This is a genomic window from Streptomyces sp. NPDC026515 (assembly GCF_055567595.1).
Genome location: NZ_JBVHQD010000011.1, coordinates 212979 through 323910, shown reverse-complemented (window position 1 = coordinate 323910; position 110932 = coordinate 212979). Strand labels below are relative to the sequence as shown.

Annotated in this window: 96 protein-coding genes, 3 pseudogenes and 2 riboswitches; of the genes and pseudogenes, 67 read left to right on the top strand and 32 right to left on the bottom strand. The window is 70.4% G+C overall.

The features are described 5' to 3' along the window. Positions 1-687: maltotransferase domain-containing protein (locus ACZ4O3_RS24895; protein WP_385000798.1), on the bottom strand; the 687-nt coding region annotated here is incomplete at its 3' end. A gap of 264 nt (positions 688-951) precedes the next feature. Next, positions 952-2154 carry a S8 family peptidase gene (locus tag ACZ4O3_RS24890; RefSeq protein ID WP_467724295.1) on the bottom strand — a complete coding sequence of 401 codons (1203 nt, stop codon included), beginning with the start codon at positions 2152-2154 and terminating at the stop codon, positions 952-954. 217 nt (positions 2155-2371) lie between these two features. On the opposite strand from ACZ4O3_RS24890, the gene ACZ4O3_RS24885 reads away from it, so the two are divergent. Further along, positions 2372-4996, top strand: a complete 2625-nt coding sequence (locus tag ACZ4O3_RS24885) for a glycosyltransferase family 1 protein (protein ID WP_385000807.1) — start codon at positions 2372-2374, stop codon at positions 4994-4996. 74 nt (positions 4997-5070) lie between these two features. Here the strand turns inward: ACZ4O3_RS24885 and ACZ4O3_RS24880 are convergent, their stop codons facing one another. The 7 genes from ACZ4O3_RS24880 to ACZ4O3_RS24850 form a co-directional block, all read right to left on the bottom strand. After that, positions 5071-5586 (bottom strand): DUF1990 family protein, encoded by a 516-nt coding sequence (locus ACZ4O3_RS24880; RefSeq protein WP_467724294.1) that lies wholly within the window; start codon positions 5584-5586, stop codon positions 5071-5073. A 69-nt stretch (positions 5587-5655) separates the two neighbouring features. Then, positions 5656-7299: a M4 family metallopeptidase gene (locus ACZ4O3_RS24875; protein ID WP_467724293.1), complete on the bottom strand. Its 1644-nt coding sequence runs from the start codon at positions 7297-7299 to the stop codon at positions 5656-5658. A gap of 253 nt (positions 7300-7552) precedes the next feature. Then, positions 7553-9586 (bottom strand): M4 family metallopeptidase, encoded by a 2034-nt coding sequence (locus ACZ4O3_RS24870; RefSeq protein WP_467724291.1) that lies wholly within the window; start codon positions 9584-9586, stop codon positions 7553-7555. 303 nt (positions 9587-9889) lie between these two features. Further along, the gene (locus ACZ4O3_RS24865) at positions 9890-11632 is read right to left on the bottom strand and encodes an ABC transporter ATP-binding protein (protein WP_467724290.1); all 1743 of its coding nucleotides are present in this window, start codon (positions 11630-11632) and stop codon (positions 9890-9892) included. Then, entirely contained in the window at positions 11629-13422 is a 1794-nt protein-coding gene (locus ACZ4O3_RS24860; RefSeq protein ID WP_467724288.1) for an ABC transporter transmembrane domain-containing protein, read from the bottom strand. The genes ACZ4O3_RS24865 and ACZ4O3_RS24860 overlap by 4 nt, the downstream gene beginning before the upstream one ends. A 21-nt stretch (positions 13423-13443) precedes the next feature. Continuing rightward, positions 13444-15327 (bottom strand): ABC transporter ATP-binding protein, encoded by a 1884-nt coding sequence (locus tag ACZ4O3_RS24855; protein ID WP_467724287.1) that lies wholly within the window; start codon positions 15325-15327, stop codon positions 13444-13446. Further along, the gene (locus ACZ4O3_RS24850) at positions 15324-17204 is read right to left on the bottom strand and encodes an ABC transporter ATP-binding protein (protein WP_467724285.1); all 1881 of its coding nucleotides are present in this window, start codon (positions 17202-17204) and stop codon (positions 15324-15326) included. The genes ACZ4O3_RS24855 and ACZ4O3_RS24850 overlap by 4 nt, the downstream gene beginning before the upstream one ends. Positions 17205-17396: 192 nt before the next feature. Between ACZ4O3_RS24850 and ACZ4O3_RS24845 the strand changes: the two genes are divergently transcribed. From ACZ4O3_RS24845 to ACZ4O3_RS24830, 4 genes are read left to right on the top strand one after another with little or no spacing between them, the layout of a single operon-like run. Next, positions 17397-18305 carry an ABC transporter ATP-binding protein gene (locus ACZ4O3_RS24845; RefSeq protein WP_467724283.1) on the top strand — a complete coding sequence of 303 codons (909 nt, stop codon included), beginning with the start codon at positions 17397-17399 and terminating at the stop codon, positions 18303-18305. Further along, positions 18302-19036, top strand: coding sequence for an ABC transporter permease (locus tag ACZ4O3_RS24840; protein WP_467724281.1), 735 nt, complete (start codon positions 18302-18304; stop codon positions 19034-19036). Before ACZ4O3_RS24845 ends, ACZ4O3_RS24840 begins: the two co-directional genes overlap by 4 nt. A gap of 25 nt (positions 19037-19061) precedes the next feature. Beyond that, positions 19062-20330, top strand: a complete 1269-nt coding sequence (locus tag ACZ4O3_RS24835; RefSeq protein WP_467724280.1) for a sensor histidine kinase — start codon at positions 19062-19064, stop codon at positions 20328-20330. Further along, on the top strand, positions 20320-20964 hold the full coding sequence (locus tag ACZ4O3_RS24830; protein ID WP_362721716.1) for a response regulator transcription factor: 645 nt from the start codon (positions 20320-20322) through the stop codon (positions 20962-20964). The genes ACZ4O3_RS24835 and ACZ4O3_RS24830 overlap by 11 nt, the downstream gene beginning before the upstream one ends. 181 nt (positions 20965-21145) lie before the next feature. On the opposite strand, the gene glgX is transcribed toward ACZ4O3_RS24830, so the two are convergent. Beyond that, positions 21146-23377 carry a glycogen debranching protein GlgX gene (glgX, locus tag ACZ4O3_RS24825; RefSeq protein ID WP_467724279.1) on the bottom strand — a complete coding sequence of 744 codons (2232 nt, stop codon included), beginning with the start codon at positions 23375-23377 and terminating at the stop codon, positions 21146-21148. 242 nt (positions 23378-23619) lie between these two features. Between glgX and ACZ4O3_RS24820 the strand changes: the two genes are divergently transcribed. The 6 genes from ACZ4O3_RS24820 (at position 23620) to ACZ4O3_RS24795 (ending at position 29898) form a co-directional block, all read left to right on the top strand. Beyond that, positions 23620-24855 carry a L,D-transpeptidase gene (locus ACZ4O3_RS24820; protein WP_467724277.1) on the top strand — a complete coding sequence of 412 codons (1236 nt, stop codon included), beginning with the start codon at positions 23620-23622 and terminating at the stop codon, positions 24853-24855. A 177-nt stretch (positions 24856-25032) separates the two neighbouring features. After that, on the top strand, positions 25033-26259 hold the full coding sequence (locus tag ACZ4O3_RS24815) for a L,D-transpeptidase (RefSeq protein WP_362722673.1): 1227 nt from the start codon (positions 25033-25035) through the stop codon (positions 26257-26259). Between the two features lie 30 nt (positions 26260-26289). After that, complete coding sequence (locus ACZ4O3_RS24810; protein WP_362722670.1) at positions 26290-27057, top strand: enoyl-CoA hydratase/isomerase family protein; 768 nt, start codon at positions 26290-26292, stop codon at positions 27055-27057. Between the two features lie 290 nt (positions 27058-27347). Continuing rightward, on the top strand, positions 27348-27851 hold the full coding sequence (locus tag ACZ4O3_RS24805; RefSeq protein ID WP_362722667.1) for an ATP-binding protein: 504 nt from the start codon (positions 27348-27350) through the stop codon (positions 27849-27851). Positions 27852-27913: 62 nt separating this feature from the next. Beyond that, a complete protein-coding gene (locus ACZ4O3_RS24800; protein ID WP_362722664.1) occupies positions 27914-28705 on the top strand; it encodes a polysaccharide deacetylase family protein in 792 nt (263 codons plus the stop codon). Beyond that, a complete protein-coding gene (locus tag ACZ4O3_RS24795) occupies positions 28705-29898 on the top strand; it encodes a YncE family protein (RefSeq protein WP_467724275.1) in 1194 nt (397 codons plus the stop codon). Before ACZ4O3_RS24800 ends, ACZ4O3_RS24795 begins: the two co-directional genes overlap by 1 nt. A gap of 22 nt (positions 29899-29920) precedes the next feature. On the opposite strand, the gene ACZ4O3_RS24790 is transcribed toward ACZ4O3_RS24795, so the two are convergent. Continuing rightward, positions 29921-30553, bottom strand: coding sequence for a GNAT family N-acetyltransferase (locus tag ACZ4O3_RS24790; protein WP_467724274.1), 633 nt, complete (start codon positions 30551-30553; stop codon positions 29921-29923). 53 nt (positions 30554-30606) lie between these two features. On the opposite strand from ACZ4O3_RS24790, the gene ACZ4O3_RS24785 reads away from it, so the two are divergent. Both ACZ4O3_RS24785 and ACZ4O3_RS24780 read left to right on the top strand, forming a co-directional pair. Then, positions 30607-31518 carry a helix-turn-helix domain-containing protein gene (locus ACZ4O3_RS24785; RefSeq protein WP_362722655.1) on the top strand — a complete coding sequence of 304 codons (912 nt, stop codon included), beginning with the start codon at positions 30607-30609 and terminating at the stop codon, positions 31516-31518. A 59-nt stretch (positions 31519-31577) separates the two neighbouring features. Then, positions 31578-31790, top strand: a complete 213-nt coding sequence (locus ACZ4O3_RS24780) for an EF-hand domain-containing protein (protein WP_362722651.1) — start codon at positions 31578-31580, stop codon at positions 31788-31790. Between the two features lie 50 nt (positions 31791-31840). Here ACZ4O3_RS24780 and ACZ4O3_RS24775 read toward each other — a convergent pair. Continuing rightward, positions 31841-32185 (bottom strand): annotated as a pseudogene (locus ACZ4O3_RS24775) (ATP-binding cassette domain-containing protein); the annotation flags it as partial. A gap of 39 nt (positions 32186-32224) precedes the next feature. Between ACZ4O3_RS24775 and ACZ4O3_RS24770 the strand changes: the two are divergent. After that, positions 32225-32784, top strand: a pseudogene (locus ACZ4O3_RS24770) (FadR/GntR family transcriptional regulator). Between the two features lie 123 nt (positions 32785-32907). Then, positions 32908-33606, top strand: a complete 699-nt coding sequence (locus ACZ4O3_RS24765) for an NADPH-dependent F420 reductase (protein ID WP_467724271.1) — start codon at positions 32908-32910, stop codon at positions 33604-33606. Positions 33607-33907: 301 nt separating this feature from the next. Here ACZ4O3_RS24765 and ACZ4O3_RS24760 read toward each other — a convergent pair whose 3' ends face one another. From ACZ4O3_RS24760 to ACZ4O3_RS24730, 7 genes are all read right to left on the bottom strand, one after another. Further along, the gene (locus tag ACZ4O3_RS24760) at positions 33908-34585 is read right to left on the bottom strand and encodes a Crp/Fnr family transcriptional regulator (RefSeq protein WP_385000734.1); all 678 of its coding nucleotides are present in this window, start codon (positions 34583-34585) and stop codon (positions 33908-33910) included. Positions 34586-34657: 72 nt separating this feature from the next. Then, positions 34658-35218: a glycoside hydrolase family 25 protein gene (locus ACZ4O3_RS24755; protein ID WP_362723321.1), complete on the bottom strand. Its 561-nt coding sequence runs from the start codon at positions 35216-35218 to the stop codon at positions 34658-34660. A gap of 89 nt (positions 35219-35307) precedes the next feature. Beyond that, positions 35308-36351 carry a phosphatidylinositol-specific phospholipase C domain-containing protein gene (locus tag ACZ4O3_RS24750; protein ID WP_362723325.1) on the bottom strand — a complete coding sequence of 348 codons (1044 nt, stop codon included), beginning with the start codon at positions 36349-36351 and terminating at the stop codon, positions 35308-35310. Between the two features lie 133 nt (positions 36352-36484). After that, on the bottom strand, positions 36485-37033 hold the full coding sequence (locus ACZ4O3_RS24745) for a GNAT family N-acetyltransferase (protein ID WP_467724269.1): 549 nt from the start codon (positions 37031-37033) through the stop codon (positions 36485-36487). 34 nt (positions 37034-37067) lie between these two features. Then, a complete protein-coding gene (locus tag ACZ4O3_RS24740; RefSeq protein WP_467724303.1) occupies positions 37068-37454 on the bottom strand; it encodes a hypothetical protein in 387 nt (128 codons plus the stop codon). 73 nt (positions 37455-37527) lie between these two features. Then, positions 37528-39018, bottom strand: a complete 1491-nt coding sequence (locus ACZ4O3_RS24735) for an MFS transporter (RefSeq protein WP_467724267.1) — start codon at positions 39016-39018, stop codon at positions 37528-37530. 577 nt (positions 39019-39595) lie between these two features. Beyond that, positions 39596-40060 carry a winged helix-turn-helix transcriptional regulator gene (locus ACZ4O3_RS24730; protein WP_467724301.1) on the bottom strand — a complete coding sequence of 155 codons (465 nt, stop codon included), beginning with the start codon at positions 40058-40060 and terminating at the stop codon, positions 39596-39598. Between the two features lie 148 nt (positions 40061-40208). Here ACZ4O3_RS24730 and ACZ4O3_RS24725 point away from each other — a divergent pair, with 148 nt between their 5' ends. From ACZ4O3_RS24725 to ACZ4O3_RS24660, 14 genes are all read left to right on the top strand, one after another. After that, on the top strand, positions 40209-40631 hold the full coding sequence (locus ACZ4O3_RS24725) for an NmrA family NAD(P)-binding protein (RefSeq protein WP_467724265.1): 423 nt from the start codon (positions 40209-40211) through the stop codon (positions 40629-40631). Positions 40632-40793: 162 nt separating this feature from the next. Then, the gene (locus tag ACZ4O3_RS24720) at positions 40794-41738 is read left to right on the top strand and encodes an MBL fold metallo-hydrolase (protein ID WP_467724263.1); all 945 of its coding nucleotides are present in this window, start codon (positions 40794-40796) and stop codon (positions 41736-41738) included. Between the two features lie 252 nt (positions 41739-41990). Further along, entirely contained in the window at positions 41991-42893 is a 903-nt protein-coding gene (locus tag ACZ4O3_RS24715; protein ID WP_467724262.1) for a helix-turn-helix domain-containing protein, read from the top strand. 143 nt (positions 42894-43036) lie between these two features. Next, the gene (locus ACZ4O3_RS24710) at positions 43037-43870 is read left to right on the top strand and encodes an alpha/beta fold hydrolase (RefSeq protein ID WP_467724261.1); all 834 of its coding nucleotides are present in this window, start codon (positions 43037-43039) and stop codon (positions 43868-43870) included. A gap of 236 nt (positions 43871-44106) precedes the next feature. Next, positions 44107-44967: an alpha/beta fold hydrolase gene (locus ACZ4O3_RS24705; RefSeq protein ID WP_467724259.1), complete on the top strand. Its 861-nt coding sequence runs from the start codon at positions 44107-44109 to the stop codon at positions 44965-44967. Between the two features lie 138 nt (positions 44968-45105). Then, positions 45106-46041, top strand: a complete 936-nt coding sequence (locus tag ACZ4O3_RS24700) for an SLAC1 family transporter (RefSeq protein ID WP_467724257.1) — start codon at positions 45106-45108, stop codon at positions 46039-46041. A 77-nt stretch (positions 46042-46118) separates the two neighbouring features. After that, positions 46119-46634, top strand: coding sequence for a carbonic anhydrase (locus ACZ4O3_RS24695; RefSeq protein WP_467724256.1), 516 nt, complete (start codon positions 46119-46121; stop codon positions 46632-46634). Positions 46635-46711: 77 nt separating this feature from the next. Then, a complete protein-coding gene (locus ACZ4O3_RS24690) occupies positions 46712-47251 on the top strand; it encodes a carbonic anhydrase (protein ID WP_467724254.1) in 540 nt (179 codons plus the stop codon). Between the two features lie 75 nt (positions 47252-47326). Continuing rightward, positions 47327-48127 (top strand): alpha/beta hydrolase, encoded by an 801-nt coding sequence (locus ACZ4O3_RS24685; protein ID WP_467724253.1) that lies wholly within the window; start codon positions 47327-47329, stop codon positions 48125-48127. A gap of 295 nt (positions 48128-48422) precedes the next feature. Next, entirely contained in the window at positions 48423-49241 is an 819-nt protein-coding gene (locus ACZ4O3_RS24680) for an alpha/beta fold hydrolase (protein ID WP_467724251.1), read from the top strand. A gap of 143 nt (positions 49242-49384) precedes the next feature. Further along, positions 49385-50245, top strand: a complete 861-nt coding sequence (locus ACZ4O3_RS24675; RefSeq protein ID WP_467724249.1) for an alpha/beta fold hydrolase — start codon at positions 49385-49387, stop codon at positions 50243-50245. Positions 50246-50353: 108 nt separating this feature from the next. Next, complete coding sequence (locus ACZ4O3_RS24670; RefSeq protein ID WP_467724247.1) at positions 50354-51256, top strand: NmrA family NAD(P)-binding protein; 903 nt, start codon at positions 50354-50356, stop codon at positions 51254-51256. Positions 51257-51536: 280 nt separating this feature from the next. After that, the gene (locus ACZ4O3_RS24665) at positions 51537-52520 is read left to right on the top strand and encodes a nitrilase-related carbon-nitrogen hydrolase (RefSeq protein WP_467724245.1); all 984 of its coding nucleotides are present in this window, start codon (positions 51537-51539) and stop codon (positions 52518-52520) included. Between the two features lie 449 nt (positions 52521-52969). Continuing rightward, positions 52970-54226, top strand: a complete 1257-nt coding sequence (locus ACZ4O3_RS24660; protein ID WP_467724300.1) for an IS256 family transposase — start codon at positions 52970-52972, stop codon at positions 54224-54226. 593 nt (positions 54227-54819) lie between these two features. Here the strand turns inward: ACZ4O3_RS24660 and ACZ4O3_RS24655 are convergent. The 4 genes from ACZ4O3_RS24655 to gcvT all read right to left on the bottom strand — a co-directional run bounded on the left by ACZ4O3_RS24655 (position 54820) and on the right by gcvT (position 59180). Continuing rightward, a complete protein-coding gene (locus ACZ4O3_RS24655; protein ID WP_362723331.1) occupies positions 54820-56187 on the bottom strand; it encodes an L-serine ammonia-lyase in 1368 nt (455 codons plus the stop codon). A gap of 56 nt (positions 56188-56243) precedes the next feature. Further along, on the bottom strand, positions 56244-57506 hold the full coding sequence (gene glyA / locus ACZ4O3_RS24650) for a serine hydroxymethyltransferase (protein ID WP_362723334.1): 1263 nt from the start codon (positions 57504-57506) through the stop codon (positions 56244-56246). Positions 57507-57544: 38 nt separating this feature from the next. Further along, a complete protein-coding gene (gene gcvH, locus ACZ4O3_RS24645) occupies positions 57545-57922 on the bottom strand; it encodes a glycine cleavage system protein GcvH (protein WP_362723337.1) in 378 nt (125 codons plus the stop codon). A 130-nt stretch (positions 57923-58052) separates the two neighbouring features. Continuing rightward, positions 58053-59180 (bottom strand): glycine cleavage system aminomethyltransferase GcvT, encoded by a 1128-nt coding sequence (gcvT, locus tag ACZ4O3_RS24640; RefSeq protein ID WP_362723340.1) that lies wholly within the window; start codon positions 59178-59180, stop codon positions 58053-58055. A 47-nt stretch (positions 59181-59227) separates the two neighbouring features. Further along, positions 59228-59337: riboswitch (glycine riboswitch) on the bottom strand. Then, a riboswitch (glycine riboswitch) is annotated at positions 59338-59435 on the bottom strand. Between the two features lie 162 nt (positions 59436-59597). On the opposite strand from gcvT, the gene ACZ4O3_RS24635 reads away from it, so the two are divergent. From ACZ4O3_RS24635 to ACZ4O3_RS24590, 10 genes are all read left to right on the top strand, one after another. Beyond that, the gene (locus ACZ4O3_RS24635; protein WP_467724243.1) at positions 59598-60278 is read left to right on the top strand and encodes an AAA family ATPase; all 681 of its coding nucleotides are present in this window, start codon (positions 59598-59600) and stop codon (positions 60276-60278) included. A 103-nt stretch (positions 60279-60381) separates the two neighbouring features. Beyond that, positions 60382-61173 (top strand): enhanced serine sensitivity protein SseB, encoded by a 792-nt coding sequence (locus ACZ4O3_RS24630; protein ID WP_467724242.1) that lies wholly within the window; start codon positions 60382-60384, stop codon positions 61171-61173. 164 nt (positions 61174-61337) lie between these two features. Further along, a complete protein-coding gene (locus ACZ4O3_RS24625; RefSeq protein ID WP_467724240.1) occupies positions 61338-62135 on the top strand; it encodes an enhanced serine sensitivity protein SseB C-terminal domain-containing protein in 798 nt (265 codons plus the stop codon). Positions 62136-62836: 701 nt separating this feature from the next. Next, entirely contained in the window at positions 62837-63835 is a 999-nt protein-coding gene (locus ACZ4O3_RS24620) for an ABC transporter permease (RefSeq protein WP_362718430.1), read from the top strand. A 58-nt stretch (positions 63836-63893) separates the two neighbouring features. Then, positions 63894-65648: an ABC transporter substrate-binding protein gene (locus ACZ4O3_RS24615; protein WP_362718427.1), complete on the top strand. Its 1755-nt coding sequence runs from the start codon at positions 63894-63896 to the stop codon at positions 65646-65648. Positions 65649-65720: 72 nt separating this feature from the next. Further along, on the top strand, positions 65721-66728 hold the full coding sequence (locus ACZ4O3_RS24610; RefSeq protein ID WP_362718424.1) for an ABC transporter permease: 1008 nt from the start codon (positions 65721-65723) through the stop codon (positions 66726-66728). After that, a complete protein-coding gene (locus ACZ4O3_RS24605) occupies positions 66725-67816 on the top strand; it encodes an ABC transporter ATP-binding protein (protein ID WP_362718421.1) in 1092 nt (363 codons plus the stop codon). The genes ACZ4O3_RS24610 and ACZ4O3_RS24605 overlap by 4 nt, the downstream gene beginning before the upstream one ends. Further along, positions 67813-69267, top strand: coding sequence for an ABC transporter ATP-binding protein (locus ACZ4O3_RS24600; RefSeq protein WP_467724237.1), 1455 nt, complete (start codon positions 67813-67815; stop codon positions 69265-69267). The genes ACZ4O3_RS24605 and ACZ4O3_RS24600 overlap by 4 nt, the downstream gene beginning before the upstream one ends. Positions 69268-69367: 100 nt before the next feature. Beyond that, positions 69368-70759, top strand: coding sequence for a M1 family metallopeptidase (locus tag ACZ4O3_RS24595; protein WP_467724235.1), 1392 nt, complete (start codon positions 69368-69370; stop codon positions 70757-70759). A gap of 47 nt (positions 70760-70806) precedes the next feature. Then, entirely contained in the window at positions 70807-71466 is a 660-nt protein-coding gene (locus ACZ4O3_RS24590; protein ID WP_362718412.1) for a trimeric intracellular cation channel family protein, read from the top strand. Here the strand turns inward: ACZ4O3_RS24590 and ACZ4O3_RS24585 are convergent. After that, positions 71375-72604: an alpha/beta hydrolase gene (locus tag ACZ4O3_RS24585; protein WP_362718409.1), complete on the bottom strand. Its 1230-nt coding sequence runs from the start codon at positions 72602-72604 to the stop codon at positions 71375-71377. The genes ACZ4O3_RS24590 and ACZ4O3_RS24585 overlap by 92 nt on opposite strands. Before the next feature lie 165 nt (positions 72605-72769). Here ACZ4O3_RS24585 and ACZ4O3_RS24580 point away from each other — a divergent pair, with 165 nt between their 5' ends. Continuing rightward, entirely contained in the window at positions 72770-73621 is an 852-nt protein-coding gene (locus tag ACZ4O3_RS24580) for a thioesterase family protein (RefSeq protein ID WP_362718406.1), read from the top strand. Between the two features lie 241 nt (positions 73622-73862). Next, positions 73863-74045 carry a hypothetical protein gene (locus tag ACZ4O3_RS24575; protein ID WP_467724232.1) on the top strand — a complete coding sequence of 61 codons (183 nt, stop codon included), beginning with the start codon at positions 73863-73865 and terminating at the stop codon, positions 74043-74045. An 80-nt stretch (positions 74046-74125) separates the two neighbouring features. Here ACZ4O3_RS24575 and ACZ4O3_RS24570 read toward each other — a convergent pair whose 3' ends face one another. Then, positions 74126-74755 (bottom strand): TetR family transcriptional regulator, encoded by a 630-nt coding sequence (locus tag ACZ4O3_RS24570; RefSeq protein WP_362729467.1) that lies wholly within the window; start codon positions 74753-74755, stop codon positions 74126-74128. 121 nt (positions 74756-74876) lie between these two features. Here ACZ4O3_RS24570 and ACZ4O3_RS24565 point away from each other — a divergent pair, with 121 nt between their 5' ends. The 3 genes from ACZ4O3_RS24565 (at position 74877) to ACZ4O3_RS24555 (ending at position 76667) form a co-directional block, all read left to right on the top strand. After that, the gene (locus ACZ4O3_RS24565) at positions 74877-75044 is read left to right on the top strand and encodes a hypothetical protein (RefSeq protein ID WP_351323447.1); all 168 of its coding nucleotides are present in this window, start codon (positions 74877-74879) and stop codon (positions 75042-75044) included. Between the two features lie 32 nt (positions 75045-75076). Continuing rightward, positions 75077-75352: a DUF4190 domain-containing protein gene (locus ACZ4O3_RS24560; RefSeq protein WP_362729469.1), complete on the top strand. Its 276-nt coding sequence runs from the start codon at positions 75077-75079 to the stop codon at positions 75350-75352. Positions 75353-75503: 151 nt separating this feature from the next. Further along, complete coding sequence (locus tag ACZ4O3_RS24555; RefSeq protein ID WP_467724231.1) at positions 75504-76667, top strand: cysteine desulfurase family protein; 1164 nt, start codon at positions 75504-75506, stop codon at positions 76665-76667. A gap of 44 nt (positions 76668-76711) precedes the next feature. Here ACZ4O3_RS24555 and ACZ4O3_RS24550 read toward each other — a convergent pair. Together ACZ4O3_RS24550 and ACZ4O3_RS24545 are read right to left on the bottom strand one after the other, a co-directional pair. Continuing rightward, positions 76712-76858 (bottom strand): annotated as a pseudogene (locus ACZ4O3_RS24550) (multicopper oxidase domain-containing protein); the annotation flags it as partial. A 450-nt stretch (positions 76859-77308) separates the two neighbouring features. Next, entirely contained in the window at positions 77309-77962 is a 654-nt protein-coding gene (locus tag ACZ4O3_RS24545) for an N-acetylmuramoyl-L-alanine amidase (protein ID WP_467724230.1), read from the bottom strand. Between the two features lie 60 nt (positions 77963-78022). On the opposite strand from ACZ4O3_RS24545, the gene mnmA reads away from it, so the two are divergent. Beyond that, a complete protein-coding gene (gene mnmA, locus ACZ4O3_RS24540) occupies positions 78023-79162 on the top strand; it encodes a tRNA 2-thiouridine(34) synthase MnmA (RefSeq protein ID WP_385002239.1) in 1140 nt (379 codons plus the stop codon). On the opposite strand, the gene ACZ4O3_RS24535 is transcribed toward mnmA, so the two are convergent. Continuing rightward, a complete protein-coding gene (locus ACZ4O3_RS24535) occupies positions 79152-79478 on the bottom strand; it encodes a DUF427 domain-containing protein (protein WP_362725194.1) in 327 nt (108 codons plus the stop codon). The two genes, mnmA and ACZ4O3_RS24535, sit on opposite strands and share 11 nt — an antisense overlap. 50 nt (positions 79479-79528) lie before the next feature. On the opposite strand from ACZ4O3_RS24535, the gene ACZ4O3_RS24530 reads away from it, so the two are divergent. The 5 genes from ACZ4O3_RS24530 (at position 79529) to ACZ4O3_RS24510 (ending at position 86575) form a co-directional block, all read left to right on the top strand. Next, positions 79529-80068 (top strand): LOG family protein, encoded by a 540-nt coding sequence (locus tag ACZ4O3_RS24530; RefSeq protein ID WP_362725191.1) that lies wholly within the window; start codon positions 79529-79531, stop codon positions 80066-80068. Between the two features lie 7 nt (positions 80069-80075). Continuing rightward, complete coding sequence (locus tag ACZ4O3_RS24525; protein WP_362725188.1) at positions 80076-80774, top strand: SDR family oxidoreductase; 699 nt, start codon at positions 80076-80078, stop codon at positions 80772-80774. 145 nt (positions 80775-80919) lie between these two features. Continuing rightward, positions 80920-81921, top strand: coding sequence for a methionine synthase (locus tag ACZ4O3_RS24520; protein ID WP_467724228.1), 1002 nt, complete (start codon positions 80920-80922; stop codon positions 81919-81921). 13 nt (positions 81922-81934) lie between these two features. Then, positions 81935-84130 carry an NAD-dependent DNA ligase LigA gene (gene ligA, locus ACZ4O3_RS24515; protein WP_362725182.1) on the top strand — a complete coding sequence of 732 codons (2196 nt, stop codon included), beginning with the start codon at positions 81935-81937 and terminating at the stop codon, positions 84128-84130. A 213-nt stretch (positions 84131-84343) separates the two neighbouring features. Next, positions 84344-86575 carry a putative bifunctional diguanylate cyclase/phosphodiesterase gene (locus tag ACZ4O3_RS24510; protein WP_467724226.1) on the top strand — a complete coding sequence of 744 codons (2232 nt, stop codon included), beginning with the start codon at positions 84344-84346 and terminating at the stop codon, positions 86573-86575. A 109-nt stretch (positions 86576-86684) separates the two neighbouring features. On the opposite strand, the gene ACZ4O3_RS24505 is transcribed toward ACZ4O3_RS24510, so the two are convergent. After that, on the bottom strand, positions 86685-87263 hold the full coding sequence (locus ACZ4O3_RS24505; RefSeq protein WP_467724224.1) for a TetR/AcrR family transcriptional regulator: 579 nt from the start codon (positions 87261-87263) through the stop codon (positions 86685-86687). A 93-nt stretch (positions 87264-87356) separates the two neighbouring features. On the opposite strand from ACZ4O3_RS24505, the gene ACZ4O3_RS24500 reads away from it, so the two are divergent. The 6 genes from ACZ4O3_RS24500 to gatB all read left to right on the top strand — a co-directional run bounded on the left by ACZ4O3_RS24500 (position 87357) and on the right by gatB (position 91926). Then, positions 87357-87728, top strand: coding sequence for a DUF4267 domain-containing protein (locus ACZ4O3_RS24500; RefSeq protein ID WP_362719757.1), 372 nt, complete (start codon positions 87357-87359; stop codon positions 87726-87728). A 30-nt stretch (positions 87729-87758) separates the two neighbouring features. Continuing rightward, positions 87759-88250: a cupin domain-containing protein gene (locus tag ACZ4O3_RS24495; RefSeq protein ID WP_467724223.1), complete on the top strand. Its 492-nt coding sequence runs from the start codon at positions 87759-87761 to the stop codon at positions 88248-88250. Positions 88251-88360: 110 nt separating this feature from the next. After that, positions 88361-88657 carry an Asp-tRNA(Asn)/Glu-tRNA(Gln) amidotransferase subunit GatC gene (gene gatC, locus ACZ4O3_RS24490; RefSeq protein WP_467724221.1) on the top strand — a complete coding sequence of 99 codons (297 nt, stop codon included), beginning with the start codon at positions 88361-88363 and terminating at the stop codon, positions 88655-88657. Positions 88658-88663: 6 nt separating this feature from the next. Next, the gene (gene gatA, locus ACZ4O3_RS24485) at positions 88664-90157 is read left to right on the top strand and encodes an Asp-tRNA(Asn)/Glu-tRNA(Gln) amidotransferase subunit GatA (RefSeq protein WP_362719751.1); all 1494 of its coding nucleotides are present in this window, start codon (positions 88664-88666) and stop codon (positions 90155-90157) included. Then, complete coding sequence (locus ACZ4O3_RS24480; RefSeq protein WP_351323461.1) at positions 90154-90396, top strand: hypothetical protein; 243 nt, start codon at positions 90154-90156, stop codon at positions 90394-90396. Before gatA ends, ACZ4O3_RS24480 begins: the two co-directional genes overlap by 4 nt. 15 nt (positions 90397-90411) lie before the next feature. After that, entirely contained in the window at positions 90412-91926 is a 1515-nt protein-coding gene (gene gatB / locus ACZ4O3_RS24475) for an Asp-tRNA(Asn)/Glu-tRNA(Gln) amidotransferase subunit GatB (protein WP_362719748.1), read from the top strand. A 51-nt stretch (positions 91927-91977) separates the two neighbouring features. Here gatB and ACZ4O3_RS24470 read toward each other — a convergent pair whose 3' ends face one another. After that, the gene (locus ACZ4O3_RS24470; protein ID WP_362719746.1) at positions 91978-92775 is read right to left on the bottom strand and encodes an SAM-dependent methyltransferase; all 798 of its coding nucleotides are present in this window, start codon (positions 92773-92775) and stop codon (positions 91978-91980) included. A 186-nt stretch (positions 92776-92961) separates the two neighbouring features. On the opposite strand from ACZ4O3_RS24470, the gene ACZ4O3_RS24465 reads away from it, so the two are divergent. From ACZ4O3_RS24465 to ACZ4O3_RS24445, 5 genes are all read left to right on the top strand, one after another. Next, on the top strand, positions 92962-93303 hold the full coding sequence (locus ACZ4O3_RS24465; RefSeq protein ID WP_467724218.1) for a hypothetical protein: 342 nt from the start codon (positions 92962-92964) through the stop codon (positions 93301-93303). A 99-nt stretch (positions 93304-93402) separates the two neighbouring features. Next, complete coding sequence (locus tag ACZ4O3_RS24460; RefSeq protein ID WP_467724216.1) at positions 93403-93978, top strand: GNAT family N-acetyltransferase; 576 nt, start codon at positions 93403-93405, stop codon at positions 93976-93978. A gap of 35 nt (positions 93979-94013) precedes the next feature. Beyond that, a complete protein-coding gene (locus tag ACZ4O3_RS24455) occupies positions 94014-94625 on the top strand; it encodes a hypothetical protein (RefSeq protein WP_467724214.1) in 612 nt (203 codons plus the stop codon). A gap of 197 nt (positions 94626-94822) precedes the next feature. Continuing rightward, a complete protein-coding gene (locus tag ACZ4O3_RS24450; protein WP_385002281.1) occupies positions 94823-95014 on the top strand; it encodes a hypothetical protein in 192 nt (63 codons plus the stop codon). 185 nt (positions 95015-95199) lie between these two features. After that, positions 95200-98271 (top strand): helix-turn-helix transcriptional regulator, encoded by a 3072-nt coding sequence (locus ACZ4O3_RS24445; protein ID WP_467724212.1) that lies wholly within the window; start codon positions 95200-95202, stop codon positions 98269-98271. Here the strand turns inward: ACZ4O3_RS24445 and ACZ4O3_RS24440 are convergent. Together ACZ4O3_RS24440 and ACZ4O3_RS24435 are read right to left on the bottom strand one after the other, a co-directional pair. Beyond that, positions 98259-99428 carry a PQQ-dependent sugar dehydrogenase gene (locus ACZ4O3_RS24440; RefSeq protein WP_467724210.1) on the bottom strand — a complete coding sequence of 390 codons (1170 nt, stop codon included), beginning with the start codon at positions 99426-99428 and terminating at the stop codon, positions 98259-98261. The genes ACZ4O3_RS24445 and ACZ4O3_RS24440 overlap by 13 nt on opposite strands. Before the next feature lie 328 nt (positions 99429-99756). Further along, a complete protein-coding gene (locus ACZ4O3_RS24435; RefSeq protein WP_362729041.1) occupies positions 99757-100755 on the bottom strand; it encodes an aldo/keto reductase in 999 nt (332 codons plus the stop codon). A gap of 73 nt (positions 100756-100828) precedes the next feature. Here ACZ4O3_RS24435 and ACZ4O3_RS24430 point away from each other — a divergent pair, with 73 nt between their 5' ends. The 6 genes from ACZ4O3_RS24430 to serA all read left to right on the top strand — a co-directional run bounded on the left by ACZ4O3_RS24430 (position 100829) and on the right by serA (position 110807). Continuing rightward, positions 100829-101779: a 2-hydroxyacid dehydrogenase gene (locus tag ACZ4O3_RS24430; protein WP_362729039.1), complete on the top strand. Its 951-nt coding sequence runs from the start codon at positions 100829-100831 to the stop codon at positions 101777-101779. A 402-nt stretch (positions 101780-102181) separates the two neighbouring features. After that, the gene (locus ACZ4O3_RS24425; protein ID WP_467724208.1) at positions 102182-105220 is read left to right on the top strand and encodes a putative bifunctional diguanylate cyclase/phosphodiesterase; all 3039 of its coding nucleotides are present in this window, start codon (positions 102182-102184) and stop codon (positions 105218-105220) included. 242 nt (positions 105221-105462) lie between these two features. Beyond that, the gene (locus ACZ4O3_RS24420; RefSeq protein ID WP_362722849.1) at positions 105463-107328 is read left to right on the top strand and encodes an acetolactate synthase large subunit; all 1866 of its coding nucleotides are present in this window, start codon (positions 105463-105465) and stop codon (positions 107326-107328) included. 21 nt (positions 107329-107349) lie between these two features. Next, a complete protein-coding gene (gene ilvN, locus ACZ4O3_RS24415; protein WP_362722846.1) occupies positions 107350-107874 on the top strand; it encodes an acetolactate synthase small subunit in 525 nt (174 codons plus the stop codon). Positions 107875-107993: 119 nt separating this feature from the next. After that, positions 107994-108992, top strand: coding sequence for a ketol-acid reductoisomerase (ilvC, locus tag ACZ4O3_RS24410; RefSeq protein ID WP_362722843.1), 999 nt, complete (start codon positions 107994-107996; stop codon positions 108990-108992). A gap of 225 nt (positions 108993-109217) precedes the next feature. Continuing rightward, positions 109218-110807 (top strand): phosphoglycerate dehydrogenase, encoded by a 1590-nt coding sequence (gene serA, locus ACZ4O3_RS24405; RefSeq protein ID WP_362722840.1) that lies wholly within the window; start codon positions 109218-109220, stop codon positions 110805-110807. The last annotated feature ends 125 nt before the right edge of the window (positions 110808-110932 follow it).

Sequence of the window (110932 nt, the reverse complement as noted above, 5' to 3'; positions counted from 1 at the left end):
CCAGGACCCGTACAGGGCCCGCTCCCGCTCCACCAGCAGCGGCAACGGCTCCGAACAGGTCACCAGCTCCCGCAGCGGATACCGGGCCAGGATCTTCTCGACCTCGGGACTGAGCGCGGCGGCGAGGCGCCAGGGAGCCGGGCTGTCCTCGTCGCGCAGGACCTCCGCGGCGGCCAGGAGAACGTCCCGTTTCCTGTTCTTCGGCACCCCGGCGGCGGCCCGTTCGTAGAGCCGGGCGCCCTCCTCCAGGACCAGACCGGTGTCGATGCCGGCCGGGATCTTGATCCGGGCGTGGTGGCGCCAGGTGGTGACCGGATCACCCCAGGCCTCGACGTGATAGGTCCAACGGCCCGGTTTTCCGCCGACGGTGACGGTGGCTCCCCAGCGGTCGGTGCCGGGAGCCAGTTCCCGCATCGGGGTCCACGGGCCCCGACGGCCCTTGGGATCCTTCAGTACGACATTGGCGGCGACGGCGTCATGGCCCTCGCGGAAGACGGTGGCGGTGACCTCGAACGACTCCCCGGTCACCGCCTTGGCGGGCCGGCGGCCCTGCTGGACCAGGGGACGGACGTCGAGGACGGGTATGCGGCCGACGGCGGTGGCCTCGTCCGCGGGGGGTGCGGGGGGTGCGGCACGGGCTGACGTGCGCTGTGTCGGAGGTGCTGACGACTGGTGCGTGGCGGGCATGACCGCTCCTGTCCGCGGCAACGAGGGTGTGGGCGGATGGATGGTGACGGGACGGGTCCTGCGGCGGTATCCGGAGGTGTACTTGAGGGTCTACCTGTGCGGGGTATCAGCGCTGTGTCCATGGGGTGTACCGGAGGAGCCTTCCCACACTGTTCGTGTGGGCAATCCGGCACTTTGTTAACTACTCGGCCGTATGTCTACACACAAGACCGGCCCCGTTCCGTACGAACGGGGCCGGTGGCGTGTTCGCATGCGGAAAACGCTTTACGGTTCCGGCACCCGCAGGAGCCGGTTCGGTGATCCTGACCCCACACCGGTCACCTTCCCGCTCGCCGCCCTCGCAATCAGCGCCCTGGCGACCTGGGCCGGTGCGGCCCTCGGACGACCGGCGAGATAGAGCGCGGCGGCGCCCGCCGCATGCGGTGACGCCATCGACGTGCCCGAGTAGGTCGCTCTGCCGGTGTCGCTCCGGTACGAGTCCGAGGTGATCGCCACGCCCGGGGCGAACAGGTCCACGGCCGCGCCGAAGTCGGAGAAGCCCGCGCGGGCGTCGGTGCGGTCGGTGGCGCCGACGGTGATGGCCTGCGGCACGTCGGCCGGCGAGTAGCCGCCGACCGGCCGCCCGTTGTTGCCGGCCGCGACCGTGTAGGTCACCCCGGACCTGATCGAGTTCCGTACCGCGGCGTCGAGTTGGGCGTTGTGCGCACCGCCCAGACTGAGGTTGGCGACCGCCGGTCTGCGGGCGTGCGCGGTGACCCAGTCGACACCGGCGATGACCTGGGCGGTGGTCCCCGCCCCGGCGTCGTCCACGACCCGTACGGAGACGATCTTCGCCTTCTTGGCGACGCCGTACCGGGTGCCGGCGATGATGCCGGCGACATGTGTCCCGTGGCCGTTGCCGTCGCCCGCGGATCCGTCCCTGCCGACGAAGTCCCAGCCGTAGCTCGCCCGGCCGCCGAAGTCGCGGCTGCTGATCCGGACGCCGGTGTCGATCACGTAGACGGTGACGCCCGCGCCTCCCGGCCCCGGCCACCTGTACGACCCGTCGAGCGGCAGTCCCGCCTGGTCGACGCGGTCCAGACCCCAGGACGGCGGGTTCGTCCGGGTGCGCTCCAGCCGTACCCGGCTGTCCTGGACGACGGACACGACCCGCGAGTCCGCCGCGAGCCGCCGGGCCTGTTCAGCGCTTGCCCGGACGGCGTATCCGTTCAGCACACTGTCGTAAGTACGGCTTATTTTCGCCCCATAGCGGTTGGCGACGTCCCTCCCGGCCGCCGACGCCCCCTTGATCCCCGCTTCCAGGGTGACCAGATAACTTCCGCGGACCGCGCCCGGCCGGCCGGCGCCGGAGACGGTCCCCTGCGGTACGGCGTGCGCGGGCAGGGTGGCCGACGACAGCACGGCGGCCGTGACGACCGCGGTCAAGCCCCCCACCACACGCGAACGCCGGATGATCGTCCATGACATGGCCGCGAGTTCCCCCTCCTCAGCTCAGGGGGGCAGGGTCTCGTGCGGGGCCCGGTCCCACAAGAAGGCGTGGCGCGCGCGGGTCCGTCCACCGGGGGGACGAAGCCGGGGTCTGGTGCGGAGCTCCGACAACGGCCCCCTCGGCACCGGTACCGTCTGAAGGACGCCGAGCCGCACACCGCCGTACGGCTCTCACCACGAACGCGTGGAGTGGAATGTGAAGGCGATCCGTAGGTTCACCGTCCGTCCCGTTCTCCCCGACCCCCTCCGCCCTCTCAGCGACCTGGCGCGAAACCTGCGCTGGTCCTGGCATACCGAGACACGTGACCTCTTCCAGGCCGTCGACCCCGAGCGCTGGGCCGCCTCGGAGGGCGATCCGGTGCGGCTGCTCGGCAGCGTGCCGCCGGCGCGGCTCGCCGAGCTGGCCGGTGACCGCCGGTTCCTGCGCCGGCTGACGGCGGTCGCGGACGACCTCAACGACTACGTGACCGGCGACCGCTGGTACCAGTCCCGGCCGCAGGCCGCCGAGCTCCCGGCGGCCGTCGCCTACTTCTCGCCCGAGTTCGGCATCACGGCCGCCCTGCCGCAGTACTCCGGCGGCCTCGGCATCCTGGCCGGCGACCACCTGAAGTCGGCCAGCGACCTCGGCGTACCGCTGATCGGCGTCGGTCTCCTGTACCGGCACGGGTACTTCCGGCAGACCCTGTCCCGGGACGGCTGGCAGCAGGAGCACTATCCCGTCCTCGACCCGAACGAACTTCCGGTGGTGCCGCTGAAGGACGCCGACGGCACCCCGGCGCACGTCTCCCTCGCCCTGCCCGGCGGGCGGCTGCTGCGGGCCCGGATCTGGCTGGCCCAGGTGGGCCGGGTGCCGCTGCTGATGCTGGACTCCGACGTGGAGGACAACGACTTCGGCGAACGCGGCGTCACCGACCGGCTCTACGGCGGCGGCAGCGAGCACCGGCTGCTCCAGGAGATGCTGCTGGGCATAGGGGGTGTGCGCGCCGTGCGGACGTACTGCCGACTGACCGGCCACCCCGAGCCCGAGGTCTTCCACACCAACGAGGGACACGCCGGCTTCCTCGGCCTGGAGCGGATCGCCGAGCTGTGCGCGGAGGGGCTGGACTTCGACTCCGCGCTGGAGGCGGTGCGGGCCGGCACCGTCTTCACCACCCACACCCCGGTCCCGGCCGGCATCGACCGCTTCGACCGGGAGCTGGTCGCCCATCATTTCGGCCCCGACGCCGAGCTGCCCGGGATCGGGGTGGAGCACATCCTGCGCCTGGGGATGGAGACCTACCCCGGCGGCGAACCCAACCTCTTCAACATGGCCGTGATGGGCCTGCGGCTCGCCCAGCGCGCCAACGGGGTGTCGCTGCTGCACGGCAACGTCAGCCGGGAGATGTTCTCCGGGCTGTGGCCGGGCTTCGACGCCGCCGAGGTGCCGATCACCTCCGTGACCAACGGAGTGCACGCGCCGAGCTGGGTGGCCCCCGAGGTGGTCCGGCTGGGGGCCCGGCAGCTGGGCGACCGCCGTACCGAGGAGGCGCTGACGGTCGGCGGCACCGAGCGCTGGGACGCGGTCGCGGACGTCACCGACCAGGAGATCTGGGACCTGCGCCGCAACCTGCGGGAGCAACTGGTCCTGGAGGTACGGGAGCGGCTGCGCGCCTCGTGGCGGCAACGGGGCGCCGGGACCGCCGAGCTGGGCTGGATCGAGCACGCCCTCGACCCCGACGTCCTGACCATCGGGTTCGCCCGGCGTGTCCCCTCGTACAAGCGGCTCACGCTCATGCTGCGCGACCGCGACCGGCTGATGGATCTCCTGCTGCACGCCGAGCGGCCGATCCAGGTGGTGGTGGCCGGCAAGGCGCACCCGGCGGACGACGGCGGCAAGCGGCTGGTCCAGGAGCTGGTCCGGTTCGCCGACGACCCGCGCGTCCGGCACCGGATCGTCTTCCTTCCCGACTACGGCATGGCGATGGCGCAGAAGCTGCTGCCCGGCTGCGACATCTGGCTGAACAACCCGCTGCGACCGCTGGAGGCCTGCGGGACCAGCGGGATGAAGTCGGCGCTGAACGGCGGCCTCAACCTCTCGGTCCTGGACGGCTGGTGGGACGAGTGGTTCCAGCCGGACTTCGGCTGGGCGATCCCGACCGCGGACGGTGCCGGCACGGATCCCGAGCGCCGGGACGACATCGAGGCGGCCGCCCTCTACGACCTCCTCGAACAGCGGGTCACCCCGCGCTTCTACGAGCGCGGCCGGAGCGGGTTCCCGGACCGCTGGATCGAGATGGTCCGCCAGACGCTGACCCTGCTGGGTCCGAAGGTGCTGGCCGGCCGGATGGTCCGTGAGTACGTGGAGCGCCTCTACACCCCCGCGGCGCACGCCCACCGGGCGATGACCGCCGACACGGCCCGTGAACTGTCCGCCTGGAAGGACAGGGTGCGGGGCGCCTGGCACGGGGTGTCGGTCGACCATGTGGCGACCACCACGGCCACGGCCACCGCCGAACTCGGCACCACCCTGGCCCTGCGGGTCCGGGTCGGGCTGGGCGACCTGACGCCCGACGACGTGGAGGTGCAGGCGGTCTCCGGCCGGGTCGACTCCGAGGACCGCATCACGGACGCGACGACGGTGCCGCTGAAGCCGACCGGAGGCCCGGACCTGGAGGGCCACTGGACCTACGAAGGCCCGCTGTCCCTGGACCGCACCGGCCCCTACGGCTACACGGTCCGCATCCTCCCCTCGCACCGGCTGCTGGCCTCCGGCGCGGAACTGGGGCTGGTGACGGCGCCCTCGCAGGGGGCGGTGGAGGGAGCCGGGGTGCTGATGCGGTGAGGCGGGGCGGTCCGGCGGCCCGGCGGGGCACTCGGGCCCGGCCGCCGGACCGCCCGGCATCCGTGAGGGTGCGTTCAGACGGCGTCGGCTTCGTCCCCGACCAGCCCCCGCAGCACCTTGCCGCACCTGCGCGCGTACGCGTGCTGCAGTCCCCGGGCCGCGGCGCCGCCCGCGCGGGCGTACCACTTGGCGGGTTTGCTGAAGGCCGCGATCGTCAGCCAGACCGTGCCGTCGCCGGTGCGGGTCACGAGGAAGGCCTCCTCGCCGCATTCGGGGTGGCCGGGGAGGGTGCCGTAGGCCCAGCCGGCCCGGCGGGACTCCTCGAGCGTCCACACTATCCGGCAGGGGGCCTTGATCAGCCCGGCCAGGCTGACGGTGACGTCGACGCCTGGGGCGGCGCGGTCGGCGGAGGTCTCGATGCCGACGCCCAGGGCGCGGTGGAGTTCCCAGGTGAGGACCGCCTCGGCGGCCCGGTGGAAGACATCGGCGCCCTCCCCTATGCGCGCGCGCACATGGAGCGGGTGGAAGCCGGGCGGGCAGGCGGCGAGGTCCTCGCGGGTCGCGCCGACCGCCTCGTACGTGAAGGACATGGGGGAGAGCGTAGGGCGGACCCCGGGGAAGCCTTCGTCCCGGGGTCCGCCGCTACCGCTGTGATCCGGTCAGGTGACGTTGACGGCCGTCCAGGCCGCCGCCACCGCGTTGTACTCGGTGGAGCCGGAGCCGTACAGGGCCGCCGCCGCCGAGAGGGTGCCGGTGCGCGCCGACTTGTAGTTGGTGGTCGACGTGAAGTACGTCGTCAGCGCCTTGTACCAGATCTGGAGAGCCTTGGCCCGGCCGATGCCGGTGACCGTGGAGCCGTTGTAGGTCGGGGAGTTGTAGGACACCCCGTTGATGGTCTTCGCGCCGCTGCCCTCGGAGAGCAGGTAGAAGAAGTGGTTGGCGACACCGGACGAGTAGTGCACGTCCAGGTTCTTCACCGACGAGGACCAGTTGTCGGCCGAACCGCCGTCCTTGCTGGGCTTGTCCATGTAGCGCAGCGGGGTGCCGTCGCCGTTGATGTTGATCTTCTCGCCGATGAGGTAGTCGCCGACGTCGGAGGAGTTGGCGGCGTAGAACTCCACGCCGGTGCCGAAGATGTCCGAGGTGGCCTCGTTCAGGCCGCCGGACTCGCCGCTGTAGTTGAGGCCGGCGGTGTTGGAGGTGACGCCGTGGCTCATCTCGTGGCCCGCCACGTCCAGCGAGGTCAGCGGGTGGGTGTTGCCGGAGCCGTCTCCGTAGGTCATGCAGAAGCAGCTGTCGTCCCAGAACGCGTTGACGTAGCCGCTGCTGTAGTGGACCCGGGAGTAGGCCGCGACACCGTTGTTCTTGATGCCGCTGCGGCCGAAGGTCGCCTTGTAGAAGTCCCAGGTCTCCTGGGCGCCGTAGGCCGCGTCCACGGCGGCCGTCTGGTCCGTGGAGGAGCTGGAGGCCGCGCCGGTGCCCCAGGTGTTGTCGGCGTCGGTGAACAGTGTGCCGGTGCCGGAGGTGGAGCGGGCCAGGTTGTACGTCTTGTGGCCGCCGCGGGTGGTGTCGTACAGCTGGTACGTCGAGCCCGACAGGTTCGTGCTGAGGCTGACGGTGCCGGAGTAGAGGCTCTTGCCGGTGCCGGTGGCGTTCTCGATGCCCTGGTACTCGAAGAGCTTCTTGCCGGTGGCGGCGTCGGTGACGACGTGCAGCTGGTTGGGGGTGCCGTCGTCCTGGAAGCCGCCGACGATCGTCTCGTAGGCGAGGACGGGGGTGCCCGAGCCGGCCCAGATCACCTTGCGGGCGCCGTCGGCGGCCGACTTGGTGGAGCCGAGGGTCTTGGCGACGCTCAGCGCCGACTTCTCCGCCTTGGCGGTGCTGATCTGCGGCTTGAGGGAGGCCACCTTGATGGGCGTCTTCGTCGCCTTGGTGACGCCTTCGGTCTTGCCGGCCTTGGAGGTGTGCACCACCAGGTCGCCGCCGAGGACCGGGAGGCCCGCGTAGGTGCGCTCGTAGCGGGTGTGGACGGTGCCGTCGGTGTCCTTGACGACGTCCTTGACGACCAGCTTCTCCTTGGCGCCGAGGCCTATGTGCTGCGCGGTCTCCGTGACGTCCGCCTGCGCCTTCTGGATGAGGGCGGTGCGGGCGGAGTCGGAGAGCAGGGTGGGGGCGGCGGCCGGCGGCTGCTTGTCGGCGGCCGAGGCGTTGGAGGTCAGGCCCGTGGTCAGGAGGGCGCCGGCGGCGACAGCGGTGGCGATGGCCAGAGTGGTGCGCTTGCGACGCGCGTAGAGGGGGCTCACTCAAGCTCCTTCAGGATGTGGGGAGTCCGGGGCGGTGTGGGGTTACCGCACCCGACTGTGGGGTGTGAAGTTGCTGTGCTGTGCGACGGGTGAGGGAAGAGTGACATCAAGGTCGCGTACATGTCAGGACCCTGAAGTGATGTTGGCCGAAAAGCAGGTGTCGGGTGAACGTTGCGGACATGTAAAACGCGCGCCGCCCGGGGGAAGTCGAACCCCCGGACGGCGCCCGTGACTCGTGCCCGTCTCCTGCGGTTTACGGGAAGGTCAGCTTCCAGCTGTTGATCTTTCCGGTGTCCTGTGCGGCCTGGTCCTGGACCTTCAGCTTCCAGGTCCCATTGGCCGATTCCGACGAGGCGTTCACCGTGTAGGTGTCCGTCACGTCGTCCGCGGAGTCGGACGAGCTGAAGGCCTTGAGGCGGTAGGACGTCCCGGACGGACCGACGAGGTCGATCACCAGGTCACCGCGCCAGGTGTGGCTGATGTTCGGCGTCACCTGGAGGTTGGCCGGCGCGTTCCCGGTGCGTCCGGAGACCGTGATCGACGAGGTGACCGCGGGCCCGTTGTCCGGGATCGACACCACCGTGGTGCTCTCGTACGAGGTGCCCGTACCGCCGCCACCGCCCGAGCGGGAACCGACCGCGATGGCCGCCCAGGCGTCCTGCACCGCCTTGTACTCGGTGCTCGTGGTGCCGTACAGCTCACCGGCCGCCGCCAGGGTGCCGGTGCGGGCGGCGGCGTAGTTGGTGGTCGAGGTGAACTTGGTGGTGAGCGCCCGGTACCAGATCTGCAGTGCCTTGTCCCGGCCGATGCCGGTCACCGGAAGACCGTCCGCGGTGGGCGAGTTGTAGCTGACGCCGTTGATCACCTTGGCGCCGCTGCCCTCGCTCAGCAGGTAGAAGAAGTGGTTCGCGGGACCGGACGAGTAGTGCACGTCCAGGCCGCCGAGCCCCGAGTACCAGCTGTCCTTGGACGCGCCGTCCTTGCTGGGCTTGTCCATGTAGCGCAACGGGGTGCCGTCGCCGTTGATGTCGATCTTCTCGCCGATGAGGTAGTCGCCGACGTCGGAGGAGTTGGCGGCGTAGAACTCCACGCCGGTGCCGAAGATGTCCGAGGTGGCCTCGTTCAGGCCGCCGGACTCGCCGCTGTAGTTGAGGCCGGCGGTGTTGGAGGTGACGCCGTGGCTCATCTCGTGGCCCGCCACGTCCAGGGCGGTCAGCGGGTCCGCGTTGCCCGAGCCGTCTCCGTAGGTCATGCAGAAGCAGCCGTCGTCCCAGAACGCGTTCACGTACGAGTTGCCGTAGTGCACGCGGGAGTAGGCGCCGACGCCGTTGTTCTTGATGCCGCTGCGGCCGAACGTGTTCTTGTAGAAGTCCCAGGTCTCCGCGGCCCCGTAGTGCGCGTCCGCGCCCGCGGTGGCGGCGTTGGACGTGGTGCCGTTGCCCCAGGTGTTGCTCGACTGGGAGAACAGCGTCCCGGTGCCCGAGGTGCCGTGGTTCAGGTTGTACGTCTTGTGGCCGCCGCGGTCGCCGTCGGTCAGGTTGTACGTCGAGCCCGACTGGGTGGTCGACAGCGACACCGTCCCGCTGTACTGGGTGTTGCCGGTGCCGGTGACGTTCTCGATGCCCTGGTACTCGAAGAGCTTCTTGCCGGTGGCGGCGTCGGTGACGACGTGCAGCTGGTTGGGGGTGCCGTCGTCCTGGAAGCCGCCGACGATCGTCTCGTAGGCGAGGACGGGGGTGCCCGAGCCGGCCCAGATCACCTTGCGGGCGCCGTCGGCGGCCGACTTGGTGGAGCCGAGAGCCCTGGCGCGGGAGACGGCCGTCTTCTCGGCGCTCGCCGCGCTGACCGCCGGGGTCAGGTCGGCGACCTTGAGCGTGGCGTTGTTCGCCTTGACGACACGCTCGGTGGCGCCCGACCCGGCGGAGTCGACGATCAGGTCGCCGCCGAGGACCGGGAGGCCCGCGTAGGTGCGCTCGTAGCGGGTGTGGACGGTGCCGTCGGCGTCCTTGACGACGTCCTTGACGACCAGCTTCTCCTGTGAACCGAGGCCGATGGCCTTGGCGGTGGCGGCCCGGTCGGCGGTCGCGTCACGCAGCAGCTGCGCGCGCTGCGAGGGCGAGAGCTTCACGGCGACGTGCGCGGGGTTGACCTTGCCGGCCTGGGGCGCGGCGGGGGCGGCGCTGGCGGCGCCCGACTGGACGGCCGCGGCGATCAGGGCGGCGACGCCCGCGAGGGCCACTACTGCGGTGCGGTGGGGGGTGCGTCTGCGAGAGGAACTGCTTCTCAACACTGACTCCTTCTGCGTGGCCGCGGATCACACGGCCAGGGGAGATCCGGAGGGCGGGTGGGCCGTCCGGGCAGAACTCGGAACAGGTGGAACGCGGAACCACGTACGCGTGCAGTGCCGGACCCGGCAGCGACGGGTGGATCTGTGGGGTTGCTGTGAGCCGGCCGTGGGAAGAGTGGCACCAGAAAACGCGATCTGTCAGGACCGCGTCATGAATTTGGCCGGAAATCGTTCGTTGACCGGATGTTCATGTTCGGTATGCGGAGCGTTCGGCAAGTGGCCCGTTCGGCAAGTGGCCCGGCCTCAGACCTTCCTGTCGCCGTGCCAGGTCGCCCAGAGCGCCGCGTACGCCCCGCCCGCGGCCACCAGCTCCTCGTGGGTGCCGAGTTCGGTGAGCAGGCCGTCCTCCATCACGGCCACCCGGTCGGCGTCGTGCGCGGTGTGCAGCCGGTGGGCGATGGCGATGACCGTGCGGTCCGCCAGCACGGCGGCCAGTGCGCGCTCGGCATGCCGGGCGGTCGCCGGGTCCAGCAGCGCCGTCGCCTCGTCCAGGATCAGGGTGTGCGGGTCCGCGAGGACCACCCGGGCGAGCGCGAGCTGCTGCGCCTGGGAGCCGTCCGTGGCGCGACCGCCCGCGCCGAGCACGGTGTCGAGGCCGCCGGGAAGCCCGCGGACCCAGCCGTCGGCTCCCACGGCCGTCAGCGCCGACCACAGGTCCGTGTCGCTCGCTGCCGGTTCGGCGATCAGCAGGTTGTCCCGGACCGTGCCGAGGAAGACATGGTGTTCCTGCGTGACCAGGACGACCTGGCGGCGCAGAACGTCAGGTTCCAGGCCGGCGACCGGTACCCCGCCCACGGTCACCGTGCCCGACCCGGGCGCGTCGACGCCCGCCAGCAGCCGGCTCAGTGTCGTCTTCCCCGCGCCGGACGGCCCGACCACCGCGAGCCGTTCCCCGGGCCGCACCGTGAGATCCACCCCGCGCAGCACCTCGCCGCCGCGCTCATAGGCGAACCGCACCCCGCGCACATCGATGCGGTCGTCCGCCGGAGCCGGCGACCCGCCGTCCGGCGCCGTCCGCGGGGCCTGGGCCAGCCCCTCCACCCGGGCGAACGAGGCGCCGCTGGCCTGGAGTTGCTCCACCCGCATCAGAATCTGGTCCAGCGGCTCGGTGAACTGCCTCAGATACAGCGCCGCCGACACCACCACACCGACCCCGGCATGCAGCAGCCCGCCGACCAGCAGCACCCCGGCCACCGGCACGGAGTACGACACCTCGACCGCCGGGAAGAACACGGTCCGCAGGTACAGGGTGTGGAAGCGGGCCTTGCGGTTGGCCTCCAGCGCGTCCCGGCAGGCCGTGATCCGTGGTTCCTGGAGCCGGAAGGCCTCCACGGTGCGCGCGCCCGCCACCGTCGCCGTGACGATCTCCGCGACCCCGGACGTCGTCGCACCCTCCGCGAGATAGCCGTCCCGGGCCCGCCGAAGATACCAGCGCAGCGCCAGCCAGATCGGGGTCAGCCCGAGCACCCCGAACGCGCCGAGCACCGGGTCCAGCGCGAACACCGCGGCCAGCACGAACAGCGCCTGCACCGAGCAGACGAGCAGTTCGGGTCCGGCGTCCCGCAGGGTGGTGCCGACGGTGGTCACGTCGGAGGTGCCGCGCGCGGTCAGATCCCCGGTGCCGGCCCGCTCCACGACCGACGCGGGCAGCGCGAGCGTCCGGTCCACGAACTCCTCGCGCACCCGGGCCAGGGTCCGCTCCCCGAAGCGGTGGCCGAGGTAGCGGGCGGAGCGGGCGAGCAGCAGCTGGGCGAGCGAGCAGAGCAGGATCCACAGGGCGAGGCGGTCCACGGCACCGACACCACGGCCGGCCCGCACCGCGTCCACGATCCTGCCCACCAGCCAGGGGCCGGCCAGGCCGGTGCCGGCGGCGAGCGCGTTCAGCAGCAGGGCGGCCGAGAAGGCCGCGCGGTCCGCCCGCACCAGGCGGAGCAGCGCCCGGCGCACGTCGGCCCGTTCCGCGACGGGAAGCCGGCCCGTGGTCACCGCACGACCTCCTCTTCGTCCTGCGAGTCCCGGGCCACCAGGGCGCGGTAGCCGGGCTCGTACTCCAGCAGGCCCTCGTGGGTGCCGGTCGCCGCGACCTTGCCCTCGACCAGGTAGATCACCTCGTCGGCGCGGGCCAGCATCAGGGGGGAGGTGGTGGTGAGGAGAGTGGTGCGGCCGGACCGGGCGCGGTGGAGGCGCTCCGCTACGAGGGACTCGGTGTGGGCGTCGAGGGCCGAAGTGGGCTCCACGGCGAGGAGGACCTCGGGATCGGCCAGCAACGCCCGTGCGAGCCGGATGCGTTGGCGCTGGCCGCCGGAGAGGTTGCGGGCCTGGGCGGAGAGCTCCGAGTCGAGGCCGTTCGGGAGGGCCTGGACGATGTCGTTCGCCGCGGCCGCGTGGAGGGCTTGGGCGGTTCGCGCGTCAGGAGGTTCGGGTGAGGGGGCGGCGGCGGGTGCCGGGGAGTGGGGGCCTGTCGCGCCCACGCGGCGGCGGCCGCACATGTGGTACGGCCCCGCGCCCCTGAGGGAGTTGCGGAGGGTGTCGGCGAAGAAGTGGGACTCGTTGTCCGCCACCAGGATGCGGGAACGGACCTCCCACAGGGGTACGGCGTCCAGGCGGACCTCTCCCCAGGTCGCGTCCGACCGGGTGTAGCGGCCCAGGCGGTCGATCACGGTCGCGGTGTCGGTGGGGCTGGCGCCCACCAGGGCCTGGAGGCGGCCGGGACGGACCCGTACCCCCGACTCCGGGTCGTGCAGGGGCGCCGGTTCGGCCGGAGCCCGCTCCGTGCCCCGGTCCGGCTCCGGGGCCTGGCGCAGCAGGCCTACCACCCGGCGGGCGGCCACCACGCCCCGGCTGAGCTGGTAGCCCATGTCCAGGAAGAACGCCACCGGGCCCACCAGGACCGCGACATAGCCGTACACCGACACCAGCTGCCCCACCGTGATCTCGCCGCGGGCGGCCATCCGGGCGGCGAGCCAGGTCACCACCGCCAGGTACACCGTGGGCAGGCCCACGCCCAGGGCCTGGACCCAGCTGGCGACCGCGCCCACCCGGTAGCCCTGGGCGCGCAGGTGCTGCGAGTCCTTGCGGAAGGCGTCCGCGAACAGGCCCTTGCCGCCCAGTCCGTTGAGGACGCGCAGGCCGCCCGCCAGGTCCCCGATGCGGGCCGTGAGGACGCCCTGGCGTTCCCGGTACTCGGTCTCCCTGCCCTGGAGCCGGCGGGTCAGCGGACCCGCGAGGAGTGCCACCACCGGCACCCCGAGCAGGACCACGCCGGTCAGCAGGGGTGAGATCGGCACCAGCAGACCGGCCACCACCCCGTACACCACGACCGCGCCCACCCCGGGGCCGACGACGGTCAGCGCCTGCGCGATGGTGTGGACGTCACCGACGCCGATCGTGACGACCTCACCGGCACCCGCCCGCCGGGGCAGCGCCGCGCCGAGCCGTACCGCGTGGCCGACGACCACCTTGATCGTGCGGAAGTACGCGTCCATGCGCACCCGGGTCATCGTGCGGTGACGCATGATGCTGAGCCACGCGTTGACCGCCCCGAGGACGAAGATCGCCGCAGTCCACCCGGCCAGCACCGTCATGCGCCCCGGCACCAGGCCGTCGTCCACGGCCCGGGCCATCAGGTACGGCGTCGCGGCCATCAGCGTCAGCCAGGCGCTGCCCAGCAGCGCCCCGGCCAGCGAGCGGCCCGGCTGGCAGCGCACCAGCCACCACAGGTAGGACCAGCCCCCGCGCGTGTCGGGCGTGCCCGGATCCTCGTACGCGTCGATCACCTTGCGACCCCCGTCTCCCCGCTAGGCCAGACTGTCCCGCCACGCCCGGTGCAGATCGGCGAACCGGCCGGTGCCCGTGATGAGGTCGGCCGGGCGGCCGTCCTCGACGATCCGGCCGTGCTCCATCACGAGCACCCGGTCGGCGATCTCCACGGTGGACAGCCGGTGCGCGATGACCACCGCCGTACGGCCCTTCAGCACCGTCGACATGGCCCGCTGCACGGCCCGTTCCCCGGGGATGTCCAGGGAACTGGTCGCCTCGTCGAGGATCAGCACCGCCGGGTCGGCGAGCAAGGCGCGTGCGAAGGCCACCAGTTGGCGCTGCCCCGCCGAAATGCGCCCGCCGCGCTTGCGGACGTCCGTGTCGTAGCCGTCGGGCAGTGCGGCGATGAACTCGTGTGCGCCGATCGCCTTGGCCGCCTGCTCGATGTCCTCGCGGGTGGCGTCCGGGCGGCCGATGGCGATGTTCTCGGCGACCGTGCCGGAGAACAGGAACGCCTCCTGGGTGACCATCACGACCCCGCGCCGGAGTTCGGGCACGCTCAGCTCGCGCAGGTCCACGCCGTCCAGGAGGACCCGTCCGTCGGTCGGGTCGTAGAAGCGGGCGAGCAGCTTGGCGAGGGTCGACTTGCCGGCGCCGGTGGAGCCGACCACCGCGACCGTCTGCCCGGCCGGGAGGGTGAGGCCGAAGCGGGGCAGCACCTCGCCGCCGGTGCGGTAGGCGAAGCGGACGCCGTCGAAGACGACCTCGCGGCCGGGCAGTTCGCTCGCGGGCGGGGGCAGTTCCCTGGGGACCGAGGGCTCCGGCACGGACGGGGTCTGCGCCAGCAGGCCCGCGATCTTCTCCAGCGAGGCGGCCGCCGACTGGTAGGAGTTGAGGAACATGCCGAGGCGGTCGATCGGGTCGTACAGCCGGCGCAGGTACAGGACGGCCGCCGCCAGGACGCCCAGCTCCAGCGAACCGGACGCCACCCGGTAGGCGCCCCACAGCACGATCACCGCGACCGAGGTGTTGGCGACCAGCCGGGAGCCGACGACGTACCGCGCCATTTCGAGGAGCGCGTCGCCGTTGGTGCGTTCGTGGGTGCGGTTGAGCACGGCGAACTCGGCGTCGTTGGCGGCCTCCCGGCGGAACGCGCGCACCGGGCGGATGCCGTTCATCGTCTCGACGAACTTCACGATCACCGCGGCGATCGCCGTGGACCGCTTCTTGTACACCCGTACCGCACGCCGCTGGTACAGCCGGACCAGCAGGTACAGCGGCACGAACGAGGCCACGGCCACCGCGCCCAGGCCGAGGTCCAGCCAGAGCAGCATCGCCGAGATGTACAGGAACGAGAGGATGACCGTGACCAGCTCCTGGAGGCCCTCGCTCAGCAGCTCGCGCAGCGACTCGACGTCCGTGGTGGAGCGGGAGATCAGCCGGCCCGACGTGTAGCGCTCGTGGAAGTCGACGCTCAGGGCCTGTGCGTGGCGGAAGATACGGCCGCGCAGGTCGAGGAGGACGTCCTGGTTCACGCGCGCGGAGGCCTCGATGAAGGCGTACTGGAGGCCGCCGGAGAGCAGGGCGCTGAGGCCGTAGCCGACCGCCACCGCGATCAGCGGGCCGTGGTCGTGATGGCGGAACGCCGGTACGGCACGGTCGATGGCGTACGCCACCAGCAGCGGGCCGGCCTGCGCGGCCGCCTGCTGGAACAGCAGCAGGAGCGTGGTCACGGCGACCCGCGCCTTCATCGGCGCGAGGAGCGAGCGCAGGAGGGCGGCCGTGGCGCCGGGCGGGACGGGCAGCACGTCCCGGTCGAAGGGGTCGCCGGTGGCGGTCGCGGCGTCGGCGCCTCCGGCCGCTTTCGGGCGGGGGAGTTCGTCGTCCTCGTCGGGGACGGGCAGGGAGGTGGCGGCGGTCATCGGCGGTGATCCTCCCCGGACATCAGGTGGGCGTACTCGGCGTTGCTGCGGAGCAGTTCCTGGTGGGTGCCGACGGCGGTGACCCGGCCGCCGGCGAGCAGCGCGACGCGGTCGGCGAGCAGGACGGTGGAGGGACGGTGGGCGACGATCAGGGCGGTGGTGTCGGCGAGCACGTCGCGCAGGGCGGCCTCCACGGCGGCCTCCGTGTGCACGTCCAGGGCGGAGAGCGGGTCGTCGAGGACGAGGAAGCGGGGCCGGCCGACGACCGCCCGGGCGAGCGCGAGGCGTTGGCGCTGGCCGCCGGAGAGGGTGAGGCCCTGCTCGCCGACCTGGGTCGCGGTGCCCTGCGGGAGGGCGTGCGCGAAGTCGGCCTGGGCGACGGCGAGGGCCCGGTCCAGCTCCGGTTCGCCGGCGCCGGCCTCGGCGCCCATCAGGACGTTCTCGCCGACCGAGGCGGAGAAGAGGGTGGGTTCCTCGAAGGCCACGGCGACCAGGGTGCGGAGCTCCTCGCGGGGCATGGCGGTGATGTCCCGGCCGTCGAGGGTGATCCGTCCGGAGGTCGCCTCGTGCAGGCGGGGGACGAGGGCGGTGAGCGTGGTCTTCCCACTGCCGGTGGCGCCGACGAGGGCCATGGACTCACCGGGGCGGATGTGGAGGTCGATCTCGGCGAGGGTGGGGGGCGAGTCGGGGGAGGCGTCCGGATAGCGGAAGGAGACGGAGTGGAAGCGGATGCCATCGTTGTCGGCCGCGTGCGCGTGGGGGCCGCCCGCGGGGTTCCCCTCGCCCCTGACGGGGCACTCTGCGGCGCCCCGAAGGGGCGCGGGCAACTGCGCGCTCGGCCCCCACCGGCCCGCACCCGAATCCGCGTCCTTCCGAACCGCGTCCTCCCGCGCGGCGTCCCGCACCTCGAAGTACCGTTCGGTGGCCGTGGCCGCCTCCTGACTCATCGCCAGCAGGAAGCCGATCGACTCCACCGGCCAGCGCAGCGCCAGTGCCGTCGACAGGAACGCCACCAGCGTTCCCGCGCTCAGCTCACCCTCCGCGACCTGGACCGAACCCCACAGCAGCGCCGCCCCGATGGCCAGCTCCGGGAGGGTCACGATGACGCCCCAGATCGCCGCCAGCATCCGCGCCTTGCGCAGCTCCGTACCCCGCAGCGTCCGCACCAGGTCGCGGAACGCGCGCGCCTGGCTGCGGTGCCTGCCGAACCCCTTGATGATGCGGATGCCGAGCACGCTCTCCTCGACCACCGTCGTCAGGTCGCCCACCTGGTCCTGGGCGAGCCGGGCCACCGCCGCGTACCGCTTCTCGAAGATCGCGCACGTCACCATCACGGGGATCGTGGGGACGAGGATGACCAGGCCCAGCGTCCAGTCCTGGAGCAGCATGATGATCACGCCGACGAGGATGGTCACTCCGTTGACCAGCAGGAAGGTCAGCGGAAAGGCGAGGAACATGCGGAGCAGCATCAGGTCCGTGGTGGCCCGGGAGAGCAGCTGGCCGGAGGCCCAGCGGTCGTGGAAGGCGACCGGCAGACGCTGCAGATGGCCGTAGAGGTCCGCCCGCATGCCCGCCTCGACGTGCGAGAGGGGTCTGGCCACCAGCCAGCGCCGCAGCCCGAAGAGCAGCGCCTCGGCGAGCCCGAGCACCAGCAGGTACAGCGCGCCGAGCCAGACCCCGCCGGGGTCCCGGTCGGCCACCGGACCGTCCACCATCCACTTGAGGACGAGCGGGATGACGAGTCCGGTACAGGAGGCGATCACGGCCACGAACGCCGCGACGGACAGCCGCACCCGCACCGGCCGCACGTACGGCCACAGGCGCAGAAGGGAACGGAGGGCGGACCGGTCCTTGGTGGTTGCACGTGTCGGAGGCATCAGGAGCGAGCCTACGGATCGGCACTGACAACGCCTACCGAGTTTCGGCCGGACCGCGGTCCGCCGGTGGTCCTACGACCAGCACGTTCGGGGGGTCGTACCACCGGATCCGCCGCATCAGCCGATCGGCCGATGCCGCTTCCAGCGGGGCGGACGATGTGCCGGACCGGGCCCGGACGGGACCCTCGGTCCATGCCATCCGTCATCGAAGTGACAGACCTGCGGAAGTCGTACGGCGGCCACCCCGTCGTGGATGGGGTGAGTCTCGCCGTCGAGGAAGGGGAGATCTTCGGGATCCTCGGGCCGAACGGCGCCGGCAAGACCACCACCGTGGAGTGCGTGGAGGGGCTGCGGGTGCCCGACGGCGGCCGCGTCCGGGTCACCGGGCTCGACCCCGTCTCCGAGCACCAGAAGGTCGCCCGCGTCCTCGGCGCCCAGCTCCAGCAGAGCGAGCTGCAGCCCAAACTCAGCGTCCGCGAGGCCCTGGAGCTGTACGCCTCCTTCTATCCGGCCCCGCTGCCATGGGCCCCGCTCGCCGAACGGCTCGCGCTCACCGACAAGCTCGGCACCCGGTTCGGCAAGCTCTCCGGCGGTCAGCGGCAACGCCTGTTCATCGCGCTGGCGTTGATCGGGAACCCCCGGATCGTGGTGCTCGACGAGCTGACCACCGGGCTCGATCCGCGGGCCCGGCGGGACACCTGGGAGCTGATCGAGGACGTCCGGGACCGCGGCGTCACCGTCCTGCTGGTCACGCACTTCATGGAGGAGGCGCAGCGGCTGTGCGACCGGATCGCGGTGATCGACAAGGGGCGGGTGGCAGCCCTGGACACCCCGGCCGGGCTGATCCGCCGTTCCGCCGGGGCCACCGTCATCAGCTTCACCCCCTCCGTCCCGCTGGACGACGAGGATCTGGCCGCGCTCCCGGCCCTCGCCTCGATCGGGCACAGGGACGGCCGGGTCACCCTCTCCGGCACCGACGAGACCGTGAACGCGGTCATCACCCTGCTCGCCCGGCACCGCGTCACCGCCCACCAGCTCCGGGTCGTGGACGCGACCCTCGACGACGCGTTCCTGGACCTGACGAAGGAGGAAGCGGTATGAACACCGCCGTCCTGCGCACCGAGTTCCGGCTGTTCCGCCGTGAACCCGGCGCGGTCTTCTGGATCTTCCTGTTCCCGACCCTGCTCCTGGTGATCCTCGGCTCGATCCCCTCGTTCCGGGACGCCGACAAGTCGCTGGGCGGGCTGCGGCCGGTCGACGCCTACGTCCCCGTCGCCGTACTGATCGCCCTGATCATGTCCGGGGTGCAGTCGCTGCCCCAGGTCCTGACCGGCCACCGGGAGCGGGGCATCCTGCGGCGGATGCGGCTCACCCCCGTGCGGCCCTCCGCGCTGCTGTCCGCGCAGATGGTCGTGACGGGCACGGTCGCACTGGGCTCGGCGCTGCTCGCGCTCGTCGTCGGCCGGCTCGCCTTCGACGTGCGGCTGCCCCGGCAGCCGGGCGGCTACCTGCTGGCACTGCTGCTGACGACCGCGGCCGCCCTCGCTCTCGGCTCCCTCGTCTCCGCGCTGTCCCGCACCACGAAGATCGCGGGCGCGATCGGCTCGGCGGTGTTCTTCCCGATGATGTTCTGCGCGGGCGTGTGGCTGCCGGTGCGGGAGATGCCGCACGCGATGGCCTGCGTGGTCCAGCTGACCCCGTTCGGTGCGGCGGCCCGCGCCCTGGACCAGGCCGCCGCCGGTCACTGGCCCGGCTGGGACCACCTGGGCGTGCTCGCCGTCTGGGCGGTGCTGCTGACGGCCGGTGCCGCCCGCTGGTTCCGCTGGGAGTAGGCGGCCGGCCGTGCAGACTGGGGACATGACCGAGGACGACAGCGGGTCCGACGGCGGGGACGACGGCCGGATCGACCGGCGCTGGGAGCAACTGCACACCTGGGGGCCGTTCGGGTTCCTCGGCATCAGTGTCGTCCTCGGGATCGCCACCGCCGATCCCCACACCTCGCGTGCGGTGTGGTCGACCGCCTGGTCCCTGACCGGCGCCGCGGTCGTCCTCCAACTGTGGTGGCACGGCACCCGGTCGCGCCGCCCCGACCGCGGCCGTACGCCCACCCCGGCCGGGGGCGGGTACTACGTGGTCCGGTGGGCCCTGGCCTTCGCGCTCGCCTGGCTCAACCCGTTCTTCGCGTTCTACGCCGCCACCGGTTACATGGACGCCGACGAACTGCTGCCGCGCCGGTGGCGGCGGCTCGGGCTGCTGGCGAGCGCGGTCACCGTGGCCGGCGCGCAGGCAGGCGGGATGCCGTTCCACAGCGTGCTCCAGTGGGTCCTCTTCGGCGTGCTGCTGCCCGTCAACTCCGTTCTCCAGATGGCCATCGCCCACCTCAACGAGCAGGAGAGACAGCGGTCCCGCGAGCGCACCGAGACCATCGCCGCCCTGCGCCAGGCCCTGGACGAGAACGCGGCGCTGCACGCCCAGCTCCTCGTCCAGGCGCGGGAGGCGGGGGTCGCCGACGAGCGGCGGCGGCTGGCCGCCGAGATCCACGACACCATCGCCCAGGGCCTGGCCGGGATCATCGCCCAGCTCCAGGTCGTCACCAACACCCCGGATCCGAAGGCGGCCGAGGAGCACGTGGGCCGCGCCCTGGCGCTGGCCCGGCACAGCCTGGGCGAGGCCCGCCGCTCCGTGCACAACCTGGCCCCGGTGGCCCTGGAGCACGACGGGCTGCCCGAGGCGCTGCGCAAGACGGTCAGCGAATGGGGCGAACGGACCGACACCCGGGCCGAGTTCACCCTCACCGGGACCGCCGAGCACCTCCACGAGGAGGTCGCCGCCACGCTCCTGCGCATCGTCCAGGAGGCCCTGTCCAACGCGGCCCGGCACGCGCGCGCCTCCCGCGTCGGCGTCACCCTCTCCTACCTGGGCGACGAGGTGATCCTCGACATCCGTGACGACGGCACCGGCTTCGACCTCCTCGCCCTGCCCGCCCGCAGCAGCGCCGGCGGCTTCGGCCTGGACGGGATGCGGGCCCGCGCCGAACGCATCGCCGGTGCTCTGACCGTGGAGTCCGAACCGGGACTCGGCACGGCCCTGTCGGCACGCGTACCGTTGGTCCGCCATGACAGCTGACCCCCCGATCTCCCTGCTGATCGTCGACGACCACCCCGTCGTCCGCGACGGCCTGCGCGGCATGTTCACGTCCGCACCCGGGTTCACGGTCCTCGACGAGGCCCCGGACGGCGTCGCGGCCGTCGCGCTCGCCCGCGCCCTCGACCCCGACGTCATCCTCATGGACCTGCGCATGCCGGGCGGCGGCGGAGTCGACGCCATCCGGGAACTGACCCGGCAGGGCACCCGCGCCAGGATCCTGGTCCTCACCACCTACGACACCGACTCCGACACCCTCCCCGCCATCGAGGCCGGCGCCACCGGCTACCTGCTCAAGGACGCCCCGCGCGAGGAGCTCTTCACCGCCGTCCGCGCCGCCGCCCAGGGCCGTACCGTCCTCTCCCCGGCCGTCGCCTCCCGCCTGGTCACCGCCGTCCGCACCCCCGGCGCCCCGGGCAACGAACCGCTCTCCGCCCGCGAACGCGAGGTCCTGGCCCTGGTCGCCAGGGGCACCTCCAACCGCGAGGTGGCCCGCGAACTCTTCATCAGCGAGGCCACCGTGAAGACCCACCTCACCCACCTCTACACCAAGCTGGGCGTCAACGACCGCGCGGCGGCGGTCGCGACGGCCTACCAGCGGGGGATCCTCGGTTAGGGCGTGTTGCGAAAGTCCCGTCTGCGGTACACGCCGTGCACGCACTCTCGCCGCACCGGGCGAAAGCCCGAGTACATCCAGGACGAGGACTTGCGCCCGGCACGCCGGGAGCACGCACCTGACGCCGCACGGCCCGCCCTCCGGGCGAACGACGGGACTTTCGCAACACCCCCTAGCCCGGTCAGCCGGCCACCCTGAGCAGCAGGACCGCCCGCGCCGGCACCGTGATCGCCGTCCCGGCCTCGTGCACCACGCCCGGTGCCTCGCTCTGTTCCTCCCGTGAGGTGTCGACGAGCACCTCGTACCGTTCCGCCCACGGCGGGCCCGGCAGCAGGAACTCCGCCGGCCGGCCGCCGGCGTGCAGGACGGTCAGGAAGCTGTCGTCCAGGACCGGCGCCCCGCGCTCGTCGCGGCCGGGGATGTCCCGCCCGGAGAGAAACATGCCGAGCGTGGCGGCGGGCGCGTACCAGTCGCCCTCGGTCATCTCCTCGCCCCGCGCGGTGAACCAGGCCAGGTCGCGCAGCCCGTCCGCCGAGTGGGCACGGCCCGAGAAGAAGGCGCGACGGCGCAGGACCGGGTGGCGGTGGCGCAGCCGGATCAGCCGGGAGGTCAGGTCGAACAGCGGCCGCCAGTCCGGGTCGTCCAGCAGCTCCCAGTCCAGCCAGCTGATCTCGTTGTCCTGGCAGTAGGCGTTGTTGTTGCCCCGCTGGGTACGGCCCAGCTCGTCGCCGGCGACCAGCATCGGAACGCCCGTCGACAGCAGCAGGGTGGTCAGCAGATTCCGCAACTGCCGCCTGCGCAGCGCCCGTACGTCCTCGTCGGCCGTCTCGCCCTCCACCCCGCAGTTCCACGAGCGGTTGTCACCGGCGCCGTCGCGGTTGTTCTCGCCGTTGGCCTCGTTGTGCTTCGCCTGGTACGACACCAGGTCGCGCAGGGTGTAACCGTCGTGCGCGGTGATGAAGTTGACCGAGGCGTAGGGCCGCCGGCCGCCCCAGGCGTAGAGGTCGCTGGAGCCCGAGAGGCGGTAGCCGAGGTCGCGGACGTCGGGCAGGGCGCCGCGCCAGAAGTCCCGGACGGCGTCCCGGTAGTGGTCGTTCCACTCGGTCCACAGCGGCGGGAAGGCGCCCACCTGGTAGCCGCCGGAGCCCACGTCCCACGGCTCGGCGATCAGCTTCACCCGGCGCAGCACCGGGTCCTGGGCGATCACCGCGAGAAAGGGGGAGAGCATGTCGACGTCGTGCATCGAGCGGGCCAGCGCGGCGGCGAGGTCGAAGCGGAACCCGTCCACGCCCATCTCGGTCACCCAGTAGCGGAGGGAATCGGTGATCAGGCGCAGGACGTGCGGCCGGACCACGTGCAGGGTGTTGCCGCAGCCGGTGTAGTCGGCGTAGTGCCGGGCGTCGTCCTGGAGCCGGTAGTACCCCCGGTTGTCGATGCCCTTCAGGGACAGCGTCGGCCCCAGCTCCCCGGCCTCGGCCGTGTGGTTGTAGACCACGTCGAGGATGACCTCGATGCCGGCCGCGTGCAGGGCGCGCACCATCCGCTTGAACTCGCCGACCTGCTGTCCGGTCGTACCGGAGGCGGCGTAGGCGGCGTGCGGGGCGAAATAGCCGACGGAGTTGTAGCCCCAGTAGTTCCTCAGGCCCCGCTTCAGCAGGTGGTCCTCGTGCGCGAACTGGTGCACGGGCAGCAGTTCCACGGCCGTCACGCCGAGGTTCACGAGGTGCTCGACGGCGGCCGGGTGGGCCAGCCCCGCGTAGGTGCCGCGGAGTTCGGCGGGTATGCCCGGGTGCAGTCTGGTGAAGCCGCGCACGTGCAGCTCGTAGATGACGGAGTCCGCCCACGGCGTCTTCGGGCGGTGGTCGTCGGACCAGTCGTCGTCGTCGTGGACGACCACGCCCTTCGGGATGTGCGGCGCCGAGTCCCGGTCGTCCCGGACGGTGTCGGCGACCTGCTGGTCGGGCCAGTCGCGGACGTGCCCGTACACCTCCGGCGGCAGGCCGAACTCACCGTCCACCGCACGCGCGTACGGGTCGAGCAGCAGCTTCGCCGGGTTCCAGCGGGCGCCGGTCCACGGGTCCCAGCGGCCGTCGACCCGGTAGCCGTACCGCTGCCCCGGCAGCACTCCTGGCACGAACCCGTGCCAGATCTCGTGCGTCAGTTCGGTCAGCGGGATCCGGGTCTCCCGGCCCTGTTCGTCGAAGAGGCAGAGCCGGACCGCCTCGGCCCCGGCCGCCCACAGGGCGAAGTTGGTGCCGGCCACCCCGTCCGGGCCGACCCGGAACCGGGCGCCCAGCGGAGTCGACGACCCCGGCCAGGCGGCCGGGACGGGGAGGGCCGTCCCGTTCACCACGGGGGCCTCCGCCTTCGGGGCCCGCGCCCGTGCCCCCTGCTGCTCGGCTGCGCTCGTCACCTGTCGGCCCCTTTTTTGTTCCGCGGCTCGCCGACCCCCGGGGCGCACCTCACCCGTGTCCGGGCAGCTGACCGCGCCCGGACTCCCGGTCCCGGGCACGGTCGGCGGCTCGCTACGGCACGCCCGCGACGGCTCTCGCACGGGCGCGGCGGCTCCCCAGCTCGTCGTCCTTCCCTCTGTTCTGCCCAGTGCCGGCGTCGCACTCACGTTTCCCCGGGGCGGCCCCGGTCGTTGAGTCCCATGTGAGTCATCCACAAGGGCGCGCACGGCGCGCGGGGGCCGCGTTGGCCGCGGCACTGACATGGGCGGCGCTGCTGGCGGGAGCCGCCGGCTGCTCCTCCGACGACACGGAGGGGCTCGGCATCGGCCATGTCCTCGGGGGCGCACCCCCGGCTCCCGAGGACGTCATCCGCATCACCCCGGACGACGGCACCAGAGCCGTACGTCCGGCCGAACGGCTGACGGTACGGGTACCCGGCGGCCGCCTGGAATCCGTCAGCGTCGTCAAGTCCCAGGACGCCCAGGACTCCCCGGTCCCCGGGCACATCGCCGCGAACGGCACGACCTGGCAGCCCGACGACCCGAAACTGGCGCTGGCCGCCAAGTACACGGTCGACGCGGTCGCCCTGGACCGCGACGGCCGCCGCTCGGCCCGCCACACCACCTTCACCACACTCGTCCCCGACGAACGCTTCATCGGATACGTCACCCCCGAGAACCGCGCCGTCGTCGGCACCGGCATGATCGTCTCCCTGGCCTTCAGCCGCGACATCGACAACCGGGCCGCCGTCGAACGCGCCGTCCGGGTCAGCGCCAGTCCCGCGGTCGAGATCCGGCCGCACTGGTTCGGAAAGAACCGGCTCGACTTCCGCCCCGAGCACTACTGGCAGCCCGGCACGGTCGTCACCGTCGGCCTCGAACTCCGCGACGTCGAAGGGGCCCGCGGGGTGTACGGCCTCCAGTACAAGACGTTCACCTTCACCGTCGGCCGCAGCCAGGTCTCCCTGGTCGACGCGGCCAAACACACGATGGAGGTCCGCCGCGACGGCACCCTGCTCTCCACCGTGCCGATCACCGCGGGCGCGCCCGCCCACACCACCTACAACGGGAAGATGGTGGTGATGGAGATGCACGAGGTGACCCGCATGAACAGCCGCACGGTCGGCTTCGGCGGCGAGTACGACATCCCCGACGTCCCGCACGCCCTCAAGCTCACCGACTCCGGCACCTTCCTGCACGGCAACTACTGGGCGCCGGACGCCCCCGGACGCGTCAACGTCAGCCACGGCTGTGTGGGCCTGCGCGATGTGAAGGGCGGCGGCTCGGACACGCCCGCCGGCTGGTTCTACGACCGCACCCTGATCGGGGACGTGGTCGAGGTCGTCCACAGCAACGACAAAATGGTCGCTCCCGACAATGGCCTCGGAGGGTGGAACATGGGTTGGAAGGAGTGGAAGGCGGGCGGCGCGGTCAAGTAACCAGGTGGGGGACGGTCCGGTGCGGGGCGGAGACCGCCGTGCGAGGCGACGGAAGTTGCGACGCAACGGTGACATTCGCCCAACACCAAGCTCAAAACCGTCCGGTTACTATGCGCCAATGCGCGGGCGGAACGCGCCGGGGTGGGCCTGACCAGGCCCTGGGAGGGGAGAACGACGTTGAACATACGGCCGATATCGGGGGCGGCGGTCAGGGCCCGGGGCAAGGGGCTGGCCGTCGTGGCCGGAATTCTGCTCATGACGGTCACCGCGTGCGGGGGCGGCTCCTCCGACAAGGGGAGCGGGGCCGGCAAGGAGAAGGACTCCACGACCCAGGCGAGCAAGCAGTCCGTCGCCACGGTCAGCATCAGCCCCAAGTCCGGGGCGACCGACGTGGACACCAGCGGGGCGCTCAAGGTCAGCGCCGCCCAGGGCAAGCTGACCGATGTGGAGGTCAAGGACTCCAAGGGCGACAAGGTCGACGGCACGATCGCGGCGGGCGGTACCAGCTGGACGCCGGCCGGCCACCTCGCCAGCTCCACGAAGTACACGGTGCACGCGGTCGCGAAGGACACCGCGGGACGTGAGTCGGCCGAGGACTCCACGTTCACCACGCTCACCCCGAAGAACACGTTCACCGGGTACTTCACGCCGGAGGACGGTTCCACGGTCGGCGTCGGGATGCCGTTCTCCATCCGGTTCACCCGGGGCATCACCGACCCGGCCGCCGTCGAGAAGGCGATCACCGTCAAGACCGAGCCGGCGGTCGACGTCCAGGGCCACTGGTTCGGCAACGACCGCCTCGACTTCCGTCCCGAGGACTACTGGGCGTCCGGCACGAAGGTCTCCGTCACGCTCGACCTCGACGGTGTCGAGGGCCGTGACGGGGTGTACGGCAAGCAGGCCAAGACCGTGAAGTTCACGATCGGCCGTAACCAGGTGTCGATCGTCGACGCCAAGAAGCACACGATGAAGGTCATGCAGGACGGCAAGGTCGTGAAGACCCTCGCCGTCACGACCGGCAAGCCCGGGTACGACACGTGGAACGGCCAGATGGTCATCAGCGAGAAGCTGCGGGTGACCCGGATGAACGGCGAGACCGTCGGCTACGGCGGCGAGTACGACATCAAGGACGTGCCGGACGCGATGCGGCTGACCACGTCGGGCACGTTCATCCACGGCAACTACTGGGGCGGGGACGCCTTCGGGAACTACAACGCCAGCCACGGGTGCGTGGGGCTGCGGGACATCCGGGGCGGGGGTGACCGGGGGGTGCCGGCCGCCTGGTTCTTCGACCACTCGATCATCGGGGACGTGGTGACCGTGAAGAACTCCCACGACGAGACCGTCTCTCCCGACAACGGCCTCAACGGCTGGAACATGTCGTGGAAGCAGTGGACCGCGTAGGGGCAGTGAACGCCCGCTAACCTGCGGGTCATGACTGTGACCCTCGAAGTCTCCGAAGGCGTCGGGACCATCCGCCTGGAGCGGCCCCCGATGAACGCCCTGGACGTCGCCACCCAGGACCGGCTCAAGGAACTGGCGCAGGAGGCCACCCGCCGCGAGGACGTTCGCGCCGTCGTCATCTACGGCGGTGAGAAGGTCTTCGCGGCCGGGGCCGACATCAAGGAAATGCAGAACATGGACCACGCGGCCATGATCGTGCGCTCCCGTGACCTCCAGGACTCCTTCACCGCCGTCGCCCGGATTCCCAAGCCGGTCGTCGCCGCCGTCACCGGGTACGCGCTCGGCGGCGGCTGCGAACTCGCCCTCTGCGCCGACTACCGGATCGCCGCCGACAACGCCAGGCTCGGCCAGCCGGAGATCCTGCTCGGGCTGATCCCGGGCGCCGGCGGTACCCAGCGGCTGCCCCGGCTGGTCGGGCCCTCCAGGGCCAAGGACCTGATCTTCACGGGCCGTATGGTCAAGGCGGACGAGGCACTCGCCATCGGCCTGGTCGACCGGGTCGTACCCGCCGCCGACGTCTACACCGAGGCGCACGCCTGGGCGGCCCGGCTCGCCAAGGGGCCCGCGATCGCGCTCCGGGCGGCCAAGGAGGCGATCGACACCGGTGTCGAGACGGACCTGGAGACCGGTCTCGCCGTCGAACGGAACTGGTTCGCAGGGCTGTTCGCGACCGAGGACCGTGAACGCGGTATGCGCAGCTTCGTGGAGGAAGGGCCGGGCAAGGCCAAGTTCCTGTGATCTTCGCCCCGTTGTGAAAGTCCCGAACCACTTGCAATTGACGTGATGTCTGATTCCCGGGTCCCTCGATGGGGCGGTTTATGGGAGCCTTAACGCGCCCTTAAGTCTGCCTTGTCGAGGGAGTCTGTCGATTGCCCGGAGATGAGTCGTCGCCGCAGGTCGGACAGGCTGTCAGCACCACCGAAATGCCGATGGCATATGCCGTTGGGCCGATGTCGGACGGGGGCTTCGCGGGGGCGTATTCCTCCGGAACGGCCACGGGAGGCCCGCCGGGCGGCCATGATGGGGGCATGGCGGGGCTGGAGGGCATCGAACAGCCGCGGGGACACAGCCGTGCGGCCGCGGCGCGGTGGTCGCCTGCGGTCGAGGACGAGCGGGCGCTCAAGGCGATCGAGTTGTTCGGCAATCCGACGGAGGCGGAGGTTCCGCTGCCGTCCCGCCCCGAGTCCGCGGCGACCGCCCGCCGGCTCGCCCAGGTCGTGGTCCTGCGCCAGTGGCGGCTCAGCCCCAGGATGACGGAGGACGCGGTCTTACTCGTCTCCGAACTCGTGGGCAATGCCGTACGGCACACCGGTGCCCGCGTGTTCGGGCTGCGGATGCGCCGCCGCCCGGGTTGGATCCGGGTGGAGGTCCGGGACCCGTCGCGGGGGCTGCCGTGCCTGATGCCGGTTCAGGAGCTGGACATCAGCGGGCGGGGCCTGTTCCTGGTGGACAAACTGTCGGACCGGTGGGGCGTCGATTTGCTGCCGCGAGGAAAGACGACCTGGTTCGAGATGCGGGTGGCCGATCGGTGAGGGCTCGCCTGACGAGCCCCCTATCAGGTCAATCACCCATTTTCTTGTCCTATCCCCCTTAAATGGGGCTCGTGACCACCTCCAACCGACGCGGCGTCCTCCGCGCAGGTGCCGGCCTCATCGCCGGAGGCACACTCGCCACGGGTTGCGGCACCACGGGTGCGGACGCGGCACCTCCGCACCTCGCCGCCAACCTCGCGTCGACCACTCCCGCCTCGGCCGCGCCCGCCGCCGCCCCCCGCGCCTTCCCCGGACAGCCGCTCCAGATCACCCACGGGCCCCGCGCGAGCGCCTCCGTCGCGCTCACCTTCCACGGCCAGGGCGATCCCGCCCTCGCCACCCGGCTCCTCGCCACCGCCGAGGAACACGGTGCCCGTCTCACGGTCCTGGCCGTGGGCAGCTGGCTGGACGCGCATCCCGCCATGGCCCGCCGCGTCCTCGACGGCGGCCACGACCTCGGCAACCACACCCAGCGGCACATCTCCGTCAACGCCATGGCCGAGGCCGGCGCCCGCGCGGAGATCACCGAGTGCGCGGACCGCCTCAGACGGCTCACCGGGTCGATCGGCAGCTGGTTCCGCCCCTCCAGGGCGCCCACGGCCACCCCGCTCGTCGCCCGGCTCGCCACCGAGGCCGGCTACCCGCACGTGCTGTCGTACGACGTCGACTCGCTCGACTACACCCGGCCCGGCGCGGCCGCCATCACCCGCAAGGTGCTCGCGGAGGTCACGGGCGGCTCGGTGGTGAGCATGCACTTCGGATATCCGGAAACGGCCGACGCCCTGCCCGGCGTACTCCAAGAACTCCACCGCCGCGGACTGCACGCGGTCACCACCACGGAGCTGTTGAGCTGATGCGAACCACGAAAGCCGCCCGGCTGCCCGCCGCCCTGGCCGCCCTCGCCGCCCTGGCACTGCTGTCCGCGTGCGGCGGCGGATCCGGGGACCCCGAGACACCGGCCGCCCGCGACACCGCGTCCGTACGGCCCCAGGCGAAGAAGGCGGAGCCGGCCGTCGACGTACTGCCGGGCATGCCCCCGGTCCTCGACCCCTCCGACGTGTACGCCGCCGACCGCCCCGGCAACCTCTCGCCCGTCGTCAAGGACTTCCCGTCCCGGATCTACGTCCCCAACACCAACTCCGACACCGTCTCCGTCATCGACCCGAAGACCTACCGGGTGACCGAGACCATCCGGGTCGGCCGCCAGCCCCAGCACGTCGTGCCCTCCTGGGACCTGAAGACCCTGTGGGTCAACAACGACCTGGGCAACAGCCTCACCCCCATCGACCCGCGGACCGGCCGCGCCGGCCGGCCGGTCGCCGTGCACGACCCGTACAACCTGTACTTCACGCCCGACGGCAGGTACGCGATCGTGATGGCCTCCGCGGACCGCCAGCTGGTGTTCCGGGACGCGCACACCATGAAGACCGTCAAGACCGTCCCGGTCGGCTGCTACGGCGTCAACCACGCCGACTTCTCCACGGACGGCCGGTACTTCATCGTCTCCTGCGAGTTCAGCGGGGAGCTGCTCAAGGTGGACACCGAGAAGATGGAGGTGCTCCGGCACGAGAAACTGCCGTTCCACGGCGCCATGCCGCAGGACGTCAAGATCTCGCCCGACGGCAAGCTGTTCTACATCGCCGACATGATGGCCGACGGGGTGTGGATCCTGGACGGCGACCACTTCACCAAACCCGCCTTCCTGGCCACCGGCAAGGGCGCACACGGCCTGTACGTCAGCCGGGACTCCCGCGAGATGTACGTCTCCAACCGGGGCGAGGGCACCATCTCCGTCTTCGACTTCGCCCAGAACCGGCTGACGAAGAAGTGGCAGCTGCCGGGCGGCGGCAGCCCGGACATGGGCGGGGTGTCGGCGGACGGCAAGGTCCTGTGGCTGTCCGGCCGGTACAACTCCGAGGTCTACGCCATCGACACCGGCACGGGTGCCGAACTGGCCCGCATCCACGTCGGCAGCGGCCCGCACGGCCTCGCCGTCTATCCGCAGCCGGGCCGCTACTCCCTCGGCCACACCGGCATCTTCCGCTGACCGCGGCCCGGGTCCGGGCGGTTCAGGGTTCGAGCAGCAGCGCCTCGGCGCCGACCGGCAGATAACCGGCGGCCTGGAACGCCCGTACGCTCCGGGCGTTCCCTGGGGCGACCTGCGCCCACAGGGGCTCCCCGGCCAGCTGCCGGGCGGCGGTCACCAGGGCCCGGCCCAGCCCCCGCCGCCTTACCCCCTCGTCCACCTCCACCGAGACCTCCAGGCGTCCGGCGACCCCGCGGCCCAGGACGACCACCCCGCCCTGAGCCGCCCAGGCCCGTACCTCGGTCCGGCGGGCGCGGGCGTAGGCGACCCGGGAGTGGCCGGGGCCGGTGAGTTCGGTCAGCGGGAGCTCCGGCCGGCCCGGGAGGGGGCCCGCCACCAGCAGCGCGTCGACGGTCTCCTGCTCGCGGCCGGTGCGCTCCATCAGGGCGACCAGGAAACGGGCGTTCATGGTCGCGCACAGCGGATCGCAGGGGATCGCGCGCAGCGTGTCGTACACCCACTCCGGGTCCTCGTCGGTGAAGACGACCGAGTGCGCGGTGAAGGAGAGGACCCCCGCGTCCCGGCCGGACGGCTGCGGGACGACGGTCGTACCGCCGTCGGCCGGGGGGAAGACGCCACGGGCCGCCGCGTCGAGAATGTCCCGCAAGGTCCCCATGGCCGTGCCCGCTCCTTGAGTCTCCACCCACTGGAAGGCCCACACTCGCAGACATGATCGAGGACGGCACCGGACTTCTCACCATCGGCGAACTGGCGCGCGCCACCGGGCTGACCGTGCGCACCATCCGCTACTGGTCCGACGAGGGCGTGCTCACCCCGGTGGGCCGGTCGTCCGGCGGCTACCGGCTGTACGACGCCGGGTCCTTCGCCCGGCTCGAGTTGATCCGCACCCTGCGCGAGCTGGGCCTCGGCCTGGCGCATGTGCGTGCGGTGCTCTCCGGTGAGCAGACGGTGGCGCAGGTCGCGGCGGCGCACGTGGCGGCGCTGGACGCGCAGATCCGGTCGCTGAAGGTGACCCGGGCGGTGCTCTCGACGGTGGCGCGACGCGGTTCGAGTGCGGAGGAGACGACCCTGATGAACAGACTGGCACGGCTGTCGGCGGCCGAGCGGCGGCGGATCCTGGAGGAGTTCGTCGAGGAGACCCTGCACGGCCTCGACACCGTCGATCCGGAGATCCGCAAGCGGATGCTCGCCGCCGTGGCGGAACTGCCGGTGGACCCGAGCCCTGAACAGGTCGACGCGTGGGTGGAGCTGGCCGAGATGGTCCAGGACCCGGACTTCCGGGCCCGGATGCGCAGGGCGACCGAGTTCAACGCGGCCGACCGGGGGCCCGATGTGCCGGCCGGGGCCTCCCTGTGGTTCATGAAACGGCTCATCGACCTGGTCGGCGAGGCGCGTCGGCGGGGCATCGCGCCCGAGGCGCCGGAGGCCGGCGCGGTGCTGCGCGAACTGCTGGGCGACGCCGACCCGGCCGCCGTGCTGGCACGGCTGGACACCGCCTTCGACGACCGGCTCGCCCGCTACCGCGAACTGCTCGCCGTGCTGAAGGGACAGCCCCTCAGGGTTCACGCGGAGGAGTTCACCTGGGCGGCCGCGGCTCTGCGGGCTCGTGTGGACCGTTAATCTGACCTGCGACAGCACGCCGACACGGCACAGGTACTACGAACAAAAGGGGCGGATCGGTGGCGGACATCGAAGAAGCGCGCACTCACTTCCAGCGGATCGATGCGGACGGTGACGGTTTCATCACCGCCGTCGAGTTCAAGACCGCCCTTGCGCAGGGCGGCGACTGGAACGTCACCGAGACGGTCGCCCAGGCGATCATCAACAGCCGCGACCTGAACGGCGACAAGGTCCTGTCGTTCGACGAGTTCTGGGCCCACCTGAGCAAGTAGACGCCAGGAGTGAAGCGGAGGGGGCCCGGATCCAGGGCCCCCTCTTCTCGTGGCCGGGGCTCGACCCGGACGGTCCGGCGGCCGCCGTGCCGTTCCAGGGTCAGCGGCAGGCCGAAGCACTTGCCGACCTGGTCGCTGGTGAGGACGCCGGCGGCCGGGCCCGGCGCCGGCGCGCGGCCGTCGCGCAGCAGCAGGGCGTGGCTGGTGCCCGCCGGGAGCTCCTCCGAATGATGCGTGACCAGGACGGTCGCCAGCCGGGGACCGGTCCGGCGCAGCGCGTCCAGCGCGGTGAGCAGCCGCTCCCGGCCGGGCAGGTCCAGGCCGGCGGCCGGTCCGTCGAGCAGCAGGAGCCGGGGCTCGGGCATCAGGGTGCGGGCGATCGGGGTCCGGTTCCTGTGCGACGTGCCGCTCCGCAGCAGCGCTGGTGACACCGCCTGGTCCTCGGCCCCGTCCGCCCGAGCCCCCTGGTCGAACAGGCCGCCGCCTGGCTGCGCGAGCAGATCACCGGCGGCGTCTGGCCGGTCGGCACCCGGCTGCCCGGTGAGACGACCCTGGTGAAGGAGCTCGGCGGCCGCTCCACGGTCCGTGAGGCGCTGCGCGCGCTCGCGGGGGCCGCTCCGGTGCGGCCCCGGCGGGGCTCGGGCGTCATCGCCGCCGAGGCCGCCGAGGACTGGCCGACCCGGCTGCGCCGGGCCGCGGGGGACGGGGGACGGGGGACGGGGACGCCCCGGCCTTCGTCGACGCCGACATCGCCTTCCACGCGGCGGTGGTCGCCGTCGCGCACAACTCCGTGCTCGCCGATCTGTTCGCCGAGTTCAGGCCGGCGCTCCGGGAGGGGCTGATCGAGCTGCCGGCCCTGACCGGCCTGCGCGCCACCGACCCCCACACCGGGGACGAGGCCCACGAGGCGCTGGTGCGGGCGCCGGCGGACGGCGACGCGGAGTCCGCGGCGCAGGTGCTGCGGGCGGAACTGACGGATCCGTTCGCGGGGTGACCGGGGGAGCGGGGCCGCGCGGCAGCGGGGGCCGCCGGGCAGCGAAGGCCGCGGGCGGATCACTCGATCGGCGCAGCTGTGGAATAGCTCACAGGCGACCGGGGTTATGGCCGCCGACAGTGCATGCATGCGCGTGCATCGAATCTCGAAAGGCGTGTCATGAAGATCGGCATCATTGGCGCGGGCAACATCGGCGGCAACCTCACGCGGCGGCTCACCGCCCTCGGCCACGACGTCTCGGTGGCGAACTCACGCGGCCCCGAGACGCTGCGCGAACTGGCCGAGGAGACCGGAGCGACGGCCGTGCGGGCCGAAGAGGCCGCGCGCGGCGCCGAGGTCGTGGTCGTCACGGTCCCGGTGAGGGCGGTCCCGGACCTGCCGGCGGGCCTGCTGGACGGCGCGGCGGCGAACGTCGCCGTGATCGACACCGGCAACTACTACCCGCGGGAGCGGGACGGCCGCATCGACGAGATCGAGGCCGGGGACGTCACGGAGAGCCGCTGGACCGAGCGGCAGATCGGGCACCCGGTGATCAAGGCATTCAACGGCACCTACGCGCAGGACATCCTGGACCGTCACCGTCCCGCCGGCGACCCCGGCAGGCAGGCCGTCCCGGTCTCCGGCGACGACGAGGCGGCCAAGCGGGTCGTCCGCGCCCTGATCGACGAACTCGGCTTCGACACGGTCGACAACGGCGGCATCGACGACTCCTGGCGCCAGCAGCCGGGCACCCCGGTGTACGGCCTGCGGGACGGCGCCGAGGGCGTCCGCAAGGCCCTGGCGGAGGCGTCCCCGGAACGGCCCGAGAGCTTCCGCGGATAGGGTCTTCCGTCGCCCCGGCCCCACCCCCGGGCGGGATCGGGGCGCTGTGCGCCACATGGCGTAGACACCGCCGCCGGCAGGTTCTATCCAGAACACGGCACACCGTGCCGGGGGCCGGTCACCGCACCCGCCGTCCGGCACCACCCGGACTCCCCGTGGGCTCGGGGGACCGTCACGCGCGAGAGCGAGACCGGGGGACGCTCCCGGCACGGCGGGCCCACGGGGGTGGCCGGCGGCGGGACCGATCTGGGGAGCCCGGTCCCGCCGTCCGTGCCGCGTCGGACGACGGGCCCCGTGCCGGTCAGCCGCCGAACGCCTGCTCCTTCAGCCGCTCCGCGGCGCGCACCGCCAGCCATTGGCGTCCGGTCACGATCCACCCTCGGGAGCGCCATTGCTCCAGGACCCGGCTCACCGTCCGCCGGGAGGTCAGCAGGAGGCCCGCCAGGTCGTCCTGGGAGAGGCTGAGGGCTATGCAACGGCCGGGGCCGTCCGGTTCCGGCAGGCCGCAGCGTTCCACCAGGTCGAGGAGGAGCGCGGCGAGCCGGGCGGGGACCGGTCCGGTGATGCCGGCGCGCTGGACGTCGGCCTCGCGCAGCCGTCGCACCAGCGTCTGCTCGAAGGCGGCGGCGATGCCGGGGCGGCCCCGGGCCAGTGCGCGGAAGCGGCCGGCGGGCAGGTGCAGCAGCTCGGCGGCGGTGGCCGTGACCAGGGTGGCGGAGCGGCGGCCGTTCTCCACCGAAGCCTGCTCGCCGAGGAGTTCGCCGGGGCCGCGCAGCGCGAGCAGGGCGCGGTAGCCGGCGTGTGACTGGGCGACGACCTTGACCCAGCCGTGCAGCAGCACGACGAGATGGTCGGAGTCCTCGCCCTGGGTGAGGAACTGCCGGTCGGCGGGGAGCGGGACTCGCGTCGCCGCCCGCAGCAGCACCGCCCGGTCGGTGGCGTCGAGGGCCTCCCAGAAGGGGGCGGGGCTGGTCACCACGGTTCACAGTGTCGCCCCGGCGCGCGGGACCGAAACCTGGCGGCCTCGCCGGAGGGCGGCGAGCGCGGGCGCTCAGTCGCCCTTCAGCGCCCAGGACTTGAGCGCCGCCTTGGAGGCGAAGTCCGCCACGTTCTTGTCGTGCGGGTCGCTGGTGTACTGGTGGAAGCGCCACTTGGCCTGGATGCGCGGGTGGCCGGCGCTGACGTAGTCGGCGATCCAGAGGCCGTCGCCGGCGAACGAGGTGGTGTCGACGGTCAGCCAGAAGTTCCGGTTCGTGTACAGCACGACCCGGTGGCTGGGCCGCAGTTCCTGCACCGTTCGGATGAAGCGGTCCTTCTCGGCGTTGCTCGCGCGGGTGCCGTCGCCGGTGGTCTCCCAGTCGACGGCGAGGATCTCGCCCGCCTTCTCGGGGGCGTGCCTGACGAAGTACTCGGCCTGGGCGTCGAGGTTGCCCGGCCACAGGAAGTGGTAGTAGCCGACGACCAGTCCGGCGTCCCGGCCGGTCTTGGTCTGGGCGGCGAGCTTGGGATTGACGTACGAACGCCCCTCCGTCGCCTTGATGAAGACGAAGGAGAGGCCGTCCGTGTCGTAGGCGGAGGACTGGTACGCGCTCACGTCGATTCCGTGCAGCATGTGGGGGACTCCCTGGGGAGCAGGAATTGAAAGTGCCTGTTCCGTATTCCCCGGATCGGCACCGGCGATCCTCGTGGGCGCGTGATTCGTCAGCTCCGGGCTGCCGTCTCGCCGAGCACGGCCGCCGGCTTGGTCGACCAGTCCGAGGTGATGACGGCGGCGTGGTCCGCCGCGAGCAGCGCGAGCCGGGCCGCGACCTCGGCGTCGGTCGGGCTGGTCGAGGAGATCACCGGCGAGACGCCGGCGGCGTCCGTCATGATCAGGATGTAGTGGTTCGTGGAGTAGAACGACGTGTCGTAGCCGTTGTTGACGTAGGTCGCGGCGTCGCCGTCGAAGAACACGAACCAGGGCCGGACGGCGGCGTCGTACCGGCTGGTGCGCGGATCTCCGTTCGCCGCGCCCAGCACGGCCGGGAAGGCCTGGGCCGCCGAGATCTGCCCGGCGGCGTACAGGTCGTGGAGATGGTCGCCGTACTCCTCGTCCGTCCAGTAGTGGTCGAACGGGTTGGCCTGCTCCACCGTGCCCGGGATCAGCTCGAAGAGGAACTTGCCCCTGAGCGCGTCCCGGGTGGGCCAGGCGTCGGCCCTGGCGGCGGCGTCGAGCGTGGAGTACGAGGATCCGAGCAGGTCGGCGGGCTTGTACACGCTGCTGCCGAGTTTCTGCGAGACGAGGGTGTCGAACTCGTCCGGCCCGAGGCCCACGTTGTTGTTGAACCCGACCTTCATCTCGACCTTGACCACGACGGGCGCGTGGTCCGGGTGCAGCTGCTCCCAGGCGGCCATGTTGTCCAGGCAGCCGCCCAGGTCCTGGTTGCGGCTCTGGCTGTACAGCTCGCCCGGCGTGTCGGCGTGCTCGCAGTTGTTGTCGTTCCCGAACGGGTTGCTGTGGCTGACCCGCCACCGCTTGCTGAGGCTGTCCGCGTACACGTCCAGCTCCAGCAGGGAGGCGCCGGAGTCCAACGCCTGCGCCCAGTACGTGTACTTGTCCTTCTCATAGGCGTTGTGCGTGCCGATGGTGGTGGTCCCGGAGAACTTCGCCGCGTCCAGGTCCGTGTCCGCGTGCGCGGTGCCGGGCACCACCAGGAACAGCGCCCCGGCGGCGGCGACCGCCGCCAGCCGTCTGAGAACCCGCATGAGCCAACTCCCTGAATCCGAGGGTGAGTTGGCGGCAGCGTAGAGGCAGGCGGTTACCGCGCGGTAGCCCCAGGGGGAACTCCGGTCACCGCCGTACGACGGCGACGGACGATCCGCGGGAAGCGGCCCGGACTCAACGCGACGGCGTGGCCGGCGGCCGCACACCGAACCACTGCTCGGCGCCGTACTCCTCGAACCGGTCCACCTCGGTGAACCCCAGCTTCGCCGCGAGGCGCATCGAGCGGTCGTTGGCGGTCTGGGTGGTGAGCACCACCGGCTCGCCGGGCAGCGCGGCGGTGAACCAGTCGAGCGCGGCCGCGCACGCCTCGGCGGTGTACCCGTGGCCCCAGGCCTTGGGCAGGGTCAGGTAGCCCAGCTCGGTCTCCCCGGCCTCCGGACGGACGCGCACCGGACGCTCGGTGCCGCGCCCTTCGAGCGTGACCAGGCCGATCATCGCCCCGTCCAGTTCGATCACGAAAACGCCGGGACGCCGTCCGGGCACCTCGGGCACCGCGCGTTCGAGCTCGGCGCGCGGCCGGGGGCCACCGAGGTAGGTGCCCACCTCCGGTGAGGCGAACAGCTCGACGAACGCGGCCCGGTCCCGGGCCTCGGACGCGCGGAGCACGAGGCGTTCGGTCCTGATGGGGGCAGGGGGCCAGGCACCGGGCCCGAGTCCGGTCATGGCCGGCAATCTACCCGGCCCGTCCCGGCAGCGCTCAGCACTCGATGATGTTCACCGCAAGACCGCCCCGCGCCGTCTCCTTGTACTTGACGGACAAGCGGGCGCCGGACACGACGAGCCCACCGGCCTGCTGGTTCTCCGGGATTTTCTTGATCCGTTCGGCCGCTGGGGACTTCTCGGGGACTTCCGGTGGCCGGAGGCTCGCAGCGGAGGGGAACCGGCGGAAGTGCTCGCGTGCCCGTGCGGCGAGGTTGGGCGCCGGGGGCGCGTCACGGGTCCTGCGTCCTTCGGGAAGTGAGAAGCAGGGGCGTCCCCTGATGGCCCACTCGGGCTGCCGTCGGACGTGGACACCTACGACGAACTCGCCGACGAAAACGGGCCGTTCGCGGTACTTCTGGCCCTGTCCACCAGCCGCTGGCACCCAAGGAGGGTGCCGCGCCGGCTCCGCCTCGCGCGGCACCGTGTTCCCCCATGCCCGGCAGCTGTGTTCGTGGTCACGCTTGGGTTGGTCCGCGGAGGGTGGCGGAGGCTTCGGAGTTCGAAATGCCCGGGTTTCGCCGCCAGGGGGGAAGTACCTGGACTATTCCGGCGGTGAGGCCGAGCGCCGCAAAAACCCACCAGATGTGATGGAAATTGGCTACTCGGGGGACCAGACCAGAAGGGCCCAGAAGTGCGACGAAGATGCTGATTCCCAGGACAGCCCCGAGTTGCCTGAAGCTGGAGTTGATTGCAGAGCCGATGGCGAACTGTGCCGGGGGCAGTTTCGCGACGGCAGCGGCGGACTGGACGGGCAGGGTGAGGCCGATACCCAGGCCGGTGAGGAGGGTCCAGGGCAGCCAATGGGCGACCCACTGCGGAGAACCGTTCACGGACAAGGCGAACCCGAGGCAGCCAAGAGCCCAGGTAAGCGATCCCGCGAGCAGCACGGGACGGTGCCCGACAAGACTGGCGAGCTTCGTGGTCGAGCGGGCGATGAGGGTGACGACGACCGGCCCCGCGGCGCTGGCCAACGCCGCACGCAGTACGGAGTAGTGCCACTCCGTCTGGAGAAATATCAGGTTGCCCAGCAGCAGCCCGAAGAAGGCTGTCGAGAACAGCAGCGTAGCGGCATTCATTTCCGTGAACTGGCGCTCTTTGAAAAGAGCAAGGTCCAGTACCGGACGAGCGGACTTCGACGTCCGCCACAGGAAGACGGGAAGCGCGAGGGCCGCCCCGACGAAACCGGCCACCACCCATGAATTGGACCATCCGCGAGACGGCCCCTCAATGATGGAGAAGCTGAGAAGCGCGGGAATCGCAGCGACAAGGGCCGCCCCGAGAGGGTCCGGGACACCAGACGCATGCACGTCGCGGGACTCACGCAGCAGTCGTTTGCCGAGCGTAATAATGACTGCCGCGATCGGAATGTTGACCAAGAAGATCCAACGCCACGAGGCGTATTCGGTGAGCAGTGCGCCGAGGGTAGGCCCGACCGCCGCCGCCGCGGCGGCCATCGCGCCCCATACGCCTATGGCGACATGGCGTCGGGCGGCGTGAAAGTCGTGGAGGACCAGCGCCAGGGAGGACGGCACGACGAGCGCGGCGAAGACCGCCTGCAGGGCCCGAGCTGTGATCAACACTGCGGCGTTCGGAGCGAGTCCGCACAAGGCGCTCATCAGCGCGAAGCCGATGATCCCCACCATGAAGGTCTGCTTGCGCCCGTACTGGTCGGCGACCCGGCCCCCGGGGATGAGGACAGCCGCGAACACCACGCTGTACGCGTTCAGGACCCATGCCAGATGTCCGGTCGTGGTGTTGAAGCTGTGGTTGATCGTCTCGAATGCGATGTTCACGATCGTGGTGTCGAGGAAGACCACGAACGCACCGAGGCTGCCGAGGGCCAGTACCCAACGGGCCCGCTGGTTGTCCGCGGACGCCATGTCTTGAGATCCGTTCACAGGCACGGTCTGGCTGCCCGAGACGGGTGCTCTCTCCGTATTGGCCATGGTGCACTACTCCTGGTGTGTTGTGACGTACAAGAAATCAACGATGCAGAACGGATGGTCAGACAACCAGCGGAAAAAGTGGTGGTGCACCTTGTGCACAGAACTGTGCACTGAATGACGAATGGCTCAGCCGCGACAGGGCCGGACGACAGCAGCAAAGCCATTCCCGTCGCTGTTCTTACTGGGAATTCTGGGCGTGCGATTACCTACGCCGTTCGCTGTCCGGGCCGATATCGGGGAAGAGATGCGGCTCGCGGCTGGCTACACATACTCGCCCGTTTTCTGCGTAAACTCGGAAATGCTGGAGCGGTAGGTGCCGATGACGCAGGGAGCACTCGCCGGGGGACTCCGAGGCCGGACGCGCCGGTGAATCTCCAGCGGCGCGCGATCGCCATGGCGGTGCTGACGCCGCACGTCGGCCGGGCTGGCTCGTCCCGCCCCCTGCAGACGGTTGGTGCGGATTCAGCCCCCGAGCGAGATCCCGGCACACAGGAAGGACGTTTTGCATGGCGGGGTGCGAAACGGGGATGGGAGCGTCTCACGAGGGCGCGGCGTCGGCCCGTCGGGGAGGAGCATGTCAGGACGGCTTCAGGTCCGCCTGGGCAGCAGGGCCGCCAACCGTCCATCCGGGCGCGCGAGACACCAAGTGAAGATCTTCTTCGCTGATTGCCTGCCCGCAGACACCGCACACGGTGACCGGCTGGATCTGGTGCCCGTGGTGCTCCAGAACCATGGGCGGTTCATCGACCACCCAGCGATCACCCCAGGCCATGAGGTTGGCGAGCACGCCGAGAAGCTCCTTGCCCGCATCCGTGAGGTGATACTCGAACCGCGTGGCCTGGTACTCCCGCTTCTCAAGGATGCCGTCCGCGACCAGGGACTTGAGCCGGGCAGCCAGCCTGTCACGTGGGGCCCCCGTGTTGCGGGCGATCTGACTGAACCGCCGATTCCCGAAGAGAACCTCGCGTGCGGCCAGCAACGACCACCGGTCGCCTACCAGTTGAAGCGTCGCCGCTACTGAACAGGGCCTTCCTGGGACCATCGGAGACTGAGTCACGATTCAGAATATCAAGCCACGGTTTGCGATCCAAACCGTCCAGCGGTAACGTGACCTCACGGTCTCAAAATCAAACTGTTCGGGTCGTGATCCCAGTCCTCCGGGACCGTCCATCCGCTCAAGGCGGCATGCCATGTCATCCAGCGGCACCATCCTTGTCACAGGCGCAACCGGTCGGACTGGACAGAGCACGGTTGGGCTGCTTCTTGAGCGTGGGCACCGGGTCCGGTCCCTGGCGCACCCGGCGGATGCTCGATCCCACAAGCCGGCCGAAGGCGGCGTGGATGTCGTAGCCGGCGGCCCGCGGGACCTGAAGGCGTCCACACCGTCCTGGCGGACGTCCAGTCCCGCCTGCTTCGTCCACCCGGTCGAAATGGACCACGGACAAGTGGCGGCCCTATGTCCTGAGCGCTGGGCCGGGAAACTCACAGGCAGCTGTTCAAAGCGGGCCACGTCCAGGGCCGATTCTGGCCTCCGGGTATCCATGAGTCCGCGCACAGACGTGAGCAGGAACCGGACGCAGAGAAACCCATGTATCCACCGTCCCACGGAATGAAGCCTGCTGTGATCCTCCAGCGCAGCGAGTCCCGATCGGAGAATCATGTGTGACGCGACGAACGCGAGTGCGGTGGAGGTCGCAGAGTCTGCGCCGAGGCCAGCCGACGGAAAGGCCGTAGATCCGATTTCCCTTGCGCCGGTCGACGAGGTGCGAGTCACTGTGCTGGTAGACAACGTATTCGACGCACTACTCACAGGAGACACGAGGACTGCGCGATTCGGGTTCGGATCCGTCGACGTCCGTGCTGACCAGTTCGAAAGCGGATCGACATCGGTCGGCCTGATGGCCGAGCATGGATTCTCCGCCCTGGTGACTGTTCGCCGGGGCGAACGAGAGACCTCTCTGTTGTTCGACGCCGGTCTTTCGCCGCATGCAATGGTCGACAACGCGGACCGGCTCGGCGTCGGCCTGAAGGCCATCCACGGAGTGGTACTGAGTCACGGACACTTCGATCACGCCGGCGGACTGGCCGGGCTCAAAAGCAGACTCGGACGTAGCGGCATGCCCATGGTGATCCATCCACACGCCTGGACCCGCCGGAGGATGGCAGTCCCCCATGGCGGCGCGGGCGAATTCCCGACCCTCAGCAAACGTGCCCTGACAGGGGAAGGATTCGATGTCATCGAGCGACGTGAACCTTCACTGCTGGTGGACGGAAGCGTCCTGATCACCGGGGAAGTGGACCGCACCACCGAATTCGAGCTCGGTATGCCGTCGGCGCACCAAGCCTGGAGCGGAACCCGGTGGGAGAGAGACCCTCTTGTGATCGACGATCAAGCACTCGTGGTGAACCTGCGAGGGCACGGCCTGGTGGTCCTGACAGGATGCGGTCATGCTGGCCTGATCAACATCCTTCGCCAGGCAAGACGGCTGACCGAAGTGCAGCAGGTCCACGCCGTGATTGGCGGACTGCATCTTGCCGGCCCGGCGTTCGAGCCGGTCATCGCCCCCACTGTCGCTGCACTGAAGGAGATCGCGCCGGCGCTGATTGCCCCCGGGCACTGCACGGGTTGGCGTGCCCAGCACACCCTGGCAGCGGAATTCGCTGATGCCTGGGTTCCCAACAGCAGCGGTACCACGCACCGGCTGACCGCTGCTGCCTGAGACCGGGCGAGGTGGCCGTCGGCGGTGCCCGGTACATTCCCAAATGGAGAGACCCATGGAATGTCGGCGGATACTTGTTGCCTTCATTCGTGGCCTTTGGGCGCCCGGTTTTCTCGCCCGCCCGTTGAGATGGTTTCAAACAGCAAAACTATTGACCCTCTGCTTGCAGGTAGCAAAGGTGGCACGACGATGACAACAAGATGGGATATCCGCGACATCTCACCGGGGGAGCGGGGTGATGCAGTCCGCGAGGTGATAGCCAACCTCACCGGTAAAGTCGACATCAGTTTCCCGGACCGAGGGAAAACCGTAGAGGCGGTCGGGACTACATCGATCCTTGGGCCGCTGACCGTGGCAACTGTGCGTTCGAACGCGAGAAGCGTTGAAAGAACTGGGAGTTTCACCAAGGACGATCTGGAGCCCGCCATCTTTGTCGGCCTTCAGATACAAGGCTTCAGTACCGTGATCCAGCAGGACAGGCAAGCCACCCTCCGGCCCGGTGACCTCATTTTCTACGAGTCCACCGAACCCTATCGAGTCGAGGACGCCAAGGGAATCCGGCAGCACTTCTTCCGGATTCCCGTCGGCCGGCTCGCATTGAGCCCGGCAGTCTTCAGTAAGAACTCTGCGACCGTCCTCAGTCCCGGCCACCCGATCACTCAACTGACCGCCGACCACCTGCGGCGCCTCGCGGCAGGGCATGCAGATTTCCAGGGAACGGGCGCCGAGGCGGTAGGACAGCCCAGCATCGATCTTCTGCGGGCCGTCATCGCCACCCACGTCGATGCCACACAACTCACGAATGCGTCACTCCAGGAGACCCTGCTGGTCAGGATTCTGGAGTACGTGCGAGCGCACCTGTCCGAGCCCGGCCTGAATGCCGCTCAAGTGGCAGCGGAACACCACATCTCGCTCCGGCATCTCTACAAGATCCTGGCAGCGAACGGTATCTCTCTCGCGGACTGGATCCGCACGCATCGTCTCGAAGAGTGTCAGGCGGAATTGAGCAGCACGGGCTCCCGGTCCAGCACGATCGAAACCGTGGCGCGACGCTGGGGATTCAGCGACATGTCCAGTTTCAGTCGGATCTTTCGCACGGCCTACGGAATGTCACCGCGCGAATGGCGCACCCTGCACAGAAATGAAAAGTCTTAGCGCACGAGTCAATGCTCAAACCCTGCATCGTTCTGTGCGAGCCGTGCACGGAAGCCCGGTGGAGCTGTTCTGGCCGGAAGTCGCTGGTCACAATGATCACATGCTGATCCTCGCGCGCAGAAACGATGAAAGGTGACCCGCTCATGCCCTTTGTCGCTGTAGGTGAAGAGAACTCCAGGCCGATCGAGCTCTACTACGAAGATCACGGCAGCGGGACTCCTGTCGTCCTGATCCACGGTTACCCGTTGGACGGGCGGTCGTGGGAGAAGCAGGAGGCGGCGCTCCTGGCGGCCGGCTACCGCGTGATCGCGTACGACCGGCGTGGTTTCGGCAAGTCGAGTCAGCCGGGTTTCGGCTATGACTACGACACGTTCGCCCGGGACCTCGACGTTTTGCTCACCGAGCTGGACCTGCGCGACGTCGCGCTCGTGGGTTTCTCCATGGGTACGGGCGAGGTGACGCGCTACCTGGGCACGTACGGTTCGACCCGGGTGACGAAGGCGGCTCTGCTCGCGCCCCTGCCGCCGTTTCTGCTCAAGACGGACGACAACGCCGAGGGCCTGGACAAGGAGCTCTTCGACGGGTTCGTGGCTGCAGCTGGCGGTGACCGGCCGGCGTTCATGACGGGTTTCCTGTCGGAGTTCTACAACTACGACGTCTACGCCGGCTCGCTGGTCAGCGAGGAACGGTTCAGGGCGAGCTGGAACATGGCCACCGCGGCCTCAGCGATTGCCAGTGTCGAGTGCATTCCCGCCTGGCTGACGGACTTCCGTGCGGACCTGCCGAAGATCGACGTCCCCGTCCTGGTCATGCAGGGCGACCAGGACCGCGTCCTGCCGCCGGATCGGACCGGTAACCGGTTGCCGGAGTCCGTCAGCAACCTCGCCAGGCATGTCGTGATCGAAGGTGGTCCCCACGCGGTCATCTGGACTCACGCAGAGCAGGTCAACGCGGCGCTCATCGACTTCCTCACATGAACGCCGCGAATGGGCCCCCTTCCACGGACGCGAGACGCGAACGCGCCGACCTGTCCGCCGCCACGCGCGCGGTACGCGGGGACGGCCGCACCCGCACGGTGCAGCCGGCCATCGCTCCCGCACGACGCAGGCGGCCCCTGACCAGCAATGGGGGCCCCGAAGAATTCCCGACGGCACCGGCTCGTCTCGGAAGGCGCAGCGGCTGGTGGCCCATGGACGTTCAGCGAGGAGAAGCCATGACAACGCCGACGTATGTTCAGCACAAGGTAGCGACCCCGTTCGGGTCCCTGGCCGTGCGGGACTTCCCGGGCGGCCGGGACCCGTTCGTCCTCCTCCACGGGTTCCCCGACGACTCGGCCGTCTACGACAAGCTGGTCCCCGAGCTGCAACCCCGGCGTGTGGTCACCTTCGACTACGTCGGCTACGGGCAATCCGAGCGCGTCCACGGCGCGGGCGTCCTGGAGGGACAGAGGCTCAAGGAGACCGCGGCGGTCATCGATCAGCTGAACCTCGAAAAGGTTGTCATCGTAGGTCACGACGCCGGCGGTCCGGTGGCTATTGAGTACGCCGCGGCCCATCCTGACCGAGTGGCCCGGCTGGTGCTCCTCAACTGCTACTTCGGCGAGTCACCCACGCTGCGATTCCCCGAGATGATCCGGCTCCTGGGCGATCCCCATCTGGTCCCGCTCGCCGATGCGCTCATGCAGGACCCCGCGCAACGGAAGTGGCTCCTGGAGCACACCGCCCGGCAGTTCGGCTACGCCCCGACGGACGACATCCGTGAGATGTCGATCATCCCCCAGTTCTTCGGCAGCGCAGCACAGCCCGACTCACTCGAAGCCGTCCGGGCATGGACGGGTCGACTGTTCCCGGACATCGCCCTCACCAACGAAGTGATCGCGTCAGGCAAGTTGGCGACCCTGCCCTGCCCTGTCGACGTGGTGTTCGGCACGAACGATCCGTACCTGAACACCGGCGTCGCGCAGCACCTCGCAGGTCTCTTCCCGAACGCTCAGCGGCACTCCGTCGAGGCACGCCACTGGGTGCAGTGGGACGAGCCCAAGGCACTGGCGGGAGTGCTCATGCGAGCGGGCTGAAGTCTGCCTCGCAGTCATTCGAGACCCGCCCGCGCGGTGTCACTGACGGTCGTCAGCGGCATAAAGCTTTCGCGTCGGCAATTCCAGCATTGGCCAGGTCCCATGAGTAAGACAGCTACAGCCCGACCGGCGTACCGGGTGAGTCTCAACTACTTCGCCATCCCCCTCGGTCTCGCGGGACTGGGAGGAGCATGGACGGCGGCGCCAACGGTGCTGAATGCTCCGGAATGGGTGGACGGCGTCCTGTTCTCGGTGAGTGGCGTGTGCTGGCTGGCATTCACGGTCGTGTACGTCGGAGAACGCGTCAGGGACCGTGGGGCATTCCGGGCCGACCGTGAACATCCCGTCGACGGGGCGTCAGCAGCTTTCCTTCCCGTTGTCGGTATCTTGCTGACCATGCATTTCGAACAGTACGTCTCGTTTGATGCGGCGCGAATGATCTGCTGGCTGCTCGTATTCACGCTGTCCGTCGTGGCGGGCCAACTGTTCGCCCATTGGCTGACCGGGCAGACGAGTTTCAACCAGCTTCATCCCGGCTACTTCCTTCCGCTGGTCGCCGGGCCCTTCGTGGCCAGTATCGGACTGTCGACCGTGCACGCTCAGACCGCAGCCCGAGCAGCGCTGGGAGCGGGCATCTTCTTCTGGGTCATCATCGGCGGCGTCATCACGGCACGCCTCATCACCGCAGGTCCCCTGCCACATGCTGCCACGCCGGCTCTGTCAGTCCTCCTGGCCCCACCTGCCACAGGGGGCGTCGCGGCCTTCGCCGCGTACCCGGGTCCTGCCGGAACGCTCCAGGCCACGTTCCTCGGGATCTTCCTGATGACGCTGATGGTGCAGGTCTTCCTGCTGCCCAAGCACCGGAGACTCGCGTTCGGACTTGGCTTCTGGAACTTCACCTTCCCGGCCTCAGCATCCGCCAACTACGTAATTCGCTGGTGCCGAACTTCAGCGTTCGCTGGCTGGGAGGCACTGGCCTGGACCGCGCTCGGACTTGCCACGGTCATCGTGCTGGTCATAGCAGCGGTAACTCTCAGAAGCCTCCTACCGCTAAAGAGTGGCCGGGCAGTGTGAGGACCGCTGTCACCGCAGCGGCCGCGGTCATGTCCCCCGTCCAGAAACCGAAACTCCGTATCCCCGAGGAGCGAGCCATGAACGTAGTAGAAACCCTGACTGCCAGGAACGCGGATTTCGCAGCCGGGCAGTTCACTCCCGGACTGCGCCTGATGCCGTCACTGAAGACGATCGTCATCGGTTGCGTCGATCCCCGCGTCGACCCGAACGAGGTACTCGGAGCAAAGACCGGTGAGATCGCGACGCTCCGCAACGTCGGAGGACGCGTCACTCCCGAATTGCTGATTGAACTGATGATGCTGCGCAAGGTGACGCAGGCTTTCGGCGGTGACATCGGTCCCGGCTGGGAGTTCATCGTCCTTCACCACACGGACTGCGGTATCACCCGGCTCGAAGAACAGCCGGAAGTCCTCTCCGATTTCTTCGGAGTCGATGAGAAAGAGCTGGACGATCTGCACGTCGGCGACCCCCGTGCAGCTGTCACACGCGACGTCGCCACGCTCCGCTCCGACAACGGGCTGGCGGGTGTACGGGTCTCGGGCCTCGTCTACGACGTCACCAGCGGCACTGTGGAGACCGTCGCCGCACCCTGATTCCTGCCCAGGGACGGGTGGCCTCGACAGAGCCGGCCACCCTCCCAGCACGATCCGGCTCTCCGAAAGGCGGCGCCATGACAGACATGCACGATCTGACCGAGCGAAACGCGACGTTCGCTGCCGACCGCTACAAGACCGGCTTGAGCATCAACCCGAGCGGCAACCTCGTGATCGTGGGCTGCGTCGATCCACGGGTGGACCCCGCCCACGTACTTGGCCTCGGCCAAGGCGAAGCGGCAGTCATCCGGAATGTCGGAGGACGCGTCACGCCCGCGACGCTGAGCACGATGGCCATGCTCAGGAAGGTCGGCCTGGCGAACCCTGACGGCAAACAGCCAGGTGACTGGAACCTCGTCATCCTCCACCACACCGACTGCGGAATGACCGATCTCGCCGCCTACCCCGATCTCCTGGCCGCCTACTTCGAGATCGCGCCCGACGGGCTGCGGAACAAGTCGGTCAGCGACCCGTTCGGCTCCGTCCGCGTGGATGTCGACGTAGCCCTGCGTGAGATCAACCGGAGCGCGTTCCTCGTTTCCGGGCTCGTCTACGACGTGGCCACCGGACGAGTCGAAACGGTCGTTGCGCCCACGCCTCCCAGCGCCGTGCCGTGAGCGTCGACCCGTCGCCCACGCGCCCGATCAATCATCAGATCAGCGTGCCAGTTCGTTTCCCAGAGGGAGAACTAAATGGAAACCCCGCGAATACCAGTTGTCTTCATTCACGGCTTGTGGGTGCACGGCTCGTCGTGGGCGCCGTGGCTGGAGGTCTTCGAGGGGGCCGGGTACGCGCCTGTCGCGCCGGGCTGGCCGGGTGACGCCCCCACCGTCGAGGGGACGCGCGCCGCGCCGGACGGCCTTGCCGGGAAGGGCTTCGACGACATCGTCGAGCACTACAAGACCTTCATCTCAGGGCTGGACACTCTCCCCGTCCTCGTGGGGCACTCCTTCGGTGGGACGGTCGCCGAGAAGCTCCTCGGGATGAATCTAGGGGCGGCAGCCGTGGCCGTCGACGCCGCGCAGATCAAGGGCGTGCTGCCGGTGCCCGTCGCGGCGCTCCGCAGCGCGTTCCCGGGCCTGAGGAATCCGGCCAACCTGCACAAGGCGGTGTCGTTGACGGCTGAGCAGTTCCGTTACGGCTTCGGCAACGCGCTGACCGAGCAGGAGTCCGACGAGCTTCACGAACGGTGGAGCATCCCGGGGCCGGCCAAGCCGTTGTTCGAGGCATCCGTCATGAATTTCGTGCCGCACTCACCTCTCAAGGTGGACACCGGCAACGAGCGGCGCGGCCCACTGCTGCTGATCATGGGCGGTCAGGACCACACCGTCCCGGAAGCGATCACCAAGGCGACACTCAAGCAATACCGTCATTCCGCGGCGGTCACCGACATCGAGGAATTTCCGGACCGGGGCCACTCGCTCACTATCGACCACGGCTGGCCCGATGTCGCAGCCGTCGCCCTGAAGTGGCTCAAGGGGCAGGGGTTCTAGGCCCGCTGCAACCCGGCAGTCTCCACGCCAGCCGGTCTTGAAGCGTCGACGGCAGCAAGTCCCCAGCTCGTCACACGGCCTCCCCCGGTACGTCTTCAGCGCCGGCGCAGGTACGTGCGACGGCACTCCGCCCAGCACCAGGCAGGGTCCTGGACGCCATTGAGCGAACAACTGGCTCACCCACTCGCGTTCAGACCTGCCGAGGACCGCCCCGCAATCACCCGGCCTCCTGAGGACCGGGTCAGACCGCATGCCCGTTCCGCCACGCCAAACGCCACACCTGAGGAGAAAAGTAATGAACACCACCAGTAGATTCGCGGTGGCCGTCGCGGCCGCCGCCGGTGCCACCGGCCTGATCGCCAGTGCGCCTGCGGCCACGGCCACGCAATCCCCCGAAGCCAAGCCGACGATCGTTCTCGTTCACGGGGCCTGGGCGGAAGGCTCCAGCTGGGCCGGCGTCACCGAGCGTCTGCAGCACCAGGGCTACACCGTGGACGTCCCGCCGAACACCCTGCGCGGCCTCGCCACCGATTCGGCCAACCTGCACGCCTTCCTTCAGACGGTCAAAGGACCGATCGTCCTCGTCGGCCACTCCTATGGCGGCGAGGTCATCACCAACGCAGCTGTGGGAATCGACAACGTCAAGTCGCTCGTCTACGTGGACGCCTTCATCCCCGACAACGGGGAGACCGCAGGACAGCTCAGCGCCGCCAAGCCGGGATCGGCACTGGCCGTGGAGGATCCCAGCACCGTCTTCAACACCGTCACCATCCCCAACGGCGGAGGCAACGTCGATCTGTACGTGAAGCCCGGACTCTTCCCGCAGATCTTCGCCGGCGGTGTCGGCCACGACAAGGCGGCAGTTCTGGCCGCCGGTCAGCGCCCGCTGGCGGGCAGCGCACTGTCCGACCCCTCGGGCGAACCGGCCTGGAAGACCCTCCCCTCCTGGGCGCTGATCGGCACCGCCGACAAGGTCATCCCTCCTGCGGAGCAACAGGTCATGGCCGACCGTGCCGGCTCGCACATCGTCAAGGTGAACGCACCCCACCTGTCCATGGTCGCCAGGCCCGGAGCCGTCACCGACCTGATCGCGGCCGCTGCCACGCACAGCTGATACGCGGCAACACCTCGCCCGACCTTTCACCAGCATGTGACACGTCCAGGACGGTGGGCCGCCACCCGCCGTCCGTCTGCTCAGCCCTGACCAGGGCGACGACAGTCGGCAGCGCAGTCCGGCCCACCACCAAGGAGCGAATCATGCAACCGTTCGCAGCAGTGGAACAGCGGGTCTCCACCCGGCACGGCTACCTCCATGCCAAGGACCACCCGGGACACGGCACGCCCTTCGTGTTCCTGCACGGCTACCCCGACGACTCGACCGTCTACGACAAGCTCATCGCGCAACTGCACCCTCACCGGTCGGTGAGCTTCGACTTCCTCGGCTACGGACAGTCCGAGCGGGTGCAGAACTCGCCCGTCGCGGACGGTCAGCGGCTCGCCGAGACCGAGGCCGTTATCGACCAGCTGGGGCTCGGGAAGGTCATCCTGGTGGGGCACGACGCCGGAGGCCCGGTCGCCGTCGAGTACGCCCTGGCCCATCCGGACCGAGTCGAGCGCCTCGTCCTGTTCAACTGCTACTTCGGAGAATCGCCGACGTTGAGGTTCCCCGAGATGATCCGCCTGATGGGCGACCCGGACCTCGTTCCGCTCACCGACGCGCTCTTCGCAGACCTCGCGCAGCGGCAGTGGCTGCTGGGCTACACCGCCACCCGGTTCGGGTACGGACCGGCCGACGACATCCGTGACCGGGTCATCGTCCCCCTGTTCTTCGGGACCGCAGGGCAGCCGGACGCCCTCGACGCGATCCGCGCGTGGACGGCACGGCTGTTCACCGACCTCGCGATCACCAGCGAGCTCGTCGCAACAGGCAAGACCGGAGACCTCCAGATCCCCGTGGACATCATCTTCGGGGCGAACGACCCCTACCTCAACAGCGGAGTCGCCGAGCACCTGGCCGGACTCTTTCCGAACGCACGGCTCCGGTCCGTACAGGCCCGCCACTGGCTCCAGTGGGACGAACCAGAAGCCGTGGCCCGTCTGCTGATCCACCACGAGTGATCCCGGCCTGGCAGCCCCCGGGCACAGGGGCGTCATGCAGCCGGCCGCAGACACGAAGAACTCAGAACGCTCGCCCTCGCCCTGAGGCACATGTCGAAAGGAAACAGGATGCCGGAGAAACTGATCCTGGTGACCGGAGCCGGAAACGCCGGATCCGTGGGGAGAAAGGTCGTCGAGCGCTTGCGGAGTCGGGGACTGCCGACCCGTGCGCTGGTCAGGAAAGACGACGAACGTGCCGACACTCTCCGCGCAACAGGCGCCGAAGTGGTCGTAGGTGACCTCACCCAGCCGGCGGACGTCTTCCGTGCGCTGGAGGGCTGCCACCGGATCTACTTCGGGATGAGCGTCTCCAGCTCCTATTTGGAGGCGACAACGGCAGTTGCCGCTGCCGCACGCGAGCACGGGGCCCTGGAGGTCCTCGTCAACATGTCGCAGATGACTGTCTCGCAGATGACGATCACGAGCACCTCGGAGTCACGTCAGCAGCGCCTCCACCTGCTGAGCGAACGGATCCTCTCCTGGTCGGGCCTTCCGGTCGTTCAGGTCAGGCCCACCATCTTCATGGAAAACCCCCTGTTCCAGTTCGCGATCCAGTCGACTCCACAAAGGATCACCGTCCATTTGCCGTTCGGCTCCGGACGCACCTCGCCGGTCGCCACGAGCGACGTCGCAGACGTGGTGGTCACCGTTCTCGCCGAGCCCAGTTCTCATCTTGGCCGGGTGTACGAACTCACCGGACCGGTGTCCAGGGACATTAACGGTGTCGCGGAGCAGTTCGCCAAGGCAGCAGGCCGTCCCGCCACCTACGTGGACGTGCCCCCTGAAGAGTGGGCTCAAAGCCTGGCAGCAGTGAAGCTTCCGGACCATCTCATCGAGCATGTGACGACCATGGCCCGACTGCATCGCGAAAACCGATACGACCGGGTCTCCACGGATATCGAGACCATCCTCGGCAGACCGGCCCTTGATGTTCGTGATTTCGCCGAGAACAACCCTCAGCTGTTCCAGTAGGCCGGGCCTTCCGGCCGCGGCATCGATCCAGCTGCGCCTGTTGCACTTTCAGCCCGGCACGCGCTGCGAGATCCACGGCTCGCTGCGACTCGGCCCTGTGCTCCTCCGTAGTCCGTTGCCTCGGCGGAGCCGTCCGCCGCGGTCGTGATCGTTCCGTCAACCCGTGCCGCTCCCCGCAGCACCATCGCTCAGCCATGGGCATCGTGCCGAGCCCTGACGCATCGACAGGCGCAGGCACCTCCGTCAGTCATGACCCCGTATTTCGAAAAGGAACCGCACGATGACCGTCGTAAAAGCTGCCGCAGTCCAGATCAGCCCCGTGCTCTACAGCCGCGCGGGCACTGTTGAAAGGGTCGTTCAGAAGATCCGCGAGTTGGGAACGAAGGGCGTCCAGTACGCGGTCTTCCCTGAGGCCGTCGTGCCCTACTACCCGTACTTCTCTTTCGTGCAGGCCCCCTACGCCATGGCAAAGGAGCCGTTGCGCCTGCTCGAAGAGTCGGTGGCCGTGCCGTCCGCCGAGACCGACGCGATCGCCGAGGCCGCGAGGGAGGCTCACATGGTCGTCTCGATCGGTGTCAACGAGCGTGACGGCGGCACCATCTACAACACACAGCTGCTGTTCGACGCGGATGGCACGCTGATCCAGCGTCGCCGCAAGATCACGCCGACCTATCACGAGCGGCTGGTCTGGGGCCAGGGCGCCGCTTCCGGCCTGCGCGCGGTGGACAGCGCCGTCGGTCGTGTCGGCCAGCTCGCCTGTTGGGAGCACTACCAGCCGTTGGCACGCTACGCGCTGATCGCCGACGGCGAGCAGATCCACGCGGCAATGTATCCCGGGGCCTTTGGAGGCCAGCTGTTCGCGGAGCAGATCGAGGTCAACATTCGCCAGCACGCACTGGAAGCGGCTTGTTTCGTCGTCTGCGCAACCGCCTGGCTCGACAACGACCAGGTGGGGCGAATCGCCGAGGACACCGGCGGCCCGGCGCTCTCCGGCGGCTTCTTCACCGCAATCGTCGATCCCGAAGGACGCATCGTCGGCAAGCCGCTGACGTCCGGCGAGGGTGAGGTCATAGCCGACCTGGACTTCGCGCTGATCGACCAGCGCAAGCGTCTGATGGATGCGCGCGGCCACTACAGCCGCCCGGAACTGCTCAGTCTGCGGATCGACCGCACTCCGACGGCCCACCTCCACGAGACGGGGACTCCTGCGACGGTCCGGAGCGCTTCCGCGGTGCCAGAAGACCGCTCCGCCATGACCCGCTGAGCCGTTCCCACCCGTGTTGCATCCGCGTACGACGCAGGTCAACACGGCTGGCCCGCGGTGACCCTGCTGTGCGGCAACGCGACGGGAGGATCCACGACGCCGTCAACGTTGGTTCTTCCCCGGCTCGACAAGAGCGGCGGCCCAAGCCGACCCTCCAGTGGCACAGGTGTCCGATCTTCGTTCTGGCCCTACCCAGGGACCTTCCACCACGTAAGCGGGGAAGGCCCCGACAGCGCCGAAAGAGACGAACGCGCTGTTCAGGGCCCGTTTCCCTAGCACTCGCTGATGTTCAGCGCCAGGCCGTACAAGCGGGCGCCGGACGCGACAAGCCCACTGACCTGCGGGATCCCTGGGATTTTCCTGATCTATTCGGGTCTGTACGGTGAGTGGTGTAACTCCCGGGCTGGAAGCGACAGTTGATGACTGACGTGACGAGTGGCTCCGAGGCCATGGAGGCCGCTGTGAGTGGGACGAACGCGGTGGATGACGGGCTGGTGGCCGAGCTGGTTGCCCGGGCCCAGGCTGGTGGCGTGAAGCTCACCGGGGAGGGTGGCCTGTTGCAGCAGCTGACCAAGCGGGTGCTGGAGGCAGCCCTGGAGGGCGAGCTCACCGATCACCTGGGACATGAGCCCGGTGAGCGGGCCGAGGGCGGCCGGGAGAACTACCGCAACGGACACCGCTCCAAGACGGTGATCACCGAGTCGGGGCCGGTCGAGATCGCGGTGCCGCGGGATAGGGCCGGGTCCTTCGAGCCTCAGCTGGTCAGGAAGCGTCAGCGGCGTCTGGGCGGGGTGGACGAGATGGTCCTGTCTCTGTCGGCGAAAGGGCTGACGCACGGGGAGATCTCCGCGCATCTCGCCGAGGTGTACGGCGCAGAGATCTCCAAGTCCACGATCTCCACGATCACCGACAGCATGATGGCCGGCATGACGGAATGGCGGAACCGTCCCCTGGACAGCGTCTACCCGGTCGTCTTCATCGATTGTGTGAACGTGAAGGTCAGGGATGGGCAGGTCGCCAACCGGCCCGTCTATATGGCGGTGGCGGTCACTGCCGAGGGACACCGGGACATCCTGGGCCTGTGGATCGGTGATGGCGGGGAGGGCGCGAAGTACTGGCTTCAGGTCCTGACCGAGATCAAGAACCGCGGCGCGGCCGATGTCCTGATGTTGGTCTGTGACGGCCTGACCGGTCTTCCGGACGCCGTGAACACGGTCTGGCCTGCGACGATCGTCCAGGCCTGTGTCGTTCACCTGCTGCGGAACAGCTTCCGTTACGCGGCCCGGCAGGACTGGGAGAAGATCGCGAAGGCGCTCAGGCCCGTCTACACCGCGCCGAGCGAGGACGCCGCGCCGGAGCGGTTCGTGGAGTTCACCGACGCCTGGGGCAAAAAGTATCCGGCGATCGTCCGGCTCTGGGAGGCGGCCTGGGCAGAGTTCGTGCCCTTCCTCCGGTTCGACGTCGAGATCCGCAAGATCGTCTGCACCACGAACGCGATCGAGAGCATCAACGCGCGGATCCGCAAGGCCGTCCGGGCCCGGGGCCACTTCCCCACCGACCAGGCCGCCCTCAAGTGCGTCTACCTGGCCGTCATGAGCCTGGACCCGACCGGCACCGGACGTAAACGCTGGACCATGCGCTGGAAGGCCGCACTCCAAGCCTTCGACATCACCTTCGACGGCCGGCTCACCGCCGGACGCCGCTGAACAAACCAACCGAGTTCCATCGTTCGCTACACAGACCCCACCGCCGTGGCTGCGCGAGTGGACTCGATGCGGAGGATGCATGCCCGGCTCGTGCGACTGCGCAGCGAGTACCGGCCTGTGGCCGAACCATCGGCGGCCACGGCGTAATCCCCGGTCTCGTACCACGATGGGGCGACGAAGTTGGCGCTGTACGGTGGCGGTTCAGCCTGAACGGGTAGGTTTGCTCGTGATCACGAACTCTTAGCAAGCACTCGCCAGATGATGGCAAAGCCGTGGCTGAATGACGGTTCGAGTAGGCGGACAGAGCCTGCCGAGTTCATCCGTCAGCAGTGCAGGCCAGTCCAGAGGCGTGGTGGGCGCCGCAGACGGACGACGGAACAGTGGGCCCGCGGAACGGGAAAATCGTTCGCAGGCGGCACCGTGTTCCACGACCAAGTGGCGCCCTGGCGGCCGGGTACGAAGGGCGTGTGGCGGGGACATCCTGGGGACTTTCAGGTCTGTCCCAGGAACTGTCCGGGGACGTTCCCCCGCGTAAGCAGGGAAGGCCCCGGCAGCGCCGAAAGACACGAACGCGCTGGGCAGGGCCCGTTTCCCTAGCACTCGATGATGTTCACCGCCAGCCCGCCCCGCGCCGTCTCCTTGTACTTGACGCTCATGTCGGCGCCGGTGTCCTTCATGGTCTTGATGACCTTGTCCAGGGACACCTTGTGGGAGCCGTCGCCGCGCATGGCCATGCGGGCCGCGGTGACCGCCTTGACCGCGGCCATGCCGTTGCGTTCGATGCAGGGGATCTGGACCAGGCCGCCGACCGGGTCGCAGGTGAGGCCGAGGTTGTGCTCCATGCCGATCTCGGCCGCGTTCTCGACCTGTTCCGGGGAGCCGCCGAGCACCTCGGCCAGCGCGCCCGCCGCCATCGAGCAGGCCGAGCCGACCTCGCCCTGGCAGCCGACCTCGGCGCCGGAGATGGACGCGTTCTCCTTGAAGAGCATGCCGATCGCGCCGGCCGCGAGGAGGAAGCGGACCACTCCGTCCTCGTCGGCGCCCGGGACGAAGTCGATGTAGTAGTGCAGGACCGCCGGGATGATGCCCGCCGCGCCGTTGGTGGGAGCGGTGACCACCCGGCCGCCCGCCGCGTTCTCCTCGTTCACGGCCATCGCGTAGAGCGTGATCCACTCCATCGCGTGGGCCAACGGGTCGCCCTCGGCGCGCAGTTGCCGCGCGGTGATGGCGGCACGGCGACGGACCCGCAGACCGCCCGGCAGGATCCCCTCCCGCGACATCCCGCGCCCCACGCACGCCTGCATCACCCGCCAGATGTCCAGCAGCCCCTCGCGGATCTCCTCCTCGGTGCGCCAGGCCCGCTCGTTCTCCAGCATCAGGGCGGAGATCGACAGACCCGTCTCCTTGGTCAGGCGCAGCAGCTCGTCGCCCGTGCGGAAGGGGTACTTCAGGACCGTGTCGTCCAGCTTGATGCGGTCCGCGCCGACCGCCTCCTCGTCGACGACGAACCCGCCGCCGACCGAGTAGTACGTCTTGGAGAGGAGTTCCGTCCCAAAGGCGTCGTACGCCCACAGGGTCATGCCGTTCGCGTGGTAGGGCAGCGTCTTGCGGCGGTGCAGTTTCAGGTCGGCGTCGAAGGAGAACGCGATCTCGTGCTCGCCCAGCAGCGACAGGCGCTTCGTGGCCTTGATCGTCTCGATCCGGTCGTCCGCGCCCTCCACGTCGACCGTGCGCGGCGAGGCGCCCTCCAGGCCGAGCAGCACCGCCTTCGGGGTGCCGTGGCCGTGGCCGGTCGCGCCGAGCGACCCGTACAGCTCGGAGCGTATCGAGGTGACGGAGTCCAGCAGCCCCTCGTTGCGCAGGCGGCGGGCGAACATGCGGGCCGCGCGCATGGGACCGACGGTGTGAGAGCTCGACGGGCCGATACCGATCGAGAACAGGTCGAAGACCGAGATGGCCACGGGAACTCCTTGGAAAAGGGCGGGGGCACACACCATCGGGTGCCCCCACCAGGGAACTACTTGTTCAGACCGGGGTAAAGCGGGTGCTTCGCGGTCAGGGCCTCGACCCGGGCCCTCAGGGCCGCCGCGTCGTAGGACGGCTTCAGCGTCTCGGCGATCACGTCCGCGACCTCGGTGAAGTCCTCGGCCGTGAAGCCGCGGGTGGCCAGCGCCGGGGTGCCGATCCGCAGCCCCGAGGTGACCATCGGCGGGCGCGGGTCGTTCGGGACGGCGTTGCGGTTGACCGTGATGCCGACCTCGTGGAGACGGTCCTCGGCCTGCTGCCCGTCCAGCTCCGACTCGCGCAGGTCGACGAGGATCAGGTGCACGTCCGTGCCGCCGGACAGCACGCTCACGCCGGCCTCGCGGGCGTCGGGCGCGGTGAGCCGCTCGGCGAGGATGCGCGCACCCTCCACCGTACGACGCTGGCGCTCCTTGAAGTCCTCCGAGGCGGCGACCTTGAAGGAGACGGCCTTCGCCGCGATCACGTGCTCCAGGGGACCGCCCTGGAAGCCGGGGAAGACGGACGAGTTCAGCTTCTTCGCGAAGGCCTGACGGGCCAGGATGATGCCGCCGCGGGGACCGCCCAGCGTCTTGTGGGTGGTGGAGGTGACCACGTCGGCGTAGGGCACCGGGTTCTCGTGCAGACCGGCGGCGACCAGGCCGGCGAAGTGGGCCATGTCGACCCACAGGTACGCCTCGACCTCGTCGGCGATCCGCCGGAACTCGGCGAAGTCCAGCTGGCGCGGGTACGCCGACCAGCCGGCGATGATCACCTTCGGCCGGTGCTCCTTGGCGAGCCGCTCCACCTCGGACATGTCCACGAGACCGGCGTCGTCCACGTGGTAGGCCACCACGCCGAACTGCTTGCCGGAGAAGTTCAGGCGCATGCCGTGGGTCAGGTGGCCGCCGTGGGCGAGGTCCAGACCCAGGATGGTGTCGCCGGGCTGCGCCAGCGCGAACAGGGCCGCCTGGTTGGCGGAGGCACCGGAGTGCGGCTGCACGTTGGCGTACTCGGCGCCGAACAGCTCCTTCACCCGGTCGATGGCGATCTGCTCGGTGACGTCGACGTGCTCGCAGCCGCCGTAGTAGCGGCGGCCCGGGTAGCCCTCGGCGTACTTGTTGGTCAGTACCGAGCCCTGCGCCTCCATGACCGCGACCGGAGCGAAGTTCTCCGAGGCGATCATCTCCAGGGTGGACTGCTGGCGCACCAGCTCGGCGTCGACCGCGGCCGCGACCTCCGGGTCGAGCTCGTGCAGGGGCGTGTTCAGAACGGACATCTTTTTCTACGACTCCTCAGCCGGTGTCTGTGCGGTCCTCAGCCGGCGGTGAAGGCGGTGTACTCGTCGGCGGAGAGCAGATCGGCCGGCTCGTCCGCGATGCGCACCTTGAACAGCCAGCCGCCCTCGAAGGGGGCCGAGTTCACCAGGGACGGATCGTCCACGACGTCCTCGTTGATCTCGGTGATCTCACCGGTGACCGGCGAGTAGAGGTCGGAGACCGACTTGGTCGACTCCAGCTCGCCGCAGGACTCGCCCGCGGTCACGGTGTCGCCGACGGCCGGGAGCTGGACGAAGACGACGTCACCGAGCGCGTTGGCCGCGTGCTCCGTGATGCCGACCGTCGCCACGCTGTCCGCGGCGGCCGACAGCCACTCGTGCTCCTTGCTGTAACGCAGCTGCTGGGGGTTGCTCATGGCCTGAATTCTCCTGTACGCGGGGGAGTGCTGGTGAAAGAGGACTGCTGGAAAGACACGTGAGCAGCGGAAATGTGCGCAGGGTCACGCGCCGCCGCGCCCAGTGTCTCCTCTGGGTCTGCCTCGGGGTCTACTTCTGGCGCTTGTAGAAGGGCAGGGCCACGACCTCGTACGGTTCGTGGCTGCCCCGGATGTCCACACCGACACCCGTGGTGCCCGGCGCCGAGTGCGCCGCGTCGACGTACGCCATGGCGATCGGCCTGCCCAGGGTGGGGGAGGGGGCGCCGGAGGTGACCTCGCCGATCACCTCGCCGCCCGCGACCACCGAGAACCCGGCGCGCGGCACCCGACGGCCCTCGGCGACCAGGCCGACCAGCACCCGCGGCGGCTCGGCCGCGGCCCGGTCGGCGGCCTCCTGGAGCGCCTCGCGCCCCACGAAGTCGCCGTCCTTCTCGAACTTCACCACCCGGCCGAGCCCGGCGTCGAAGGGGGTCAGCGAGGTGGTCAGCTCATGCCCGTAGAGCGGCATGCCCGCCTCCAGGCGCAGGGTGTCCCGGCAGGACAGCCCGCAGGGCACCAGGCCGACGCCCTCACCCGCGTCGGTGAGCGCCTGCCACACCTGCACCGCGTGCTCCGGCTTCACGAACAGCTCGAAGCCGTCCTCGCCGGTGTAGCCGGTGCGGGCGATCAGCGCCGGGACCCCGGCGACCGTGCCGGGCAGCCCGGCGTAGTACTTCAGGCCGTCCAGGTCGGCGTCGGTCAGCGACTTCAGGATCCCGGGCGACTCCGGTCCCTGGACGGCGATCAGGGCGTACGCGTCCCGGTCGTCGCGCACCTCGGCGTCGAACCCGTCGGCACGCTCGGTCAGCGCGTCGAGGACCACCTGGGCGTTGGAGGCGTTGGCCACGACCAGGTACTCGGTCTCGGCCAGCCGGTAGACGATCAGGTCGTCGAGGATGCCGCCGTCGGCCCGGCAGATCATGGTGTAGCGGGCGCGCCCGACGCCGACGGAGGCGATGTTGCCGACCAGGGCGTGGTTCAGCAGGGCGGCCGCCTGGGGGCCGGTCACGGCGATCTCGCCCATGTGGGAGAGGTCGAAGAGCCCGGCCCTGGTCCGCACGGCGACATGCTCGTCGCGTTCGGATCCGTAGCGCAGGGGCATGTCCCAGCCGGCGAAGTCGGTCATGGTGGCGCCGAGCGAGCGATGCAGGGCATCGAGCGCGGTACGGCGGAGTCCAGCGGAATCGGAACTGCTCATCGGTCGGTCGTCTCCCAAAGATCCCAGGGCATGACAGGCGAGGTCTGTCCTCCCCATCTGTCATCGGAACCTGAGAGGTTCGCCTCGACCACCACAGTGGTCACGACTTGCACCTTGGGTGGGACCGCCGAGACGGCGGCCCGCTTTTCAGATGTGCCTCGCCCGCGCGGTAACGGGGCCTGAGAGATTCAAGGGAGGGACTTGCTCCTTCGGCGCCCCGGCGAAGACTGCCGGGGACTCTCCCGCGCGGATTCAAACGGCCGGTATGCAGTTGGCGGGCACATCATTGCATGCCGGGCGGAGCTTTGTGACAGGCCTGTGGCCGGAAGCGGACCGAACCGCGAGACACCGGGGATTACCTTCTCTTTACAGTATGTGGGGAGAACCTTTCCTGAACCCCCAGGGAGGACGGTCACGGTGACAAGGACCACGGCATACGCGACGACGGGCATGGCCCTGTCCGGGCAGCCGGCGGCCCCCGCGCTCGAGCGGTGCGCGGAGCCGGCACCGGTCGTCCGTGATCTGCGCGACCGTGCGGGCGGCAGCCCGCCCGGTCTGCTCTTCGGCCCTCGTGACCTGGTCGTGGTCACCGGACTGCCCGGCAGCGGCAAGTCCACCCTGATGCACCGCACCGTCCAGGGCATCCGGATCGACTCCCAGGACACCCGGGACCGCTGGGACGCCCGGCTGGCCCGCTTCCTGCCGTACGCCCTCTACCGCCCGCTGGTCCGCCTCGCCCACTACGCCGGACTGCGCCGCGCGCTGCGCACCGGCGAGGGCGTCGTGGTGCACGACTGCGGGACCCAGGCCTGGGTGCGCGACTGGCTGGCCCGCGCGGCCCGCCGCCGCGGCGGCACCCTGCACCTGCTGCTCCTGGACGTCACGCCCGGCACGGCGCTGGACGGCCAGCGCGAGCGCGGCCGGGGCGTCTCCCGGTACGCCTTCCTGCGCCACCGCCACGCCGCGTCCCGCCTGGTGCGCGCGGTGGAGAAGGGCGGGCTGCCCCAGGGGGTCGGCTCGGCGGTCCTGCTCGACCGGGACGCGGCGGACGTACTGTGCCGGATCGCCTTCCGGAGGGCGGAGCAGCCCACCGGGTGAGGCCCCCCGGTCGGCGGATCGGCTCACGGGGTGAGGCATTGTCACAGCCACCCGCTAGCCTTTTCAGACTCAGCAGCAGCGGTTTCCAGCAGGCGGTAGGCAGATGGACTTCCCGGCGGACATTCCCGCGGACTTCCCGGCACAGGCGCACCCCCACCCGCACGGCGGTTGGCCCGGCAACGAACTGGAGGAGGTCCTGTCGGCCTCCCTCGGCGTCCCCTCGGCCGCGGGCCGGCTCATCGAGGTACTCGGCCGCAGCTTCCTGTGGATCCCGCTGCCGGAGGGCGGCGGTCCGCACAGCGGCCCGCTGGACCTGCCCACCACCGAGATCGAAGGCCGGGTGTACGTCCCGGTCTTCAGCTCCGAGGAGCAGTTCCGCCAGGTGGTCGGCGCCCACCTGTCGTACACGATCGCCCCGGCCGTCGAGTTCGCCCGCGGTCTGCCCCCGCAGGTCGGCATCGCCGTGAACCCGGGGGGCGTGGTGGGAGTCCCGCTGCCGCCGGAGGCGGTCGCCGAGCTGTGCCGCTGCGGCCGCAGCGAACTGGACGGCCCCGCCTCGGGCGGCCGGGTCCGGCTCTTCGAACCGGACTGGCAGGACGACCCGATGGACTTCCTGGCCGCGGCCTCCGCCGAGTTCGCGGGGACCGGCGTGGTCGCCACGGCCCGCCGCTGCCTGGCCGCGGTCGAGACGGCCGACCCCGTGATGTTCGTGGGCGTCGAACTCTCGCAGTGGGAGGGGGACATCAGGGCGGTGCCGCTGGAGGCGCTGGGCAAGGCGCTGGGCCGGGTCCCGGTGCAGTGGCCGGTGAACCTGGTCCTGCTCGACGTGGCCGACGACCCGGTGGGCCACTGGATGCGGGAGAACGTCCGGCCCTTCTACCAGTACGGCCACTGAAGGCGCCCCGCCAGGGGCGCGGGGCCGTGCCGATGTGCGGTGCGACCCCGCGGGCCCGCCCGGCCACGACGCAACCCCCACTCGTGCACGGACCATCGGCCCCCTCCCCCCGGGCGCTTAAGCTGTCCCCGAATGCGGGGCGACAAATGAAGGGGCGGTAACACGTGAGCGCCAGCGGCACCGCGGCGGCCGGACAGGTCGAGCACATGCTGCGCCAGGTAACCCCCGGGCGCTACGACGCCTACGAGGCACTCCTCCGCGCCCTCGCCACGCCGTCCTCGGGTCAGATCTGGATGCTCCTGTGGCACGGTCAGGGCGGCTCCCCCGACGCCCAGTACGGGAACATGGACGTCGAGGGCCACGGCTACGCCCCCTGCGTGACCTCGGCCCAGGAACTGTCGGCGAGCGGCTGGAACCGTTCGTACGAGGTGGTCGACGGCCTCGACGTGGCCCGCACCCTCTATCCCGACCACTTCGGGCTGTGGCTCAACCCGCACGCCCCGGGCGGCGGGGTCGGCATCCCCTGGCTGGACCTGCGCCGGATCGCGACCGGCCTGGAGCGCCAGCCCGCGGGGCCGCTGCGTCTGGCCGAACCGACCATCGAGATCCCGCAGTTCTACGCGCTGCTGTCGCAGAACGCCCACCGCACGCCCGCGGTCCGCTCGCTGCGGCGCGCCTGGGTGCAGCCGGCGCTCGGCGCGCCGTATCTCGCGATCGGACTCGACGTGTACGACACGTCGCCGCCGGCCGTGGACTCGGTGCGGGCGATGATGCAGCAGTCCGTCGGGGCGGTGCCGGAGGGGCTGCCGGTGTCCACGGTCGCCATGACCGACGAGTACGACCCCGTGGTGATGTGGATGCGGGCCGCCGCGCGTCCGTTCTACGACCGCGAGGCCCACGCGGCCCCGCCACCCGCACCGGCCGCGGGATACGGGTATCCACCGGCCCAGAGCGGCTACTGAGCGACGAGAAGGCGGCGCGCCCGTTCCCTCCACGGAACGGGCGCGCCGCTTCGTCGCGGCCTGGTTCCGCCGAACGGAATTCGCCATGGGGAAGCGCTCTCATCGGCCTCCCTGTGTCCGGGTAAGCGGTTGCTCTCGGGGCGGTCAGGTGAATTATCAGAGGAACATCTGATCCGCAAGGTCCCGATTGTTCACTTTGTGGAGGGAGAGAGAAGGAACTGTGTTGACGTAGTCATGACAATAAGCGGAGCGTGACGTCAGTCACGTCGAGTGGGGTCCGCCCTGCGCCCAAACCTCCGCTTCTCCGTGCGGCGGTGCGACGGTGGGTGACGGGCAGTCAACTGCGCGAGTGCGGTCTCCGCGCGTAGACCGGCGCGACTGGGGCGGAGTTGGCGCCTTTGGTGGGATTGATTCCGTCCGGCCTGGATGGCCTGCGGTCCGGATAGCGGAAACCCCGGTCGTCATCACGGTTGCGCATACTTTCTCCATCAGGCCTGGCGTGTGATCACCAGTGCATTGAAGACTCGCCTCTCAGACGCGAGGTCGGCGATCCTGCGAGCCGGTACGGACCCGTACCGGTCGAAGGGTCTCGTGGACAGTCGGGCCGCAACCATCGGCGGCCACCGCGCAGTCAAGCGAACCAAGCCGCCCACCGCGGCGGACAAAAGCCGGTCACCACCGGTGAGAGGGGTCAGGTCACTGTGACCGCACCGATCGAGACCACTGGGTCGGCAGCCGAGGCACAGCCGGAAGCTGTGCTGGAGGGTGCCGGAAAAGGGCAGATCGAGGGCCGTTCCCTCGGGCAGATCGCCTGGACCCGGTTCAAGAAGGACAGGGTCGCCGTGGCCGGCGGCATCGTTGTCGTCCTGCTGATCCTCGTCGCGATCCTCGCCCGCCCCATCCAGGCCCTGCTCGGCCTCGACCCCAACGCCTTCCACCAGGACCTGATCGACGCCAACACCTCGCTGCCGAACGGCGGTTGGGGTGGCATGAGCCTTGACCACCCGCTCGGTGTGGACCCGAAGTTCGGCCGGGACATCGCCACCCGCATCCTGGAGGGCTCCTGGGTGTCCCTGGTGGTCGCCTTCGGCTCGACCATCCTGTCGAACGTGATCGGCGCGATCATGGGTGTGGTCGCGGGCTACTACGGCGGCCGGGTCGACTCGGTCATCAGCCGGCTGATGGACACCTTCCTCGCCTTCCCCCTCCTGCTGTTCGCCATCGCCATCTCCGCCACCCTCCAGGGCGGCGCGTTCGGCCTGAACGGACTGCCGCTGCACCTGAGCGTGCTGATCTTCGTCATCGGTTTCTTCAACTGGCCCTACCTGGGCCGGATCGTGCGCGGCCAGACCCTCGCCCTGCGGGAGCGCGAGTTCGTCGACGCCTCCCGCGGCATGGGAGCCAAGGGCCCGTACATCCTGTTCCGCGAGCTGATGCCCAACCTGGTCGGTCCGATCATCGTCTACTCGACGCTGCTGATCCCGACCAACATCCTCTTCGAGGCGTCCCTGAGCTTCCTCGGCGTCGGCATCCAGCCCCCGCAGGCGTCCTGGGGCGGCATGCTCCGCGAAGCCGTGACGTACTACCAGGTCGATCCGCAGTACATGATCGTGCCCGGCCTTGCCATCTTCATCACCGTCCTGGCGTTCAACCTGCTCGGTGATGGTCTCCGCGACGCTCTCGACCCGCGCAGTCGCTGACGCCTGCCGTCACCGAGAGCCCGACAAGTTTCCGACAATGGAGGGGAACCCACCCATCATGCGAAGGTCAGCGCTGGCCGCGATCGCGGCCATCGGCTCCGCCACCCTGCTGGTTGCAGGGTGCAGCAAGGCCGATGACAACAAGGACGGCAACGGCGGCGGCAGCTCCGCCGCGGCCAACGCGGCTACCAAGGGTGTCGTCAACGCGTCCGACAAGAAGGGCGGCACGGTCACCTACGAGCTGTCCGACGTCCCGGACTCGTTCGACCCCGGTAACACGTACTACGCCTACATGTACAACTTCAGCCGGCTGTACGCCCGCCCGCTGATGACGTTCCAGCCCGGCCCCGGTTCCAAGGGCAACACCCTGGTCCCGGACCTCGCCGCGAGCAAGGGCGTCCCGAGCGACGGCGGCAAGACCTGGACGTACAAGCTGCGTTCGGGCCTGAAGTACCAGGACGGCACGGCGATCACGTCCAAGGACGTCAAGTACGCCGTCGAGCGCTCCAACTTCGCGCGTGACGTGCTCTCCCTCGGCCCGAACTACTTCCAGCAGTTCCTGGTCGGCGGCGACAAGTACAAGGGCCCCTACAAGGACAAGAGCGCCAAGGGCCTCGCGTCCATCGAGACCCCGGACGACACCACGGTCGTCTTCCACCTGAAGCAGGCCTTCCAGGAGTTCGACTACCTGGTCTCGGCCCCGCAGACGGCCCCGGTCCCGCAGGCCAAGGACAACGGCGTCGACTACGTCAAGAACATCGTGTCCTCGGGCTCGTACCAGTTCCAGAGCTACGAGGACGGCAAGCAGGCCGTGCTCGTCCGCAACAAGAACTGGGACGCGAAGACCGACCCGCTGCGCAAGCAGCTGCCGGACAAGATCGTCGTCAACCTGAAGGTCAACGCCGAGACGATCGACAAGGACGTCCAGGCCGGCGACGCGATCGACCTCGGCGGTACGGGTGTCCAGGCCGCCACGCAGGCCCAGGTGCTCACCGACTCCGCCAAGAAGGCCAACACGGACAACACCTACGGTGGCCGTCTGGTCTACATGGCGATCAACACCAAGCTGAAGCCGTTCGACAACGTCGCCTGCCGCAAGGCCGTCGAGTACGCGGTCGACAAGGTCTCGGTGCAGACCGCCGAGGGCGGCCCGATCCGCGGTGACGTGGCCTCCACGGTGCTGCCTCCGGACATCCCGGGCTACACCCAGTCGGACGTCTACGCCAGCGCCGGCAACAAGGGTGACGTGACCAAGGCCAAGGAGCAGCTGAAGGCCTGCGGCAAGACGTCGATCAACACCAACATCACGGCCCGTTCGGACCGCCCGCAGGAGATCGACGCCGCCACGGCGATCATCAACTCGCTGAAGAAGGTCGGCATCAACGCGACCCTCAAGCAGTACCCGTCGGGCAAGTACTTCACCGACTACGCGGGTGTGCCGAACTTCGCCAACAAGCAGAACGTCGGCCTGATGATGATGCAGTGGGGTGCCGACTGGCCGTCCGGCTACGGCTTCCTGCAGCAGATCCTGAACGGCCAGGCGATCAGCCAGTCCGGTAACACCAACCTGTCGCAGTACAACAACAAGTCGGTCAACGACCTGCTGGCGAAGGCGATCGGCACCCAGGACGACGCCGCGCGCAACACCATCTACACGCAGATCGACAAGCAGACCATGGACGACGCGGCCCTCGTGCCGCTGACCTACTTCAAGGTCCTGCTGGCCCGCCCGACCACCTTCACCAACCTGGTCTCCACGGCGGCCTTCAGCGGCCAGTACGACTACCTCAACATCGGCGTAGCGTCGAAGTAGCAGCCCCGGAAGGCAGGTGAAGGCATTGGTGCCCGCGGGCCGAGAGGCCCGCGGGCACCAGCGCCGATCCCCGTGATCTCGTACATCCTCCGTCGGACGCTCGCAGCGGTGATCCTGCTGCTGGTCGTCTCCGCGGTCACCTTCGCCATCTTCTTCGTGCTGCCGCGGCTGGCCGGGCAGACCGCTGATCAGCTGGCGCAGCAGTACATCGGCAAGAGCCCGTCGAAGGCGGACATCGCCGCGGTCAAGCACAACCTCGGTCTGGACCAGCCCGTCTACGTCCAGTACTGGCACTTCATCAAGGGGATCGTCTCCGGCGCCACCTATGACCTGGGCCCGAGCACGGTGCACTGCAATGCGCCGTGCTTCGGCTACTCCTTCAAGACCCACCAGGCCGTCTGGCCGCAGCTCACCTCCCGGATGCCGGTGACCCTGTCGCTGGCCCTCGGCGCCGCTGTCCTGTGGCTGGTCTCGGGTGTGGCGATCGGCGTGGTCTCCGCGCTGAAGCCGCGCTCCTTCTTCGACCGCACCTTCATGGGTGTGGCCCTCGCCGGCGTCTCGCTGCCCATGTTCTTCACGGGCAACCTGGCGATCCTGCTCTTCACCTACCAATGGCCGATCTTCGGCCGCACATACGTCCCGCTCACCGACAACCCGGCGCAGTGGGCCAACACCCTCATCCCCGCCTGGTGCTCGCTGGCTCTCCTGTACTCGGCCATCTACGCGCGGCTCACCCGCTCGGGCATGCTGGAGACGATGAACGAGGACTACATCCGCACGGCCCGTGCCAAGGGCCTGCGCGAGCGCAAGGTCGTCGTCCGGCACGGACTGCGCGCCGCGCTCACCCCGATCATCACCGTGTTCGGCATGGACCTCGGTCTGCTGCTGGGCGGCGCGGTGATCACCGAGACCGTGTTCTCGCTGCACGGCATCGGGCAGTACGCGGTGCAGGCCATCGACGACAACGACCTGCCGCCCATCCTGGGCGTGACCCTGCTCGCCGCCTTCTTCGTCGTCATCGCAAATCTCCTGGTGGACCTGCTCTACGCTGCCGCCGACCCGCGGGTGAGGCTCTCGTGACCGAACTCTCCAAGACCGGCGCGGCCGTGGGCGAGCCCACGCCGTCCCACACGCCCGAGGCCTTCCTCGAAGTCCGCGACCTCAAGGTGCACTTCCCGACGGACGACGGCATCGTCAAGTCCGTCGACGGCCTCAGCTTCTCGCTGGAGAAGGGCAAGACCCTCTCCATCGTGGGCGAGTCCGGCTCCGGCAAGTCCGTGACCTCGCTGGCCATCATGGGCCTGCACCGGCTCGGCGCCCGCGGCAAGAACGTCCGGATGTCCGGCGAGATCTGGCTGGGCGGCAAGGAGCTGGTGAGCGCGTCCCCGGACGAGGTGCGCCGGCTGCGTGGCCGCGAGATGGCGATGATCTTCCAGGACCCGCTGTCCGCGATGCACCCGTACTACAAGATCGGCGACCAGATCGTCGAGGCGTACCGGGTCCACCACGACGTCAGCAAGAAGGTCGCCCGCACCCGGGCCATCGAGATGCTCGACCGGGTCGGGATCCCCGAGCCGGCCAAGCGCGTCGACGGCTACCCGCACGAGTTCTCCGGCGGTATGCGCCAGCGCGCCATGATCGCCATGGCCCTGGTCAACAACCCCGAGCTGCTCATCGCGGACGAGCCGACCACCGCCCTCGACGTCACCGTCCAGGCGCAGATCCTCGACCTGATCCGCGACCTGCAGAAGGAGTTCGGCTCCGCGGTCGTCCTCATCACCCATGACCTGGGTGTGGTCGCCGAGATCGCCGACGACGTACTGGTGATGTACGGCGGACGGTGCGTGGAGCGCGGCCCGGTCGACGAGATCTTCGAGAAGCCGCAGCACCCCTACACCTGGGGCCTGCTGGGCTCGATGCCGCGCATCGACCGCGAGACCTCCGACCGGCTCATCCCGGTCAAGGGCCAGCCGCCGAGCCTCATCAACGTCCCCTCGGGCTGCGCCTTCCACCCGCGCTGCCCGTACGCGGACCTTCCCAAGGGGAACGTCACCCGCACGGTCCGTCCCGAGCTGCAGCAGGTCGACGGCGGCCACTGGTCCGCCTGCCACCTCTCGGCCGAGGACCGCACGCGGATCTGGACCGAAGAGATTGCGCCGAAGCTGTGAGTGAGACGAAGAAAACCGATGAGGCGGTCGTCCCGCAGCAGGCGTCCGCTCCCGAGGAGTCGTCCCGCGACCGGGGCGTGCTGCTGAAGGTCGAGGGCCTGCAGAAGCACTTCCCGATCAAGAAGGGCATCCTGCAGCGGCAGGTCGGCGCGGTGAAGGCCGTCGACGGCATCGACTTCGAGGTGCGCAAGGGCGAGACCCTGGGCGTGGTCGGCGAGTCGGGCTGCGGCAAGTCGACCATGGGCCGGGTCATCACCCGCCTCCAGGACCCGACCGGCGGCAAGGTCACCTTCGAGGGCCAGGACATCACGCACCTGTCCGCCACGAAGATGCGCCCGCTGCGCCGGGACATCCAGATGATCTTCCAGGACCCGTACGGCTCCCTGAACCCCCGGCACACCATCGGCTCGATCGTCTCGGCGCCGTTCCGGCTCCAGGGCGTCGAGCCGGAGGGCGGGGTCAAGAAGGAGGTCCAGCGTCTCCTGGAGCTGGTGGGCCTGAGCCCCGAGCACTACAACCGCTACCCGCACGAGTTCTCCGGCGGTCAGCGCCAGCGCATCGGCATCGCCCGTGCGCTCGCCCTGAAGCCGAAGCTGGTGGTGGCCGACGAGCCGGTCTCCGCGCTGGACGTGTCGATCCAGGCCCAGGTCGTCAACCTCATGGACGACCTCCAGGAGGAGCTGGGCCTCACGTACGTGATCATCGCGCACGACCTCTCCGTCGTCCGGCACGTCTCGGACCGGGTCGCGGTGATGTACCTCGGCAAGATCGTCGAACTCGCCGACAGCCCCAAGCTGTACGAGTCGCCGATGCACCCGTACACCAAGGCGCTGATGTCGGCGGTGCCGGTTCCGGACCCGAAGCGCCGGGGCCAGAAGAGCGAGCGCATCCTGCTCCGCGGCGACGTCCCGTCGCCGATCGCCCCGCCCGCCGGCTGCCGCTTCCACACGCGGTGCTGGAAGGCCACGGAGATCTGCAAGACGACCGAGCCGGCGCTCATCGAGCTCCGCCCGGGCCAGCGGGTCGCCTGTCACCACCCGGAGAACTTCGCCGACCAGGCTCCTCAGGACACGGTCCTGCTGAGCGCGGCGAAGGCGGCCTCCGAACTGGTGGGCGAGGCGGTCCTGGAGGAGTCGGCGCAGACGCCGGAACCGGTGACGGAGGCCGCGGAGGCGGCTCCTGAACCGGAGGCGGCTCCCGAGCCGGAGGCGGCTCCTGAATCGGAGGCGGCTCCCGAGCCGGAGGCGGCTCCTGAATCGGAGGCGGCTCCCGAGCCGGAGGCGGCTCCTGAATCGGAGGCGGCTCCTGAATCGGAGGCGGCTCCTGAATCGGAGGCGGCTCCCGAGCCGGAGGCGGCTCCCGAGCCGGAGGCGCGCGCCGATGCCGACGCAGCCGCCGACGACGACGCCACGGCCGAGTCGCCGAAGTCCCAGGAGTCAACGGACAAGTAGCCCATGACACAACTGGGTAAAGACATGTACATGTCCTAACGGGAGGGCGCAGAGTCGACCGTGTCTGTTCGCTGACCGGCACGCTCGAAAGGGACGACTCATGCGCCTCTCCCGTTCGGCACGTCTGGCGGCTGTCGCGACCGCGGCAGCCGCCTCCTTCGTCATCGCGGCCGCCCCCGCCCCCACCCCGGGTGCCGCGGGCATCGGTGACCCCTACTTCCCGGAGCTCGGCAACGGCGGCTTCGATGCCCGCCACTACGACCTCGACGTGGCGTACAACCCGGACACCGACCGCCTCGACGGCCGTACGACCCTCACCGCCCGCGCCACCCAGAAGCTCTCCTCCTTCGATCTCGATCTCCAGAAGCTGGAGGTCACGCGTGTCGAAGTGGACGGCCGGCGCGCCCAGTTCACGCGCACCGGTGACGAGATCACCATCACGCCGCGGAACCCGCCGGCCAAGGGGCACGAGTTCACCGTCTCCGTCACCTACGGCGGGATACCCGAGGCCCTCAACGGCCCCATCGTCTTCGGCTCCGACTACGGCTGGATGAAGACCACCGACGGCGTCTTCGTCGCCTGCGAGCCCAACGCCGCCTCCACCTGGTTCCCGTCCAGCGACCACCCCTCGGACAAGGCCACCTACGACATCCGGATCAAGGCCCCGAAGGGTCTGACCGGCGTCTCCAACGGCCGGCTGGTCTCGACGTACGACAAGGGCGCCTCGACGTACACGCACTGGCGCGAGAGCAGGCCCATGGCCACCTACCTCGCCACCGCCACCATCGGGAAGTTCGACGTGCGGACGGGGCGGACGCCCTCCGGCATCCCGATCTACGTCGCCATCGACCCGGTCCTCGCCAACAGCAACAGCGTCGACGTGTACGCCGTGACCGCCGCCGCCACCGACTACTGGTCGCAGATCTTCGGGCCGTACCCGTTCGAGGAGACCGGCGCCATCGTCGACGACATGCCGGAGGCCGGGTTCTCACTGGAGGTGCAGAGCAAGCCGGCCTACTCGGCGGTGCGCAACGAGACGACGATCGTGCACGAGCTGGCCCACCAATGGTTCGGCGACTCGGTGAGCGTGGCGCAGTGGAAGGACATCTGGCTCAACGAGGGCTTCGCCACCTACGCCCAGTGGCTGTGGGCGGAACACCAGGGCACCCGCTCGGCCCACGACTCCTTCCTGGCCGGCTACAACTCCCGGGCCGCCGACAACCCCTTCTGGGGGACCGTCGTCGCCGACCCGCAGCGCGACACCATGTTCGCCTCGGCCGTCTACCAGCGCGGCGCGATGACCCTCCAGATGCTGCGCGAACGCATCGGGGACACCGCGTTCTTCAAGCTCCTGCCCGCCTGGACGAAGCTGCACCGCTACGGCAACGCCGACACCGCCGACTTCATCCGCCTCGCGGAGAAGGTGTCCGGGCAGCAGCTGGACGACCTGTTCCAGACCTGGCTGTTCACCACAGGGAAACCCGCCCTGTGAGCCTGGCTTTGTAAGGTTCATGCACCCTGACAGGACACAATGTCAGGGTGCAGCTCCAGCAACTCTTCTCTCCCTCCGTCCAGCACACGCTCGACGTCATCGGCATCTTCGTGTTCGCCATCTCCGGCGCGCTGCTGGCCGTCCGCAAGAACTTCGACGTCTTCGGCATCGCCGTGCTCGCCGAGGTCACCGCGCTGGGCGGAGGGATCTTCCGGGACGTGATCATCGGGGCGGTCCCCCCGGCCGCCTTCACGGACCTGGGGTACTTCATCACCCCGCTGCTCACGGCGCTCGTCGTGTTCTTCCTGCACCCGCACGTCGAGCGGATCCAGTCGGCTGTGCTGGTCTTCGACGCGGCCGGCCTCGGCCTGTTCTGCGTGACCGGGACCACGAAGGCGTACTCCTACGGCCTCAACCTGACCTCCTCGGTGGCCCTCGGGCTCGCCACCGCGGTCGGCGGCGGTGTGCTCAGGGACGTGCTCGCCAACGAGGTCCCCTCGCTGCTGCGCTGGGACCGCGACCTGTACGCGGTCCCGGCGATCGTCGGGGCGACCCTGGTGGCGGTGTGCATCCGTTATGACGCGCTGACCCCGGTCACCAGCGGGCTCGCGGTCGTCACCGCTTTCGTGCTGCGCCTGCTCGCGATGCGGTTCCACTGGCGAGCGCCGCGCGCGTGGAACCGGCGGACGACGGTTCGTGAGGAGTAGTGGCGGCCCTGACGTGGCTCTGCCCCATGTTGACCGTCAGCCACTCGAAGACGGCCGGGACCTGGGGCCGCCACAGCGCCATGTTGTGACCGCCCGCACTGCGCGGCAGGAACACCACGTGCACGGTGGTCGGTGCCTTGGCGATCTGTTCGAGCGCCACCGCGGCCTGGTAGCCGTCGCCGGACTCGCCGGAGAGGTAGAGGGCGATCCGGGGCGGGGCGGCTGCTCCGCGGAGCAGCAGGTAGGGGTTGTTCCGCTCGCGCAGGGGCACGCTCTGCGCGGTGAGTGAATTGCGTTCGCCGATCGGGTCGTTGTACCCCGACAGGCTGACCGCGGCCCGGTAGCGGTCCGGGTGGGCGACGGCCAGCCTGACCGCGCAGTGCGCGCCCGCCGAGTACCCGGCCACCGCCCAGTTCGCGGGCTCCGCGGCGGCGCGGAAGTTGTCCGTCACCATCTTCGGCACATCGACGCTGAGCCAGCTGTCGGCGTTGACCGTGCCGGGGATGTTGGCGCAGCCGGTGTCCACGCCGGCCAGCAGGTTGGTGCGCGGCGCCACCAGGATGAAGGGCGCGACCCTGCCGCTCCTCATCAGCGGCTCCAGCTGCTCGTGCACCTTCAGGGAGCCGAACCAGGCCTTGGCCGAGCCCGGGTAGCCCGGCAGCAGCTCCACCACCGGGAACCGGTGGTCGCGGTAGGCCGGTTCGCCGTACTGGGGCGGCAGCCAGACGTAGACTTCGGCGTCGACGCCCGAGACCCGGCCCCTGAGCTGGGTGACCCGCACGCCGCCGGCCGCGTGCATGGCCGGTCCGTCGGCCGCCGTGAAGTCCTGCCGCACCTTGGGCAGCCGTCGCAGCGCTATGCCGCCGGTACCGTCCTGGCCGAGGTTCGCGGCCTGCTGGACGTGGTCGCCGGTGCCGAGCAGGTCGGCCCAGTTGTCGTACAGGTTGTTCTGGTTGTTGACCAGCACGAAGATCAGCGTCACCGCGGTGGCCTGCGCGAACAGGAGCATCAGGACCCGGGCCGCGGTGCGCGCGGCCCGGGGCCCGCGCATCCTCGACCACAGCACGAGCGGGAGTATGAGGGCGACCACGGACAGGACGACGGTCGTGTAGAGGAACGGAGTCCCGGTGAGGCTCATGTCCCCATAGAGGGGAATTTCCGGCTCCGGGTTACGGACGTGTCCGGACACTTACCTGGAAATTGCCGGAACCTCACCCGGCGGGCGGATCCCTTACCGGCCGGGCCGTTGGTGCGTGGATCACAAAAGCTACCGCTTAGTAATCACTTCTTGTACTGTTCAGACATGCCAGAAGCAGCTTCCACGCGGGCCGTGATCGGCGACAGCGAGTTCGACCGTGACACCGCGGTCACCCGGCGCACGCCCGGGGTCTACGACATCGACCTCTCGGCCGGCTGGACCATCATCAGCGCCGTCAACGGCGGCTACCTGCTGGCCGTCCTCGGCCGGGCCCTCGCGGACACGCTGCCGCATCCGGACCCGTTCACCGTCTCCGCGCACTACCTGACGGCGTCCCGGCCGGGCCCGGCAGTGATCCGCACGGACACCGTCCGCACCGGCCGTACCCTCTCCACCGGCCAGGCCTCGCTCTTCCAGTACGACGACGACGGCAACGAGGTCGAGCGCATCCGCGTCCTCGCCTCCTACGGCGACCTCGCCGCCCTCCCCGACGACGTCCGCACCACGGCCACCCCGCCCGCCATCCCGCCGATGGACCAGTGCTTCGGCCCCGAGGACGGTCCGGCCCCGGTCGACGGCAGCTCCGCCATCACCGAACGCCTGATGCTGAAGCTGGACCCGTCGACCCTGGGCTGGGCCCTCGGCGCTCCCTCGGGCAAGGGCGAGATGCGCTCCTGGTTCGGCCTCGCGGACGGCCGTGACGCCGACCCCCTCGCCCTGCTCCTGGCCGTCGACGCGCTGCCGCCCACCGCCTTCGAGATCGGCCTCAAGGGCTGGGTCCCCACGGTCGAACTCACCGTCCACGTCCGCCACCGCCCCGCCCCGGGCCCGCTGCGCGTCTCCGTCACCACCCGGAATCTGGCCGGCGGCTTCCTGGAGGAGGACGCGGAGGTCTGGGACAGTGCCGACCGACTGGTCGCGCAGTCACGGCAGTTGGCACGGGTCCGCCTGGCCTGACGTGTCCGCGCGGACCCCGTCCTGTCACGGCCGTGTACCGGCGAGTTCGGCACGGCCGTTCAGAAAGACGCAGGTCAGCGTGGCTCCTTGAGCCGTCCTTCACCCGAGTCGCAGGCCGGGGACAGTGCGGGCCCAAGTGCGCCCTGAGCGCCGTTGGTCGAGTGCCACGTCTCAGGACCTCCTTCACGGAGCTGTCTCTCATGAAGCGTGCACGTCTCGTCCCCGCGATCGCCCTGCTCGCGTGGACCCGCTGCTGCTGACCGCGTGCGGCTCGGGCGACTCGGCGTCGTCCGCCGGCGCCGGCTCCGGCCGGTCGCAGTCCTGCCAGGCGCCGTCCGGCGGCCCCGGCGGCGGTCAGGGCGGCCCCGGCGCGGGCGGTGCGGCGCCCGGCGGGGCGCCGGCCCGGCAGGCCACGAAGAGCTGACACCGGGCGTCCGCGGCGGGGGCGGTGCGACCGGGCGGCCGGCCGCACCGCCCCCCGCGGCACGTTGCGAACGGCAGGTCCTAGTCGAGCCAGTGCTGCCGGCCGAGGCTGATCAGCCGCATCTGGCGGGCGGCGATCTGGGTGACCCGCTCCCGCTCCGCCTCCGAGGGCTCCGGCGACTCCAGGGTCTCCAGGAACAGGGACGCGGTGATCAGCATCTGGTCCACGTAGAGGTGGGCGAGCATCAGCAGATCCTCGTCGTTCCACCCGGCCGCCTCGGGGTCCTTGGCCAGCTCGGACTTGACCTCCTCGGCGAACCGGGCCAGTTGGTCCCGGATGGCCTCACGCACCGGCTGTACGCCGCCGTGCCGCTCCCGGGCGATGAACCTGACGTGCGCCGGGTGCGCGGCCACATGGTCGGCGATCAGCCGCACGGCACGGGTGATCCGCTCCGGGCCGGGGGTGGAGACGGTCGTACGGACCATCGGGTGCAGGCTGCCGAGCGCCTCGTCGACGAGGGCGACGCCCAGGTCGGCGGTGGAGCGGAAGTGCCGGTAGAAGGCGGTGGGTGCGACGCCGACGGCCCGGGTGACCTCACGCAGCCCGAGGCTGCTCAGGCTCTGTTCCTCCAGCAGCCCGAGTGCCGCGTCCAGGAAAGCCTGGCGGGTCTTCTGCTTCTGGGCCTGCCGGATGCCGAGGGTGTGACTCATGTCATCCAGTTAACAACTGTTCTCCGGAATTGAAAAGCCGTCGGAGTTGCTAGACTCAAAGTCAGTGAACAACTGTTACTACAACCGTTCACTCAAACGTAACGGAGGGGGATCGAATCCCATGCTGTTCCTCGTCGCCGCACTCATGCTGCTCGGCGTGGTCCTGGGCACCGTGGCCCACGCGCCGCTCGACGTCACCGCAGGACTCGCCGCCGTGATCGCCGTCTGGCTGGCCGTCTTCGCACTCCGCGAGCGCATCGCCCGCCGGCGCCGCACCTCGGCCAACTGACCGTCCACCACGACTTCCAGGAGCTGAGCATGCTGCACCTCACCGCCCCGGCCGCCACCACCCGCCCCCAGCCCCGCACCCGCGACGCCGACGGCATGGCCGTGGCGTCCTTCATCCTCGGCCTCCTCGGCCTCCTCGTCCTCAACCTGTTCCTGGGCCCGATCGCCGTCGTCCTGGCCCTGGTCTCCCTGTGGCGTGGCACGCAGCGCAGGGGCCGCGCATACCTGGGGCTGGCCCTGGGCGTGGCCGACCTGGCGGTCCTCGCCATCGCGATGGAGGTCTCGAACACGGTGTCCTGGAGCCTGTGACCGGGATCCCGAGAGCCCCGGTCGGGGTGCGCCCCGAAGGCGCGCTGGGAACCGCGCGACCAGCCCCGCACGGCCCGCGGTGACCCATCGGCCGAGCCGGCCACGGCGCCCCTCGGTTCCACGGCGAAGCCCCCCGTAGAATCGACCCACCATGGCCTACCTCGACCACGCCGCCACGACGCCCATGCTTCCCGAGGCGGTAGAAATCCTCACCGCCACCCTCCGCGTCACCGGCAACGCGTCCTCCCTGCACGCCTCGGGCCGCAAGGCCCGCCGCACGGTCGAGGAATCCAGGGAGACCCTCGCGGCGGCGCTCGGCGCCCGCCCCAGCGAGGTCGTCTTCACCGCCGGCGGCACCGAGGCCGACAACCTCGCGGTCAAAGGCCTGTACTGGTCGCGCCGCGACGCCGACCCCGCCCGCACCCGCGTCCTGTCCAGCCCCGTCGAACACCACGCGGTCCTCGACGCGGTCCACTGGCTGGGCGAACACGAGGGCGCGACGGTGGAGTACCTCCCCGTCGACACCCACGGCCGGGTCCACCCCGAGGCGCTGCGCGAGGCGATCGCCCGCAACCCCGACGATGTCGCCCTCGTCACCGTCATGTGGGCCAACAACGAGATCGGCACAGTCCTGCCGGTCCGTGAACTCGCGGACGTGGCAGGCGAGTTCGGTATCCCCCTGCATGCCGACGCGGTCCAGGCGGTCGGCCAGGTGCCGGTGGACTTCGCCGCCTCCGGCCTCGCCGCGATGACCGTCTCCGGCCACAAGGTCGGCGGCCCGTACGGTATCGGCGCCCTGCTCCTCGGCCGCGAGTACACCCCCGTACCGGTCCTGCACGGCGGCGGCCAGGAGCGGCACGTGCGCTCCGGCACCCTGGACGTCCCGGCGATCGCCTCCTTCGCGGTGGCGGCGCACCTCGCCGTCGAGCGCCGCGACTGGTTCGCCCGCGAGATCGGCGCCCTGCGCGACCGGCTGATCGACGCCGTGCGCACCGCCGTACCGGACGCGATCCTCGGTGGCGACCCGGTGGACCGGCTCCCGGCCAACGCGCACTTCACCTTCCCCGGCTGCGAGGGCGACTCGCTGCTCCTGCTGCTCGACGCCCAGGGCATCGAGTGCTCGACGGGTTCCGCGTGCACGGCCGGGGTCGCCCAGCCGAGTCACGTCCTGCTGGCCACCGGCACCGACCCGGACCTGGCCCGGGGGACCCTCCGCTTCTCGCTCGGCCACACCTCCGTCCAGGCCGACGTGGAGGCGGTCGCCATGGCGATCGGCCCGGCGGTGGAGCGTGCCCGGGCCGCCGGACTGAGCTGAGTCAGGCGGAGCGGGCGGCCGCCCCGGGAACCGGGTTCGGGCCAGCTCTCGGTGACCATGAGCGACGCCGTCATGCCCTCGTCCTCGTGCTGCAGGAGATGGCAGTGGAGCATGTACATGTACATGTCGTACCAGCCGAGCTGGACCCCGGCCGGATCCTCCCCGTCGACGGAAACCAGCTGACAGGGCATTGGTCGCGGCGCCCGCCTCTTTGCCGCTCGCGTCGGCCGGCAGGGCGAAGGCCGCGCCGCCCGCGGCGACCGCGCCCGGCCCGGGGGCCGTTCCATGCCGCCGAGGACCTTGCGCCGGTGGACACCCTTGCCGCGCCGGGGTGTCGCGTCCTTGGAGTGCTCCGCGCCCCAGGCGCGCCGGCGCCCGCCGCGGGGGTCCTGCTCTTCGCTGCCGCCCGTCTCGAAGGAGGGCTCTGAGGTGTGGGTCATGGCCGGGATGTTCGACCTGAGGTCTGTGCGCGATCTGGGGCCGGGTGAGGAAGACAGCGAGGGGCCTGTGCGGCGCAACTCCCTTGAGGGAAGCAGTAGTTGGTCAGATGCAGCTGCGCCCGGGGCCGGGGGACGCAACGGATACCGCCCGTGTGCAGGGCGAGCGCAGAATAACGATTCCATCACGGGTGGAGTCGGCGGTCAGGTCCGTCCGGCCCGCCGTACAAGCCCCATGTAGCGATCCCAGTCCCAGTGCTCACCCGGGTCGGTGTGGTCGGTCCCCGGTACCTCGACGTGACCGATCACGTGCTCCCGGTCCATCGGCATGCCGTACCGCCGGCATATCGCGGCCGTGAGGCGGGCCGAGGCCGCGTACATCGCGGCGGTGAAGTCCGCCGGGCGGTCGACGAAGCCCTCGTGCTCGATGCCGACACTGCGCTCGTTGTACGACCGGTTGCCCGCGTGGAACGCCACGTCCAGCTCGCGGACCAGCTGGGTGATCCGCCCGTCCCGGCGCACGATGTAGTGCGCCGCCGCCTCGTGCGCCGGGTCCTGGAAGACCTTCACCGCGCTCGCGTAGCCGCCCTGGGTGACATGGACGACCACCCGGTCGACCGGGTAGTCGTCCGGCCGGTTCGCCGTCCGGTAGTTCGCGGGTGACGCGGCCACCCAGCGCGCGCCCCTGAAGTCCACCGCGCCCGCCACCCGCGCCTTGCGCACCCCCGGCAGCCGCCAGTACAGCCGCGTCAGCTCGTCCTTGGCCAGTACCGCCGTGCCCGCGGCCGCCGCCGCCCCGCCGACCAGCAGCGCCCGCCGCCCGATACCCCTGTCCCGATCACCAGTCGTCGCCCCCATGTGATCCTCAACGGATACTCGCGGGCCCTGGTTCCCGCGCCCCCTTACCCTGGAGGGGCTATGACTGACACCCCGCAGCGCACCCGCCCCCTCCGTGTCCTCGCCGCCATGTCGGGCGGCGTGGACTCCGCCGTCGCCGCCGCCCGCGCGGCGGAGGCCGGCCACGACGTCACCGGCGTCCACCTCGCGCTCTCCGCGAACCCCCAATCCTTCCGCACGGGCGCTCGGGGCTGTTGCACCATCGAGGACTCCCGCGACGCCCGCCGCGCGGCCGACGTGATCGGCATCCCGTTCTACGTCTGGGACCTCGCCGACCGCTTCCGCGAGGACGTGGTGGAGGACTTCGTCGCCGAGTACGAGGCGGGGCGCACCCCCAATCCGTGCCTGCGCTGCAACGAGAAGATCAAGTTCGCGGCCCTGCTGGACAAGGCGCTCGCCCTCGGCTTCGACGCGGTCTGCACCGGCCACTACGCGAAGATCGTGACGCTCCCCGACGGCTCCCGCGAGCTGCACCGCGCCTCCGACATGGCCAAGGACCAGTCGTACGTCCTCGGCGTCCTGGACGAGCAGCAGCTCGCGCACGCGCTGTTCCCGCTCGGCGACACCCTGACGACCAAGGACGAGATCCGCGCCGAGGCCGAGCGCCGGGGCCTCGCGGTCGCCAAGAAGCCCGACTCGCACGACATCTGCTTCATCGCCGACGGCGACACCCAGGGCTTCCTGTCCCGGCGGCTCGGCAAGGCCGAGGGCGACATCGTCGACGAGTCGGGCGCCAAGGTCGGCACCCACGAGGGCGCGTTCGGCTTCACCATCGGCCAGCGCAAGGGGCTGCGGATCGGCACCCCGGCGGCCGACGGCAAGCCCCGCTACGTCCTCGACATCTCGCCGGTCGACAACACGGTGACGGTCGGCCCGGCCGCCGCCCTGGACGTCAGCGCACTGACCGCGATCAGGCCCCGCTGGTGCGGCACAGCCCCCGCCGGCCCGGCGCGCTACACCGCCCAGCTCCGCGCCCACGGCGGTGAGACCGAGGTCAGCGCCGAACTCGTCGACGGGGAGCTGCGCGTCACGTTCACCGAGCCGGTCCGGGGCGTCGCACCCGGCCAGGCGGTCGTGCTCTACGACGACACCCGCGTCGTGGGCTCCGCGACCATCGCGTCGACCGTCCGGGTGGCGGACACGGCAGGCGTCAGCCGGTGACCTCGACGTCGTAGAAGCAGAGGTGGTCCTTGATCTCGGCGACGTCGGACTTGGGGTCGGGGTAGGCCCACACCAGGTCCGGCGCGTCCGGCAGGGACCAGTAGGAGGCGGTGCCCTTGAAGGGGCACACGGTGTGCGACTCGGAGGGCGTGAGGAGATCCAGACGGACGTCCTCGGGGGGGATGTAGTACCGCACCGGGGACCCGGTCTCACGCAGCACGAGGGGCCGGTCGCTCTCGGCCAGAATCAGATCGCCGTGCACCACGCGCACGCGCTGGTCGCTCTTCTCGATGGTGATCGTGTGTCCAGTAGCCATACAGGGATGACAGCAGATGGAGCCGCGTTGTTCCCGCCTACCCTGGCCTCATGCGAATCTGTGTCTTCCTCTCCGCCGCCGACCTGGACGAGCGCTACACCAAACCCGCGCGTGACTTCGGGGAACTGATCGGCAAGGGTGGCCACACCCTTGTCTGGGGCGGCTCCGACACCGGCCTGATGAAGGTCGTCGCGGACGGCGTCCACGAAGCCGGCGGCAGGCTGCTGGGCGTCACCGTCGAGTTCCTGGCGAACAAGGCCCGGCCGGGAGCCGACGAGATGGTGATCGCGGCCGACCTCGCGGAGCGCAAGCGGCTCCTGGTGGAGAAGGCCGACGCTGTGGTGATCATGGTCGGCGGCACCGGCACCCTCGACGAGGCGACCGAGATCCTGGAGCTGAAGAAGCACCGCCGCACCGACAAGCCCGTCGTCCTGCTGAACACCGCCGGTTTCTACGACGGCCTGGAGCAGCAGTTCCGCCGCATGGAGGCCGAGGGGTTCCTGCCCCGCCCGCTGGCGGAGCTGATGCACTTCGCCGCCGAACCCGCCGACGCGCTCGCCCACCTGGAGGCGAACCGGGCCGGCGAGTGATGCGAGCATGGCCCTCATGGCAACTCATGTGATCACCGGTGCCGGTTCCGGCATCGGCGCCGCGGTGGCCCGCCGTCTGCACGCGCGCGGGGACGAACTCGTCCTGCACGCGCGCGACGCGGGCCGCGCGAAGGAACTGACCGCCGAGTTCCCCGGCGCCCGCACCCTGGTGGGCGACCTGGCGGACCCGGACAAGCTCTCCTGGGCCTTCTCGCACCAGACGCTCCCGGACCGGGTCGACACCCTGCTGCACGTCGCGGGTGTGGTCGACCTCGGCGGGATCGGCGAGCTGACCCCCAAGTCCTGGCGCCACCAGCTGAACGTCAACCTGGTCGCGCCGGCCGAGCTGACCCGCCACTTCCTGCCCCAACTGCGGGCCGCCCGCGGCCAGGTGCTGTTCGTCAACTCGGGCGCCGGCCTGAGCGCCAACGCCGGCTGGTCGGCGTACGCGGCCTCCAAGCACGGTCTCAAGGCCCTCGCCGACGCCCTTCGCCACGAGGAGCACGGCAACGGCGTCCGGGTCACCTCGGTCTACCCCGGCCGCACGGCGAGCCCGATGCAGGCCAAGGTGCATCAGCAGGAGGGCAAGGACTACGACCCGGCGAAGTGGATCGACCCGGAGTCGGTGGCGACCACCATCCTGACCGCCCTGGACCTGCCGAGGGACGCGGAGATCAACGACCTGACCGTTCGGCCCGGCACCTGATGTCAACGCCCTGAGGCCGAGCGCCCCGCAAGGGGCGGGGGCTGTGCTCCTGTGCGGCTACCGCCGCGTGGGCGCGACCAGCCCCCCACGGCCCGCACCTGACGACTCACCCCCCCCGTCGGCCCACCGAACCTAGGCTTCCCACGTGAACGCAACCCCCTCCTTCGGCCCCGCGACAGCGGTCGGCTCGCTCCCCGGCACCGACTCCCGGGAGGCCGCCAAGACCGCGACCGGCAGCTTCGAGGACTTCCCCTTCCTCCCCGAACTGCCAGCCCGCGGCCCCGGCGCCGACATGATCGGCCGTACCGCCGGGCTGCTGGTCGAGCTGTACGCGCGCGTGGAGCCGAGCGGCTGGCGGCTCGGCGACCGGCCGGGCCGGGACACCCGCCGGGCCGTCTCCTGGCTGGGGGAGGACCTGGACGCGCTGGAGGAGTTCACCCAGGACTACACGGGTCCGCTCAAGGTCCAGGCGGTCGGCCCCTGGACCCTCGCCGCCGCCCTGGAGCTGCGCAACGGCGAGGTGGCACTCTCCGACCCCGGCGCCTGCCGCGACCTGGCGGCCTCGCTGGCCGAGGGCCTGCGCCTGCACCTCGCCGAGGTCCGCCGCCGCATCCCCGGCGCCCGGCTCGTCCTGCAGCTCGACGAGCCGTCCCTCACCGCCGTGCTGCGCGGTCAGGTCAGGTCGGCCAGCGGCTACCGCACCCACCGGGCCGTGGACCGCCAGGTCGTCGAGTCGACGCTGCGGGACATCGTCGGCGTACAGGCCGGCGGGCCGGTGGCCGTCCACTCCTGCGCCCCCGACGTGCCCTTCGCACTGCTGCGTCGCGCCGGGGTCGCCGCCGTCTCCTTCGACTTCTCGCTGCTCACCGAACGTGACGAGGACGCCGTCGGTGAGGCCGTGGAGGGGGGTACCCAGCTGTTCGTCGGTGTCGTGCCGGGCACGGACACGGCATTGTCAGACCCTGCCGGTAGCGTCATGGGTGTCAGGACGCTGTGGCGCAGGCTGGGGCTGCGACCGGGGCTTCTCGCGGAGGCCGTGACCGTCACCCCGTCGTGCGGGCTCGCGGGTGCTTCCCCCGCGTACGCCCGGCAGGCGCTCGCCCACTGCGTCCGGGCGGCGAGATCACTCGCGGACAACCCAGAGTAACGGGAGGAACACGGTGGCCGGCGACAAGCAGCAGGCGGAGACGGCAGTGCCCGCCGAGGCACGGGAGAAGCACGCGCGGCTCGCCGAGCAGATCGAGGAGCACCGCTTCCGGTACTACGCGAAGGACGCTCCCGTCATCAGCGACGCGGAGTTCGACACCCTTCTCAAGACCCTGGAGGCGCTGGAGGACGAGCACCCCGAGCTGCGCACGCCCGACTCGCCGACCCAGAAGGTCGCGGGGTCCTACGAGACGGAGTTCACGGCGGTCGAGCACCGCTCGCGGATGATGTCGCTGGACAACACGTTCAACGACGAGGACCTCGCCGCCTGGATCGAGCGGATCCACCGGGAACTGGGCGACCAGGAGTACCACTTCCTGTGCGAGCTGAAGGTCGACGGCCTCGCCGTCAACCTCACCTACGAGCACGGCCGCCTGACCCGCGCGGCGACCCGCGGTGACGGCCGCACCGGTGACGACATCACGCTCAACGTCCGTACGATCGCCGAGATCCCGGACCGGCTGCACGGCGAGCGCGTCCCCGACGTGGTGGAGATCCGCGGCGAGGTCTACTTCCCGATGGAGAAGTTCGCCGAGCTCAACGAACGCCTGGTCGCGGCCGGTGACAAGCCGTTCGCCAACCCGCGCAACGCGGCGGCCGGTTCGCTGCGCCAGAAGGACCCGCGCGTCACCGCCTCCCGTCCCCTGCACATGGTCGTCCACGGCATCGGTGTCCTGGAGGGCTACGAGGGCCTGAACCGGCTCTCCGAGGGCTACGGCCTGCTCAAGACCTGGGGCCTGCCCACTTCCCCGCACAACCGGGTGGTCGACGGCCTCGACGGTGTACGGGAGTTCATCGCCTACTACGGCGAGAACAGGCACTCCGTGGAGCACGAGATCGACGGCGTGGTCGTCAAGCTCGACGAGATCAGGCTCCAGGGCCGGCTCGGCTCCACCGCGCGGGCGCCGCGCTGGGCGATCGCCTACAAGTACGCGCCGGAAGAGGTCAACACCAAGCTCATCGACATCAAGGTGGGCGTCGGCCGTACCGGCAGGGTCACGCCGTACGCCCAGGTCGAGCCGGTCACGGTGGCGGGCAGCGAGGTGGAGTTCGCCACCCTGCACAACCAGGAGGTCGTCAAGGCCAAGGGCGTGCTGATCGGCGACACCGTGGTGCTGCGCAAGGCCGGTGACGTGATCCCGGAGATCCTCGGCCCGGTCGTCGACCTGCGGGACGGCAGCGAGCGGGAGTTCGTGATGCCGGCCGAGTGCCCCGAGTGCGGGACGCCGCTGCGGGCCATGAAGGAGGGCGACATCGACCTTCGCTGCCCCAACGCCCGCGCGTGTCCTGCCCAGTTGAGAGAGCGGGTGGCGTATCTCGCCGGTCGCGAGTGCCTGGACATCGAGCACTTCGGCGGGGTCGCGGCGGCGGCCCTCACCCGGCCGCTGGAGCCCGCCGAACCGCCGCTGGTCGACGAGGGCGACCTGTTCGACCTCACCATCGAGAAGCTGCTGCCCATCAAGGCGTACGTCCTGGACCCGGACAGCGGGCTGCCCAAGCGCGACCCCAAGACGGGCGAGGAGAAGGTCGTCACGGTCTTCGCCAACCAGAAGGGCGAACCCAAGAAGAACACCCTCGCCCTGCTCCAGAAGATCGAGGAGGCGAAGACCCGCCCGCTCGCCCGCTTCCTCAACGGCCTGTCCATCCGCCATGTCGGACCCGTCGCCGCACAGGCGCTGGCCCGCGAGTTCCGCTCCATCGAACGCATCGAGCAGGCCACCGAGGAGGAGCTGTCGGACATCGACGGCGTCGGCGGCATCATCGCGACGGCGCTCAAGGAGTGGTTCGCCGAGGAGTGGCACCGCGAGATCATCCGAAAGTGGAAGACCGCTGGAGTCCCGCTGGAGGACGAGTCCACCGGGGAGGACGAGGGGCCGCGTCCGCTGGAAGGCCTCACCGTCGTCGTGACCGGAACCCTGGAGCACTTCACCCGGGACGGCGCCAAGGACGCCCTGCAGAGCCGCGGAGCCAAGGTGACCGGCTCGGTGTCGAAGAAGACGTCGTTCGTGGTCGTGGGTGACAACCCCGGTTCCAAGTACGACAAGGCGATGCAGGCGAAGGTTCCGGTGCTGAACGAGGACGGATTTGTCGTCCTTTTGGAGCAGGGACCGGACGCGGCGGCCGAAATCGCCCTTCCGACCGAGGAGTAGCGGTTGAAGACCACCCGTTCGGTGCATACCAGATGCATACGGGTGGCCAGGGCGCAATCGGGCAACCGTAGACGACCGCTGCCCGTGGAAGCCTTCTGCGGCCTACTGTTGAGGCGTGCACCTGCCGTGCCCAGCTGCGGTCGGGGCATTCCCGTGCCCCGGCAGGGCACGGACCGCATGGCGTGGGCACCGCCGGCTGTGAGAGGGACGGGAATGGAACCGACCGAGAGCGCCGCCCCGGAAGCGCGGCTGCCGCTGCGCCGCCGGGCGGGCGTGTGGCGGGGGACTCGGTGGACGGTCCGGGGCGATCGGCGCGTCGGCATGCCGGGGTTGAGCGCGGCGGTGGACGCGCGCGACCCGCTGCCGCTGGCCGCCATGGAACCGCCGCGCGACCTGCCCGGCCACGAGCACGAGCGACACCTGTCCTGGCCCGCGCTGCCCGCCGGAGTCGTCGCGGCCGCCGCGTTCGCCCTCGGCGCCGGTTTCTACCGCGCCTTCACCGACCACCACGCCCTCTTCCCGTCCGGCACGGTCGGCTGGTCGCTGGCGGTGCTGACCGGCATCATCGTCGGCCATCTGGTGCTGCTCGGCCGCGCCCGCTGGTGGGGCGGCACCGGCTCCGGCGCCGCCCTCACCCTGGCGGTCCTGCTGCTGTACGGCTGGGTGCCGGCCGGGATGGTCAGCCTGACCGTCGTCGTCCTGGTCGGCATAGCCAGACGCCACCGCTGGCGGCAGGGCCTCCTGCACGGCGCGGTGGACATCCTCGGTATCGGCGTCGGCGCGCTGGTGCTCGGCGCGTTCGGGCGGGTGCCCACCGTCGAGGCGCCCTGGAACCCCGAAAGCTGGAGCGTCGCCACCGCCCCCGAGGTCGTCCTCGTCGCGGTGGCCTACCTCGCGGTCACCCGTGCCCTGCTGTGGTACCTGCACGCACCGCGCGGCGGCGGCCTGCCCACCGTGGCCCGCACCGCCCTGATGCGCCAGGGCCTGGTGGCGGTCGCCCTGCTCGGCATCGCCCCGCTGATCTGCGTGGTCGCCGTCGCCCAGCCGCTGCTGCTGCCGCTGTTCTCCATCCCGCTGGTCGCCCTCGACTCCACTCTGTGGATAGCCCGGGCCCGCGCGGAGGAGCAGTTGCGCGACCCGCTGACCGGACTGCCCAACCGGCAGTGGCTCCTTGAGCGGATCTGGACCGCCCTCGACGACGCCGAGCGCATCGGCGCCCGCTCCGCCCTCATGCTGATCGACCTCGACCGGTTCCGTTCGGTCAATGACACGCTCGGTCATCTGGCCGGTGACCGGCTGCTGTTGCAGATAGCCGACCGGCTGCGGGCCGCGCTGCCGCGCGGTGCGGAGGCGGCCCGGCTCGGCGGCGACGAGTTCGCGGTGTTACTGCCGGTCGCCGACTCCACGACCTCGGCCACCCGGGTCGCCCGTGGCCTGGTCGCTGTCCTCTCCTCCCCGCTCGATCTCGACGGGCTCACCCTGGTCCTGGAGGCCAGTGCGGGCGTCGCCGTCTTCCCCGACCACGCGCTGGACGCGGAGGGCATGCTGCGCCGGGCGGACGTGGCGATGTACCAGGCGAAGCGGGACCGTACGGGCGTCGAGGTGTACGAGTCCAAGCGGGACTCCAACACCCCGGACCGGCTGGGGCTGCTGGGCGATCTGCGCCGCGCCCTGGACGCCCACGAGGTGCAGTTGCACTACCAGCCGAAGGTCCGCTTCGACGGGCAGGTGGCCGGTCTCGAGGCGCTGGTGCGGTGGGTGCACCCCGAGCGCGGCAAGGTGCCGCCGGACGAGTTCATAGCGATCGCCGAGTCCTCCGGCCTGATGCCCCATCTGACGGAGTACGTCCTGGAGACCGCGCTCGCCCAGGTCGCCGAGTGGCGGGCGCAGGGGCTGCGGGTGCCGGTCGCGGTGAACGTCTCGCCGCGCGACGTCCACACGCCTGGCTTCGCGGGCTCGGTGGCGGCGCGGCTGGCCCGGCACGGGGTCCCGGCGGGCGCGCTCCAGCTGGAGATAACCGAGCATGTGCTGCTCGAGGACCCGCAGCGGGCCGCCGACACCCTCGCGGGGCTGACCGGACACGGCGTGAAGATGTCGCTGGACGACTTCGGCACGGGCTACTCGTCGTTGGTGCACCTGCGGCGGCTGCCGGTGAGCGAACTGAAGATCGACCGGTCCTTCGTGGCCCGGCTGGCCGTGGACAACGAGGACGCGGAGATCGTGCGCTGCACGGTCGACCTCGCGCATTCGCTGGGGCTGCTGGTGGTCGCGGAGGGCGTGGAGGACGACGAGACGTGGGAGCGGCTGCGGGACCTCGGGTGTGACGCCGTCCAGGGGTGGCTGGTCGCCGCGGCGATGCCGCCGCAGGAGGCGACCGCGTGGCTGCTGGCGCGGGGATCGCGAGGGTGGCAGCGGCCGCGGGCCGCGTTGCCGGCGGCCGAGTGAGGCCGGCGGGGGCCGTCGGCGGCCCGCGGGCCGCGGGGGCTGGTCGCGCGGTTCCTCCCTCACCCTCCGGGCGGGGCCACCCCCAGCGCCCCTGACGGGGCGTGCTCACCTACGGGGTCGAGAAGTGGCCGACGAGCAGGGCCAGTCTCCTGTCGTGGGCGGCCTCCGGGAGGCGGTCGCTGCGCATCAGGGTCACCAGGCCGTGCAGGCAGGCCCAGAACGTCTCGGTCAGGAGGCCGGGGTCGTCGTCGGCCACGGCGATCGGCTCGATCGCCCGGCGCAGCTCGCCCCATGCCTCCCCCAGGGCCGACGGTGCCTGGGATGTCGCGAACGGCAGGTCCACCCGGTGCGCGAACATCCCGTCGTAGAGCGCGGGACGACGTCGGCCGAACGCCGTGTACGCCTGCGCCACCGCCGCCAGAGAGTCCCGCGCGCCCTTCGCGCCCTGCCGTGCCGTCCGCAGCTCCGCCGCCATCTCCGCGAAGCCCTGCACCGCCACCGCGGCCATGATCGCGTCCTTGCCCTCGAAGTGGCTGTAGAGGACCGGCTGGCTGTACTCGATCTCGGCGGCCAGGCGCCGGGTCGTCACCGCGCCCCAGCCCTCCGCCTCCGCGAGTTCCCGCGCGGCCGTGACGATCAGCCGCTCCCGCTCCGCCCGCTCGCGCTCCCGGCGCGTCCGCATCGACATGCCAGATATTCTAGCGACGCTAGCCAATCTGTCGACGCTCTGATAGCGTCGCTTTCAGTCCTAGCGTCGCTAGAAGCCACTCAGGGGGCCGTCATGACCGTCACCGCCTACGCACTCGCCGCCGTACTCGACCTGTTCATCCTCTTCATCGGCGCCCGGTTCCTGTTTCGCCCGGGGCCGGCCGCCGTCGGGTACGGCGTCCCCGCCGACCCGGCGGGTGACGCCTCCGCCTACCTCGCGATCAAGGGCCTCAGGGACGGCGCCTTCGGCGTCATCGGCCTCGCGCTGCTCGCGTTCGCCGGTGCCCGCGCCGAGGCCTGGTTCATGCTGTGTGTGGCGATCGTGCCGCTGTTCGACACGCTGATAGTGCTGCGTCACGGCGGCACGAAGGCGGTCGCGTACGGGATCCACTTCGCCACCGCGATCGTCGTTCTGATCAGTGCCGTCCTGCTGTTCCTCGTATGAACGACCCGTCTGTCGACAGGGGGTTCGGAAATGTCGTTGTTCGTACCGAAGTTCGATGAGTCCGTGATCGTGCGGGAGGCCGGCGCCGAGGTGGTCGGCGGTGATCCGACCCGGGTCCGGCTGCTCGCCGACAGCAGTGCGACCGGCGGCGCGCTGTCCACCGTGCGCGTCACGCTGGCGGAGGGCGCCGACGGCGCCGTGCCGCATCTGCACCGCAACTCCGCCGAGATGTTCTACCTGCTCGACGGTGCCGCCGAACTGCTCTCCGGGGACGACGTCGTCACCGCCGACCGCGGCGACCTCGTCGTGATCCCGCCCGGCGCGCCGCACGCCTTCGCCGCCGCCCCCGGCACTACCGCGGACATCCTGATCGTCATCACGCCGGGCGTGGAGCGCTTCGAGTACTTCCGCCACCTCCAGCGCCTGCGCCTGGGCGAGGCCACCCTGGAGAGCCTCCTCGAGGTGCAGGAGCGGTACGACAACCACTTCCTGCGGAGCACCGCCTGGGAGAAGCGTCACTGAGGCGGGTGGGTGCCGAGGCCGCGGCCCGGGGGAAACCGTTTCACGGTCACCGGGCCGCGACCCATAGGATTGGCTCCAAACCACACACACTCACCCCAGAGGATCGCTGCATGCCTGGCATCACGCGCGAGGAGGTCGCCCACCTCGCCCGGCTGGCGCGTCTGGAGCTGAAGCCCGAAGAACTCGACCACTTCGCGGGACAGCTCGACGACATCATCGGCGCGGTCGCCCGCGTCAGCGAGGTCGCCGACCAAGACGTACCGCCGACCTCCCACCCGCTGCCGCTGACGAACGTCATGCGCTCGGACGAGGTCCGTCCCTCGCTCACCCCCGCCCAGGCGCTCTCCGGCGCCCCGGCCCAGGAGCAGCAGCGTTTCAAGGTGCCGCAGATCCTGGGGGAGGACTAGACAGTCATGACGGACATCATCAGGCTCACCGCCGCCGAGACCGCCGCGAAGATCGCCTCGGGCGAGCTCACGGCCGTCGAGGTCACCGAGGCCCACCTCGCCCGGATCGACGCGGTCGACGAGAAGGTGCACGCCTTCCTGCACGTCGACCGCGAGGGCGCGCTCGCCCAGGCGCGTGCCGTCGACGAGAAGAAGGCCCGCGGCGAGAAGCTCGGCCCGCTGGCCGGCGTCCCGCTCGCGCTCAAGGACATCTTCACCACCGAGGGCGTGCCGACCACCGTCGGCTCGAAGATCCTCGAAGGCTGGATCCCGCCGTACGACGCCACCCTCACCAAGCGGCTGAAGGCCGCCGACGTGATCATTCTCGGCAAGACCAACATGGACGAGTTCGCCATGGGGTCCTCCACCGAGAACAGCGCCTACGGGCCGACCGGCAACCCCTGGGACCTCACCAAGATCCCCGGCGGTTCCGGCGGCGGCTCCTCCGCCGCGCTGGCCGCGCACATGGCCCCGCTGGCCATCGGTACCGACACCGGCGGCTCCATCCGGCAGCCGGCCTCCGTGACCGGCACGGTCGGCGTGAAGCCGACGTACGGCGCGGTCTCGCGGTACGGCATGGTCGCCTTCTCCAGCTCGCTGGACCAGGGCGGCCCGTGCGCCCGTACCGTGCTGGACGCGGCCCTCCTGCACGAGGTCATCGCCGGGCACGACCCGATGGACTCCACGTCCATCGACGCGCCCGTCCCGCCGGTCGTCGAGGCCGCTCGCAACGGCAGCGTCCAGGGCATGCGCGTCGGTGTCGTCAAGCAGTTCCGCGGCGAGGGCTACCAGCCCGGCGTCATCCAGCGTTTCGACGAGTCGGTCGAGCTGCTGAAGGAGCTGGGCGCCGAGATCGTCGAGCTGGACTGCCCGTCCTTCGACCTGGCGCTCTCCGCGTACTACCTGATCGCCCCCTCCGAGTGCTCCTCCAACCTCGCCCGCTTCGACGGCCTGCGCTACGGCCTGCGGACCGGCGACGACGGCACGCACTCCGCCGAGGAGGTCACCTCCCTCACCCGTGAGGCGGGCTTCGGCGCCGAGGTCAAGCGCCGCATCATGCTCGGCACCTACGCGCTGAGCAGCGGCTACTACGACGCGTACTACGGCTCCGCGCAGAAGGTCCGCACGCTCATCACGCGTGACTTCGAGAAGGCCTTCGAGCAGGTGGACGTGATCGTGTCGCCCACCACGCCGACCACCGCCTTCGCGATCGGCGAGCGCGCCGACGACCCGATGGCGATGTACCTGGCCGACCTGTGCACCATCCCGACCAACCTGGCGGGCAACGCGGCCATGTCGCTGCCCTGCGGTCTCGCCCCGGAGGACAACCTCCCGGTGGGCCTGCAGATCATCGCGCCGGCGCTGAAGGACGACCGCCTTTACAAGGTCGGAGCCGCTGTCGAGGCCGCCTTCGTGGAAAGGTGGGGGCACCCGCTCCTTGAGGAGGCACCGTCGCTGTGAGCAACGCACTGTCCAAGGCCAAGGGCTTCAAGAAGTCGAAGTCCGGTACGTACCTGTCGATGGCCACCACCGTGTTCGGCGCGGTCGGTGTCGCCAAGCAGATCAAGAAGGCCCGCGCCGAGCACGACACGCTCCGGCTGGTCGATGCCACCGTGTCCGCCGTCGCGATCGTCACCGGTTTCGCCCTGCTGTACCGCGAGCTGAAGCGGCTGGGCGACGACGACGTCCTGCTGGGCTGAGAGGGAAGTTTCACCGTGACCACCACGACCGACCTGGTGTCGTACGAGGACGCGCTGGCGTCGTACGACCCCGTCATGGGCCTTGAGGTCCATGTCGAACTCGGCACCAAGACCAAGATGTTCTGCGGGTGTTCGACCGAGCTGGGCGCCGAGCCCAACTCGCAGACCTGCCCGACCTGCCTCGGCATGCCCGGCGCGCTCCCGGTCGTCAACGCGATCGGCATCGAGTCGGCCATCAAGATCGGTCTCGCGCTGAACTGCGAGATCGCCGAGTGGTGCCGCTTCGCCCGGAAGAACTACTTCTATCCGGACATGCCGAAGAACTTCCAGACCTCCCAGTACGACGAGCCGATCGCCTTCGACGGCTACCTGGACGTCCAGCTGGAGGACGGCGAGACCTTCCGGGTGCAGATCGAGCGCGCCCACATGGAGGAGGACACCGGCAAGTCCACCCACGTGGGCGGCGCGACCGGCCGTATCCACGGCGCCTCGCACTCGCTGCTCGACTACAACCGGGCCGGCATCCCGCTCATCGAGATCGTCACCAAGCCGATCGAGGGCGCGGGCGAGCGTGCTCCCGAGGTCGCGCGCGCGTACGTCCGTGAGCTGCGCGAGGTCATCAAGGCGCTCGGCGTCTCGGAGGCCCGGATGGAGATGGGCCAGATGCGCTGCGACGTGAACCTGTCGCTGCGCCCGAACGGCACCGAGAAGTTCGGCACCCGTTCCGAGACGAAGAACGTGAACTCGCTGCGGTCGGTGGAGCGCGCGGCCCGCTTCGAGATCATGCGGCACGCGGCCGTGCTGTCCTCCGGCGGCACGATCGTCCAGGAGACCCGGCACTTCCATGAGGACACCGGTTCCACGACCTCGGGCCGGGTGAAGGAGGAGGCCGAGGACTACCGGTACTTCCCCGAGCCGGACCTGGTCCCCGTCGCCCCCTCGCGCGCGTGGGTCGAGGAGATCCGCGCCGCGCTGCCGGAGATGCCGCTGGCCCGCCGCAGCCGGCTGCTCGCCGAGTGGGGCATCTCCGCGGTCGAGATGCAGGCCATCATCAACGCCGCCGCGCTGGACCCGATCGTCGCCACCATCGACGCCGGCTCCGACGCGGCCTCCGCCCGCAAGTGGTGGATGGGCGAACTCGCGCGCAGCGCCAACGAGTCGGGCAAGGCGCTGGACGAGCTGGCGATCACCCCGGAGCAGGTCGCCCGGGTGACCGCGCTGGTCACCTCCGGTGACCTGAACGACAAGCTGGCCCGTCAGGTCATCGAGGGCGTCCTCGCGGGCGAGGGCACCCCGGACGAGGTCGTCGACAAGCGCGGGCTGAAGGTCGTCTCCGACGACTCGGCGCTCGGCACGGCGGTCGACGAGGCCATCGCCGGCAACCCGGGGATCGCCGACAAGATCCGCGGTGGCAAGGTGGCCGCGGCCGGCGCCCTGGTCGGTGCGGTCATGAAGGCGACGCGCGGCCAGGCCGACGCGGCCCGCGTCAAGGAGCTGATCCTGGAGCGGCTGGGCGTCAGCGAAGGCTGAGCGGCAAGCACGCGGTACGGCCCCGGAGGCATCGCCCCCGGGGCCGTACGGCTATCTGCGGCGCCCGACCACGCGGACGAATCCGAGGGCCCGGCCCTCGTCGGCGCGCACCATCTCCGCGACCCGGCGGGCCATCGTGCGATGGAACTCCTCCGGGCTCTCCTCGGCGACGATCTCGCACCACAGCAGCCAGTCCCGCCAGCCGTCCGGCTGCCAGTCGGCGGCCTCGACCTCGACGGCGCCGCTGCGCGTCCAGTGCCGGCGCCACCACCCGGCCGAGTGGAAGCACCAGTAGTCAGGTTCCCACCAGGGCTTGAGGTGCTCCGGCGGCTCGGCTCCCGCGCACTCCTCACGGAGCGCCGGCACGACCACACCGATCCGGCCACCGGGCCGCAACAGGCGGGCCAGGGTGGGGAGGTAGAGGTCGTCGGTGCCGAAGTACTGGTAGGCGTCGATGCTCACGATCGCGTCGAAGCCGCCCTCGGCGAAGGGCAGGTCGTGCGCCTCCGTGTGCACGGGCTGCACCCGGTCGGCGAACCCGGCCTCGGCGATGCGCCGGGCATTGTCGTCGGCCTCGATCCAGAGGTCGGCCGCGGTGACCTGGGCGTGGAACTCCCGGGCCAGGAAGACCGACGTCATCGCCCGGCCGCAGCCGAGGTCGAGCACGCGCGCGCAGGGGCGCAGGGCGTCCAGGCCGAGGGCGGGGGCCAGCCATTCCAGCAGCCACAGGGCGTGCGGGCCCATCTGGTTGTCGACCACCCAGCGGGGGTCGTAGGTGTTGCTGAGCGGGTAACGGGGGTGGGCCAGGCGGTCAGCGAGGCGGTCGCCCCCGGTCCTTGTGCCGGACATGGGTGAACGGGCTCCTTGTGATCTTCGTAGTGGAAGGCGATGCGCAGGAGCTCATTCGGACCGTCACACCATGCACCCGCTTCGGTCGTCGGCGAGGGGCCGGCCAAGGCTGACCAGCGGAAGCTAGCAGTTGCCGGCATCATCCGCAGCAGATTTCCTCAGGGACAGGTACTACGCTCGCCCGCCATGACCGCACACCCGCAATCCGACACCGAACCGGAGACGGCCGAGGTGGCGGCGGCCGCGGACGACGAGGATCCCGACGGCGTCGAGGATCCCTGCGAGGACGTCCGCCGGGCCCGCTGGACCGCCACCGTGACCGGGGCGCTGCTGACCCTGATGGGTCTGACCGCCTCCCTGATGCGACTGGGCGGCGGCGTGCCCGCACTGGTGCCGGCCGCCTATGCCGTGGGCTCCGCGATGTGTGTCGGCGCGGGGGCGCTCGGGGCCCGCGGCCGTACCCGCAGGGCCCTGTGGCTGATGATCCTGGGCGTCATGGTCATGGCGCTCGGGGACCAGTTCGACTGAGGGTCCCGGCCGGGACCGGGATCGCGCCGCCCGGGCCCCGCGCCGCACATGAGAGGCTCGGCGTGCCGGCCGAGGACGCGGTGGAACTGGAGAAGCACGATGTACGCGATATCCCTGGGTGACGACGGCGCCGAACTGCGCCCACTGGAGCCCTGGCACGCCGAGGAATTCCTGGCCCACCTGGAACGCGGGCGGGAGTTCATCGGGCGGTTCATCCCCTTCGGCACCAGGGAGACGGACGTACCCTCCGCGCGGGCCCTGCTCCAGCGGTACGCCGACATGCGCGCCGCCGACACGGGCTCCCTGCACGGCCTGTGGGCGGGGGACACGCTCGTCGGCGGGGTGCTCTTCCTGAACTTCGACGCCGAGCAGGGGAACACCGAGGTCGGCTGCTGGCTGGAGCCGGCCGGCACCGGGCGCGGACTCGTCACGCGCGCGATGCGGGTACTGCTCGACTTCGCGGTCGAGCAGCGCGGCATCCACCGGATCGAGTGGGTCGCCGCCTCGGGCAACGAGGCCAGCCTGAACGTGGCCCGGCGGCTGGGGATGACCCGCGACGGCGTACGCCGTCAGGCCCACCCCTATGGTGGCCTACGGCACGACCTGGAGGTGTGGTCGATCCTCGCCCCGGAATGGCGTGAAGCACGCGCGCGTGCCGTAGAGAACGATCATTAAGACGCCTCTCAGACAGGATCCGTACGGTGCCGGACATGGGAACCAAGACAGCTGACGAGACCGGCGCCGAGACCGGCGCCGAAGCCACGACCGACGAGGAGAAGGTGAACGTCACCAAGAGCGCCGACGAGGCGGCGCAGGCGGGGACCGAGCCGGAGGCCGAGACCGCCGACGGCACGGACACCGACCTCGACGCGGAGGATCTGGAGGACGACGCCGACCTCGCGGCGGACCTGGCCGAGGCCGAGGGCCCGACCGGGGTCGGCCAGGGTGCCGCCGCCGTCGTCTCCGTCGTGCTCGGTCTGGTCTCCCTCACCGGTGGCTGGATCGGTACCGTGGCCGCCGCCCGCGAGACCCTCATCGGCCAGCTCCAGACCTCGTCGAGCGCGAGCGTCGCCACGCAGGTCAAGGAGGTCTACGGCGACGCCTGGCAGACCACCGCGCTGTGGGCCGGCGCGTTCGCGCTGGTGGCGCTGATCACCGGCGTCGTGGTGATCGCCCGGCCCGCCTTCGGTGTCCCCGGCAGGCCGCAGGCACCGTGGATCAAGTCGGTCGCCTGGGCTGGTGTCGCGCTCGGTGTCATCGGCCTGCTGCTGGCCGTCCTCAAGTACTCCGACGCGCTCCTCGGACTGCCCTCGACCAGCTGAGAACGTCCAGGTCGTAAGGGGCCTCAGGTCGTCCGTAAGTACCTCGCGGACGACCTGAGGCCCCTTATGCGCGTCCGGGCTCGGGCGGCCGCCCGAAGATGCGGAACTCTCCCGATGTGGCGCACCCCCGGGGAGACGAAGGTGGAGGCATCGCGGGAAGCGAAGCCCGACCACCGTCTCTCAGCAGGGAAACCGCCATGTTCGAGTTCGAACTCCACGAGATCCGTACCGCCGAACTGCACCGCAGGGCCGCCGACGCCCGCCTGGTCCGCGAGGCCCTCCGTGCCCGCCGGGCCGCCCGCCGCGAGCAGGCGGCCCGCCAGGCCGCCGTACCGGAGGAAATCCATACCGGCCGCAGCGGCCGGCGGCGGCTGCCGGGCACGGTGTGACCGGGGAGCCGGGCGGCGCCCACCGCCCGGCCGAGGACACGGGGACCGGTGGCCGTACGGGGGTCGGCCACCGGTCCGCGGGAGGACCGCCGGGCGGAGCGCTGCCGGACGGCCCCCCGTCAGGCCGTACGACAAGCGCACCGGTGCTGTGGAAAACCGCTGCCGTCCGCTCCGAGCCGCATGCGATGCTCTGGCCCGTGGAAACCAGGTCCGTGAGTCCCGTGTTCGTAGGCCGCAGCGACGAGCTGGGGACGCTGAACGACGCGCTGGCCCGTGCCGAGGCCGCCGAGCCGCAGGCACTGCTGCTCGGCGGTGAGGCCGGGGTCGGCAAGACCCGGCTGGTCGAGGAGTTCGCCGCGGCCGCCTGCCGCCGGGGCGCGGTCGTCGCGCTCGGCGGCTGTGTGGAGATCGGCGCCGACGGACTGCCGTTCGCCCCCTTCTCCACCGCGCTGCGCGCGCTGCGGGCCGCGCTGCCCGATGAACTGGCCGCGGCCGCCGCCGGACAGGAGGGCGAACTGGCCCGGCTGCTGCCGGAGTTCGGCGAGGCCCCGGCCGGCCGTCACGACGAGGAGGGCATGGCACGCCTCTTCGAGCTCACCGCACGGCTGCTGGAACGGGTCGCCGCCGAGCGCACGGTCGTCGTCGCCCTGGAGGACCTGCACTGGGCCGACGCCTCCACCCGTCACCTCCTCTCCTATCTGCTGCGCACCCTGCGCACCGGCCGGCTCGTCGTCCTCGCCACCTACCGCTCCGACGACATCCACCGCCGCCACCCGCTGCGCCCCCTGCTCGCCGAACTGGACCGGCTGCGCACCGTCCGCCGGATCGAACTCGCCCGGTTCACCCGGGAGGAGGTCGGCCGCCAGATGGCCGGCATCCTCGCCGCCGAACCCGACCCCGTGCAGGTCGACGAGATCTTCGAGCGTTCCGACGGCAACGCCTTCTTCGTCGAGGAACTCGCGGTCGCCTGGGCCGAGGGCTGCTGCACCGGGCTCACCGACTCCCTGCGCGACCTGCTGCTCGTACGGGTCGAGGCGCTGTCCGAGAGCGCCCAGCGGGTCGTCCGGATCGTCGCCGAGGGCGGCTCCACCGTCGAGTACCCGCTCCTCGCCGCCGTCGCCCAGCTCGCCGAGGACGACCTCATCGAGGCACTGCGGGCCGCCGTCGGCGCCAACATCCTCACCGCCACGCCCGGCGGCGACGGCTACCGCTTCCGGCACTCCCTGGTCCGCGAGGCCGTCGCCGACGACCTGCTCCCCGGCGAACGCTCCCGGCTCAACCGGCGCTACGCCGAGGCCCTGGAGCGCGACCCGGCCCTGGTGCCCTCCGACGCGCGCGTGACCCGGCTGGCCAGCTACTGGTACCAGGCCCACGACCCGGCCAAGGCCCTGCCCGCCGTCCTGGACGCCTCCGTCGTGGCCCGTCGCCGGCACGCCTACAGCGAGCAACTGCGCCTCCTGGAGCGGGCCATGGAGCTGTGGGACTCGGCTCCCGAGGAGATCCGCGGCGCGCTGCGGCCCGTCGACTACACCGGCGTCTATCCTCCCTGCGGCTGCGATCCGGCCACCGCACCGCTGCGCTATCTCGACCTGATGGCGGAGGCGGCGGTCGCGGGCCGCTTCTGCGGAGAACGCGAACGCGCCCTGAAGATCACCAAGAGGGCGTTGCGGATCATCGAGGACGAGGGGGACAACCTGCGCGCGGCCTGGTTCTGGGTGCAGCGCTCCCGGCTGGTCCAGGACCTGGCCCGGGGCGACGGCTGGCAGGAACTCGGCACCGCCCAGGAACTGGTGCGCGGCCTGCCGCCCTCGGAGGTGCACGCCGATGTGCTGGCCACCGTCGCCAACTGGTGCATGCTCCACGAACCCGGCCCCGAGGCCTTCGCCGCCGCAGAACGGGCCGTGGAGTACGCGCGGATGGTGGGCGCCCGGGAGATCGAGCTCAACGCCCGCATCACCCTGGGCTGCCTCATGGTCGACGCGGGAGACGTCGGGAACGGGATGGAGGAGCTGCGCCGGGTCAAGGAGGCCGCCCTCCGGGAGGGTCTGACCGGCGTCGCGGGCCGCGCCTATGTGAACCTGCCCTCCGAGCTGGACTCGGTCGGCCGCAGCGGGGAGGCGGTGCCCATCCTGCGGGAGGGCCTCGTCTTCGCCCGCAGATACGGCCTGCTGGACTCCGAGGTGTGGATCTGGGGCAATCTCTCCGACTCGCTGTACGCGCTCGGCCAGTGGGACGAGGCCGCCGAAGCCGCGGCGGGGGCCCTCGGCTCCGCGGCCAGTGCCAAACCCCGGGGCGCCGGCGCCCTGCGGCTCGCCCACATCGCCCTCGCCCGGGGGGACGTCGGCGAGGCCGCCCGTCAACTGGCCATCGCCCACGAGCACTACGGCACCCACGACCCGATGCCCCAGGCGCTGCTGCCGGTCGCCCGGATCGCCGTCGGCGTCGCCGCCGAGGAGGGCCGGCTCCTCGACGCCCGCGCCGAGCTGGACCGCGCCCTGGGACTCGGCATCCCGCCCGGCACCCAGCGCTACGGCTGGCCCCTGCTGCTGGCCGCCGCCGCTGCCGAGGCCGACGCCCGCGCCCTGCCGGCGGCCGCCGACGGCCGCGCCGAGTTCCTCGACCGGCTGACCGAGGCCGTCCGCAAGCTCACCACCGGGGCCCCGCTCTGGCAGGCCTACGAACGCTGGATCCGCGCCGAAGTGCACCGGGCCCGGTGCACCGACACCGCCGCGCTCTGGTCGGACGTGGTCACCGACTTCGAGCGCCTGGACCGCCCCTACGACCTCGCCCGGGTCCGCCGCCGGCTCGCCCAGGTCCTGCTCGAAGAGGCGCCGGGCGAGGACGGACGCGACCGCGCGACGGAACTGCTCCGGCTGGCCGGGGCGGTGGCCGGCCACCTGGGCGCCCGTCCGCTCGCCGACGCGGTCGCCCTGCTCGCCCAGCGCGCCCGCCTCAGCCTCACCACCGGCACCCCGCGCCGGGCCCTGGACCCGGCGGAGAGCCTCGGCCTGACCAACCGGGAGCGGGACGTCCTGCGACTGGTCTCGGCGGGCCGCACCAACCGTCAGATAGCCGAGGAGCTCTTCATCTCCCCGAAGACGGCCAGCGTCCACGTCTCCAACATCCTGGGCAAGCTCGGCGTCTCGGGGCGGGGCGAGGCCGCGGCGGTGGCCCACCGGCTGGAGCTGTTCCCGCCCGAACGCACCGGCCGCACCGGTCACACGGACCGCACGGCCACCGCGGGTCAGCGCACCTGAAGTTCCAGGATCCGGTCGTCACCCGGTTTCGGCCGGCCCCGCCCGTCGGTGTTGCTGGTCACCAGCCACACCTTGTCGCCGCCCGCCGCCACGACCGTGCGCAGCCGGCCGTACTCGCCCTTGAGGAAGGCCTGCGGTTCGGCGCCCGCGACGGTGCCCTTCAGCGGGATGCGCCACAGCCTCTGGCCCTTGAGCCCGGCCATCCAGATCACGCCGTGGACATAGGCGATGCCACTGGGGGAGGCGTCGTCGGTGTGCCACTGGGCGATCGGGTTCACGTACTTGGCGTCGGAGGACCGGCCCTCCGCGTCCGGCCAGCCGTAGTCGCCGCCGGGCTTGACGGCGTTCAGCTCGTCCCAGGTGTCCTGGCCGAACTCGGAGGCGAAGAGCCGCTGATGGCCGTCCCAGGCCAGGCCCTGCACATTGCGGTGGCCGTAGGTGTAGACCGGGGAGCCGGGGAACGGGTTGCCGGGTGCCGGGTCGCCCTCCGGGGTGAGCCGAAGGATCTTGCCGCCGAGGGAGTCCTTGTCCTGGGCGAGGCCCCGCTGCCCGCTCTCGCCGGTGCCGGCGTAGAGCATGCCGTCCGGGCCGAAGGCGATCCGCCCGCCGTTGTGGATGAACCCCTTGGGGATGCCCTTGAAGATCGTGTCGGGGGCGCCCAGCTGCTCCCCGGCGGGCTTGCCCCCGTCCCAGAGCAGGCGCACGATGCGGTTGTCGGAGGCCGACGTGAAGTACGCGTAGATCATGTGGTCCGAGGCGAAGCCGGGGGAGAGGGCGATGCCCAGCAGACCGCCCTCCCCGGCCGCGGACACCCCGGAGACGGTGCCCAGCTCGGTCTTCTTCCCGGTCTTCTCGTCGACCCTGCTGATCGTGCCGTCGTCACGGTCGGAGACGAGCAGCCCGGACCCGTCCGGCAGCGACGCGAGCCCCCAGGGCGACTTCAGCCCCTCGGTGACCGTACGCAGTACCTTCACCGACCCCTTGGCCGGCGCGGCCGACCCGCCCGCCTCGGCGGACGCGGAGGCGCTCGCGGAGGTACTCCCGGCCCAGGACGGCGCGGGCAGATCACCACCCCCGCCGCCGGACGAGCAACCTGTCGCGAGCAGGAGCCCGGCGGCGGCCGACAGCGCGGGCACAACGTGACGTTGCACGATCATGGTCCTTTCGACGGCTCCCCTTCGCCGACGTTAGTGCAGCGCCCCGTGGGGGGCGCGGGACTTGGTCGATATGCGGCTTTGCCGCGCGGGCGCGAGCAGCCACCCCGGTGCCGCACCGAACCACGGGGCGGATCACGGCAATGGCCCGCCAGGGCGTGTTGCGAAAGTCCCGTCTGCGGTGCGCCGCCGTGCACGCACGCTCGCCGCACCGGGCGAAGGCCCGAGTACATCCCGTACGAGGCCTTCCGCCCGGCACGCCGGGAGCACGCACCTGACGCCGCACGGCCCGCCCTCCGGGCGAACGACGGGACTTTCGCAACACGCCCTACTAGTCCCACGACCCCTGCGCGGCGGGCAGTGAACCCAGCTCGGCGAGGTCCGCCGTGGTCAGCCGTATGGCCGCCGCCCCGGCGTTCTCCGTCACCCACCGGCACTGTTTCGCCCCCGGCACCGAAACCACGTGCCGCCCCCGGGAGAGAACCCACGCCAGCGCCACCTGAGCCGCGGTGACCTCCTCCCCGTGCCGCCGGGCGACCCGCCGCAGCCCCGCCACGATCGGCTGGTTGGCCGCCATCATCTCCGCCGTGAAGCGAGGGTGCCGGGCCCGCACGTCGTCCGGTTCGAAGCCCTCACCGGGCGTGAGCGTGCCGGTGAGGAAGCCGTTGCCCAGCGGCATCGCCGCGAGGAAACCCACGCCCCGGGCCTCGCACCACGGCAGCAGCGACTCCAGCGCCTCCGGCGACCACACCGACAGCTCCGCCTGCACCGCGCTCACCGGGAACACCTGCTGCACCCGCTGCAACTGGCGCAGGGTCGCGTCGTGCAACCGAGCGCCGGACCTACGCCCCCCGCGCGCCCCCAGGGCGCACAGCCCCAGCGCGCGCACCTTCCCCACCCGCACCAGCTCCGCCATCGCGCCCCAGGTCTCCTCCACGGGGACCTCGGGATCGGCGCGGTGCAGCTGGTAGAGGTCGATGACGTCGGTCTGGAGCCGCCGCAGGGACGCGTCGCAGGCGCGCCGCACATAGCCGGGCCGGCCGTTCGCCACGATGTGCTGGTCGCCGACCAGCAGGCCCACCTTGGTCGACACGAAGGCCTCGGCCCGCCGCTGCCTGAGCACCCGCCCCAGCAGCAGCTCATTGGTGAACGGGCCGTACATGTCAGCGGTGTCCAGCAGCGTCATGCCCAGGTCCAGTGCCCGGTGCACCGCCCGCACCGATTCGTCACCGCGCTGCCGTGACCCGCTGTAGGCCCAGCTCATCGGCATGCACCCGAGTCCGACGGCCCCCACCGCGAGCGCCCCCGCGCCGATCGTCCTGCGCTCCACCAGCCCGTGAACCTCCTTCTAGGGCCCCCAACCTAACCTCTGCGCCCCCATGTGCCTGACATAGCCTCCTGGCATGACCCAAGACGCATGGCTGCCCATCCCGCCGAAGGAGTTCCAGGAGCTCCCCGAGGGGCTCAATTACCTCTTCTGGGACGGGGACCAGGACTTTCCCGGTGATCCTGCCGACTGCGCCGTGTATGTCGTCCCCTACATGAAGCCGCAGGAGGTGCGGGCACGGCCGCTGCCGGGGATGCGGAACCTGCGCCTCGTCCAGACCCTCACCGCCGGCGTCGACGACATGATCGCGGCCCTCGACCTCATCGTCCCCGGCGTGCCGCTGTGCAACGCGCGCGGCGTGCACGAGGCGAGCACCGCCGAGCTCGCGCTGACCCTGACCCTGGCCTCCCTGCGCGGGATCCCGGGGTTCGTGCGTGCCCAGGACCGGGGGCACTGGGAGGGCGGCTTCCACCCCGCCCTCGCCGACAAGAACGTCCTCATCGTCGGGTACGGTGCCATCGGCTCGGCCATCGAGGACCGGCTCGTGCCCTTCGAGGTTGCGCGGGTGGCGCGCGTCGCGCGCTCCGGGCGCGCCTCGGCGCGCGGGCCCGTGCATCCGCTCACCGAACTGCCGCGTCTGCTTCCGGAAGCCGATGTCGTCATCCTCGCCACGCCCCTCACGGACACCACGCGTGGCCTGGTCAACGCGGAGTTCCTCGCGCGGATGAAGGACGGCGCACTGCTCGTGAACATCGCGCGCGGGGCCGTCGTGGACACCAAGGCGCTCCTCGCCGAACTGGAGAGCGGCCGCCTCACCGCCGCACTGGACGTCACCGATCCCGAGCCGCTGCCGGCAGGACATCCCCTGTGGCAGGCGCGCGGCGTGCTGATCAGCCCTCATGTCGGCGGCCCCACCTCGGCCTTCCTGCCGCGCGCGAAGCGCGTCGTCACCGACCAGTTGAACCGCTTCGTGAACCGGGAGCCGTTGCGGAACGTGATCCTTACGACGGGATCCACCGGCAACTGACCGTCACAGCAACACGCGTGCAATCCGCTTCCGGTACGGTCCGCGACCTTCCGGGCGCGGTGCGTACGCGCATAGCCGCTGGTCGTTACGGAGCGTAGAGACGCTATGTCCCTGAGTGACGAGACTGGTGTATCGTCCCGACAGGGGCTGCGCCGCGCACCGTTCGGCGGCCGGGGATGGAGATTTCAGATTTGTGAGGGGGCGACGGGCGATGCACGGCCTATGGACGAACGATCCGACGCGGCGGAGCCGCCGCCGGCGACCCTGGCACACAGCTGCGCGCAGACGCGGCCACCACACCAGCCATCACCACCACCGCAGGCACAGCGCACGCAGGAGGCACGCCCACCCGGCGCACCGGGACCCGAGGGACGCGGGGGCGGCACGGACCGGGAGGGTCCGGTGACAGCGCCGACGCCCGTGCCCACCACCCTCCCCGGAGCGCTGCGGGCGCAGCATCCGGCGGGGAAGCCGCGCTCCCGGCCGCCGGTCACCGGCGGCGGGACCGGCGTGGTCCGCCAACTCGTCCTGGCCCTGATCTGCGCGGGATACGCCGTCGGTTCCGCGTTCGACTGGGGCTCGAACCAGATCGCCCTGTTCATGGGCGACTTCGGTCTGACCGCGGCCGCCGGCACCGCCGCCGTGTCGTGCTTCTTCTACGCCCGCTCCCCGCGGGTCCGCTTTCGACCCGCGTGGCTGCTGTTCGCCCTCTCCTCGGCGATGGCGGCCCTCGGCAACGCGGTCTGGGGATGGTACGAGGTCGTGCTCCAACGGCCCGTGCCCAGCCCCAGCTACGCCGACCTGTTCTTCCTGTGCTTCGCGCCGCCCGCCATCGTCGGTCTGCTGGTCCTGGCCAAGCGGCCGATGACCAAGGCCGGCTGGATCTGCCTGGCACTGGACGCCTGGCTGATCGGCGGCTCGCTGCTCACCCTGTCGTGGAGCCTCGCGCTCGCCCAGGCCGCCCGGCTCGACGGGCCCAGCGTCGCGCACACCGCGCTCTCGCTGGCCTACCCGCTGCTGGACATCGCCCTGGTCAGCATGGTGCTCGCGCTGCACTTCCGGCGCTCGCCCGGCAACCGCACCGCGGTGAACACCGCGATCGGCGCGCTCGCCCTGACCGTGATGTGCGACGCTCTGTTCACCTCGCCGCTGCTGCACAGCAGTTACCGCTCCGGCCAGCTGCTGGACGCGGGCTGGTTCGCCGGGTCGCTGCTGCTGGCGTACGCCCCCTGGGCCCCGCCCCGGCATGCGGCGGAGCCCGAGGCGCACACGCGCGTGGTCCACGAGCACGTGCCCGGCGGCCGGACCACGGCACCCCGGCAGCCGTCCGTGCCGGGCGGCGAGCACGGCCGGTACTCGGCGGGCCGTCCCCTGACCGGCTCGCTCGCCGCGCTCACCCCCTACCTGGCCGCCGCCGTGTGCACGCTGGGCATCCTCTACAACGTGCTGAACGGCCGCAGCCCGGACCACGTCGTCCTGATCACCGCCGGCTGCGTGGTCCTCGCCCTCGTCGTGCGTCAGGGCATCATGCTGCTCGACAACATCACCCTCACCCAGGAACTGGCGCATCAGGAGAACCACTTCCGTTCCCTGGTGCAGGGCTCAAGCGACGTCATCATGATCGCCGCGCCCAACGGCATCCTCCGGTACGTCTCCCCGGCCGCCGCCGGGGTCTACGGACGGCCCGCCGAGGAGCTGGTCGGCTCCGAACTGGGCAACCTCATCCACCCGGAGGACCTGGGCTGCGTGGTGCACGAGGTGCGCCGCTTCCTCGCCGGCAGCCCCCTCGAGGAGTCCACCACCCGCATCGAGTGCCGTTTCCGGTCCGGCGACGGCGGCTGGCTCAACGTCGAGTCCACCGTCAACCGGCACCACGGCGGTCTCATCTTCAACAGCCGGGACGTGACCGAGAGAGTGCGGCTGCAGGCGCAGCTCCAGCACAACGCCGAGCACGACCCGCTCACCGACCTGCCCAACCGCGCCCTGTTCACCCGGCGGGTGCAGCAGGCGCTGTCCGGCCGCCGCTCCTCCGACCGGGGCCCCGCCCTGCGGAACACGGCGGTGCTCTTCATCGACCTGGACGGGTTCAAGGCGGTCAACGACACCATCGGGCACCAGGCCGGCGACGAACTGCTCGTCCAGGCCGCGCGCAGACTCCAGGACGCGGTCCGCCACGGCGACACCGCCTCCCGGCTGGGCGGCGACGAGTTCGCGGCGCTGATCGTCGGAGACCACACCCGTGACCGCAGTGCCCGGGAGCGGCACATCCTGGAGCTCGCCGACCGCCTCAGGGTGACCCTCTCGCATCCGTACGCCATTGACGGCAACGATGTCCGTGTCAACGCGTCCATCGGTGTCGCCTTCGCCGAACCGGGCCTCGGTGCGGGCGAGTTGCTGCGCAACGCCGACCTGGCGATGTACCGCGCCAAGTCGGCCGGAAAGGGCCGCGTCGAGCTGTACAAGCCACAGATGCAGCAGGACGTCGTACGCAAGGCGGAACTGGCGACCCGGCTGCGGGCCGCACTGCACGACGGCGAGTTCGCGCTGCTGCACCAGCCCGTGGTCTGCCTGGAGAGCGGCCGCATCGCCTCGGTCTCCGCGCAGGCGCGCTGGCGCTCCTCCCAGGGGGTGCTGTTCACGCCTGCCGAGTTCCTGCGGGTCGCCGAGGACAGCGACAAGACCTCGGAGCTGGACCGCTGGATCCTCCAGGAGGCGGTCGAACAGGCAGCCGAGCGGGCCGCCAACGGGCTCGTGGTGCCGGTCGCCGTCCGGACGTGTTCCCGGCGGCTCCTCGACCGGTCCTCGCCGCTCGGCTCCGTGGAGGCACTGCTCACCCGGCACGGGCTGCCGTCGGGGGCGCTGGTCCTGGAGCTGTCCGACACCGACCCCAGGGTTCCGCTCGACGAGCTGGAGCGGCGTCTGACCGTGCTCAGCCGGCACGGCGTCCGGATCGCGCTGGACGGCTTCGGCAGCGGCTACGCGGCGATCACCGCACTGCGCCGACTCCCCGTCGACATGCTCAAGCTCGACCGCAGTCTGGTCGAGGGGCTCGTCGAGTCGCCCCGGCTGTACAAGATCACCAGCGGGTTGCTGCGGATCGCCGGTGATCTCGGCCTCCAGTCGGTGGCCGAGGGCGTGGACCTGCCCGAGCAGGTCACGGCGCTGCGCGCGATGGGGTGCACGCACGGGATGGGCATGGCCTTCTCCGGCCCGGTGGACGAGTACCGGCTGCGCCGGGCCCTGGGATCCGGCCACTATCCGGTGCCGCACGCACCGGCCGAGCCGGCGTTCGCGGGCGCCGCGAGCGGGGAACGGACCATGGACAGGGGCGCGGGGGTGTACACCAGTAGTGTGCCCGCGGTCGCCGGCGGGGTGACCGCCGTGTTCGGAGGCGGTAGTGCCCTTCGCTCACATAATGAGACTCCTGTCCCACCCACTTGACACGTGGTGCGCGTCAGAGGGAGGGTCAGTTCCATGCGCACCCGAATTCTCGTACTTGGACAGCGCGTCGGCTGAGCTGGGAATTGCCGGAGAAGGATCCGGAACCCCAGCGACCACACCGGCGCGCTCCCCTCGCTTGCCTTACGGCACGAGGGGTTTTTTGTTGCACCAGCACCAGACGTACGGCGGCAGAAATCCGTACGAACCTCGCAAAAACCCTCAGCATCGAGAAGAGAATGCCGATGACCGAGCAGAGCGCCGCGGCCCACCATCCGCAGCCGCGCCCCCGTTCCGGAGGACAGCAGCCCGCCCCCGTCGAGCACGTCTCGGGTGCGAAGTCCCTCATCCGCTCGCTTGAGGAGGTCGGCGCTGACACGGTATTCGGCATCCCCGGCGGCGCGATCCTGCCGGCCTACGACCCGCTGATGGACTCCACCCGGGTGCGCCACGTCCTGTGCCGGCACGAGCAGGGCGCCGGTCACGCGGCCACCGGCTACGCGCAGGCCACCGGGAAGGTCGGCGTCTGCATGGCCACCTCGGGGCCGGGCGCCACCAACCTGGTGACGCCGATCGCGGACGCGCACATGGACTCGGTGCCGCTCGTGGCGATCACCGGGCAGGTCGCGTCCTCCTCGATCGGCACGGACGCCTTCCAGGAGGCGGACATCGTCGGCATCACGATGCCGATCACCAAGCACAACTTCCTGGTCACCAAGGCCGAGGACATCCCGCGGACCATCGCCCAGGCGTTCCACATCGCCTCCACCGGCCGCCCCGGCCCGGTCCTGGTCGACATCGCCAAGGACGCCCTCCAGGCGAAGACCACCTTCTCCTGGCCCCCGGTCATGGACCTGCCGGGCTACCGTCCGGTGACCAAGCCGCACGCCAAGCAGATCCGCGAGGCCGCCAAGCTGATCACCTCCGCGAAGCGGCCCGTCCTCTACGTCGGCGGCGGCGTCATCAAGGCCGGCGCCACCGCCGAGCTGAAGGTCCTCGCCGAACTCACCGGAGCGCCCGTCACCACCACCCTGATGGCGCTCGGCGCATTCCCCGACAGCCACCCGCTGCACGTGGGAATGCCGGGCATGCACGGTGCGGTCACCGCCGTCACCGCGCTGCAGAAGGCCGACCTGATCGTCGCCCTCGGCGCCCGTTTCGACGACCGCGTCACCGGCAAGCTGGACAGCTTCGCCCCGTACGCCAAGATCGTCCACGCCGACATCGACCCCGCGGAGATCGGCAAGAACCGCGCCGCCGACGTGCCGATCGTCGGGGATGCCCGCGAGGTCATCGCCGACCTGATCCAGGCGGTGCAGAAGGAGCACAGCGAGGGCCAGCAGGGCGAGGCGGCAGGGTCGCGGTACGCGGCCTGGTGGAAGGACCTCAACCGCTGGCGCGAGACCTACCCGCTGGGCTACGACCAGCCCGACAACGGTTCGCTCTCGCCGCAGCAGGTCATCGAGCGCATCGGGCAGCTCGCCCCGGAAGGCACGATCTTCGCGGCGGGCGTCGGCCAGCACCAGATGTGGGCCGCGCACTACGTGCAGTACGAGAGGCCCGCCACCTGGCTGAACTCCGGCGGCGCCGGAACCATGGGCTACGCGGTCCCCGCCGCCATGGGAGCCAAGGCCGGGCAGCCCGGGCGGACCGTCTGGGCTATCGACGGCGACGGCTGCTTCCAGATGACCAACCAGGAACTGACCACCTGCGCCCTGAACAACATCCCGATCAAGGTCGCCATCATCAACAACGGCGCCCTCGGGATGGTCCGTCAGTGGCAGACCCTCTTCTACAACCAGCGGTACTCCAACACCGTGCTGCACTCCGGTCCCGACGACGTCAACCCGGACGCCCGCGGCACCCGGGTCCCCGACTTCGTGAAGCTGTCGGAGGCCATGGGCTGCTACGCGATCCGCTGCGAGTCCCCGGACGACCTGGACAAGGTCATCGAAGAGGCCAACTCCATCAACGACCGGCCGGTCGTCGTGGACTTCGTCGTCCACGAGGACGCGATGGTGTGGCCGATGGTCGCCGCCGGCACCTCCAACGACGAGATCATGGCCGCCCGGGACGTCCGCCCCGACTTCGGCGACAACGAAGACGACTGAGCGAGAGAGACGTAATAGACCATGTCCAAGCACACGCTCTCCGTTCTGGTGGAGAACAAGCCGGGCATCCTGGCCCGGATCGCCGCGCTGTTCTCCCGGCGGGGCTTCAACATCGACTCACTGGCCGTCGGTGTCACCGAGCACCCCGACATCTCCCGCATCACCATCGTGGTGAGTGTCGAGGCCCTGCCGCTGGAGCAGGTCACCAAGCAGCTCAACAAGCTGGTCGAAGTGCTCAAGATCGTCGAACTGGAGCCGGGTTCCGCCGTTCAGCGGGAACTCGTTCTGGTGAAGGTGCGCGCCGACAACGAGACGCGCTCCCAGATCGTCGAGATCGTCCAGCTGTTCCGCGCCAAGACCGTCGACGTCTCCCCGGACGCCGTCACCGTCGAGGCCACCGGCAGCAGCGAGAAGCTGACCGCCATGCTCAAGATGCTGGAGCCGTTCGGCATCAAGGAGCTGGTGCAGTCCGGCACGATCGCGATCGGCCGTGGTGCCCGTTCGATCACCGACCGGTCGCTGCGCGCACTCGACCGATCTGCGTAAGGCTGGACACGGGCGGCCGTCGGCTGTCGGGCGCCCGTATGCCGAGACCCCGCAACTTCCCTTCCACCCGCCGTCATACGGTGGGACGCACCATCCGTACACCAAGGAGAGAACCCAAAGTGGCCGAGCTGTTCTACGACGCTGACGCCGACCTGTCCATCATCCAGGGCCGCAAGGTCGCGGTCATCGGCTACGGCAGCCAGGGTCACGCCCATGCCCTGTCGCTGCGCGACTCCGGTGTCGACGTGCGGGTCGGTCTGCACGAGGGCTCCAAGTCCAAGGCGAAGGCCGAGGAGCAGGGCCTGCGCGTGGTGACCCCGGCCGAGGCCGCCGCCGAGGCCGACGTCATCATGATCCTGGTGCCGGACCCGATCCAGGCCCAGGTCTACGAGGAGTCCATCGCCCCCCACCTGAACGACGGCGACGCGCTGTTCTTCGGCCACGGCCTGAACATCCGCTACGGCTTCATCAAGCCCCCGGCCGGCGTCGACGTCTGCATGGTCGCCCCGAAGGGCCCGGGCCACCTGGTGCGCCGACAGTACGAGGAGGGCCGCGGCGTGCCCTGCATCGTGGCCGTCGAGCAGGACGCCACCGGAGGCGGCTTCGCGCTGGCGCTGTCGTACGCGAAGGGCATCGGCGGCACCCGCGCCGGCGTCATCAAGACGACCTTCACCGAGGAGACCGAGACCGACCTGTTCGGTGAGCAGGCCGTCCTCTGCGGTGGTACCTCCGCCCTGGTCAAGGCCGGTTTCGAGACCCTGGTCGAGGCCGGTTACCAGCCGGAGATCGCCTACTTCGAGTGCCTGCACGAGCTGAAGCTCATCGTCGACCTGATGTACGAGGGCGGCCTGGAGAAGATGCGCTGGTCGGTCTCCGAGACCGCCGAGTGGGGCGACTACGTCACCGGCCCGCGGATCATCACCGACGCCACCAAGGCCGAGATGAAGCAGATTCTCGCCGAGATCCAGGACGGCACCTTCGCCCGTAACTGGATGGACGAGTACCACGGCGGTCTGAAGAAGTACAACGAGTACAAGAAGCAGGACTCCGAGCACCTGCTGGAGACCACCGGCAAGCAGCTGCGCAAGCTGATGTCCTGGGTGAACGAAGAGGCCTGAGCCGCAGGTGACGGGGCCGGAGCGGATGCTCCGGCCCCGTTGTCCACCCCGTCGAATCTCGGACGGGTGATCCTTCCGCAGAGGCGCAGGACGACCACCACCACGCCACTACACTGCCGTACTACATACGCGTCAGGCCCACAGCGTCGTGCGTCTCCGCGGTAGCCCCCTCCACCGCCAGCGGCCGTCGGGACGGCCGTCCGCATTGGACATGTGAGGACTCACGTGAGCTCGAAACCTGTCGTACTCATCGCTGAAGAGCTGTCGCCCGCCACCGTCGACGCGCTGGGCCCGGACTTCGAGATCCGGCACACGAACGGAGCAGACCGGGCCGAGCTGCTCCCGGCCATCGCCGACGTGGACGCGATCCTGATCCGTTCCGCCACCAAGGTCGACGCCGAGGCCATCGCGGCGGCGAAGAAGCTGAAGGTCGTCGCACGAGCCGGCGTCGGCCTGGACAACGTCGACGTCTCCGCCGCCACCAAGGCCGGCGTGATGGTCGTCAACGCGCCGACCTCCAACATCGTGACCGCCGCCGAGCTGGCCTGCGGTCTGCTGATCGCCAGCGCCCGCAACATCCCGCAGGCCAACTCGGCGCTGAAGAACGGCGAGTGGAAGCGCAGCAAGTACACCGGTGTCGAGCTCGCCGAGAAGACCCTCGGCGTCGTCGGCCTCGGCCGGATCGGCGCCCTGGTCGCCCAGCGGATGTCGGCCTTCGGCATGAAGGTCGTGGCGTACGACCCCTACGTCCAGCCTGCCCGGGCCGCGCAGATGGGCGTGAAGGTGCTCTCGCTGGACGAGCTGCTCGAAGTCTCCGACTTCATCACCGTGCACCTGCCGAAGACCCCCGAGACGGTCGGTCTGATCGGCGACGAGGCGCTGCGCAAGGTCAAGCCGTCGGTGCGGATCGTCAACGCCGCACGCGGTGGCATCGTCGACGAGGTGGCGCTGTACGCCGCGCTCAAGGAGGGCCGGGTCGCCGGCGCCGGCCTCGACGTGTACACGAAGGAGCCGTGCACCGACTCCCCGCTCTTCGAGCTGGACCAGGTCGTCTGCACCCCGCACCTCGGTGCCTCCACCGACGAGGCCCAGGAGAAGGCGGGCATCGCGGTCGCCCGGTCGGTCCGCCTGGCCCTCGCCGGCGAGCTGGTCCCCGACGCGGTGAACGTCCAGGGCGGGGTCATCGCCGAGGACGTCAAGCCGGGCCTGCCACTGGCCGAGCGCCTCGGCCGGATCTTCACCGCGCTCGCCGGTGAGGTCGCGGTCCGCCTCGACGTCGAGGTCTACGGCGAGATCACCCAGCACGACGTGAAGGTGCTGGAGCTGTCCGCGCTCAAGGGTGTCTTCGAGGACGTCGTCGCCGAGACCGTCTCCTACGTCAACGCCCCGCTGTTCGCGCAGGAGCGCGGTGTCGAGGTCCGTCTCACCACCAGCTCGGAGTCGGCCGACCACCGTAACGTCGTCACCGTGCGCGGCACCCTGGGCAGCGGCGAGGAGGTCTCGGTCTCCGGCACGCTGGCGGGCCCGAAGAACCTCCAGAAGATCGTCGCGGTCGGCGACTTCGACGTCGACCTCGCGATCGCCGACCACCTGCTGGTACTGCGCTACGAGGACCGTCCGGGCGTCGTCGGCACCGTCGGCCGCATCCTCGGCGAGGCGGGCATCAACATCGCCGGCATGCAGGTCGCCCGGTCGATCGCGGGCGGCGAGGCACTGGCCGTGCTGACCGTCGACGACACGGTGACCCCCGGTGTACTGGCCGAGGTCGAGGCGGAGATCGGGGCCACGTCGGCCCGGTCGGTGAACCTGGTCTGACCACGACGTCCACGGGTGCGGGGGGGGGCGAGAAGTTCTTGGGGCACCCCGCCACCAGTTCTTCCGCTCCCTTTCAAGCCTGCGTCAAGTTCCCCCCGACCCCCCCCCCACCAGAACCAAACAAA

Coding starts and splice junctions, on each gene's coding strand:
- ACZ4O3_RS24665 (WP_467724245.1), top strand. CDS start 51,537: ATGACCGTCGTAAAAGCTGCCGCAGTCCAGATCAGCCCCGTGCTCTAC.
- ACZ4O3_RS24830 (WP_362721716.1), top strand. CDS start 20,320: ATGACAGCTGACCCCCCGATCTCCCTGCTGATCGTCGACGACCACCCC.
- ACZ4O3_RS24890 (WP_467724295.1), bottom strand. CDS start 2,154: ATGTCATGGACGATCATCCGGCGTTCGCGTGTGGTGGGGGGCTTGACC.
- ACZ4O3_RS24555 (WP_467724231.1), top strand. CDS start 75,504: ATGGCCTACCTCGACCACGCCGCCACGACGCCCATGCTTCCCGAGGCG.
- ACZ4O3_RS24470 (WP_362719746.1), bottom strand. CDS start 92,775: ATGTCCGGCACAAGGACCGGGGGCGACCGCCTCGCTGACCGCCTGGCC.
- ilvN (WP_362722846.1), top strand. CDS start 107,350: ATGTCCAAGCACACGCTCTCCGTTCTGGTGGAGAACAAGCCGGGCATC.
- ACZ4O3_RS24690 (WP_467724254.1), top strand. CDS start 46,712: ATGACAGACATGCACGATCTGACCGAGCGAAACGCGACGTTCGCTGCC.
- ACZ4O3_RS24785 (WP_362722655.1), top strand. CDS start 30,607: ATGATCGAGGACGGCACCGGACTTCTCACCATCGGCGAACTGGCGCGC.
- ACZ4O3_RS24460 (WP_467724216.1), top strand. CDS start 93,403: ATGTACGCGATATCCCTGGGTGACGACGGCGCCGAACTGCGCCCACTG.
- gatA (WP_362719751.1), top strand. CDS start 88,664: ATGACGGACATCATCAGGCTCACCGCCGCCGAGACCGCCGCGAAGATC.
- ACZ4O3_RS24570 (WP_362729467.1), bottom strand. CDS start 74,755: ATGAGTCACACCCTCGGCATCCGGCAGGCCCAGAAGCAGAAGACCCGC.
- ACZ4O3_RS24505 (WP_467724224.1), bottom strand. CDS start 87,263: ATGTCGATGCGGACGCGCCGGGAGCGCGAGCGGGCGGAGCGGGAGCGG.
- ACZ4O3_RS24430 (WP_362729039.1), top strand. CDS start 100,829: ATGACCCAAGACGCATGGCTGCCCATCCCGCCGAAGGAGTTCCAGGAG.
- ACZ4O3_RS24530 (WP_362725191.1), top strand. CDS start 79,529: ATGCGAATCTGTGTCTTCCTCTCCGCCGCCGACCTGGACGAGCGCTAC.
- ACZ4O3_RS24850 (WP_467724285.1), bottom strand. CDS start 17,204: ATGCCTCCGACACGTGCAACCACCAAGGACCGGTCCGCCCTCCGTTCC.
- ACZ4O3_RS24465 (WP_467724218.1), top strand. CDS start 92,962: ATGACCGCACACCCGCAATCCGACACCGAACCGGAGACGGCCGAGGTG.
- ACZ4O3_RS24855 (WP_467724287.1), bottom strand. CDS start 15,327: ATGACCGCCGCCACCTCCCTGCCCGTCCCCGACGAGGACGACGAACTC.
- ACZ4O3_RS24495 (WP_467724223.1), top strand. CDS start 87,759: ATGTCGTTGTTCGTACCGAAGTTCGATGAGTCCGTGATCGTGCGGGAG.
- ACZ4O3_RS24565 (WP_351323447.1), top strand. CDS start 74,877: ATGCTGTTCCTCGTCGCCGCACTCATGCTGCTCGGCGTGGTCCTGGGC.
- ACZ4O3_RS24455 (WP_467724214.1), top strand. CDS start 94,014: ATGGGAACCAAGACAGCTGACGAGACCGGCGCCGAGACCGGCGCCGAA.
- ACZ4O3_RS24535 (WP_362725194.1), bottom strand. CDS start 79,478: ATGGCTACTGGACACACGATCACCATCGAGAAGAGCGACCAGCGCGTG.
- ACZ4O3_RS24630 (WP_467724242.1), top strand. CDS start 60,382: ATGGACTTCCCGGCGGACATTCCCGCGGACTTCCCGGCACAGGCGCAC.
- ACZ4O3_RS24765 (WP_467724271.1), top strand. CDS start 32,908: ATGCATGCGCGTGCATCGAATCTCGAAAGGCGTGTCATGAAGATCGGC.
- ACZ4O3_RS24670 (WP_467724247.1), top strand. CDS start 50,354: ATGCCGGAGAAACTGATCCTGGTGACCGGAGCCGGAAACGCCGGATCC.
- ACZ4O3_RS24585 (WP_362718409.1), bottom strand. CDS start 72,604: ATGAGCCTCACCGGGACTCCGTTCCTCTACACGACCGTCGTCCTGTCC.
- ACZ4O3_RS24420 (WP_362722849.1), top strand. CDS start 105,463: ATGACCGAGCAGAGCGCCGCGGCCCACCATCCGCAGCCGCGCCCCCGT.
- ACZ4O3_RS24705 (WP_467724259.1), top strand. CDS start 44,107: ATGACAACGCCGACGTATGTTCAGCACAAGGTAGCGACCCCGTTCGGG.
- mnmA (WP_385002239.1), top strand. CDS start 78,023: ATGACTGACACCCCGCAGCGCACCCGCCCCCTCCGTGTCCTCGCCGCC.
- ACZ4O3_RS24790 (WP_467724274.1), bottom strand. CDS start 30,553: ATGGGGACCTTGCGGGACATTCTCGACGCGGCGGCCCGTGGCGTCTTC.
- glyA (WP_362723334.1), bottom strand. CDS start 57,506: ATGTCCGTTCTGAACACGCCCCTGCACGAGCTCGACCCGGAGGTCGCG.
- ACZ4O3_RS24660 (WP_467724300.1), top strand. CDS start 52,970: ATGGAGGCCGCTGTGAGTGGGACGAACGCGGTGGATGACGGGCTGGTG.
- ACZ4O3_RS24595 (WP_467724235.1), top strand. CDS start 69,368: ATGCGCCTCTCCCGTTCGGCACGTCTGGCGGCTGTCGCGACCGCGGCA.
- ACZ4O3_RS24675 (WP_467724249.1), top strand. CDS start 49,385: ATGCAACCGTTCGCAGCAGTGGAACAGCGGGTCTCCACCCGGCACGGC.
- ACZ4O3_RS24500 (WP_362719757.1), top strand. CDS start 87,357: ATGACCGTCACCGCCTACGCACTCGCCGCCGTACTCGACCTGTTCATC.
- ACZ4O3_RS24735 (WP_467724267.1), bottom strand. CDS start 39,018: ATGGCCAATACGGAGAGAGCACCCGTCTCGGGCAGCCAGACCGTGCCT.
- ACZ4O3_RS24580 (WP_362718406.1), top strand. CDS start 72,770: ATGCCAGAAGCAGCTTCCACGCGGGCCGTGATCGGCGACAGCGAGTTC.
- ACZ4O3_RS24685 (WP_467724253.1), top strand. CDS start 47,327: ATGGAAACCCCGCGAATACCAGTTGTCTTCATTCACGGCTTGTGGGTG.
- ACZ4O3_RS24525 (WP_362725188.1), top strand. CDS start 80,076: ATGGCCCTCATGGCAACTCATGTGATCACCGGTGCCGGTTCCGGCATC.
- ACZ4O3_RS24510 (WP_467724226.1), top strand. CDS start 84,344: ATGGAACCGACCGAGAGCGCCGCCCCGGAAGCGCGGCTGCCGCTGCGC.
- ACZ4O3_RS24840 (WP_467724281.1), top strand. CDS start 18,302: ATGAACACCGCCGTCCTGCGCACCGAGTTCCGGCTGTTCCGCCGTGAA.
- ACZ4O3_RS24745 (WP_467724269.1), bottom strand. CDS start 37,033: ATGACCGGACTCGGGCCCGGTGCCTGGCCCCCTGCCCCCATCAGGACC.
- ACZ4O3_RS24755 (WP_362723321.1), bottom strand. CDS start 35,218: ATGCTGCACGGAATCGACGTGAGCGCGTACCAGTCCTCCGCCTACGAC.
- ACZ4O3_RS24445 (WP_467724212.1), top strand. CDS start 95,200: ATGCTCTGGCCCGTGGAAACCAGGTCCGTGAGTCCCGTGTTCGTAGGC.
- ACZ4O3_RS24835 (WP_467724280.1), top strand. CDS start 19,062: ATGACCGAGGACGACAGCGGGTCCGACGGCGGGGACGACGGCCGGATC.
- ACZ4O3_RS24845 (WP_467724283.1), top strand. CDS start 17,397: ATGCCATCCGTCATCGAAGTGACAGACCTGCGGAAGTCGTACGGCGGC.
- ACZ4O3_RS24615 (WP_362718427.1), top strand. CDS start 63,894: ATGCGAAGGTCAGCGCTGGCCGCGATCGCGGCCATCGGCTCCGCCACC.
- ACZ4O3_RS24750 (WP_362723325.1), bottom strand. CDS start 36,351: ATGCGGGTTCTCAGACGGCTGGCGGCGGTCGCCGCCGCCGGGGCGCTG.
- ACZ4O3_RS24810 (WP_362722670.1), top strand. CDS start 26,290: ATGACTGTGACCCTCGAAGTCTCCGAAGGCGTCGGGACCATCCGCCTG.
- ACZ4O3_RS24880 (WP_467724294.1), bottom strand. CDS start 5,586: ATGTCCTTCACGTACGAGGCGGTCGGCGCGACCCGCGAGGACCTCGCC.
- ACZ4O3_RS24800 (WP_362722664.1), top strand. CDS start 27,914: ATGGGGCTCGTGACCACCTCCAACCGACGCGGCGTCCTCCGCGCAGGT.
- ACZ4O3_RS24710 (WP_467724261.1), top strand. CDS start 43,037: ATGCCCTTTGTCGCTGTAGGTGAAGAGAACTCCAGGCCGATCGAGCTC.
- ACZ4O3_RS24730 (WP_467724301.1), bottom strand. CDS start 40,060: ATGGTCCCAGGAAGGCCCTGTTCAGTAGCGGCGACGCTTCAACTGGTA.
- ACZ4O3_RS24795 (WP_467724275.1), top strand. CDS start 28,705: ATGCGAACCACGAAAGCCGCCCGGCTGCCCGCCGCCCTGGCCGCCCTC.
- ACZ4O3_RS24680 (WP_467724251.1), top strand. CDS start 48,423: ATGAACACCACCAGTAGATTCGCGGTGGCCGTCGCGGCCGCCGCCGGT.
- gatC (WP_467724221.1), top strand. CDS start 88,361: ATGCCTGGCATCACGCGCGAGGAGGTCGCCCACCTCGCCCGGCTGGCG.
- ACZ4O3_RS24725 (WP_467724265.1), top strand. CDS start 40,209: ATGTCATCCAGCGGCACCATCCTTGTCACAGGCGCAACCGGTCGGACT.
- ACZ4O3_RS24450 (WP_385002281.1), top strand. CDS start 94,823: ATGTTCGAGTTCGAACTCCACGAGATCCGTACCGCCGAACTGCACCGC.
- ACZ4O3_RS24545 (WP_467724230.1), bottom strand. CDS start 77,962: ATGGGGGCGACGACTGGTGATCGGGACAGGGGTATCGGGCGGCGGGCG.
- ACZ4O3_RS24695 (WP_467724256.1), top strand. CDS start 46,119: ATGAACGTAGTAGAAACCCTGACTGCCAGGAACGCGGATTTCGCAGCC.
- ACZ4O3_RS24440 (WP_467724210.1), bottom strand. CDS start 99,428: ATGATCGTGCAACGTCACGTTGTGCCCGCGCTGTCGGCCGCCGCCGGG.
- ACZ4O3_RS24805 (WP_362722667.1), top strand. CDS start 27,348: ATGGCGGGGCTGGAGGGCATCGAACAGCCGCGGGGACACAGCCGTGCG.
- gcvT (WP_362723340.1), bottom strand. CDS start 59,180: ATGAGCAGTTCCGATTCCGCTGGACTCCGCCGTACCGCGCTCGATGCC.
- gcvH (WP_362723337.1), bottom strand. CDS start 57,922: ATGAGCAACCCCCAGCAGCTGCGTTACAGCAAGGAGCACGAGTGGCTG.